General features: G+C 56.6%; 118 protein-coding genes (1 of these 118 cut by a window edge). 28 read left to right on the forward strand and 90 right to left on the reverse strand.

Features of this window, described 5'->3' with window-relative positions; all coding sequences use genetic code 11:
* From GSUB_RS18235 to GSUB_RS14390, 3 genes are all read right to left on the reverse strand, one after another.
* Positions 1-1,667, reverse strand: partial view of a sensor histidine kinase gene (locus GSUB_RS18235; protein WP_052464969.1) — the 5' portion only. 436 nt of this gene lie to the left of the window's left edge; 1,667 of the gene's 2,103 nt are visible here — the first part of the coding sequence; its start codon is at positions 1,665-1,667; its stop codon lies beyond the left edge, outside the window.
* Positions 1,664-1,927, reverse strand: coding sequence for a sulfurtransferase TusA family protein (locus tag GSUB_RS14385; protein ID WP_040201404.1), 264 nt, complete (start codon positions 1,925-1,927; stop codon positions 1,664-1,666). Before GSUB_RS14385 ends, GSUB_RS18235 begins: the two co-directional genes overlap by 4 nt.
* A gap of 63 nt (positions 1,928-1,990) precedes the next feature.
* Complete coding sequence (locus GSUB_RS14390) at positions 1,991-3,103, reverse strand: YeeE/YedE family protein (protein ID WP_040201406.1); 1,113 nt, start codon at positions 3,101-3,103, stop codon at positions 1,991-1,993.
* Between the two features lie 262 nt (positions 3,104-3,365).
* Here GSUB_RS14390 and GSUB_RS19425 point away from each other — a divergent pair, with 262 nt between their 5' ends.
* Positions 3,366-3,827 (forward strand): ferritin family protein, encoded by a 462-nt coding sequence (locus tag GSUB_RS19425; protein ID WP_040201407.1) that lies wholly within the window; start codon positions 3,366-3,368, stop codon positions 3,825-3,827.
* Positions 3,828-4,044: 217 nt separating this feature from the next.
* Here the strand turns inward: GSUB_RS19425 and GSUB_RS14400 are convergent, their stop codons facing one another.
* The 4 genes from GSUB_RS14400 to GSUB_RS14415 form a co-directional block, all read right to left on the reverse strand.
* Positions 4,045-4,437: an Hsp20/alpha crystallin family protein gene (locus tag GSUB_RS14400; RefSeq protein WP_040201408.1), complete on the reverse strand. Its 393-nt coding sequence runs from the start codon at positions 4,435-4,437 to the stop codon at positions 4,045-4,047.
* A 44-nt stretch (positions 4,438-4,481) separates the two neighbouring features.
* Positions 4,482-4,931 carry an Hsp20/alpha crystallin family protein gene (locus tag GSUB_RS14405; protein WP_040201409.1) on the reverse strand — a complete coding sequence of 150 codons (450 nt, stop codon included), beginning with the start codon at positions 4,929-4,931 and terminating at the stop codon, positions 4,482-4,484.
* A gap of 234 nt (positions 4,932-5,165) precedes the next feature.
* Positions 5,166-7,226: a transketolase gene (gene tkt, locus GSUB_RS14410; protein ID WP_040201411.1), complete on the reverse strand. Its 2,061-nt coding sequence runs from the start codon at positions 7,224-7,226 to the stop codon at positions 5,166-5,168.
* Positions 7,227-7,270: 44 nt separating this feature from the next.
* Complete coding sequence (locus GSUB_RS14415) at positions 7,271-7,561, reverse strand: DUF362 domain-containing protein (protein WP_235269842.1); 291 nt, start codon at positions 7,559-7,561, stop codon at positions 7,271-7,273.
* Here GSUB_RS14415 and GSUB_RS14420 point away from each other — a divergent pair.
* On the forward strand, positions 7,560-8,660 hold the full coding sequence (locus GSUB_RS14420; RefSeq protein ID WP_052464970.1) for a ribonuclease Z: 1,101 nt from the start codon (positions 7,560-7,562) through the stop codon (positions 8,658-8,660). The two genes, GSUB_RS14415 and GSUB_RS14420, sit on opposite strands and share 2 nt — an antisense overlap.
* A gap of 57 nt (positions 8,661-8,717) precedes the next feature.
* Here the strand turns inward: GSUB_RS14420 and GSUB_RS14425 are convergent, their stop codons facing one another.
* Entirely contained in the window at positions 8,718-8,897 is a 180-nt protein-coding gene (locus GSUB_RS14425) for a hypothetical protein (RefSeq protein WP_040201413.1), read from the reverse strand.
* Between the two features lie 212 nt (positions 8,898-9,109).
* Complete coding sequence (locus GSUB_RS14430; protein WP_040201414.1) at positions 9,110-9,595, reverse strand: SHOCT domain-containing protein; 486 nt, start codon at positions 9,593-9,595, stop codon at positions 9,110-9,112.
* 409 nt (positions 9,596-10,004) lie between these two features.
* Between GSUB_RS14430 and GSUB_RS14435 the strand changes: the two genes are divergently transcribed.
* The 6 genes from GSUB_RS14435 (at position 10,005) to GSUB_RS14460 (ending at position 14,969) form a co-directional block, all read left to right on the forward strand.
* A complete protein-coding gene (locus GSUB_RS14435) occupies positions 10,005-10,292 on the forward strand; it encodes an antibiotic biosynthesis monooxygenase family protein (protein ID WP_040201415.1) in 288 nt (95 codons plus the stop codon).
* 28 nt (positions 10,293-10,320) lie between these two features.
* Complete coding sequence (locus GSUB_RS14440; RefSeq protein WP_235269843.1) at positions 10,321-11,874, forward strand: acyl-CoA carboxylase subunit beta; 1,554 nt, start codon at positions 10,321-10,323, stop codon at positions 11,872-11,874.
* A gap of 58 nt (positions 11,875-11,932) precedes the next feature.
* Positions 11,933-12,313, forward strand: coding sequence for an OadG family protein (locus tag GSUB_RS14445; RefSeq protein WP_040201416.1), 381 nt, complete (start codon positions 11,933-11,935; stop codon positions 12,311-12,313).
* Positions 12,306-12,758 (forward strand): biotin/lipoyl-containing protein, encoded by a 453-nt coding sequence (locus tag GSUB_RS14450; protein ID WP_040201417.1) that lies wholly within the window; start codon positions 12,306-12,308, stop codon positions 12,756-12,758. The genes GSUB_RS14445 and GSUB_RS14450 overlap by 8 nt, the downstream gene beginning before the upstream one ends.
* 108 nt (positions 12,759-12,866) lie before the next feature.
* Positions 12,867-13,994, forward strand: coding sequence for a sodium ion-translocating decarboxylase subunit beta (locus tag GSUB_RS14455; RefSeq protein ID WP_040201418.1), 1,128 nt, complete (start codon positions 12,867-12,869; stop codon positions 13,992-13,994).
* A 108-nt stretch (positions 13,995-14,102) separates the two neighbouring features.
* Entirely contained in the window at positions 14,103-14,969 is an 867-nt protein-coding gene (locus GSUB_RS14460; RefSeq protein ID WP_040201419.1) for a 4Fe-4S ferredoxin, read from the forward strand.
* A 33-nt stretch (positions 14,970-15,002) separates the two neighbouring features.
* On the opposite strand, the gene moaA is transcribed toward GSUB_RS14460, so the two are convergent.
* Together moaA and GSUB_RS14470 are read right to left on the reverse strand one after the other, a co-directional pair.
* A complete protein-coding gene (gene moaA, locus GSUB_RS14465; protein ID WP_040201420.1) occupies positions 15,003-15,983 on the reverse strand; it encodes a GTP 3',8-cyclase MoaA in 981 nt (326 codons plus the stop codon).
* A 282-nt stretch (positions 15,984-16,265) separates the two neighbouring features.
* Positions 16,266-17,345: a type IV pilus twitching motility protein PilT gene (locus tag GSUB_RS14470; protein WP_040201422.1), complete on the reverse strand. Its 1,080-nt coding sequence runs from the start codon at positions 17,343-17,345 to the stop codon at positions 16,266-16,268.
* Between the two features lie 167 nt (positions 17,346-17,512).
* On the opposite strand from GSUB_RS14470, the gene GSUB_RS14475 reads away from it, so the two are divergent.
* On the forward strand, positions 17,513-18,490 hold the full coding sequence (locus GSUB_RS14475; protein WP_040201423.1) for a thiamine biosynthesis protein: 978 nt from the start codon (positions 17,513-17,515) through the stop codon (positions 18,488-18,490).
* 321 nt (positions 18,491-18,811) lie between these two features.
* Here GSUB_RS14475 and GSUB_RS14480 read toward each other — a convergent pair whose 3' ends face one another.
* From GSUB_RS14480 to GSUB_RS14505, 6 genes are all read right to left on the reverse strand, one after another.
* Positions 18,812-20,563, reverse strand: coding sequence for a S8 family peptidase (locus tag GSUB_RS14480; RefSeq protein ID WP_158414098.1), 1,752 nt, complete (start codon positions 20,561-20,563; stop codon positions 18,812-18,814).
* 28 nt (positions 20,564-20,591) lie between these two features.
* Positions 20,592-21,866 (reverse strand): (Fe-S)-binding protein, encoded by a 1,275-nt coding sequence (locus GSUB_RS14485; RefSeq protein ID WP_040201425.1) that lies wholly within the window; start codon positions 21,864-21,866, stop codon positions 20,592-20,594.
* 258 nt (positions 21,867-22,124) lie between these two features.
* The gene (locus tag GSUB_RS14490) at positions 22,125-23,507 is read right to left on the reverse strand and encodes an FAD-binding oxidoreductase (RefSeq protein WP_040201426.1); all 1,383 of its coding nucleotides are present in this window, start codon (positions 23,505-23,507) and stop codon (positions 22,125-22,127) included.
* 47 nt (positions 23,508-23,554) lie between these two features.
* A complete protein-coding gene (locus tag GSUB_RS14495; RefSeq protein WP_040201427.1) occupies positions 23,555-25,096 on the reverse strand; it encodes a sensor domain-containing diguanylate cyclase in 1,542 nt (513 codons plus the stop codon).
* 36 nt (positions 25,097-25,132) lie between these two features.
* The gene (locus GSUB_RS14500) at positions 25,133-26,716 is read right to left on the reverse strand and encodes a sensor domain-containing diguanylate cyclase (RefSeq protein WP_052464972.1); all 1,584 of its coding nucleotides are present in this window, start codon (positions 26,714-26,716) and stop codon (positions 25,133-25,135) included.
* 14 nt (positions 26,717-26,730) lie between these two features.
* Positions 26,731-28,005 carry a nickel-dependent lactate racemase family protein gene (locus GSUB_RS14505; protein WP_040201428.1) on the reverse strand — a complete coding sequence of 425 codons (1,275 nt, stop codon included), beginning with the start codon at positions 28,003-28,005 and terminating at the stop codon, positions 26,731-26,733.
* A 445-nt stretch (positions 28,006-28,450) separates the two neighbouring features.
* On the opposite strand from GSUB_RS14505, the gene radA reads away from it, so the two are divergent.
* Genes radA through GSUB_RS14520 form a run of 3 tightly spaced genes read left to right on the forward strand, consistent with a single transcriptional unit; the run spans position 28,451 to position 30,878 of the window.
* Positions 28,451-29,833 (forward strand): DNA repair protein RadA, encoded by a 1,383-nt coding sequence (gene radA, locus GSUB_RS14510; RefSeq protein WP_144402040.1) that lies wholly within the window; start codon positions 28,451-28,453, stop codon positions 29,831-29,833.
* On the forward strand, positions 29,830-30,324 hold the full coding sequence (gene moaC / locus GSUB_RS14515; RefSeq protein ID WP_040201429.1) for a cyclic pyranopterin monophosphate synthase MoaC: 495 nt from the start codon (positions 29,830-29,832) through the stop codon (positions 30,322-30,324). The genes radA and moaC overlap by 4 nt, the downstream gene beginning before the upstream one ends.
* Complete coding sequence (locus GSUB_RS14520) at positions 30,321-30,878, forward strand: hypothetical protein (protein WP_040201430.1); 558 nt, start codon at positions 30,321-30,323, stop codon at positions 30,876-30,878. The genes moaC and GSUB_RS14520 overlap by 4 nt, the downstream gene beginning before the upstream one ends.
* Before the next feature lie 3 nt (positions 30,879-30,881).
* On the opposite strand, the gene GSUB_RS14525 is transcribed toward GSUB_RS14520, so the two are convergent.
* Together GSUB_RS14525 and GSUB_RS14530 are read right to left on the reverse strand one after the other, a co-directional pair.
* Positions 30,882-31,085 carry a 2-hydroxymuconate tautomerase family protein gene (locus GSUB_RS14525; protein ID WP_040201431.1) on the reverse strand — a complete coding sequence of 68 codons (204 nt, stop codon included), beginning with the start codon at positions 31,083-31,085 and terminating at the stop codon, positions 30,882-30,884.
* A 40-nt stretch (positions 31,086-31,125) separates the two neighbouring features.
* The gene (locus tag GSUB_RS14530) at positions 31,126-32,328 is read right to left on the reverse strand and encodes a YbfB/YjiJ family MFS transporter (protein ID WP_052464973.1); all 1,203 of its coding nucleotides are present in this window, start codon (positions 32,326-32,328) and stop codon (positions 31,126-31,128) included.
* A gap of 116 nt (positions 32,329-32,444) precedes the next feature.
* On the opposite strand from GSUB_RS14530, the gene tatA reads away from it, so the two are divergent.
* Positions 32,445-32,645: a twin-arginine translocase TatA/TatE family subunit gene (gene tatA, locus GSUB_RS14535; protein ID WP_040201432.1), complete on the forward strand. Its 201-nt coding sequence runs from the start codon at positions 32,445-32,447 to the stop codon at positions 32,643-32,645.
* A 116-nt stretch (positions 32,646-32,761) separates the two neighbouring features.
* Here tatA and GSUB_RS14540 read toward each other — a convergent pair whose 3' ends face one another.
* The 6 genes from GSUB_RS14540 to GSUB_RS14565 all read right to left on the reverse strand — a co-directional run bounded on the left by GSUB_RS14540 (position 32,762) and on the right by GSUB_RS14565 (position 39,542).
* Positions 32,762-33,160, reverse strand: a complete 399-nt coding sequence (locus GSUB_RS14540) for a DUF302 domain-containing protein (RefSeq protein ID WP_040201434.1) — start codon at positions 33,158-33,160, stop codon at positions 32,762-32,764.
* Between the two features lie 165 nt (positions 33,161-33,325).
* Positions 33,326-34,630: a DEAD/DEAH box helicase gene (locus tag GSUB_RS14545; protein WP_040201435.1), complete on the reverse strand. Its 1,305-nt coding sequence runs from the start codon at positions 34,628-34,630 to the stop codon at positions 33,326-33,328.
* A gap of 493 nt (positions 34,631-35,123) precedes the next feature.
* Positions 35,124-36,641 (reverse strand): glycerol kinase GlpK, encoded by a 1,518-nt coding sequence (glpK, locus tag GSUB_RS14550; RefSeq protein WP_040201436.1) that lies wholly within the window; start codon positions 36,639-36,641, stop codon positions 35,124-35,126.
* Between the two features lie 183 nt (positions 36,642-36,824).
* On the reverse strand, positions 36,825-37,562 hold the full coding sequence (locus GSUB_RS14555; protein WP_040201437.1) for an MIP/aquaporin family protein: 738 nt from the start codon (positions 37,560-37,562) through the stop codon (positions 36,825-36,827).
* A 152-nt stretch (positions 37,563-37,714) separates the two neighbouring features.
* Positions 37,715-37,915, reverse strand: a complete 201-nt coding sequence (locus GSUB_RS14560; protein ID WP_040201438.1) for a DUF2180 family protein — start codon at positions 37,913-37,915, stop codon at positions 37,715-37,717.
* Positions 37,916-37,928: 13 nt separating this feature from the next.
* Positions 37,929-39,542: a glycerol-3-phosphate dehydrogenase/oxidase gene (locus tag GSUB_RS14565; RefSeq protein ID WP_040201440.1), complete on the reverse strand. Its 1,614-nt coding sequence runs from the start codon at positions 39,540-39,542 to the stop codon at positions 37,929-37,931.
* Positions 39,543-39,766: 224 nt separating this feature from the next.
* Here GSUB_RS14565 and GSUB_RS14570 point away from each other — a divergent pair, with 224 nt between their 5' ends.
* Together GSUB_RS14570 and GSUB_RS14575 are read left to right on the forward strand one after the other, a co-directional pair.
* On the forward strand, positions 39,767-40,549 hold the full coding sequence (locus GSUB_RS14570) for a DeoR/GlpR family DNA-binding transcription regulator (protein WP_040201441.1): 783 nt from the start codon (positions 39,767-39,769) through the stop codon (positions 40,547-40,549).
* A 52-nt stretch (positions 40,550-40,601) separates the two neighbouring features.
* Positions 40,602-41,180, forward strand: coding sequence for a hypothetical protein (locus GSUB_RS14575; protein WP_040201442.1), 579 nt, complete (start codon positions 40,602-40,604; stop codon positions 41,178-41,180).
* A 32-nt stretch (positions 41,181-41,212) separates the two neighbouring features.
* On the opposite strand, the gene GSUB_RS14580 is transcribed toward GSUB_RS14575, so the two are convergent.
* From GSUB_RS14580 to GSUB_RS14615, 8 genes are all read right to left on the reverse strand, one after another.
* Positions 41,213-43,126: a putative nucleotidyltransferase substrate binding domain-containing protein gene (locus GSUB_RS14580; protein ID WP_040201443.1), complete on the reverse strand. Its 1,914-nt coding sequence runs from the start codon at positions 43,124-43,126 to the stop codon at positions 41,213-41,215.
* A 100-nt stretch (positions 43,127-43,226) separates the two neighbouring features.
* Entirely contained in the window at positions 43,227-43,622 is a 396-nt protein-coding gene (locus tag GSUB_RS14585) for a hypothetical protein (protein WP_040201444.1), read from the reverse strand.
* Between the two features lie 173 nt (positions 43,623-43,795).
* Positions 43,796-45,610: a sodium:solute symporter family protein gene (locus tag GSUB_RS14590; protein ID WP_040201445.1), complete on the reverse strand. Its 1,815-nt coding sequence runs from the start codon at positions 45,608-45,610 to the stop codon at positions 43,796-43,798.
* A 13-nt stretch (positions 45,611-45,623) separates the two neighbouring features.
* Positions 45,624-45,884 (reverse strand): DUF4212 domain-containing protein, encoded by a 261-nt coding sequence (locus tag GSUB_RS14595; RefSeq protein ID WP_235269844.1) that lies wholly within the window; start codon positions 45,882-45,884, stop codon positions 45,624-45,626.
* Positions 45,885-46,369: 485 nt separating this feature from the next.
* The gene (locus GSUB_RS14600; protein WP_084212126.1) at positions 46,370-47,149 is read right to left on the reverse strand and encodes an IclR family transcriptional regulator; all 780 of its coding nucleotides are present in this window, start codon (positions 47,147-47,149) and stop codon (positions 46,370-46,372) included.
* A gap of 461 nt (positions 47,150-47,610) precedes the next feature.
* On the reverse strand, positions 47,611-48,549 hold the full coding sequence (locus GSUB_RS14605; RefSeq protein ID WP_040201448.1) for a transposase: 939 nt from the start codon (positions 48,547-48,549) through the stop codon (positions 47,611-47,613).
* Between the two features lie 349 nt (positions 48,550-48,898).
* The gene (locus tag GSUB_RS14610) at positions 48,899-49,570 is read right to left on the reverse strand and encodes a response regulator (RefSeq protein ID WP_040201449.1); all 672 of its coding nucleotides are present in this window, start codon (positions 49,568-49,570) and stop codon (positions 48,899-48,901) included.
* The gene (locus GSUB_RS14615; protein ID WP_040201450.1) at positions 49,567-50,982 is read right to left on the reverse strand and encodes an ATP-binding protein; all 1,416 of its coding nucleotides are present in this window, start codon (positions 50,980-50,982) and stop codon (positions 49,567-49,569) included. The genes GSUB_RS14610 and GSUB_RS14615 overlap by 4 nt, the downstream gene beginning before the upstream one ends.
* Positions 50,983-51,369: 387 nt before the next feature.
* Between GSUB_RS14615 and GSUB_RS14620 the strand changes: the two genes are divergently transcribed.
* Complete coding sequence (locus tag GSUB_RS14620) at positions 51,370-51,885, forward strand: Spy/CpxP family protein refolding chaperone (protein ID WP_040201452.1); 516 nt, start codon at positions 51,370-51,372, stop codon at positions 51,883-51,885.
* 110 nt (positions 51,886-51,995) lie between these two features.
* Here the strand turns inward: GSUB_RS14620 and hepT (GSUB_RS14625) are convergent, their stop codons facing one another.
* Together hepT (GSUB_RS14625) and mntA (GSUB_RS19175) are read right to left on the reverse strand one after the other, a co-directional pair.
* Complete coding sequence (gene hepT, locus GSUB_RS14625) at positions 51,996-52,229, reverse strand: type VII toxin-antitoxin system HepT family RNase toxin (RefSeq protein ID WP_200890148.1); 234 nt, start codon at positions 52,227-52,229, stop codon at positions 51,996-51,998.
* Positions 52,220-52,498, reverse strand: a complete 279-nt coding sequence (gene mntA, locus GSUB_RS19175) for a type VII toxin-antitoxin system MntA family adenylyltransferase antitoxin (protein ID WP_052464975.1) — start codon at positions 52,496-52,498, stop codon at positions 52,220-52,222. The genes hepT (GSUB_RS14625) and mntA (GSUB_RS19175) overlap by 10 nt, the downstream gene beginning before the upstream one ends.
* Positions 52,499-52,760: 262 nt before the next feature.
* Here mntA (GSUB_RS19175) and GSUB_RS14635 point away from each other — a divergent pair, with 262 nt between their 5' ends.
* Entirely contained in the window at positions 52,761-54,854 is a 2,094-nt protein-coding gene (locus GSUB_RS14635; protein ID WP_040201453.1) for an SEC-C domain-containing protein, read from the forward strand.
* 129 nt (positions 54,855-54,983) lie between these two features.
* Complete coding sequence (locus GSUB_RS14640) at positions 54,984-56,519, forward strand: ATP-binding protein (RefSeq protein WP_200890149.1); 1,536 nt, start codon at positions 54,984-54,986, stop codon at positions 56,517-56,519.
* Positions 56,520-56,615: 96 nt separating this feature from the next.
* Here the strand turns inward: GSUB_RS14640 and GSUB_RS14645 are convergent, their stop codons facing one another.
* From GSUB_RS14645 to GSUB_RS18770, 8 genes are all read right to left on the reverse strand, one after another.
* Positions 56,616-58,157, reverse strand: a complete 1,542-nt coding sequence (locus tag GSUB_RS14645) for an ATP-binding protein (protein ID WP_040201455.1) — start codon at positions 58,155-58,157, stop codon at positions 56,616-56,618.
* Positions 58,158-58,390: 233 nt separating this feature from the next.
* Positions 58,391-58,801 carry a type VII toxin-antitoxin system HepT family RNase toxin gene (hepT, locus tag GSUB_RS14650; protein ID WP_040201456.1) on the reverse strand — a complete coding sequence of 137 codons (411 nt, stop codon included), beginning with the start codon at positions 58,799-58,801 and terminating at the stop codon, positions 58,391-58,393.
* The gene (mntA, locus tag GSUB_RS14655) at positions 58,791-59,186 is read right to left on the reverse strand and encodes a type VII toxin-antitoxin system MntA family adenylyltransferase antitoxin (RefSeq protein ID WP_040201457.1); all 396 of its coding nucleotides are present in this window, start codon (positions 59,184-59,186) and stop codon (positions 58,791-58,793) included. The genes hepT (GSUB_RS14650) and mntA (GSUB_RS14655) overlap by 11 nt, the downstream gene beginning before the upstream one ends.
* 158 nt (positions 59,187-59,344) lie before the next feature.
* Positions 59,345-60,886: an ATP-binding protein gene (locus GSUB_RS14660; protein WP_040201458.1), complete on the reverse strand. Its 1,542-nt coding sequence runs from the start codon at positions 60,884-60,886 to the stop codon at positions 59,345-59,347.
* A 103-nt stretch (positions 60,887-60,989) separates the two neighbouring features.
* The gene (locus GSUB_RS14665) at positions 60,990-61,304 is read right to left on the reverse strand and encodes a nucleotidyltransferase family protein (protein WP_040201459.1); all 315 of its coding nucleotides are present in this window, start codon (positions 61,302-61,304) and stop codon (positions 60,990-60,992) included.
* Positions 61,297-61,716 (reverse strand): HI0074 family nucleotidyltransferase substrate-binding subunit, encoded by a 420-nt coding sequence (locus GSUB_RS14670; RefSeq protein ID WP_040201460.1) that lies wholly within the window; start codon positions 61,714-61,716, stop codon positions 61,297-61,299. The genes GSUB_RS14665 and GSUB_RS14670 overlap by 8 nt, the downstream gene beginning before the upstream one ends.
* Before the next feature lie 36 nt (positions 61,717-61,752).
* On the reverse strand, positions 61,753-62,079 hold the full coding sequence (locus GSUB_RS14675) for a nucleotidyltransferase domain-containing protein (protein WP_040201462.1): 327 nt from the start codon (positions 62,077-62,079) through the stop codon (positions 61,753-61,755).
* On the reverse strand, positions 62,046-62,438 hold the full coding sequence (locus tag GSUB_RS18770) for a HEPN domain-containing protein (protein WP_084212132.1): 393 nt from the start codon (positions 62,436-62,438) through the stop codon (positions 62,046-62,048). Before GSUB_RS18770 ends, GSUB_RS14675 begins: the two co-directional genes overlap by 34 nt.
* Positions 62,439-62,668: 230 nt before the next feature.
* Here GSUB_RS18770 and GSUB_RS18775 point away from each other — a divergent pair, with 230 nt between their 5' ends.
* Together GSUB_RS18775 and GSUB_RS14685 are read left to right on the forward strand one after the other, a co-directional pair.
* On the forward strand, positions 62,669-62,905 hold the full coding sequence (locus GSUB_RS18775) for a DUF4160 domain-containing protein (RefSeq protein ID WP_084212133.1): 237 nt from the start codon (positions 62,669-62,671) through the stop codon (positions 62,903-62,905).
* A complete protein-coding gene (locus GSUB_RS14685) occupies positions 62,886-63,182 on the forward strand; it encodes a DUF2442 domain-containing protein (protein ID WP_040201464.1) in 297 nt (98 codons plus the stop codon). Before GSUB_RS18775 ends, GSUB_RS14685 begins: the two co-directional genes overlap by 20 nt.
* Before the next feature lie 318 nt (positions 63,183-63,500).
* On the opposite strand, the gene GSUB_RS14690 is transcribed toward GSUB_RS14685, so the two are convergent.
* The 10 genes from GSUB_RS14690 to GSUB_RS14735 form a co-directional block, all read right to left on the reverse strand.
* Positions 63,501-63,860, reverse strand: a complete 360-nt coding sequence (locus tag GSUB_RS14690; RefSeq protein WP_040201465.1) for a flagellar protein FlaG — start codon at positions 63,858-63,860, stop codon at positions 63,501-63,503.
* 80 nt (positions 63,861-63,940) lie between these two features.
* Positions 63,941-64,771: a flagellin N-terminal helical domain-containing protein gene (locus GSUB_RS14695; RefSeq protein WP_040201466.1), complete on the reverse strand. Its 831-nt coding sequence runs from the start codon at positions 64,769-64,771 to the stop codon at positions 63,941-63,943.
* Positions 64,772-65,043: 272 nt separating this feature from the next.
* Positions 65,044-65,760 carry an acylneuraminate cytidylyltransferase family protein gene (locus GSUB_RS14700; protein WP_040201468.1) on the reverse strand — a complete coding sequence of 239 codons (717 nt, stop codon included), beginning with the start codon at positions 65,758-65,760 and terminating at the stop codon, positions 65,044-65,046.
* Positions 65,753-66,802, reverse strand: a complete 1,050-nt coding sequence (locus GSUB_RS14705; RefSeq protein ID WP_040201469.1) for a nucleotidyltransferase family protein — start codon at positions 66,800-66,802, stop codon at positions 65,753-65,755. Before GSUB_RS14705 ends, GSUB_RS14700 begins: the two co-directional genes overlap by 8 nt.
* On the reverse strand, positions 66,799-67,977 hold the full coding sequence (gene neuC, locus GSUB_RS14710; RefSeq protein ID WP_040201470.1) for a UDP-N-acetylglucosamine 2-epimerase: 1,179 nt from the start codon (positions 67,975-67,977) through the stop codon (positions 66,799-66,801). The genes GSUB_RS14705 and neuC overlap by 4 nt, the downstream gene beginning before the upstream one ends.
* A complete protein-coding gene (gene neuB, locus GSUB_RS14715; RefSeq protein ID WP_040201471.1) occupies positions 67,974-68,984 on the reverse strand; it encodes an N-acetylneuraminate synthase in 1,011 nt (336 codons plus the stop codon). Before neuB ends, neuC begins: the two co-directional genes overlap by 4 nt.
* Positions 68,981-69,610 carry an acetyltransferase gene (locus GSUB_RS14720; protein WP_040201473.1) on the reverse strand — a complete coding sequence of 210 codons (630 nt, stop codon included), beginning with the start codon at positions 69,608-69,610 and terminating at the stop codon, positions 68,981-68,983. Before GSUB_RS14720 ends, neuB begins: the two co-directional genes overlap by 4 nt.
* Positions 69,607-70,746 carry a LegC family aminotransferase gene (locus tag GSUB_RS14725; RefSeq protein WP_040201475.1) on the reverse strand — a complete coding sequence of 380 codons (1,140 nt, stop codon included), beginning with the start codon at positions 70,744-70,746 and terminating at the stop codon, positions 69,607-69,609. The genes GSUB_RS14720 and GSUB_RS14725 overlap by 4 nt, the downstream gene beginning before the upstream one ends.
* Positions 70,739-71,731 carry an NAD-dependent 4,6-dehydratase LegB gene (locus GSUB_RS14730; protein ID WP_200890150.1) on the reverse strand — a complete coding sequence of 331 codons (993 nt, stop codon included), beginning with the start codon at positions 71,729-71,731 and terminating at the stop codon, positions 70,739-70,741. The genes GSUB_RS14725 and GSUB_RS14730 overlap by 8 nt, the downstream gene beginning before the upstream one ends.
* 33 nt (positions 71,732-71,764) lie before the next feature.
* The gene (locus tag GSUB_RS14735; RefSeq protein ID WP_040201476.1) at positions 71,765-74,245 is read right to left on the reverse strand and encodes a 6-hydroxymethylpterin diphosphokinase MptE-like protein; all 2,481 of its coding nucleotides are present in this window, start codon (positions 74,243-74,245) and stop codon (positions 71,765-71,767) included.
* A gap of 391 nt (positions 74,246-74,636) precedes the next feature.
* Here GSUB_RS14735 and GSUB_RS14740 point away from each other — a divergent pair, with 391 nt between their 5' ends.
* Positions 74,637-74,855, forward strand: a complete 219-nt coding sequence (locus tag GSUB_RS14740) for an antitoxin MazE family protein (RefSeq protein ID WP_040201477.1) — start codon at positions 74,637-74,639, stop codon at positions 74,853-74,855.
* The gene (locus GSUB_RS14745; protein ID WP_040201479.1) at positions 74,852-75,178 is read left to right on the forward strand and encodes a type II toxin-antitoxin system PemK/MazF family toxin; all 327 of its coding nucleotides are present in this window, start codon (positions 74,852-74,854) and stop codon (positions 75,176-75,178) included. The genes GSUB_RS14740 and GSUB_RS14745 overlap by 4 nt, the downstream gene beginning before the upstream one ends.
* A 413-nt stretch (positions 75,179-75,591) precedes the next feature.
* On the opposite strand, the gene GSUB_RS14750 is transcribed toward GSUB_RS14745, so the two are convergent.
* From GSUB_RS14750 to GSUB_RS14765, 4 genes are all read right to left on the reverse strand, one after another.
* Entirely contained in the window at positions 75,592-75,771 is a 180-nt protein-coding gene (locus GSUB_RS14750) for a hypothetical protein (RefSeq protein WP_040201480.1), read from the reverse strand.
* Positions 75,772-75,785: 14 nt separating this feature from the next.
* Positions 75,786-76,595, reverse strand: coding sequence for an ExeA family protein (locus GSUB_RS14755; protein ID WP_040201481.1), 810 nt, complete (start codon positions 76,593-76,595; stop codon positions 75,786-75,788).
* On the reverse strand, positions 76,595-77,911 hold the full coding sequence (locus tag GSUB_RS14760; RefSeq protein WP_052464977.1) for a DDE-type integrase/transposase/recombinase: 1,317 nt from the start codon (positions 77,909-77,911) through the stop codon (positions 76,595-76,597). Before GSUB_RS14760 ends, GSUB_RS14755 begins: the two co-directional genes overlap by 1 nt.
* Before the next feature lie 103 nt (positions 77,912-78,014).
* On the reverse strand, positions 78,015-78,464 hold the full coding sequence (locus GSUB_RS14765) for a hypothetical protein (RefSeq protein ID WP_040201482.1): 450 nt from the start codon (positions 78,462-78,464) through the stop codon (positions 78,015-78,017).
* Between the two features lie 242 nt (positions 78,465-78,706).
* Between GSUB_RS14765 and GSUB_RS14770 the strand changes: the two genes are divergently transcribed.
* The 4 genes from GSUB_RS14770 to GSUB_RS14785 all read left to right on the forward strand — a co-directional run bounded on the left by GSUB_RS14770 (position 78,707) and on the right by GSUB_RS14785 (position 85,708).
* The gene (locus GSUB_RS14770) at positions 78,707-80,251 is read left to right on the forward strand and encodes an ATP-binding protein (RefSeq protein WP_200890151.1); all 1,545 of its coding nucleotides are present in this window, start codon (positions 78,707-78,709) and stop codon (positions 80,249-80,251) included.
* Between the two features lie 279 nt (positions 80,252-80,530).
* On the forward strand, positions 80,531-82,069 hold the full coding sequence (locus GSUB_RS14775; RefSeq protein WP_200890152.1) for an ATP-binding protein: 1,539 nt from the start codon (positions 80,531-80,533) through the stop codon (positions 82,067-82,069).
* A gap of 279 nt (positions 82,070-82,348) precedes the next feature.
* Positions 82,349-83,890 carry an ATP-binding protein gene (locus GSUB_RS14780; RefSeq protein WP_200890153.1) on the forward strand — a complete coding sequence of 514 codons (1,542 nt, stop codon included), beginning with the start codon at positions 82,349-82,351 and terminating at the stop codon, positions 83,888-83,890.
* Between the two features lie 279 nt (positions 83,891-84,169).
* Positions 84,170-85,708, forward strand: a complete 1,539-nt coding sequence (locus tag GSUB_RS14785) for an ATP-binding protein (protein WP_200890154.1) — start codon at positions 84,170-84,172, stop codon at positions 85,706-85,708.
* Between the two features lie 192 nt (positions 85,709-85,900).
* On the opposite strand, the gene GSUB_RS14790 is transcribed toward GSUB_RS14785, so the two are convergent.
* From GSUB_RS14790 to GSUB_RS18240, 4 genes are all read right to left on the reverse strand, one after another.
* The gene (locus GSUB_RS14790; protein ID WP_040201484.1) at positions 85,901-86,182 is read right to left on the reverse strand and encodes a type II toxin-antitoxin system RelE/ParE family toxin; all 282 of its coding nucleotides are present in this window, start codon (positions 86,180-86,182) and stop codon (positions 85,901-85,903) included.
* Positions 86,179-86,439, reverse strand: coding sequence for a type II toxin-antitoxin system Phd/YefM family antitoxin (locus GSUB_RS14795; protein ID WP_040201486.1), 261 nt, complete (start codon positions 86,437-86,439; stop codon positions 86,179-86,181). The genes GSUB_RS14790 and GSUB_RS14795 overlap by 4 nt, the downstream gene beginning before the upstream one ends.
* 111 nt (positions 86,440-86,550) lie before the next feature.
* A complete protein-coding gene (locus GSUB_RS14800) occupies positions 86,551-87,231 on the reverse strand; it encodes an ISAs1 family transposase (protein WP_040199265.1) in 681 nt (226 codons plus the stop codon).
* Between the two features lie 41 nt (positions 87,232-87,272).
* Positions 87,273-88,274, reverse strand: a complete 1,002-nt coding sequence (locus GSUB_RS18240) for a Druantia anti-phage system protein DruA (protein WP_052464442.1) — start codon at positions 88,272-88,274, stop codon at positions 87,273-87,275.
* A gap of 311 nt (positions 88,275-88,585) precedes the next feature.
* Here GSUB_RS18240 and GSUB_RS14810 point away from each other — a divergent pair, with 311 nt between their 5' ends.
* Together GSUB_RS14810 and GSUB_RS14815 are read left to right on the forward strand one after the other, a co-directional pair.
* Positions 88,586-88,834: a CopG family ribbon-helix-helix protein gene (locus GSUB_RS14810; protein ID WP_040201487.1), complete on the forward strand. Its 249-nt coding sequence runs from the start codon at positions 88,586-88,588 to the stop codon at positions 88,832-88,834.
* A gap of 16 nt (positions 88,835-88,850) precedes the next feature.
* A complete protein-coding gene (locus GSUB_RS14815; protein ID WP_235269845.1) occupies positions 88,851-89,108 on the forward strand; it encodes a type II toxin-antitoxin system RelE/ParE family toxin in 258 nt (85 codons plus the stop codon).
* Positions 89,109-89,200: 92 nt separating this feature from the next.
* Here the strand turns inward: GSUB_RS14815 and GSUB_RS14820 are convergent, their stop codons facing one another.
* The 29 genes from GSUB_RS14820 to GSUB_RS14960 form a co-directional block, all read right to left on the reverse strand.
* Positions 89,201-89,887 (reverse strand): PilZ domain-containing protein, encoded by a 687-nt coding sequence (locus GSUB_RS14820; RefSeq protein ID WP_084212135.1) that lies wholly within the window; start codon positions 89,885-89,887, stop codon positions 89,201-89,203.
* Between the two features lie 22 nt (positions 89,888-89,909).
* On the reverse strand, positions 89,910-90,356 hold the full coding sequence (locus GSUB_RS14825) for a hypothetical protein (protein ID WP_040201491.1): 447 nt from the start codon (positions 90,354-90,356) through the stop codon (positions 89,910-89,912).
* Entirely contained in the window at positions 90,356-90,775 is a 420-nt protein-coding gene (gene fliS, locus GSUB_RS14830) for a flagellar export chaperone FliS (protein WP_040201493.1), read from the reverse strand. The genes GSUB_RS14825 and fliS overlap by 1 nt, the downstream gene beginning before the upstream one ends.
* A gap of 3 nt (positions 90,776-90,778) precedes the next feature.
* Positions 90,779-92,119, reverse strand: a complete 1,341-nt coding sequence (fliD, locus tag GSUB_RS14835) for a flagellar filament capping protein FliD (RefSeq protein WP_040201494.1) — start codon at positions 92,117-92,119, stop codon at positions 90,779-90,781.
* Between the two features lie 116 nt (positions 92,120-92,235).
* Positions 92,236-92,661 carry a flagellar assembly protein FliW gene (locus GSUB_RS14840; RefSeq protein ID WP_040201495.1) on the reverse strand — a complete coding sequence of 142 codons (426 nt, stop codon included), beginning with the start codon at positions 92,659-92,661 and terminating at the stop codon, positions 92,236-92,238.
* A complete protein-coding gene (csrA, locus tag GSUB_RS14845; protein WP_040201497.1) occupies positions 92,658-92,897 on the reverse strand; it encodes a carbon storage regulator CsrA in 240 nt (79 codons plus the stop codon). The genes GSUB_RS14840 and csrA overlap by 4 nt, the downstream gene beginning before the upstream one ends.
* 76 nt (positions 92,898-92,973) lie before the next feature.
* Positions 92,974-93,861, reverse strand: a complete 888-nt coding sequence (flgL, locus tag GSUB_RS14850) for a flagellar hook-associated protein FlgL (RefSeq protein ID WP_040201498.1) — start codon at positions 93,859-93,861, stop codon at positions 92,974-92,976.
* Positions 93,862-93,864: 3 nt separating this feature from the next.
* Positions 93,865-95,262, reverse strand: a complete 1,398-nt coding sequence (gene flgK / locus GSUB_RS14855; protein ID WP_040201499.1) for a flagellar hook-associated protein FlgK — start codon at positions 95,260-95,262, stop codon at positions 93,865-93,867.
* A gap of 3 nt (positions 95,263-95,265) precedes the next feature.
* Positions 95,266-95,622 (reverse strand): flagellar protein FlgN, encoded by a 357-nt coding sequence (locus GSUB_RS14860; RefSeq protein ID WP_040201501.1) that lies wholly within the window; start codon positions 95,620-95,622, stop codon positions 95,266-95,268.
* Positions 95,615-95,914 (reverse strand): flagellar biosynthesis anti-sigma factor FlgM, encoded by a 300-nt coding sequence (gene flgM, locus GSUB_RS14865; protein ID WP_040201502.1) that lies wholly within the window; start codon positions 95,912-95,914, stop codon positions 95,615-95,617. Before flgM ends, GSUB_RS14860 begins: the two co-directional genes overlap by 8 nt.
* Positions 95,915-96,113: 199 nt before the next feature.
* On the reverse strand, positions 96,114-96,437 hold the full coding sequence (locus GSUB_RS14870; RefSeq protein WP_052464978.1) for a rod-binding protein: 324 nt from the start codon (positions 96,435-96,437) through the stop codon (positions 96,114-96,116).
* A 161-nt stretch (positions 96,438-96,598) separates the two neighbouring features.
* Positions 96,599-97,693, reverse strand: a complete 1,095-nt coding sequence (locus GSUB_RS14875) for a flagellar basal body P-ring protein FlgI (protein ID WP_144402085.1) — start codon at positions 97,691-97,693, stop codon at positions 96,599-96,601.
* Positions 97,694-98,004: 311 nt separating this feature from the next.
* The gene (locus GSUB_RS14880) at positions 98,005-98,700 is read right to left on the reverse strand and encodes a flagellar basal body L-ring protein FlgH (RefSeq protein ID WP_052464979.1); all 696 of its coding nucleotides are present in this window, start codon (positions 98,698-98,700) and stop codon (positions 98,005-98,007) included.
* Entirely contained in the window at positions 98,700-99,422 is a 723-nt protein-coding gene (gene flgA, locus GSUB_RS14885; protein ID WP_084212137.1) for a flagellar basal body P-ring formation chaperone FlgA, read from the reverse strand. The genes GSUB_RS14880 and flgA overlap by 1 nt, the downstream gene beginning before the upstream one ends.
* A gap of 247 nt (positions 99,423-99,669) precedes the next feature.
* Positions 99,670-100,455 carry a flagellar basal-body rod protein FlgG gene (flgG, locus tag GSUB_RS14890; protein ID WP_040201507.1) on the reverse strand — a complete coding sequence of 262 codons (786 nt, stop codon included), beginning with the start codon at positions 100,453-100,455 and terminating at the stop codon, positions 99,670-99,672.
* Positions 100,456-100,515: 60 nt separating this feature from the next.
* Complete coding sequence (gene flgF, locus GSUB_RS14895) at positions 100,516-101,235, reverse strand: flagellar basal-body rod protein FlgF (RefSeq protein WP_040201508.1); 720 nt, start codon at positions 101,233-101,235, stop codon at positions 100,516-100,518.
* 75 nt (positions 101,236-101,310) lie between these two features.
* Complete coding sequence (locus tag GSUB_RS14900) at positions 101,311-101,760, reverse strand: RNA polymerase sigma factor (protein ID WP_040201509.1); 450 nt, start codon at positions 101,758-101,760, stop codon at positions 101,311-101,313.
* A 20-nt stretch (positions 101,761-101,780) separates the two neighbouring features.
* The gene (locus GSUB_RS14905) at positions 101,781-102,533 is read right to left on the reverse strand and encodes a FliA/WhiG family RNA polymerase sigma factor (protein WP_040201510.1); all 753 of its coding nucleotides are present in this window, start codon (positions 102,531-102,533) and stop codon (positions 101,781-101,783) included.
* Between the two features lie 15 nt (positions 102,534-102,548).
* Entirely contained in the window at positions 102,549-103,469 is a 921-nt protein-coding gene (locus GSUB_RS14910) for a MinD/ParA family protein (RefSeq protein WP_040201511.1), read from the reverse strand.
* A 21-nt stretch (positions 103,470-103,490) separates the two neighbouring features.
* A complete protein-coding gene (flhF, locus tag GSUB_RS14915; protein ID WP_040201512.1) occupies positions 103,491-104,804 on the reverse strand; it encodes a flagellar biosynthesis GTPase FlhF in 1,314 nt (437 codons plus the stop codon).
* Positions 104,794-106,878: a flagellar biosynthesis protein FlhA gene (flhA, locus tag GSUB_RS14920; protein ID WP_235269846.1), complete on the reverse strand. Its 2,085-nt coding sequence runs from the start codon at positions 106,876-106,878 to the stop codon at positions 104,794-104,796. Before flhA ends, flhF begins: the two co-directional genes overlap by 11 nt.
* Positions 106,875-107,942: a flagellar biosynthesis protein FlhB gene (flhB, locus tag GSUB_RS14925; RefSeq protein WP_040201514.1), complete on the reverse strand. Its 1,068-nt coding sequence runs from the start codon at positions 107,940-107,942 to the stop codon at positions 106,875-106,877. Before flhB ends, flhA begins: the two co-directional genes overlap by 4 nt.
* An 8-nt stretch (positions 107,943-107,950) precedes the next feature.
* Positions 107,951-108,727 carry a flagellar biosynthetic protein FliR gene (fliR, locus tag GSUB_RS14930; protein WP_052464980.1) on the reverse strand — a complete coding sequence of 259 codons (777 nt, stop codon included), beginning with the start codon at positions 108,725-108,727 and terminating at the stop codon, positions 107,951-107,953.
* 15 nt (positions 108,728-108,742) lie between these two features.
* Positions 108,743-109,012 (reverse strand): flagellar biosynthesis protein FliQ, encoded by a 270-nt coding sequence (fliQ, locus tag GSUB_RS14935; protein WP_040201515.1) that lies wholly within the window; start codon positions 109,010-109,012, stop codon positions 108,743-108,745.
* 73 nt (positions 109,013-109,085) lie between these two features.
* Positions 109,086-109,823 (reverse strand): flagellar type III secretion system pore protein FliP, encoded by a 738-nt coding sequence (fliP, locus tag GSUB_RS14940; RefSeq protein WP_040201516.1) that lies wholly within the window; start codon positions 109,821-109,823, stop codon positions 109,086-109,088.
* Positions 109,820-110,200, reverse strand: coding sequence for a flagellar biosynthetic protein FliO (gene fliO, locus GSUB_RS14945; protein WP_052464981.1), 381 nt, complete (start codon positions 110,198-110,200; stop codon positions 109,820-109,822). The genes fliP and fliO overlap by 4 nt, the downstream gene beginning before the upstream one ends.
* Before the next feature lie 9 nt (positions 110,201-110,209).
* On the reverse strand, positions 110,210-110,557 hold the full coding sequence (gene fliN, locus GSUB_RS14950; protein WP_052464982.1) for a flagellar motor switch protein FliN: 348 nt from the start codon (positions 110,555-110,557) through the stop codon (positions 110,210-110,212).
* Positions 110,558-110,569: 12 nt separating this feature from the next.
* Positions 110,570-111,562 (reverse strand): flagellar motor switch protein FliM, encoded by a 993-nt coding sequence (gene fliM / locus GSUB_RS14955; protein ID WP_040201517.1) that lies wholly within the window; start codon positions 111,560-111,562, stop codon positions 110,570-110,572.
* A gap of 59 nt (positions 111,563-111,621) precedes the next feature.
* Positions 111,622-112,116 carry a flagellar basal body-associated FliL family protein gene (locus GSUB_RS14960; RefSeq protein WP_040201518.1) on the reverse strand — a complete coding sequence of 165 codons (495 nt, stop codon included), beginning with the start codon at positions 112,114-112,116 and terminating at the stop codon, positions 111,622-111,624.
* Positions 112,117-112,123 lie beyond the last annotated feature (7 nt).

Here is a 112,123-nt window from a genome sequence, read left to right on the forward strand (position 1 = left end):
AAGGGTTCCAGCACCTCGGAAACCAACTGGCGCAAGTCGCATGTTTCGGGGTGAAGTTGCAGCCTGCGTCCCGAAGCGATGCGATTGATATCCAGCAGGTTGTCGACAATCGCTGAGAGCTCTTCGCCTTTTTCGTTGATAAACCGCAGGCACTCCTGGCGGGTTTCTTCCGGCAGATCCTCCTGGCCGATCAGCAGCTCGGAAAAACCAATGATCGCCGTCAGAGGGGTCTGCAATTCGTGACCGGCATTGGAGACGAACTCCCGCTTCAGCCGCTCCACCTCGCGCTCGCGGGTCAGGTCACGCAAGGTCAGAACATGCCCGCGCTCTCGCCCGCCAAGGTCGCGAATCACCGAAGAACGTCCCTGCAGCACACGCGACTTTTCCCGCGCCGAAGAGGTCCGGTGAAAATCTTCAGTTTCACTTGAAGTCAGCGCCGACACCAGGTTCTGGTAAAGGCGCTGATCTTCGAATAAAGATCCGGCATCATGAATGTTTTTCCCCACCAGCGAAACTTTAAAAAATTCCTCCGCAGCCGGATTCATGAGGACGACCCTGTCTTCAGTGTCTGTCACCACCACCCCATCGCCGATGGAACGCACGATGGCATCGATGCGTTCCCGCCCGGACTGCACCTCGGTCAGGGCCTGGCGCAGAGATTCTTCCATGTGCTTGAGCTCAGTAATTTCAACAAAGGTTTCAAGCAGATGGGGGCGGCCATCAAGATCGATGGGAACAATGGTCTTTAGAATAGGCAAACTGCGATCATCCGCACGGAGTATCTCCGTTTCGGTTCGCTCAACCGTTTCTCCCAGGTCGAGGACCGGGCACTGCCCCTTCGGGGTCGGACAGATGAACCCCTGGCATGGGTGCCCGACCATATCGTGGAGACGATATCCGGTGATGTCCTCCGCGGCCGGATTGGCATGGACGATTTCACGGCTTTCGCAGTCAACCAGAATAATTCCCGCCTGAACAGAGGCAAAAATCGAGTGCATGCGGATCTGGGCCTCGCGCAGCACATCCTCCATACGCTTGCGGTCGGTTATATCTGCGTAGACGATAATGACACGGTCGATTTCCCCCCGCGCATTTTTGATCGGTGCTGCCATGGCCTGGTAATGCCGGTCCCCCAATACGGTATCGCCGCATCTTTCGCCGCGCCGCGAAACCATCACGTCATGAAAGATGCAGCCGTTCCGCGGTTGAGCCCCATCACAAACCACACCTCGGCAGGATTTGCCTATTGCACTGTCGTCGATGTCAAACCATTCACGCATCTTGCGGTTGAAGGAGACGATGTGCATATCGGCGTCAACCACCATGATGCCAACACCGACAGAGTCGAACACGGCCTGCAGATTCTGTCGCGCCTCGTCAAGATCCTCGTTGGTCTCGCGCAGGTGTTCAAGCACCTGCTGGAAGGATTCCGCCACAATACCGATAGGGTCGACCTCCACCAGCGTGGCATCATCGAGTTCTTCAGGTTGCAGGGTAGCTGTCCCCATGACGCGCAACAACTGATTGGTCTTGCTGCGGATGTAATCGGAAAGCAGCGCCTTGTCTTTTCGCAGATGGGCGTTTTCACGCCGCAGGCGTTCCATTTCGTTTTCCGGTTCCTGCTCCACGAGCACTGCATCCTTTTGTTGTGAGAGAATTGAACTCATAAGCCCGCCTCTTGGTCTTCAACAGGAAAGTCGATATGAAGCAGGTAGTGTCCTTCTTTTTTTTCCACCGTCACCCGGTACCCCATATTGCGCACCGCTTCGGGAATTGTGGCGGTAGAGTCGCGGTTGTCCGTATGGATGGTCAGCCTTAGACTCCCCCGGCGCAGATCCTTGCGATGACGGTTGACTTCACGCAGTGCGGTCAAAAGAGTGGAGGGGCAGATCTGGCCGCGAAGGTCGAATTGCAGTTCCTGACTCATAGTACCGACAACCTCTCTTTCATCAGGACCGACCAACCCCGTCCTGAACGAAAAAACGATCTCTCAGGCCAGCAGGCGAGTGATGACTCTCGCCCCCAGCCAGGCCCCCGGGAAAAGCCCCAAGGTGAACAGAATACTGCCGATTGCCAGAATCGGCAACCCTCCCAGAACATGCCAGACATTGCAGCCGGGCGCAAGGCGCGATGCCAGTCCCATCATCACTCCTCCCGCCAGGGCCAGAAGATACTGATTCGAGGGCAGACGCCAACGAAAATGCCACTCTCCCAGCCGCACGGCCGACAGCGCTGAACCGATAAAAACTCCCAGAATCAGAGGATACTGCACCAGGGAGATACCGTCCCAGTGTGGCGAGGGCCCCCCGGCCAAAGGCATCGCACCCAGAACGGTACGAAAATCCATAGCAATGGTACTGAAATAATCCGGCACTTGGGCGGAATGGGGCGCTGCCAGCGTCACCAGCCATGCACCGACTTTTGTATAGGCGGTGGTCAGCCCCAGGGGCATGCCGACCAACAGTACCGACAAGGCACCGATCGTTCCCAGCGCCAAGGCGGCGTGCCAGGGCTGCAGGTAGCCCTGCGCATGTGCTGCACGGCGCAGGGTACCGTGCTGAAACCAGTAAAGGACCATGGCGAGCAGAAAAACCGCAGTGACTGCTTTGAACAGAAGCGCCGATACGCCGAGAGCGCCGGGAAGACCCCAGGAGGTCGACCAGGTGAGGCGTTCCCGCAGGGGTTGCCACCAGGGATGAATCCACCCGTAGATCATGCATCCCGATACGATCCCGCCAATGGCCGTCAAACTGGTTGCGCTGCCGGCTCCCGCCTTGTAAAGGGTTCCGAAGACGCAGCCGCCGGCCAGAACCATCCCGAAACCAAAAACAGCGCCGCCCAGCAGGTGGGTCCAACTGGCCGGCCCCATCATAGGAAAGGGCATCTCGGCGACCAGAGCGGATAGCCGCAGCGCTTCGAACAGCACCAGACCGACCAGCACTGTCAGGACAATCTGTCGCAGCATGAAGGTTGAACGAAACAGAAACAGGTCGCGAAAAGCTGAAGCCAGGCAGAAGTCGGAACGGTGCATGACCCAGCCGGCCACCAACCCCAGCAGCAGGGTGCCGCAAAATATCCCGATCTCCCAGGGACTGCCTATCATAAAACCGTCCGCTCGACAGAATGGAACCGAAAGTTTCTGCAGCCTGGCGGAATGTCCGGAATGTCATTGGAAGGACGCGCCGCTGACCGGCCCATCATCGTACACCGACGACTGCAGAAATCAACGGGCAAACTCGTTTGAAGAGTCAAGATCCCTCCGGGTTTCATCTGCAAGCCCGACAAAAGATGCTTTTCCATTGCATTTTGCCGCCCTTCTTTCTAAAATACGTCTAATTTTAACTTTCCAAATGGAGAAACTCTTTATGCAGGAATTTTTTGATATCTGCTCTGAGATCGAAAGCACCATGTGCCTGATCTACCGCCGCATGGCCCATGCCGTGCGCGGCAACGAGAAGCTTCAGGAACTGATGCTTCAGCTTGCCAAGGACGAAGCTGACCACGCCAACCAGGTGCGCTACGCCCGCGTGCTGCCGCAGTCGGAAAGTTTTGCCGGAGTCAAAATCGGCAAATCCCGCCTGGAGTTGCTGCTGCTCAAGGCGCAAAGCCTGCTGCGCGATCTCGAAAACGACCCGCCCACGGAAAAGCATGCGCTGCTCAAGGCCATCGAGCTTGAAGAAGAATTCATCGGCGTCCATGTCGGCACCGCGGTCGAATTCAAGGATGAAAAGCTCAAAGAACGTTTCAGCATGCTGGCGCGCGACGACGAAAAACATGTCGGAACCCTGCGGGCCTATTTCAATGCATTTTACTCCCCGGTGACCTGAAACTGGTCGCTATTAGATTAAAATATAATTTGTTTTTTTTAACCATCTAATTTTTACCAGATTTTTTGCGGGTTGACAAGATTTCATTCTCGTCTTCTTTCAGCCTTTTCACAGAAGCGTAAACAGCTATCACAATCTCATTCTGCTCATCGGCCACAAAAAAGGCCGCTTGCCCGATCCTGCAGCAAGCGGCCCTTTTTTGTTCAATTGATCACAATTAGTGAGTGGTGATCTCAATGCGGCGCGGTTTGGCGGCTTCACTCTTGGGCAGCTTCAAGGTCAGCACGCCGTTTTTCATGGAAGCTTCCGCCTTGTCGGCGTCAATGTCGCCTGGGAGCTGGAACTGCCGCATGTACGCCTCGGTGGTGAATTCGCGCAGCAGCTTTTCACCCTGAGGTTCTTCCTCGACCCGGCCGCGCAGCGTCAGCACATCCTGATCGATGTTGACGTCAAGACGATCTTTGTTTACGCCGGGCATATCGGCCAGAAAAATCCATGCGTCCTCGTTTTCGAAGATATCTACAGCGGGACGCGCGGTCCTTGTGCTGTCTTCATAAGGGCGCAGAGTCCGGTTTTCATCATGGCTGATGGTGAGATTTCTTTCGCTCATGGTACGACCTCCCTTCATCAACGGATCTTTCCTGAAATCTTCTATTACGAAGCTTTTACCGTAATCTTGCGGGGTTTGGCGCTTTCTGCCTTGGGCAGAGTCACCCGCAGGACCCCGTTTCGATATTCGGCCTTGATCGCTTCATTTTCAACCTCGGACGGCAACTCGATCGTCCGCAGGAAGCGGCCGCTGCCGCGTTCGTTGCGATGGCAGCTGGCATCTTTGTACTCGGATTCACGGCGCTCGCCGGAGAGGGTCAGGGTCCGGTTCATGACACTGAGATCGAGATCCTCAGGTTCGACGCCGGGGACCAACGCCTCAAGATAAAACGCATTCTCGTCCTCACGCAGATTGACCTGCGGATAATTGGCCAGGCCCAGACCCGGCAGGAAATCAGGGCTGAACAAACCGGCCGCCGGCCGCACCCCGCGAAACGCATCATCGATTTCCCTTCTCAGATTTTCCAGTTCGCGAAACAGGCTGTTGGTCAACATGGCAACTCCTCCTTGTTTTTATGGGTTGATTGTGCCGCATGCGGCGGTAAGCCTTGTGCTCTGGCGTATCTCACCCATCCATATATCAAGGCGCGTGCCATAATCTCCACCCCGAAACAATCCTAGAGTTTTCAAAAACTTATATGGACGACAAATAATCCCGATTTATTTTGCGACGTGACAGAAACGTCGCACTGCAAAGGGCTGCAACGTCGCAAACCCGTTGCGACACACTCATCCCTGCCCAGCATCGAGCAGCGCCAGGGAGCGCCGCTCGATTTCGTCGGCACTGAAACCGAAGCGCTGCAGCAACTCTCCACCCGGCGCGCTGGCCCCGAAGCGATCGAGACACAGGACATCGCCGTGCGCTCCCACATAACGGTGCCACCCCTGCCCGCAGCCGGCCTCGACAGCCAGGCGGGCCTCAACGGCGCCGGGCAGAATCTGCTCCCGGTAGTCCTCCGGCTGGGCTTCGAAAAGCTCCCAGGACGGCATGCTGACCAGGCGGGTGGCGATCCCCTGCGACTCAAGACGCTCACGAGCTTCGAGCGCCGCGTGCACCTCGGCGCCGGTCGCAATCAGGATCAGTTGCGGGTTTTCATCGGTCGCTTCCGCCAGGATGTAGGCGCCATGCCTCAAACCTCTGGCCGGTGCAAACTGCTGCCGGTCGATGACGGGCAGGTTCTGGCGGCTCATCACCAGCATCACCGGGCCGCCCCGATGCGTCATGGCCACCCGCCAGGCTTCGGCGGTTTCATTGGCGTCGGCCGGGCGCAGCACCACCAGGTTGGGCATGGCACGGAAGCTGGCCAGATGCTCCACCGGCTGGTGGGTCGGGCCGTCCTCGCCGACCGCCACCGAATCATGAGTCAGGACATAGGTCACCTCTAGTTCGCTGAGAGCCGCCAGCCGGATGGCCGGGCGCATATAATCGGAGAAGACGAAAAAGGTTGCGCCGAAGGGGCGGATACCGCCGTGCGCCGCCAGACCGTTGAGGATCGCCCCCATGGCATGTTCACGCACGCCGAAGGCGATATTGGAGGCGCCGTAGTCGCAGGGCCCTGCTTCCTTTCCGGGGGTGGAATCAAAATCACCCCCCGGCCCCTGGAAACTGCCCGCCTTTTTCAAGGCAGTCTTGGTCGAGGGATCGAGATCGGCCGAGCCGCCAATGAAATTTTTCACCTTGCGCGCAATGGCGTTCATCACTTCCCCACCGGCGGAACGGGTCGCCAGGGGTTTGGCATCGGCGCCATAAACCGGGATATCGGCATCCCAGTCGTGCGGCAACTCGCTCCGCATGGATCGGCCCCAATCTTCGCGCACTTCTGGACAGGCCTCGTTCCAGGCCGTCATCCGCTCGTTCCACAGGTGTTCCAACGCAGCGCCTGCTGCGATTCTCTCTTCACGATAGGCCAGCGCTTCATCGGGGAGATAAAAAGCCGGTTCGCGCGGCCAACCGAAAAAGTCCTTGGTTGCCGCCGTTTCCTCCGCCCCCAGCGGCGCGCCGTGAGCATCGGGGGTTCCCTGCCGCCCGGGGCTGCCGTAGCCGATCTGGGTGCGGACCATGATCAGCGACGGACGTAGCATATCCGCACGGGCCGCCTGGATCGCCCGGTCGATCTCCTCCAAATCGTTGCCATCCGATACCGGCAGCACCTGCCAGCCACAGGCCTCGAAGCGGCGCTGCACATCCTCGCTGAAGGTCAGCCGGGTGCCGGCCGCCAGCGAAATTTCGTTGTCGTCATACAGGCAGATCAACCTGCCGAGTTTGAGATGGCCGGCAAGGGAAGCGGATTCATAGGAGAGCCCTTCCATCAGGTCGCCGTCACTGCACAGAACATAAGTCCAGTGGTCGACCACGCACTGATTGCAGCGGTTGAAGCGTGCCGCCAGAAACCGCTCCGCCATGGCCAGGCCGACCCCGTTGGCAAAACCCTGCCCGAGGGGGCCGGTGGTCACCTCTACCCCCGGGGTCACACCCCGCTCCGGGTGTCCGGGCGCGGCGCTGCCCCATTGTCTGAAGCGCTTGAGTTCTTCCAGGCTCAGATCATAGCCGTTGAGATGCAGCAGCGCATAAAGGAGGGCGGAACCGTGCCCGGCGGAGAGTACGAAACGATCGCGGTCGCACCAGTCGGGGTTCTTCGAATTGAAGCGCAGATACCGGCTCCACAACACATGCGCCATGGGCGCGGCTCCCAGCGGCAATCCCGGGTGTCCGGATCCCGCCTTCTCGATCATATCCACCGCCAGCATGCGCAAGGTGTTGATGCACAAAGTATCGAGGTCGGTTTTCATTCTGTTTCCTCCTTGTCATTTTATGGCTTCCGGCAAACAGCTGATCAACTCTGATCGAAAGGGGATAAAACGCCCTCAATTGCGCCGGGCGGACAAACGGCACGGCAATGACCGCAATCGATACAGACATCGGAATCAATGTCATACCCTGCCGGCTCCCGTTCGACAACCGCGCCCACCGGGCAGATGAAAAAACACTGCCCGCAGGCGGTGCAGGCCATTGTGATCTGGTGGCTTCCCATTTTGCTCTCCTTGTCCCCTGACTGTTCCTTGTCCCCTGACTGTCTGTGCTGCATACTATGAGGGATTTCAACCACTGCCATAGGCTGGAGCATGATTCTCCCCTCAGTTTTCAAACAGATCGAGCCGACTTTCCATGCCGGCCTGCTCGATGATCCCCTGCTGCTGGTGCGGGTCCGCACCACCGGGCGCAGCCTGCTGTTCGACTGCGGCCCGCTGCATCACCTCGCCAAACGCACCATCAAATCGATCGACGCCATTTTCATCAGCCATGCACACATGGATCACTTCATGGGGATGGACGCCTTCGTGCGCCACAGCATGGTCTCGGGGCACGTGTACGATATCTACGGCCCGCCGGGGTTGGCCGCCCGCATGGAACGCAAGCTGGGGGGATACGACTGGAACCTGGCGGAGGATTTCTGGTCGGACCTGCGGGTGCATGAAATTCACCCGACCCACTTTGCCCGCACCCTGTTTTCCGGACGACAAGGCTACCGGGGAACTTTTCTCGGGCGTGAAGAACGCAGAGACGCGCTGATTTACGCCAACGGTCATCTGCAGGTTGAAGCTGCCCTGTTCGATCACAAAATCCCCGTGCTCGGCTTTCGCATCACGGAAAAGCCGGGGTTTCAGGTCGACCCACAGGAGCTCGAAACTCTTGGGCTGATCCCGGGACACTGGCTGCAGGAGTTGAAAAAGAACTATTACGAAAAAAAGCTCTATCTCCCGATTCGAATAAAAACCCGGGACGGCGAAAAAAACCTTACAGGTGAGGATCTCTATGGGAGAATCCGCAGAGAGTCGCCGTGCGCCTCCATCGGCTACCTGACCGATATCGGGGCCACCGCCGCCAACTTTAAACAGGCCGAAGAGCTGTTCGCCGACCTGAGACTGCTGATCTGCGAATGCAGCTATCTGCGCAACCACAAAGACAAAGCCCGCAGATCCTTTCACCTTTGCACCGACGACGTGCGAAGTCTGGCCGAAAAACTGCGCCCGCGCTATGTCCTGCCGATGCACTTCTCAAAGACCCACCTCAAGCACCCGCAGGATCTTTACCGCGAGCTGCGCCTCCCCACAGATGTCACCCTGCTGCAGTTGCCCCCTTATCAGACACCGCGCCCACTTCTGTGCGACGAGATTGAACCGCCGACCCCTTGGCGGGATCAGGGGGAGAGAGAAAGCAATTGATTTCCGTAAAAAAATACGGCGCCGTCTCCTACCGGGGGAACGGCGCCGCACATTTTTTCAATCTTCAAAATCCTCTTCGTCTTTGAAAGTAATCGTGTGCTTGGGATCGGAGGAAGGCGTGGCGCCGCAGCGGTCGCAGAACGGCTCGCCCAGAGTTTCATCTTCGAGAACCCGTTCATAGTTGAGCTCCCTGGGTTCTCCCGAACAACGGCAATACCACCTGCGGAAAACACTCATGGGGCAACCTCCTTTTAATTGGGTTCACGAAAATCCTGCTCAAAGGTTGATCCTATTCGATCTCTTCACCTCGCGGGGTCGTCACTCCCATGTCAAGGGTGTTTGGCGCCAGGGATGGCGCCAATCAAACGGCCAGGGATGGCGAAAAGTGCCCCTTGTCATGGAAGTGACGACCCCACGCTGAAGCAGTGACCTTCTTTGTTACGACGCCATCAGTCCTTGAGCAGGTCTCTTTTAAGCTTATCGTATTCCTCCTGGGTTATCAGATCTTTGTCGAGCATCAGCACCAGACGCGCCAGCTCACGACGGCGCACCGCTTCCGGATCCTCCAGCTGCGGAGCCTGTCCGCCCTCGATCGCAGTGGCCCCCTCACCCCACTGGCCGCGGTTGCCGAGTCGCACCGATGCGAGTCCACCCAGAAAACTGATCTCCACCGGCCGGTCGCGAAAAGCGGGATCGTTGAGAATGGTGCCGAGCTGCCCGCTGCGATTTTTAACTCGCCGATAAAAAAAGTAGCCCGAAAGGCCGATCAATGCCAGTCCGCCGAGAACAATCCACAGCATGTATTCCACCACGCCGCGGAAAAAAACCACAAGCAGGCCGAGCAGCAGCATCAGCAAGGCATGCAGGACCAAAATCATATAACTGGCGAAAATCCCTTTAAACAGGCCGCCTTCGTCCTTTTGCTGGTTCGCCATGAAACCCCCGTCACATACGTTTTTCGCTCGCATATTCTAAGCGTACAATCCTTGAAGCACTCGCAAAAACAGAAGATGGCTAAGCAAAAATTTCGTCCTGCAAGGCTTGGTGGTTTTTCAGGGGCGAAGGCATACATCAGGTATGTCGAGGTCCTGAAAAAACGCCGTAACGCCGTAGGGCGGACTTTTTGCGACGTCATCAATCCTTGATAATAACAGTTTTTACTGCGCGACTGGAAACCTTTTCCCCTCGCAGTCACGCATCTTCATCACCGCGTCTATTCACCGCCTCAGAAAACGCATTTCTCCATTTGCAATTCCCGCAATGATCTGTTAAGTATTGACATGGGTTTATTAAAAAAACATATAACCTGGTTTTTATTCCAACAACAGGTAGGAGGAGCCGCCCATGGCCGTCAAGATTATCATCGTACGCCGCGTCCCCCGGGAAAAGGAAGAAGATCTGCGTCCCCTGCTCCTGAAGATGCGTGCTCTGGCCAACACCTGCCCCGGCTACATCTCGGGCGAAACCCTCATAAATTACGACGATCCCGAGGAGCGGCTGGTGATCAGCAGCTGGCGTGCGCTGGAAAACTGGCAGGACTGGGTCGAAGATCCGCGCCGCCGGGAGCTGCAGTCCCAGGTCGATGCGCTGCTCGGCAGCGAAACCCTCTATTCCATCTACTACAACGGCTGAAGAGCTGATTATCCAGGGGAAGCAGACCATGAAAATGGAAAATAAGATCACCGAGCTGCTCGAAAAACGCCGCCAGGCCCTTGAAGGAGGCGGACGCAGGCGCATCGCGCAACGACACGCCAAAGGCTTGATGACGGCCCGCGAACGCGTGGAGTACCTGCTCGATGAAGGCAGCTTCGAAGAATTCGATATGTTCAAGACGCACCGCTGCCATCAGTTCGGGATGCAGGAGAAGCAATTCCCCGGAGACGGGGTGGTCACTGGATACGGCACCATCGACGGACGGCTGGTTTACGTCTTCTCGCAGGATTTTACCGTGTTCGGCGGCTCGCTTTCAGAAACCTTTGCGGAGAAAATCTGCAAAGTGATGGATATGGCCGTCAAAAACGGTGCGCCGCTGATCGGGCTCAATGATTCCGGCGGCGCCCGCATCCAGGAAGGGATCGAGAGTCTGGCGGGATACAGCGACATCTTCCTGCGCAACGTCATGGCGTCGGGCGTCGTTCCGCAGTTGTCAGGCATTTTCGGACCCTGCGCCGGCGGCGCCGTCTACTCCCCCGCCCTCACCGATTTCACCATTATGGTGCGCGGCCAGAGCTATATGTTTCTCACCGGTCCCAAGGTGGTCAAAGCAGTGACCCACGAGGATGTGGACGTAGAGACGCTGGGCGGCGCCGACGTTCACGCCTCCCGCAGCGGCACCGCACACCTGGCGGCGGATGGCGAGATGGAAGCCATCGGGCAGCTGCGGGAAATTTTCAGCTACATTCCGCAGAACAATATGGAACCGCCACCGCGGGTGGAGAGCGAAGACCCGCCCGAGCGCGAGAGCGAAGCCCTTGCGGCGCTGGTCCCGGAAAACAGCAACGAACCCTACGATGTCCGGCACGTGGTGGGCGAAACGGTCGACGACGGTCGGTTTCTCGAGTTGCAGCCCGATTACGCCCCCAACCTCATCATCGGCTTCGCCCGCTATGACGGCCGGTCGGTCGGCATCGTCGCCAACCAGCCCCAGCATCTGGCCGGAGTCCTCGACAACAGCGCCTCCGTCAAGGGTGCGCGTTTCGTTCGTTTCTGCGACGCCTTCAACATTCCGGTGGTGACCTTTGTCGACGTGCCCGGCTTTCTCCCCGGCACCGCCCAGGAATACGGCGGCATCATCCGCAACGGCGCAAAAATGCTCTACGCCTACGCCGAAGCGACCGTCCCCAAGGTGACAGTGACCCTGCGCAAAGCCTACGGCGGCGCCTACTGCGTCATGAGCAGCAAGCACCTGCGCGGCGACATCAACTATGCCTGGCCCACTGCCGAGATCGCCGTTATGGGGGCGCGCGGAGCCGCGGAAATTCTGCATGCACGGGAAATTGCCAAGAACCCCGATCAGGGGAGGGACATCCTGGCGGAGAAGGAAAAAGAGTACGCCGAAGCCTTCGCCAACCCCTATGCGGCAGCGCGGCGCGGCTACATCGATGCGGTGATCCTGCCGCAGCGCACCCGTTTTCGCATCTGCAAGGCGCTGAACATGCTCGAAGGCAAACAGGACGCCAACCCCCGCAAAAAACACGGCAACATCCCGCTGTGACCCTGTCCTTTGCAATCAGCCGCAGAACTGATGTTTTTACGGATCAAGGGAGTACAACATGAAACTGAGTTGGGACAATGTCATTGAGGGGCAGGGGCTGGGCATCACCCTGACCGGCATGCTGGTCGTATTCAGCGGGCTGGCGCTCATCAGCCTGTTTATCGCGCGCCTGCCGAACCTGCTGGCCCTGTTCGACCGCCTGCGCGGCGCGGCATCGGCCCCGACGGCCCCCACGGCAAAAGACAAGAGCGAAACCGGGCCCGATCCGCCCGATGACGAGGAGATCATCGCGGCGCTCACACTGGTACTGCACCTTGAAATGGAGCGGGCGGGGGGCGATCGGCAACGCATCACCATCCGCCGCAGGCCGGGACAGGGTTCCATCTGGAATTCCGCCGGTCGTATGAGATCGCTGTCCGAGGGAGGCCCCCATGCGTAAATACGAACTGACCCTGAACGGTAAATCGTTCCGTATCGAACTTCTGGACCTGGGCGCCGAAGAGGCGACCTTCGATGTCAACGGACGCGAGATCACCGTGACCATAGACCGGGTGGCGGAGGTCTTCAGCCATACGGAGGACAGCCGGACGATTGAGAATCGCGCATCCCGTGCTCCGTCCCCCGCACCACCCCAAACCAGATCTGCGGGTGCCTCCGGAGCCTCCGAGCCGGGCCGGGTGACCGCTCCGATCCCCGGCTCCATCCTGTCGGTCTATGTCAAGGTCGGTGATACGGTCGCGGCCGGCGAGCCGCTCCTCAAAATGGAAGCGATGAAGATGGAGAATGAAATCAATGCGCGCATCGGCGGCACCGTCACCGCGGTCAACGTGCAGGAGGGTGATTCCGTCAGCCAGGGGCAGGAGCTGGTCCTGGTTTCTCCTTAGTCATCAAACTGTTTAGTCCCGTGCACCCGCGGGCCCGTTTTACGGCAAGTCTTGTGCAGGAGCGGGGTCAATCAAAATCGCCACTTCTCTTCAAAGGGAGAGATCGTCATGGAACTGCTCAGCGACTTTTTCCAGAATACCGGCTTTATGTCCCTGACCTGGGGGCATCTGCTGATGATCATCATCGGCATTGTCTTCATCACCCTGGCGATCACCAAGGATTACGAGCCCCTGCTGCTGATCCCCATCGGCTTCGGCGTGATCGTCGGCAACATCCCCTCCATCGCCGGAATGCCTCTGAGCGTCTATGACGAAGGCAGCGTGTTGAGCTATATCTATTTCGGCGTCAGTCAAGGGCTGTTTCCGCCCCTGATCTTTCTCGGCATCGGCGCCATGACCGACTTCTCCACCATGCTGAGCAATCCGAAGCTGGTACTGCTCGGCGCCGCCGCCCAGATCGGCATTTTCCTCACTCTGCTCGGTTCACTCTATCTCGGGTTTACTCCCGCGGAAGCAGGCGCCATCGGCATCATCGGCGGCGCAGACGGCCCCACCGCCATCTTTCTCAGTGCCAAACTCGCTCCGCATCTGCTCGGTTCCATCGCCATCGCCGCCTACAGCTACATGGCGCTGGTCCCCGTCATCCAGCCACCCATCATGCGCCTGCTCACGACCGAACAGGAACGGCGCATCCACATGAAAGCACCGCGCACCGTCAGCAAGCGCGAGCGTATCATCTTTCCCATCGCCGCCTTCCTGATCTGCGCCATGATCGCGCCGGGCTCCATGGTCCTGATCGGCATGCTGTTCTTCGGCAACCTGCTCAAGGAGTGCACCGTCACCGACCGCCTGGCCAACACCGCCCGCAACGCCATGATCGACATCGTCACCATCCTGCTCGGGTTCTCCGTGGGCGCCAGCACCAGCGCCGATCACTTTCTCACCTCGCAATCAATCCTTATTTTCGGTCTGGGTGCGCTATCCTTCTGCGTCGCCACCTCAGGCGGCATCCTGTTCGCTAAGTTTCTCAACCTCTTTCTCACGGATAAAATCAATCCCCTGGTCGGCGCGGCAGGGGTCTCCGCCGTTCCGGATTCGGCGCGCGTGGTGCAGACCGTCGGCCGCCAGGCCGACCCGAGCAACTATCTGCTGATGCACGCCATGGCACCCAACGTGGCCGGCGTGATCGGCTCAGCGATCAGTGCCGGGATTCTGTGGACGGTGCTGGTGAAGTGACGCAAGGAAGGAAGAGCTGCGGGGACGCTGCCTTGACAGGATCCAAAAAACCGACCAAGGTAGTAGGAAAACGCCATCCACCTCAACCGATCATAGAGGAAGGACGCCATGTCACACCCGCAAATCTCATGGATCGAAAAGATCGTGCACGACTTCTGGCAGAACGCGCCGAGCAACAACCTTCATCTGAAAGAGCCCGAAAAAGCCTGGGCCACCCCCCATGTCGCCGTTGCGCGGGGCGATGACCCTTTTTTCCGCCGCTTCAAGGAGATGATCGGCCCCTTCTACTGGACCCCGGAGGAGGCCTTTGCCATGGCTCATCCGGATATCGCAATCCGGCCGCAGGAGCTGCGGGTGATCAGCTACGTCCTGCCCCAGACCGCACAGACCCGCGCCGACGAAGGGAAAGAGCAGACCCTCCCCGCGGAGCGTTGGGCCCGCTCCCGCTTCTACGGCGAGCAGTTCAACTGCGAGCTGCGGCTGCATCTGGCCGAGAAACTGACGAAGGCGGGATTTCCCGCCGTGGCGCCCGAGCGCCTGCCCGATTTCGCCTACCAGCAGTCACCCGGCCAGGGGCTCGCTTCCAACTGGTCCGAACGCCATACCGCATTTGTCGCAGGGCTGGGCACCTTCGGGCTCAGCGACGGCCTGATCACCCGCCGGGGCAAGGCTGTCCGCTTCGGTTCGGTCGTCGCCCGCATCGATCTGCCCGCCAGCGAGCGCCCCTATGGCGACAATCACCAGGCCTGGTGCCTGTGGCATGCGCGCGGGCAGTGCGGTGCCTGCGTGCGGCGCTGCCCAGCCGACGCCATCACCACCGTACATGGCCATGACAAGGATCGCTGCCGTCAATATATCCGCGAGGTCACCACTCCGCATGCCACGCAAACCTACGGGACAGGTGCGACCCCATGCGGACTGTGCCAGGTACGTATTCCCTGTGAGGATCGGATTCCGGCGGCGCTGCGCGCTTAGCGCACTAAGCGCGGTGAGGGGTGAGGGGTGGGGTCAGCCGCCGATGCCGTGCATGTGGCGTGGCCCCTGCTTGAAGTCGCTCTCGCCGATAAGATGCTTTTCAGGCTTTGCCGCGACGGCAGAAGCCAGCACGGCTTTGAGGTGAATGTCGTCATCGCTGCTGCGTAATACGGTCCGCAGGTCAAGTTCCTCTACCGAGAAGAGGCAGGGGCGCACCCGTCCATCCGCAGTGACGCGCAGGCGATTGCATTCGCCGCAGAAATGCCGCGACACCGCCGAAATCACGCCGATGCGCCCCAGCCCTCCGTCGTACCGGTAGAGGCGTGCCACACTACCCGGCCGTGAATCGCTGATCGGCTCCAGCTTTCCCTGCTCCGCCAGCGCGCCCAAGATCCGATCCGCCGCAAAGCGCTGTTTCTCACCGTAGTCCAGATCTCCCGCCACCGGCATGAACTCGATGAACCGCACATCCCAGGGATGCTTCAGCGTCAGACGGGCAAAGTCGGCCACCTCGTCGGCATTAACGCCGGCGATGGGCACCATATTGATCTTGAGAGGCGTCAGGCCATGGCGCTGGGCCGCCTCAAGCCCGGCCAGCACAGGCTCCAGACCTTCACGCCGGGTTATGGCAAGAAAGCGCTCCGGCCGCAGGGTGTCGAGACTGACATTGACGCGGGAGAGGCCGGCCGCTTTGAGATCGCAGGCATAATCCGCCAGCAGCAGGCCGTTGGTGGTGAGAGTGATTTCAGGGCGCCCCGGCAAGGCACTCAGGCGGGCGATAAAATCGATCACCCCCTTGCGTACCAGGGGCTCGCCCCCCGTCACACGGATTTTGCGAACGCCCATATCGACCGCCACCCGCGCAACACGCAGCATTTCTTCATAAGACAGAATGTCGTGATGGCTGAGATCCGGCACCCCGGCATCGGGCATGCAGTAGCGGCAACGCAGATTGCAGCGGTCGGTGATGGAGAGGCGGAGATAATCGATTTGACGGCCGAAAGTATCGCGCACGCTGAATTTCCTGTTCCAAGAGATCGCAAAAATACAGGGGGGAGAGCATTCACCTTGATGGGGTCGTAGCTCCCATGCTGTGCAACTGCTAAATGGCAAGCCAACAGCCCAGGATCAGGGGGTTGCACTCGCCCTCGCCAAGGGTGTTTGTCGCCAGGACGGCGACAATCAAGCCCCAGGGATGGGTTCATGCGTCCCTGGGCGAGGGTGAGTGCAACCCCCGGCCACCAACGCTGAATAACCCCACTTATAGCACGTCCGCCGACTACCGCGAAACCCCTGTTACGACCGCGGCGATTCCGCCTTTTTCTGCAGCATCGGTTCGAAAGTGCGCTTCTCCACCGCGCAGCGGTAGGCCTCCTCGACCGTCACCTTCTCCTGCTTGAGCAACTCCATCAGCCGATGGTCCATGAGCTGCATCCCCTCGCCGCGCGCTGTCTGCATGATGGAGGGAATCTGGAAGGTCTTGCCCTCGCGGATCAGGTTGCTCACCGCCGCATTGCCCACCAGGATCTCGTGCGCCGCGATGCGCCCCTTGCCGTCGGCGGTCTTCAGCAGCTGCTGGCAGATCACCCCCTTGAGGCTCTCCCCCAGCATGGTGCGGATCTGCTCCTGGGCGTCCTTGGGAAAGGCGTCAATGATGCGGTCGATGGTTTTGGCCGCCGAGTTGGTGTGCAGGGTGCCGAACACCAGGTGACCCGTCTCCGCCGCCGTCATCGCCAGAGAGATGGTCTCCAGATCGCGCATCTCCCCGACCAGAATAACGTCAGGATCTTCACGCAGCGCAGCCTTGAGCGCCGATGCGAACGACTGGGTGTGCTGACCGATCTGCCGCTGGTTGAGCAGCGACATCTTGTTTTCATGCACGAATTCCAGGGGATCTTCCAGGGTCAGGATATGCTCGCGCCGCGTCGTATTGATCAGGTCGATCATCGCCGCCAGGGTGGTGGACTTGCCGCTGCCGGTAGGGCCGGTGACCAGCACCAGCCCCTTTTTCAGGCGGGTCAGCTTGCGGATTCCTTCAGGGAGGTCAAGGTCGTCGGCGGAGAGAATCTTGTCGGGGATGATACGGAACACGCCGGCGATGCCGCGATGGGTGTCGAGGATATTGCCGCGAAAGCGGGCGATGCCCTCAAGAGGGTAAGCAAAATCGAGGTCGCGGGTCTCCTCGAACTGCTTGCGCTGCTCGGCGGTCAGTATTTCAAACAGCAGCACCTTCGCCTGGTCATGACTCAGCGGCGGATAGTTGAGCTGCTGCATTTCGCCGTGCAGGCGCAGAAGGGGCGGAGCGCCGGAAGAGATGTGCAGATCGCTCGCTCCCTGCTGTTTCATCAGTTTAAAAAGGGCATCGATTTTGGCCATGACGGCCTCCTGAATAGCGGGCTGATCGTGAAAATAAAATAAACTTAATATTCAACGATTTTCATCCCACTGTCAAGCTTCAACCTCGCCAAACTTGCTCAGGCCCGTACGCATGTGCTAGTCTTCCGCGCTTACACTAAATGACAGGACAATCCGGAGGAAATATCATGAGCAAGGCACTCGGACTTCTGTCCGGCGGTCTCGACAGCAGCCTCGCCGCCATGGCCCTCAAGCGCCAGGGCGTTGAAGTCACCTGCATCGCTTTCGTCACCCCCTTTTTCGGGGCCGGTCGCGCCCGGAAAGCCGCACAGCAGATGGACATCCCCCTGAAAATTCAGGATATCAGCGAAATTCATCTTGAAATGCTGAAAAACCCGCGCTACGGCTACGGCAAGAACCTCAACCCCTGCATCGACTGCCACGCCCTGATGTTTCGCCTCGCCGCAGAAATTATGGATGCCGAGGGTTTCGATTTTCTTTTTTCGGGGGAAGTGCTCGGCCAGCGCCCCATGAGCCAGAATGCCAACGCCCTCAAGGCGGTCGCCAAACACGCCGGCTGTCCCGACCGGATTCTACGGCCGCTCTCGGCCCGGCTGCTGCCCATCACTCCCATGGAGGAACAGGGCCTGGTCGACCGCGAGCAGTTGCTCGATATCCAGGGGCGCTCGCGCAAAAGACAGGAGGCGCTGGCAAAGGAATGGGGGCTCGAAGATTACCCGTCGTCCGGCGGCGGCTGCCTGCTGACGGAAAAATCGTTTACCGGCCGCCTGCGCGACCTGCTGACCCACCACCCCGAATGCACGCCCAATGATGTGGAGCTGCTCAAAGTGGGGCGCCAGTTCCGGCTGTCACCGCGCGCCAAGCTGACCCTGGGCCGCAATGAAAGCGACAATGACGCCATCCAGGACCTGCTGCGCCCCGGCCATGCCCTGGTCCGCGCGCGCGGCGTCGCCGGCCCCCTCGGCCTGGTCAGCGGCCGCCCCGAAGCGGACGACCTGCAGACCGCCTGCGCACTGGTGGCCGCTTACGGCAAAGGGCGTGACCGCTCGGAGCTGACGGTGGAGGTGCGCCAGGGGGATGAGGTATCGAACTTGGCTGTAGCACCGATGGACCGCTCACAAGCGCGGGAGATACAGGTGGAATAAGTCGCAGCTCTCAAGCTCCCCCACCCCGACCCTCCCCCGCTGGGGGAAATTCAGAGCTCCTCCCCCCAGCGGGGGGAGGTTGGGAGGGGGGAATTCAGAGCTCCTCCCCCCAGCGGGGGGAGGTTGGGAGGGGGGAAGTTTTTTCCCGGGTAAAAGTTTCAGGGACGCACAGTAAACGACCGCACGGCGCTCTCAACAACCTGTCCATCGGGCCTTTCCACTTCAACCTTCCAGAAGTAGGTTATGCCCGGTTCCAACTCGCCCAATGTCACCGATCTCGTCACGAACTGAGATGGCGTTTGCCCTTCAATGACATCCCCGTCACCTCCCCCCCCCTCCTCCTCCTCCTCCACCACCACAGGCCGGCATACCGAACCCCAACGCGATAACAATCAAAAGAGTCCGGACGATACGCCCGCTGCGCGTCCGGCGACGTGACAAGGGGGAACAGAGAAACAACCCTGCAGCTCCCGCCCACAACAGGGAGGTCGAAGAGGCTGCAGACGCTGTCACATTGGTCGCCTCGCTGAAATCGTCATCGGTCGCGATGCGCACCTGGGCGCTCAGCGGATAGCCGCGGGAATCATGCAGCTGCTCCCAGCGCAGCGTCACCTCCGGCCCGTCGACCATGGCGCCATTGGTTGGCGCCGCCAGCACCGGCGTCAGCAGATGATCGTAGGCCGCGGGCACATCGATCAGGCCATGCCCATAGCTGTTATCGGGCTCCGAAACACCAAGATCAACGGCGGACACCAGCAGAGCATCTTCGATTGCGGCCATGTCGACATCGGGAAAGGCGCCGCGCAGAAGAGCCAGGGCGCCGCTGAGGTGCGCGGCGGAAAAAGAGGTGCCGGCAACGGTCACATAGTTTGATACCGCAGTGGCATTGGTCGTCATAATCATAGTTCCGGGTGCCACCAGCTGCGGATAAACGCCGTCGTCACAGGCCGAAGGACCGCGAGCGCTGAAATCGGTCACACGCTTTTCATCATCGGTGGCGCCAACCGCCAGCACTTCAGGGTAGTTGCCGGGACTTTCGCTGGTGAAAGGATCAGGGCCGCTGTTTCCCGCTGCCGCCACCACCGCAACGCCGGCAGTTTTAAGCCCCTGAATCGCCCTCCGATATGTCTCGATGCACCGCTCTGGTTCAATACCATTTTGATCATCTTCAACAACAATTCCCCAGGAATTGTTGACGATATCCGCCGCATCTGCCGTATTGCCATCCTCGTTGGGGTCAAGAGTCCACTCCAGGGCTTTGATGATCTTGGAAGAGCTGCTTGTGTTGTCCGGCCCGAAAATCCGCGCTGCAATCCATTTGGAATCAGGCGCCATCCCGAGAGGAAGACCGAATTCGTCCCCGGCCACAATGATCCCGGTAACCGCAGTCCCGTGGCCCAGTTGGGAGTCAGGGCTTTCCGGATCCGCCTGGATAATCTGATCAAAGGGCTCAGGTGAGTCATCGTAAGGATCAAACCAGCCGACGTCGGCAGGGCCGCGCCAACGGGAGCCAAGATCCGGATGCTCCAGATCGACACCCGAATCAAGCACGGCCACCACCGCCCCTGCGCCGCTGTGCCCCATGTCCCATAATTCGTAGGCACCCACCTGCGAAATATTCCAGCCGTGAACAGGAAAAGAAAGACGCGGCTCAGGACTCAATTGCCGTGTTTCATCGAAGTAAAGCGTATCCACTGCCGGATGCTCGCTGAGCGCGGCCAGCGTTTTCGGATCGGCTTGCAATGCGATCCCATTGATCAACCAGAGTTCCGTGGCGTCTTCGATGCCGTACTTCCGCAGAAAACCCTCCAACTCCGCCCGTCCCCGCTGCGAGCGCTCTTTCAGCTCACGCACCAGAGAATCCCGATGCTTTCTTCCGAAGCCGCGCGCCTGGGCGACGAGCTCTTCGCTACGGGACAGCGTGGCTATAACCGGGATCTTCTCATCCGGCACCGATCGCGCCAGCACCGCCCGCAGTTGAGGCGCGACCTCGGCGGCCTTCGCGGAGACAGGCAGCGCGGAAACAGAAAAGACCACACACCAGAGAATTGCTGAAATAATCTTCGCACCCATCGCCATTGGCACTCCTTGACCGGAATCGTTATTCGCTTTTATCGCCTTTGGATAGATCCGGCAGCGCCTCCATCAGCAGTTCAAGCACATGCACCACACGCGCCTTGCCGCCGGCGTGGTTGATGCTGTCCTGCAGCTGCATGATGCAGCCCGGGCAGTCGGTGGCCACCAGCTCCGCGCCGCTGGCCCCGATATAGCCTGCCTTGCGCGCGCCGATTTTTTTGCTGGTGTCGTAGTGATACACCGAATAGGTGCCGCCCAGCCCGCAGCAGGTACCGGCTTCCTCCATCTCCACAAAGTCCACCTGCGGCAGCGCCTTGAGAATTTCGCGCGGCTCGCGGGTGATCCCCTGGGTGCGCAGGTGGCAGGGATCGTGGTAGGTAACTTTCTTTCTCTTCGCTGCTCTGGGCAAAGCCGCAAGTTTTTCCGGCAATCCGTGACGCGCCAGGAAAACGAAAATATCCGCGATGCGTTCCGACAGCGGCAGATACTCTCCGCCGAAATCCGCGTAAATTTTGCCGATGCCGGCGTTGCAGGAGGCGCAGGCGGTCACCACGTAATCCACCGGCCGCCGGGTGAGAGCGATGCGGTTGAGTTCGGCCAGCTTCTCCACCGTCTCCTGCGCCCCGGCACTCACCGCCGGCAGGCCGCAACAGCCCTGATCCTTGGGGATAATCACCGTAACGCCGACAAATTTCAGCGCCGCCAGCAGCGCCTCGCCGATGGCGGGGTACATGTAGTTGATGCCGCAGCCGGTGAAAAAAGCGACCGTCGGTTCACCTTCGCGCCCTTCGATCACCTCCGGCACCCGGTCGCGAAAAGGTTTGCCGGCAATGGGCGGCAGGGTGCGGTCGCTCTCCAGAAAGGGTGCCGGAAAGCGCAGGCGCAGGCCGCTGTCCTCCGGCAGCTTCTTGAACAGCAGCGAGGAGAACTTGCCGCCGGTCTTGGCCAGAAGATCCATCAGCTTGGGGCGCCCCAGCACCGCGGCCACGCCCTTGCCGAAACTCGACAGGCCTTTCTGCTCGGCGATGCGGCGACGCGCCGCCGCAACGATCTCATCGGTGGGCACCTTGTTGGGGCACTGGGCACCGCAGCTGCCGCACAACAGGCACTGGCTCATGTCCTCGAGCACTTTCTCCTCAAGGTCGATCTCGCCGTCGAGCACCGCCCCGGCCAGCGCCACCTTGCCGCGCGCCACCCGCCCTTCATGCTTCTCCGCGCCGAACACCGGGCAGTGGGCACGGCAGGCGCCGCATTTGACGCACTGTTCGATTTCTTCACGGAAGTCTTCGAGTTGTTTCATCTTAGGCATATTTTTTATGTGTCACTAAGACGCGAAGAACACGAAGAAAGTCAAAAGCTTCAACGGATAATATTTACTTGCACCCCTCCCCCCAGCGGGGGGAGGTTGGGAGGGGGGAATTCGGGACGCTGCCCAAAACCGTTCCCCCACCCTAGCCCTCCCCCGCTGGGGGAGGGGATAATTTTTTCTCCGCGCCTCTGCGTTGAAGCTTTTGACTTTCTTCGCGCTCTTAGCGTCTTTGTGGCCTCCTTATCCTTATCAGTTGTCGAGGAAGATCTTGCCGGGGTTGAGAATGTTGTTGGGATCGAGGGCCTTTTTGATCTTCTTCATATAGGCGGCCGTTTCCTCGGTGAGTTCGAGGGGGATGTAGGCGGCCTTGGCGATGCCGACGCCGTGCTCACCGCTCATGGTCCCGCCCAGCTCCAGCGCGCCCTTGAAGACCTCCTCGATCGCTCTTTCCGCTTTTTCCAACTCGCCGGGGATTTTTTTGTCGATCATGATGTTGACATGGATATTGCCGTCGCCGGCATGACCGAAGTTGACGATGGGCACACCGTGGCGGTCGGCGATCTGGTCAATCTTGCGGATCATGTCCGGAAGCTTGGAGCGCGGGACGCAGATGTCCTCGTTGAACTTGTCGGGGTTGACCTTGCGCAGCGAGGCCGACACCGAGCGGCGGATCTGCCACAGCGCCTCGCTTTCGGCCGGCGTCTCGGCGATGCGCGTCTCAACCACGCCGAGGGGCTTGATGATCTCGGCAATGCGCTGCGCCTGCTTATCCAGAAATTCACGGTCGCCGTCCACCTCGATGATCAGCACGGCGCGGGCCCCTTCAGGCACCTGCAGGTCGGTGGCCTGGCGCACGCAGTCGATGGTGCGCCCGTCCATGAACTCCAGGGTGGCCGGGATGATCTTGTTGCGCACAATAGTCGAAACGGCCTGGGCTGCACCGTCGATGGAATCGAACAGCACCAGCATGGTCTTTTTGGCCTCCGGCAGCGGCAGCAGCTTGATGACGATCTTGGTGATGATCCCCAGCGTGCCTTCCGAGCCGCACATGAGCTTGGTCAGATCGAGCCCCACGACCCCTTTCATGGTGGAACCGCCGGTCGTGATGATGTCACCGGTGGGAGTCACGATCTCCAGCCCGAGGATATAATCCTTGGTCACGCCGTACTTGACGCAGCGCGGCCCGCCGGCGCATTCGGCGACGTTGCCCCCCAGGGTGGAGAACTTGAGGGAGGCCGGATCGGGCGGATAGAACAGCCCCACCTTCTCCACCTCCTTCTGAAACTGTTCGGTCACCACGCCCGGCTCAACCACCGCCACCAGGTTGTCCTGGTCAATCTCCAGAATGTGGTCCATGCGCTCGGTGGTCACCACCATGCCGCCGCCGGTGGGCAGCGAGCCGCCGGTAAAGCCACTGCCGGCACCCCGCGGAAAGACGGGGATCTTTTCGGCATTGGCCAGTTTCATGATGCGGCTGATCTGTTCAGAGGTCGAAGGGTGCACGACCACCTCCGGCATGAATTTCTGCTGGGTGGCGTCGTAGCTGTAGCAGAGCAGGTCCGCTTTGTCTGTAGTGACATTGTCTTTGCCGACAACCTCACGCAGTGCATTGATGATTCGGGAATCAAGCATCGAGTATCTGTCCTTGTTTAAGATAAAGGGAAAGTCTAAATCAGATTCTACCGACAAGGTTCGAGGGGCGAGCACAACGCCTGCTGCTCCGGGCCTGACAAAATAACCACCCTGTTTTTCCCGCCCGATTTAGCCTTGAGCAGGGCCTGGTCGGCGCATCGCAGCAAACAGTCAACTCCCAGCCGGTCAGAGGCCGGCCGAATAGCTGTGACCCCGAGGCTTAAAGTGATCTGCCGGAAATTGCCATCAAAACAGAACTTATGTTCCGCAATGGAATGCCGCAATCTTTCGGCAAGACCCTCGGCCTCTTCCAGAGTCGTTTCCGGCAGGACAAATGCAAACTCTTCGCCGCCGTAGCGTGCAATCAAATCGTAATCACGCACCACTTTTCGGCAGACGCGGCAGATTTCCCGCAAGGCCTGGTCGCCGGCAACATGACCGAGGCAATCGTTAAGCGCCTTGAAATCGTCGACATCGGCAAGGATCAGCGCGAGGGAGTTATCTAAACGTGTGGCGCGACTGTGCTCACTACACAGGAAGGTCTGCATAAAACGCCGATTGTAGACTTCGGTCAACCCATCAAGGTGAGCCAGCCGCTCAAGCGAAGTGGTCTTGTCCAACAGATCACGGTTGGTCCGCAGCAGCTTTCGATTGCTCTGTTCATAAGCCAGATTGATCTCGCCCAGACGCTGGTTCGCCTCCTGAAGAATCTCCTCGATGGAGCGTTCGAGGTGAAGGTTCAACCCAAAATAGCCCGCCGCCTCATTGACTTCGTCGTGAATTCCGGCGCTCAGTTCGCGACAGGCTTGTGCATTAAAGTCAAGCAGCTCCTCAGCACGCCGTTGAAACTGCTCCTCATATGGACGCGGGTCGGCAGCAAAAAAAACTTCCGCCAGCACGGCGGCCAAATGACAGACCCGGATCAGACGGTCCATATTGGGATCATCCACTGCACGAGGCGGATCATGATGGTAGCGCACCGGTTGCGCAATCTGCGGCGGCAGCCGCCAGCGCCGCGCCGCTTCTGCACCGACTTCGGCATGGTCGACTCCCACCAAGGTCCGTTCGACCTCTACCCTCTGCAAACCGTGAACCTCCACCCGCAGGTCCACTTCACGCATGCGCTCCGGGAAACTGAGCTCCAGCAGCATTTCTCCCAGATTGCCGAGCAGACCGGCGATAAAAGCCTCCTCCGCACAGCTCGCGTCGCATCGCATTATGAGCTGACGGGCGGCCACCGCCGTCGCCAGCGAGCGCTCCCAGAACCGGGTGTAGTTGAACCCCTGGGATCTGCCCCGTTCTCCCAGGTCGATAAGGGAAAACGAAAGTACCAGGCTGCGCACCGAGTTGGTCCCCAGAACCGACACAGCCTTGTTGATCGTCCCCACGGGTGTGGAAAAGCCGTACAATGGCGAATTAGCGACCCTGAGAATCTTGCTCGACAAGGAGACGTCCTGCGAAATGACCCGCGACAGCTCGCGCAGGTCGGTCTCCTCTCCGGCAGACAATGTCAGCACTTTGGCCGCCACCGCCGGCAGGGTAGGAAGCGACTCCGCTGAAAAAATATGGTTGAGAATAGTATCCGTCATTTATAAAACCGCCCCTCTAAAAAAAATAACAACAATCTATCCCGGCCAGATCCGATCCAGCCAGCGGTTTTTCTCACCGAATGCCAGCACCCGGTTGCGCCCTTTGCGTTTGGCCTGCAGCAGCGCCTGGTCAGCCTGACCGATCAGCTCATCCGAGGTCGTCGCGCGATCGTCCGGCGAAAGAGTGGCGACCCCGAGGCTCAGGGCCACCTGGTAGGTTTTGCCGTCCTGCTCGAAGCGGGATTCCGCCACTTCCAGGCGGATTTTTTCGGCCACATTCAGTGCGGCATCAAGATCGGTTTCCGGCAGCACAACTGCGAACTCTTCACCGCCATAGCGGGCAATCAGGTCGTACTCCCGCAGAACGCGGGTCATCACCTGGCACATCTCGCGCAGGATGAAATCACCGACCTGGTGCCCGTGATGGTCGTTGAACCCCTTGAAATGGTCCACATCAGCCATGATGAGGCTCAAAGGGTGGGCGTGACGGCGCGCGCGGCTGATTTCCTTGCGCAGGGTGGACTGAAAGTAGCGATGGTTGTAAACACCCGTCAAGCCATCAAGGTTGACCAGCGCCTCAAGACGGCGATTTTTCTCCTGCAGCTCGCGAGTCAGCCTGTGCAGCTCCATCTTGGCTTCGGTCAGCTCGCGGTTCATCTGCTCGTAGGTCATGTTGATCTGCGCCAGCCGCGTGTTGGCTTCCTGCAGAATCTCTTCCACCGAGTGCTCTATATTCACCTGCATGCCAAAATAGCCCGCCACCCGGTTGACTTCGGTATGAACCCGCGAGGCGATGTCATCGACCAGCGTCGGATCAAGACCCAGCAGTTTTTTCGATTCAACGACAAACCGGCGATGGTAAACTTCCGGCCGGTCCGAGTAAAAAATGCCGGCCATCAGATAGGAGACATGCACCACCTTGTTGAGACGATCGGCCGCCTCGTTGCCACTCAGGTAGCTCTGCGGTTTGTGATGATAGGCGATCGGTGTCACCAGCGAAGACGGAAAGCCCCACTTCCGGGCAATCGCCTGCCCCAGGACGGCATGGTCGACCCCCAGGACACGCTGTTCAGCCAGCATTTCCTCACATCCCTGGTCAATCATCGCCCTGATGCGTTCACAATCTTCGGGGAATTCAATGGCCAGGATCATCTCCCCGATATTCTGCAGCAGCCCTGCGACAAAGGCCTCCTCACGTTGGGATTCATCGAGATACCCCATAATCAGGCGCGCCGAAACCGCCGAAGCCAGCGAACGCTCCCAGAATATTTTGTGATTAAAGCCCCTGCACGGCGTCCGGGTCAGGTTGAGCAGGGAGAAGGAGAGAACCAGGCTGCGCACTGCCTGAATGCCGAGAATCGTGACCGCCTGCTGAATGTTTCCGACCTTGGAGGACAGGCTGTAAAAAGAGGAGTTGACCACCCGCAGCACCTTGGCGGACAGCGACATGTCGTGGGAAATCAGCTCGGCGATCTCGCGTACCGTCGTCTCCTCATCGGAGGTGATCGACAACAACTTGGCCGCCACCGTCGGCAGAGTGGGCAGGGAATCGGAACTCAGCACGCGCTGAAGGATTTCGCGTCGGCTCATTTGTCCTTGCGGCTCAGCTGTTTCGCCCATGCCTGATCCTTTTCTCAGAGTCGGGCGGTCACCGGCAAGACGGTGCCGCCATCGGGAATGATTACGGTGAATGGGTTCTCGGGCAGATCAGACTGAGCCAGGTGCAAAGCCTCATCCAGATTTCGCGCTTTTTCCATTCCCATTTTCTCGGTTTCCACCGGGCCGAATTCGCTCACCAGAATCACGCGATGGGAGCGCGCCTTCATCAGGGTAGAATAGGCGGTCTGACCGTTGATTTCATAGCCGGAACGCAGCGCTTTTTCGAACGAGGCCGGATCGGTATACTGAAACCAGTCGAAAAAAGTCTTGTTGCCGAAACCATCGGCGCAGGCGGCCAGCAGAATCAGCGTGCCGCCGGGCCGAACCGCATTGACCCCGTAATCCAGTGCCTTGTGCGCCTGGATGAAATTGATGTCTTTGGGATAGCCCCCGCAGGAGACCACCGCAAGGTCGGCCGGCCGTTCCAGCGGCACGCTGTAGAGTTCGCGGCACAGCTCGCAGCCGGCAAGGTGGGCCGCTTCCAGTCCCCCGCAGAACACGGCGCTGATCTGCTTGTCGGGGGTCAGCACCGTATTGAGCAGAAAATCGGGTTCGACAAGGCGGGCGGCCTCCAGAATAGCTTCATGCACCGGGTTTCCGTCAAGCACGCCGGTCACCGCCCGCGGATGCTTGCCACCGACCTCCGGTGGATTGAACACGGCAAAATGAGTGGCCATGCAGGTTTCCCGCGACGCCACCCCGGGCACCAGCCCTTTGCGACCACCACCGAAGCCGGCAAAATAATGATAACCGACCGTGCCGGTGACAATCACCCGGTCGGTCTCAACCACGTGGCGGTTGACCGAAACCGGCATACCGCCGGCGGTGGTGCCGAGAAGTCTAAGCTCCGCCGGGTCGTCACACTCATGGTCGAGGATGCGGATGCGCCCGGACAGCGGGCCGAGAATCTTGCGGTGTTCGGCATCACTCTGCTTGCGATGAATCCCCAACGCTACAAGAACGAGGATGTCCTCATCGGCGACGCCGCACGCGTTAAGCTGTTCCACCAGAATCGGAAGATAATGCTCGCTGCCGGTATATCGCGTGATATCGGAGGTCACAATCGTGACCTTCTCGCGCGGGCGCACGATCTGATCCAGCGGCGGACTGCCCAGCGGTTGAGCAAGCGCCTCCCGCACCAGATCAGCGGCCGATATCCGCGGCGGTAAGACGCTCGGCGTGAGGATCCTTGCCCCGGGCAGATCGCAGCGGAACACCTCGTGTCCGTATTTCAGTTCGCATCTCGTCATAAATCGTTCCAAAACAAGATATTAGCACACAAAGAAGGTTAAAGGAACATTCATAAAGGTAGTTGCAAAGGCTTTTTGTCGCAAAGTTTGAATCTGCCAGCAAGGGTCCGGCAACGTCTCCTCGCTGCATCGCATCGGCGGAAGCATTATATCCCAAATGCCTTTCAATGAGGTCACGTCCCGGCTCGATTCCTAAAGCGGTCAGAACCAGGCAGAGGAATTTAAACAAGCCGATTTTCACAAGAGCACCCTCCGTAAAAGGGCCAGAACCGCCCAATTATGGAACACTTATTTCCGAGCGGAGCGGATATTCGAATTATATCGCAGGGACAATGATCGCAAGGCTAAAATCGACGGCGGTCTCCCATGAAAACCACTGTCCACAAAGCTTCAGACGAAAGTTGACGCCGTCGCCGCCAGGGCATAGAATGCCTGCGGAGCTCTTATGAAACCAGCCAAAAACCGCATTAAAACCATCTTCGTCTGCCAGCAGTGCGGCGGCACAAGCCCCAAATGGCTGGGACGCTGCCCCGACTGCCAGGCCTGGAACACCCTGGTCGAGGAAAAGACCGCGCCTGCCCGTGACAGCCGCGCCCCCACTTCAAGCAGCCGTCCGCAAAGACTGCCCCAGGTCGCGGTCACCAAGGAAGACCGGCGCCGCTGCGGGATCGGTGAATTCGACCAGGTGCTGGGCGGCGGAATCGTGGCCGGGTCATTCATCCTGATCGGCGGCGATCCCGGCATCGGCAAATCGACGCTGCTGCTGCAGGCGGTCAGCCGCCTGTCCGAACAGGGCAGCGCCCTGTATGTGACCGCCGAGGAATCGGCGCGCCAGGTCAAACTGAGAGCGGACCGGCTGGGAGTCTCGCCGCGCGATGTTTTTCTGCTGGCCGAAACCTCCCTTGAAGCGATTCTCGAACGGGTTGCGGAACTCAAACCCGCTTTTCTGGTCATCGACTCGATCCAGACCATTTTCACCGCCGCCCTGGACTCGGCACCCGGCAGCGTCAGCCAGGTGCGCGAATGCGCCAGCCGTCTGATGCAGGTCGCCAAAGGGGACGGCATCCCGACCTTTCTGGTCGGCCACGTGACCAAAGACGGCGCCATCGCCGGACCCCGCATGCTGGAGCACATGGTCGACACGGTGCTTTACTTCGAGGGCGATCCAGGTCATCCCTACCGCATTCTACGCGCGGTCAAAAACCGCTTCGGCTCCACCAACGAGATCGGCGTGTTTCAGATGAAAGACCGCGGCCTGGCCGAAGTTTCCAATCCTTCGGAACTTTTTCTGTCGGAGCGCCCGGACGGCGCGGCCGGCAGCGCAGTGGTTCCGGCTCTCGAAGGAAGCCGTCCTATCCTGGTCGAACTGCAGGCGCTGGTCTCGACCACCTCCTTCGGCACGCCGCGCCGCACCACCATGGGCTTTGACCATAACCGGGTTTCGCTATTGGTCGCCGTGCTCGACAAAAAAGTCGGGCTGTCTCTGCCCGCCCAGGATATTTTTCTCAATGTCGCCGGAGGCGTGCGCCTCGACGAACCGGCGGTCGACCTCGGCGTCATGGCCGCGCTGGCTTCAAGTCATCTCAACCGTGCCATACCACAACGCACCATCGTCTTCGGCGAAGTGGGGCTGGCGGGCGAAGTACGGGCGGTTTCGCACCCCGACCTGCGCGTCAAGGAGGCCGCCCGTCTCGGTTTTAACCGCTGCATTCTGCCCGCCGGCAATCTGAAAAACCTCGAAGCGCCGCCCGGCCTGCGCCTCATGGGCGTCAAAAGCGCCGAGGAGATGCTCGAAGACATTTTCACCCCGGAGGAAAACGAAAAATGAGCGATCATTTGACCCATTTCGACGCCGAAGGCCGCGCTGTCATGGTCGATGTCGGCGGCAAAACCGACACCCGGCGTCTGGCGATAGCGCACGGCGAAATCCGCATGAAGGAATCCACCCTCACCCGCATCCTTGATCGTGACGTCGAAAAAGGGGATGTCTTTGCCGTGGCACGCGTCGCCGGCATCATGGGCGCAAAGAAAACCCCGGACCTGATCCCCCTGTGCCACCCGCTGCCCATCGGCTCCATTCAACTCGATTTCACCCCTCGCCCCGGCGCCGGACGGGTTGAAATCGAGGCTCGGGTGTCGGTGGACGGAAAAACAGGCGTCGAAATGGAAGCCCTGACTGCCGTTTCCACGGCGGCACTGACCATCTACGACATGTGCAAAGCGGTGGACAGGGAGATGGAGATCGGCGCCATCCGCCTGATGGAAAAACACGGCGGCAAAAGCGGCACATTCATCCGTGCACGGGAGGACGCATCATGAGCCAGGCTCAGAACGACCCGCCCGCATCGCCGCATGACACGGCCCAGTTTCGCATCCGCCGTGCATTTCTGCTGCCTCTCGGCCTGCTGTTGGCCCTCTCCGTCGCCCTGCTGATCGTCACCCTGCTGCAGGGGCAGAGCACCGGCAAGATCATCGTTTTAAGCGCCCTGATCATTCCAGTGGCAGGCATTTTTCTTGAAAGCGCCACCCGAAGCGCGGAGATCGGCCCCGAGGCGATCACCATTCATAAATTCCTGCGCAACCGCTCCCTGCGCTACGACGAGGTGACCGAAGTCGAGGCGGTGGTGGTCAAAAAGCGCGCCTTCCTGAGTATCAGCAGCGAGGCGCATTTTTTGATCATCTCCAATGCCTATGCCGACTTTCCAACCCTGGTCCGGTCATTGTTGTCCCATGTTCCGGACGAGGTGGTCACAGAGCAGGCACGAAAGATGGCGGCGGACCCGCCCGTGAAGAGTTCCGATATCGTTTCCTGCTGGATTGCGACGACACTGATGGCACTGATTCTGGCGGTGCAGCTCTACGGCCGGTTTTGAATACTACTGTCCCGTGCGACGACGCACGGTGATGGACTCACCGCCGACGCCCCAGTTGTCCGTCTCCACTTCGTCGATGACCACCACCGTGGTGGCGGGGTTCTTGCCCAGCACATCCACCAGCAGTTGAGTAGCGCCCTCGATCAGGCGCGCCTTCTGCTCGGCGGTGGCGCCTTCTTTGGTGATCTTGATGTTGACATAAGGCATCGTGTCGACTCCTTTCAAATTTGGCTTTCTTGCGAAAGCATCATGGTTGAGGGGCATCACTGAATCCACGATCCAGCGCGATAAAGACAGCGCCCACGCCAATAGCGAGGGCTGCCAGCAAAAGGGGCAGACCGAAACCATGATGAAGATCCGCGAGGACTCCGGCGGCAGGGGGACCGAGCATTTGCCCGATACCGAAGCAGGCGGTCAGAACCGCCGCTGAACGGCGCTGTGCGAACGGCATGCGCCGCCCCCCTTCTGCCATCACCAGGGCCACGATCCCCATAAAAGTGGCCCCGAAAGAAAACGCTGAAAAAGCCACAAGCAGCATGCTTTCAGCGCCAATACCCGCCAGGATTCCCGTCGCCTGCAAGGCAAAAGCCGCCAGCAGGGCGAAGCGCGTTCCGACCCGCCGGGCAAAGCGGGGCCACAATAAAGTCGACGGCATGGCCGCCAACCCCACCGCGACCCAGGCATAGGGGGCCAGATGCGCCATACCGGGCGCAGCAGCAACGATCGCCACCAGGAATGTGGCGGTGACCACATAGCCGAGCCCCTCGAAGAAGTAGGCGACCGCCAGCGGCCAGAGGGGCTTTCCACGGCCGCCCGCAGAATCCGTCGCCACGGCCTGCGCCGGCACGCTCCCCCTGCGCCGCCCCAGGGCTACGCCAAGCGCTGCAAGCAGAACGGCAATTAGGCCACTGCCGATCCAGGTCCCCTGCCAGCCGCCCACCTTATCAAAAACCGGCACCAGCGACCCGCTCAGGGCGATCCCCAATCCAACTCCGCCGTACAGGGCGCCGAACCAGGGCAGATGGCGGCGACGGGCCAGAGCGTCGGCCACCTCACTGGAAATCAGGATAAACAGCAGCGCACTGGCGATCCCGCCGACAAGACGCAGCATCCCCCACACCCAGAGGGTTTGGGTCATCGCCATAAAGAAAGTGGTGGCAATGCTGGCCAGTAGCGCCGCTATTCCCACCAGCCGGTGGCCACAGCGGGCTGGAGCCAGCGAGCAGGCCAGGGCACCGACCAGGTAACCCAGGTAATTGAGGCCGGCCAGCCAGCCAGCCGCACCGTGGCTCAAGCCAAGGTCGCGCTGCATCAGGGGCAGAATCGGAGTAAAGACGAAGCGGCCGATCCCCATGGCCACCACCAGCCCCAGCATCCCCCCAAGCAGGATAAAAAAAGACTGCCAGGCCCGCCGGGCCGCCTCATCCGGATGAATTATTTTCTTGGTCATGAGATCTATTCTACGGACATTCGGATCTCAGGCAAGAAAATGTATACAATTGCGCTTTTGCGCGCTGCGTTGTATTGTGAATTCGGGTTGGATTCTACGAAGAGGAGATCAAGGACATGTTTGGACTGGGAACACAAGAACTGATCATTATTCTGGTGCTGGTTCTGATCATTTTCGGCGCCGGAAAACTGCCACAGGTCGGCAGCGCCCTCGGCAAGGGACTGCGCAACTTCAAATCCGGCATGAAAGACGATGAAGACGAGAACAGCGACAAAGCCGAACGACTTGAAGATGGGTCCGAGGACAAAAAAGGCTGAGTCGGAGTGGACAATGACGCATCAAAAAAAGGCCTGCCGAACATTCGGCAGGCCTTTTTTTGATGGCGTCGCAAAGATTCCGCCCTACGGCGTTAGGCGTTTTTTTTGCGAAAACATCAGACTTTGTCAATGGCAAGTTTGAGACGATCGCGGATCTGCACCAGCAGGTTCTGCAGAGAGACGCTGTCGTTGAAACCGAATACCACCACCGGATCAACAGCCATCACCGTCGTCTTGCCGGGGCTCTCCTCGTAAATCGCCACGTTGCAGGGGAAAAGCAACCCCATATCGATCTCAGTGGACAGCGCCTTGTAAGCCACATGAGGATTGCACGCCCCCAGGATCCGGTAACGTCGAAAATCCATCCCCATATCCTCCTTAAAACGCCGGGTCACGTCAATCTCGCTCATAAGTTTGAATTGCTGCTCCCGGAGTGTCGCGCGCACCCGCTCCACCACCTCGTCAAAAGGCCTCTCAACTGTTTTTCCGAATCCGTAAGGAAGTTTTTTATCCATAAAATGGCTCCTGCACCGCGATGGATATTCAAAATCTTCGACATCCGTATACAGCGACGCTGAAGCGTACCACAAAGAACCCCCGGCGTCCATAAGTGCAATTAACTTATAAACGCCGGGGGTTCTTGACTGAAAAACAGTAATTTCAAAGAGCCAGAAGGGGTTTTATCCTCGCGACTCATTTTTGCGGCTGCGGTACTCGATCACCGGGCCCTTGGCATCCCTGCGGGTCTTACGCTCCCAGGGCTTGCGGCCGCTCTTGTCACTGCGGCCGGCAGGCTTGCTGCCAAAGCGTTTTTTACCATTTCCAGCGGGGCGGGCATTGCGCAGCGGGCGCGTCGGCTCAAGACCTGGAATCACCGACTGCGCCAGCGCCTGGCCGATATAGCGCTCGATGCGCTGCAGGCGGATCGCCTCATCACCGGCGGCAAAGGAGATGGCAATCCCGGAAGCTCCGGCGCGGCCGGTGCGGCCGATGCGGTGTACGTAATCCTCGGCGGCCTGAGGCAGATCAAAATTAATGACATGACTGATGCCGGAGACATCGAGGCCGCGCGCCGCAACGTCGGTCGCGACCAGCAGGCGGATCTTGCCGCGGCGCAGATCACCCACGGTGCGGTTGCGCGCCCCCTGGCTCATGTCGCCGTGCAGAGCAGCAGCCCGGTGACCGCTGCGTGTCAGATCGCGCGCCAGAGTGTCGGCCCCCGCCTTGGTCGCGGAAAAGATGATGGCGCAGGTCATGCCCTTGTCATCGGCCAGATGACAGAGCAGGCGTTTTTTATGCTCGAGGCCGTCGGCGACATGCAGATGCTGCACGATGTGTTCGTGGGTCACTTTCTTGCCCGCGATATCGATGCGCACCGGCTCCTTGAGCAGTCGGCGCGCCAGATCCGCCATGGGGCGATCGAGCGTGGCAGTGAAGAGCAGGGTCTGGCGGGCGGCGGGAGCTGCGGCGGTGATCTTCTCCACATCCTCCTTGAAGCCCATGTCGAGCATACGGTCGGCCTCGTCCAGAATCAGAAACTCCAGCCGCGACAGATCGAGGCTGCCGCGCTCGAGATGATCGATCAGTCGGCCCGGCGTGCCGACCACCAGATCGATAGGCCGGCTCAGGTCACGGAATTGCGGGCCATAAGGTACTCCACCGAGGATCACGGCGCTGCGCATATTGATAAATCGCCCGTAGGTGCGGGTCGCTTCAGTCACCTGGGAAGCCAGCTCGCGGGTCGGTGTCAGCACCAGGACACGAGGGGCGCCCTTGGGACCTTTACGCACGGTGGAGAGCTTCTCCAGCACCGGCAGCATGAAAGCGGCCGTCTTGCCCGTCCCGGTCTGGGCGGAGGCCATTACGTCACGACCAGCGATGATCTCAGGGATGGAGCGCGCCTGGATCTGGGTCGGCTCGGTATAGCCGCAGGCTTTGATGGCGCGTTGAATAGGTTCACTCAATTTCAGGTCAGAAAAAGTCACAAGAATTCCTTCTCCTTTCGCCGTCTAGCCCGGGTTATTCATGAAGCTTCGTCGCGAAACCGGCAAGTGTCCGTCAGATCAAGCCTGGCACAGGGAGTTGCCCTACAGACGTACTCACAGTACGTCGAAGCGCAAGGAGCGAGCACGGCTTGAGATGGCGGGCAATTGTCGGTTGCAGCAGAAGTTTTCATGAATAATCCGGGCTAAAGAACAAAAGGCAATACGAGGTGGCGCGCCGAACCGCCGGACGTCGTCAGGACACCGGGAACAAATCGGTTACGGCACAAACAGGACTGGCATTTCATGCATCGTCGCCAACCTGTTTTGTCGCCATGGGCTCGTGAAGGAACCGGATGCGGAGGGGTGGGTCAGGGAGCGATGAGGAGCCGGCGGATAAAAAAAGCTGAACCCCGCCAACCAATGGAACAGTCAGCGGGGCATACTACAGGTTTTTCACGGAAAAACAAGAAGTTTTTGCGCCTTGACGTTTTTTCTAATCTTCCAGCCAGTCAAAAGTGCGCGACACGGCCTTTTTCCACATGTGATAGTTCTTGGTGCGCAGGGTGTCATCTTCAGACGGCTGCCAGGTCTTGTCAACCGCCCAGTTCTTCTTGAGGTCATCGATGTTTTTCCAGTAGCCCACCGCCAGCCCGGCGGCGTAGGCGGCGCCCAATGCAGTACTTTCGGAGACTTTGGGACGAATCACCGGCACACCCAGAATGTCGGCCTGGATCTGCATCAGCAACTCGTTGGCGGTCATGCCGCCGTCGACCTTGAGGGTCGACAGCGTCACACCCGAGTCGGCCTGCATGGCGTCGACCACCTCCCGGGTCTGGAAAGCGGTGGACTCCAGGGTGGCGCGTGCAATATGTCCACGGGTGATAAAGCGGGTCATGCCGATGATCAGACCGCGCGCCTCGCTGCGCCAGTAAGGAGCGAACAGGCCGGAAAAAGCGGGCACGAAATAGATGCCGCCGTTGTCTTCAACCATCTTCGCCAGGTTTTCCACGTCGGCCGAGGTGTTGATCAGCCGCATGCGGTCGCGCAGCCACTGCACCAGGGCGCCGGCGATGGCGATGGAACCTTCCAGGGCATAAACGGGCTTCTCTTTACCCAACTGGTAGCAGACAGTGGTCACCAGCCCATGCTTGCTGTGCACGATCTCGTTACCGGTATTGAGCAGCAGAAAGCAGCCGGTGCCGTAAGTATTTTTTGCCTCCCCCACCTCGAAGCAGGTCTGTCCGACGGTGGCTGCCTGCTGATCGCCGAGGTCGCCGCAGACGGGAATTTCTCCGCCGAAAGGACCGCCGCTGCGGGTCAGCCCGTAGAATTCCGGGTCGCTCGATGGACGAATCTGCGGCAGCATGGAGCGGGGGATGCCGAGTTCGGCCAGGATTTCATCATCCCAGTCAAGAGTTTCCAGGTTCATCAGCAGCGTGCGCGAGGCGTTGGTGACGTCGGTGACATGGGCAGCTTCAGGCCCCGGGCCGCCGGTGAGCTTCCAGATCACCCAGGTGTCCATATTGCCGAACAGCGCATCGCCACGCTCGGCGGCCTCGCGCAGGCCGGGTACGTTGTCGAGCATCCACTTGATTTTCGGTCCGGAAAAATAGGTCGCCAGCGGCAGTCCCGTCTTGGGGCGGAAGCGATCCTGGCCGCCGTTTTCGGAAAGCTGGTTGCAGATCTTGTCGGTGCGGGTGTCCTGCCAGACGATAGCGTTGCAGTAGGGCTGCCCGGTTTTTTTATCCCAGACGACGGTGGTTTCGCGCTGGTTGGTGATGCCGATGGCAGCGATGTCGCGCGCGATCAGCCCGGCCTTCTCGGTGGCGGCATGAATCACGTCCTTGGTACGCTTCCAGACTTCCATGGCATCGTGCTCCACCCATCCTGCCCTGGGGCAGATCTGCTCATGTTCGAGCTGGTGGTTGGCGACGGTTTCGCCACCGCGGTTGAAGATCATACAGCGGGTGCTGGTGGTTCCCTGGTCAAGCGCGACAACGTATTTAGCCATGACGATTCTCCCCCGTTTGTTTTTTGCACCTGTTCAGCATGGGCTCGCAACTCCCATGACAAGGACCACTTTTCGCCATCCCTGGCCGTTTGATTGGCGCCATCCCTGGCGCCAAACATCCTTGTCATGGGAGTTGCGACCCCCGCGAGTTGAATAGTTACGTTTTTTCAGGTTTCTCATAGACTAACCGACGACCAGTCTTGTCACAACGGTCTGATACAAAACAGCTCCGAGCACACCGCCAATCACCGGCCCTGCGATCGGCACCCAGGAGTAGGCCCAATCGGAGTGCCCCTTGCCCGCAATGGGCAACAGCGCATGGGCCAGGCGGGGCCCGAGATCGCGTGCCGGATTGATAGCGTAGCCGGTGGGACCGCCAAGCGAGAGCCCGAGGCTGAAGACCAGAATCCCAACGGCGTAAGGCCCGAATCCACTGCCGATGCCGTTGTTGGCGTTAAATATCCCCATAACCCCAATCAACAGAAAGGCAGTACCGATGATCTCCGTCACCAGGTTGCGGCTGTAGGCACGGATCGCCGGGCCGGTGCAGAAAACCGCCAGCTTGAGTTCGGGCGAGTCAGTCTTGCCCCAATGCGGCAGATAGGCCAGCCACACCAGCACCGCGCCGGCAAAAGCTCCGGAAAACTGCCCGCACATGTAGATCACAGCATCCATCGCACCGACCTGGCCGATGGCGACAAACCCAAGAGTCACCGCAGGGTTGATATGTGCGCCGCTGATCCAGCCCGCCACATACACAGCGATAGCAACGCCAAACCCCCATCCCGCAGTAATCACGATCCAGCCGGAATTCTGCCCTTTAGATTTCTCCAGCAGGACGTTGGCGACCACGCCGTCACCCAGCAAAACCAGGATCATGGTCCCGATAAACTCGCCCAGAAAGATATCGCTGCCCGCCACGATGCACCTCCTTTATCCGTTCCACCTTGTGTTAAATCAATAGAAAAAACCTTCAATCCTTAGCGGAGAGCCGCTGAGAAGGAGAGATAAAAGAGATCCATCAGATCTGTATCTCACCACCGCTCCCCGCCTCTGCGTTGAAGCCTTTTGTTCTAGTCAGTGAGGGTTTTCACTTCTGCGCACTCGGCACAGAGGAGATGGATCAGCGACTGATCGACCCAGCCGGAGACTCGCTGTACCAGCGGCAGCTCACGCTCCACCGTATGTTCGAGACACAGCCCCTTGCCGCACACCGAGCAGACTGCCACGGCCGGAGTTTCTTTGTTTTCTCTGGCACAGGGATAACAGTTCATAATCTTTTTCCTCCTAGAGAGCGGTTTGCAGACGCTCGGCGAACAGGTCGCGCTCCGCCTGACACCTTGGTTCATCCCAGGACAGCTCTTTCGCCATGATTGCGATCACCCGCTCGGCAGCCATCCCAGCCGCTTCCTTGTCGAGCAGAGCGAGGGTCGTGCGGCGCACCAGCACATCGGCGGCGCGCTCGGCCTGCTCAAAACGGACCACGTGGGCCACCTCGGCTTCGATCACCGGATGGTCGGGATGCAGACGCTCGCCAAGCCCTTGTCGGGCCAGCTCTGCCACCTTGGGCGCTTCGCTGCCGTAGCTGCGATGCAGATGCGAGGCCACATCCTCGGCCAGATTGAAATCACGGATCAGAACCTGATCGCCATCTTCACGATAATCTTCAGCCCCGACCAGGGGCAGATGATCTGTGAAGCATTCTGCTGCAGGAGACAGATTAAACGTCTTGACGGCATGATCGACTGCATCCTGTGCCATCTTCCGATAGGTCGTCCATTTGCCGCCGGCAATGGTCAGCAGCCCCGAACCGCTGACCTGAATAATATGATCGCGGGCCAGGCGCGCGGTATCGGCCGCCTTGGGGTCATGCAGCAGCGGGCGCAGTCCGGACCAGGTCGATTTGATATCCTTCTCGGTGATCTCCAGGTCGAAATACTTGCTGATATGCCGCAGCAGATAGGCGACTTCTTCCTCCTTGGGGCGTGGATGGTCGGTGATCTCCGCCGGTTCATCGGTGGTACCGATCAGCGCATGTCCCTGCCAGGGCAGGATGAAAAGCACCCGGCCGTCCTCGGTCTTGGGGATCATCAGGCCGGTCTCCGGAGGAACGAAACGTTTGTCCAGCACAATGTGAATACCTGAGCTGGCCTTGAGGATTGGTTCGACATCCGGCTCATCCATCCGGCGGATACTGTCGACGAAGGGGCCGGCCGCGTTGACTACGCCCCGGGCACGCACCATGAATTCTTCACCGCTGATCTTGTCCCGCACCTGCGCGCCGGTGATCTGCCCATCTTCCTTCACCAGCGACAAGGCCTCAACGTGATTGGCGGTGACCGCACCCTGGCGGCCTGCGGTGGTCACCAGCGTCACCGCCATGCGCGCGTCGTTGAACTGGCCGTCATAATAGAGCACACCGGCTTTGAGCCCTTCGCTCTTGAGCATGGGGAAACGTTTCAGCGCCTCCTTGCGGCTGACGATGCGGCTGCCGCCGATCCCCATCTTGCCGGCCAGAATATCGTAGAGCTTGAGGCCGGCAAAGATGTAGGGCACTTCAAGCCAGCTGTAGAGCGGCGTTACCAGCGGCAGGCGGTTGGCGAGATGGGGCGCGTTTTTAAGCAGAACGCCACGCTCATAGAGGCCGTCCTTGACCAGGTTGTACTGGGTCCGGTCGAGGCGCTTGATCGCCATTTCGAGGTAACGCACCCCGCCATGCACCAGCTTGGTGCTGCGGCTGCTGGTCCCCTCCGAAAAATCATTTTTTTCGATCAGGGCGGTCTTCAGGCCGCGGCTGGCCGCGTCAAGGGCGGTGCCGCAGCCGGTGGCGCCTCCGCCGATCACCAGCAGGTCATAGGGATCATCTTGCCGTAAGCGGGAAAGGACCTGCTTTCTTGTCATAACCGCCTCCTTTATATAATGGGCTCTCTTGTGTTCTAAAACGAACATAGCAGGGGCCTAAATGTTTGTAAACGAAAAAAAGCATAAAGTTTTAAAATAGCAAGACGGACTTCTTTACATTGCCGAGAAAGATGGGAGTTCTTTGTGGATTTTTTTTAGGAAACATGGCAAAATTGTTTTCGTTTTCATTTAATATTTGTTCGACAACGAAAAGAGAGCTTTCGATGACGCCCAGTCAACCCGACCTCACTCCGCGCCAGCAGCAGATCATGGACCTGGCCCAGCAGCAGGGGTTTGTCGCCACCGAAGAGATGGTGCGCATTCTCGACGTTACCCCGCAAACCATCCGCCGCGACATCAACGAACTCTGCTCCCAGGGGCTGTTGCGACGCTATCACGGCGGGGCCGGCCTGGCTTCGAGCATTGAAAACGTCGACTATCAGGTTCGCCAGGTCTTGTGCCTCGAGGAGAAAAAACGCATCGCCGCTCTGGTGGCCGACCAGATTCCGGACCGGGCCTCTATCTTCATCAATATCGGCACGACCACCGAGGAGGTGGCCAAAGCTCTGCGTGACCATCAGGGGCTGCGAGTCATCACCAACAACCTCCATGTCGCGGCCCTGCTGAGCGCCAACGCCGATTTTGAGGTCACTATTGCCGGCGGCATTGTGCGCCCGCGCGATGGCGGCATCATCGGCGAGGCCACCCTCGATTTCATCCGTCAGTTCAAGGTCGATTACGGCATCATCGGCATCTCCGGCATCGACCGTGACGGCTCACTGCTCGACTTCGACTACCGGGAAGTCAAAGTGGCGCAGGCCATCATCGCCAACTCGCGCAAGGTATTTCTGGCAGCGGATCACACCAAGTTCGGCCGTAACGCCCTGGTGCGGGTCTGCCCCATCGAACAGATCGACGCCCTGTTCACCGATGCGCCGCCGCCACGCGAGATTGCCAACCTGCTGGCGCGGGAAAAGATCGACCTGCACGTCGCCTCTGCGTTATAAAAAGTACAGAGGTACGGAATAACAAACGCGTCGGCGGGAGGATGTTTTTTTCATGGCAAAACCCAGCCGTTTCATCTGGTGCGGAGTCCATCAGCAGCGAAAGATTCTGGAGTCCTGCCCCAAATGCGGCCATTTCCCGTGCAGAGGGCTGACCGCCGGCCAGATCGCCCGCATAGCCGAATCGACACCGCTCGAAAAGACGGTGACCAGAGCGACCAAAAGGAGGATCGCGCCCATGTACTTTCTCGTCAAAGACGACCAGTCCCTCGAAGTCTACACGGGCACACTCGACGAGCTGCCGCCGGAAAAGGCGGCTGAAGCGGTGGAAGCGCTGGAATGCAGCGCCTATATCGTGCAGGAGCTGACCTGGGTTCCCGCCGGCAAGGAAAAAAAAGTCAAAATTGCGGGCGCTGGAAAAAAAGCGCTGTGCGTTCTCGAAAGCAGCAACGGCACCCTGTCGCTGACCGAGGCTGACCCGGCGGAACGCATCGAAGAAGGGGCGAAACTCTACCCGGTGGACAAACGCCTGGTACGGCAGTATGTGCCGGTGAAGATCAGTCTGGAAAGTGAGGATTCATCCCCTTCCAAACCGCCTGTCACTACCCGTAAAAAATCCGCCGCAAAGAAATAGAATCAGCTATTACAGTAATGGGGGATCCGTTTTCAGCGCGCGCCGCGGCCGAAGTGACGCTTGGTGGAATCCTGCAGCTTGCCTGCCGCCCGGAAGGCTTCGCGCAGCAGGTCCTGCTCGTTTTTGCCGAGGGCGTAGGGATCGAGGTAATGGGAGGGGGGCTGTCCCTGGTCGATAAGGGCGATTTCCTGGCGCAGGCGCAGGAAAGTGAAGGCTTCAAGCGCGGCCTTGAGGTGATCGGCGGTCTCCTGGTTGAAGACGTTGAGCTTGACCAGCGCATCCAGGCGCTCGACCGTAGTGGTGGCGTCGAGGCCGCGCTCAAGCAGAAACATGCGCACACAGTCAACAATGAACACGCTGCCGGCCTGCTTGAGAGACAGCTCCCCTTTATGGGGGCCGCTTTTCTCCGTCACAAACCGTCCCAGCAGACCGACAGGCACCTTGTTGTTCAGTTCATTCTCCAGCAGATAATAGAGAAAGATCGGCTTGCGGCGAATGGCGCGGTGCAGGATCTCGCGCAGATCCTGGCACAGGGTCGGATCGCCGACCAGCGGCATGAAATCGAGAAAGATGGTCGAATACATGACCCGCTTGGGTTCGGGCACGTCGATCCACCCCGAGATGCGTTCTTTCCAGTCGCTCAGGCGCCCGCGCCACATGGGATTATCCGCCATAACCTTGCCGTTGCAGCGCGGATAGCCGATACGCTCGAAGGTGTCCACCAGCCGCTCGCAGAGAGGCACGAAGAAAGCGTCTACTTCGGGTTGGAGCGCATCGGGGAAATCCTCGTAGATGATGCCGTTGTCCTGGTCGGGGCCGAGCAGCATCTCCTTGCGCCCGCCGCTGCCCATGATAATCAGGCAGAATTTGATATCGGGCGGTGTCGCTCCCTCCTCCTTCATCTGCGCCAGCACCAGGTCAAATGCCCGCTGCATGATGCAGTGATGAATGTAAGAGAGAATCTCCATGGTCTCGAAGTGCGAGCGCGCCTCGCCCATCAGAGCCTTGGCCACCTCCACCATGCCGGCCCGCGCCGCCACCAGCTCTTCAACGGTCTGCGCTTCGCGCACGCTACCCACCAGCAGCATCGATTTCTGCGAACGAAAGCGCATCAGATTGCGCAGAGTGACCATGCCCACCACCTCGCCACCGTCGATGACGGGCATGTGCTCAATCTTGTGGCGCAGCATGAAGGCGGTCGCTTCATACATGTAGGCATCGGGCGCCATGCGGTGCGGGTGCGGCGTCATCACCTCAGCGGCGCTAACCTGGTCACAGTTAAGGCCGTCGCGTGCCAGCACCTTCTCCACCAGGTCGTGCTTGGTAATGATGCCCGCCACCGGCCGATCGGCCTCGGAGACAATCATCGCCCCGATGTCATACTGAATCATGCGCCGGGCCACTTCGCGGATCGATTCCTCCGGCGTGCAGGTCTGCACCGGAGTGGTCATGATCTCGGACAGACGCTTCTTGAACGGGTAAGCATCCATCTGAGTGAGGGCAGCGCGGGCATGATCGTCGACCATCTCTGAGTAGAGATTACGTACCCGCGAAAGAATCACGCGGGTAAAATACTCGCGGATGCGGGGATACTGCTCCGCCATCTCTACCAAGGCATCCTGCGGGATCAGGTAGCATTCAGTGGCTTTTACGGTGCGGGCTCCGGCGGTATAGGGCTCGTGGGTAAAAATCGGCGTACCGCCGAAGAAACCGCCTTCTTTGCGGTAGTCTACAACCATTTCGACGCCGCCCGGCGTCAGGGCGACGATCTCCACCAACCCTTCTTTGATGAGATAGAGATAGCCGGTCGGCGAATCATGCTGATTGAAGATGTGCACCAGCGGCGGGAAATTGCGCGTCTCGGCGACTCGCTCCAATTCGGAGATCGCTTCGTCGGGAAGGTCCCTGAAAGGCTCGGAATCTCTTAGAGTTCGAATCAGACCCATAGCGAACTCCAGGGTTTAGATGCATTCCCGATGCAGCTTGACAAGAAAAAGGCTCCCGCAGAGGAAGCCTTGATGTCGGATGATAGAACAGTGGTCACAATCATCCCTGCTTCTGGTTTTTCTTGCGCCCGAGAGGAAACGGATGCGCCTGACGGCTGATAATAAAATCGGCGATGATCTTGAGCCAGATAGTCGAACCGCCCACTGCGCTCCACTGTTCGTAACGGGTAAACGGACCGAGTTCCACTCCGGTAGCGATCCAGAACGGCACGCCGACGATTATCCACACCAGAACCAGGCCGGCAATCAGATTCACCAGCCCCACGGGCTTGGCCCATTTGCGCGGATTCGGGGGCGGCTCCCCCTTTTTCAAGGCCACTTCGGAATAATCCCCCTGTTTAAAGATGCGCCAGGCACGGCGCAGCCAGACAAACGCAATGGGGAAAAGGGCCAGAAACAGCAACCAGGTCAGAATAACACTGACATCAAAAACCATTATTTTCTCCTGTTTCGTTTCTTCAGCTTATACTTGTACCCGAGCCACTCAGTGCAGGCAATAAAATTCTAATTCCGTCCGCCGATTATGGTCGCTTAAGCAAAAACCCCGCCGGCAGCCACCGGCGGGGTTTGTTGTGCTATGGGCCAGAATGAACCGGGCCTTTCCTGAGGTTAATGACCATGGCTTCCGTCGACCGCTTTGGCACCGCGGGGTACGCGGACGCTTTCCACCAGATCCTGAATGTGATCAGGCGGAGCCGGAGTTGCCTTGCTGACGAAATAGGCCACTGCAAAGTTGACGATGGCACCGATAGCGCCGAAGGCGTTGGGCGAAATCCCGAAAAAGAAGTTGGGCTCGCCCCCGAACAGGCCGAGGAACTCGGTCCCCTTGATGAATAAGATCCCTTTGTGAGCGAACACATAGATCAGGGTGACGCCGAGACCGGAGAGCATACCGGCGATGGCGCCTTCCTTGTTCATGCGCTTGTTGAAAATACCCATCATCAGAGCGGGGAAGAGGGAACTGGCGGCGATACCGAAGGCGATGGCCACGGTACCCGCCGCGAAGCCCGGCGGATTGAGACCGAGGTAACCGGCCACCAGGATCGAGCAGGCCATGGTGATTTTACCAGCCATCAGCTCGCCCTTCTCACTCAGGTCCGGCATCCACATATCCTTCAGCAGGTCATGCGAAATCGCCGAAGAGATCGCCAGCAACAGACCGGCCGCGGTGGAGAGCGCGGCAGCGAGACCACCCGCGGCTACCAGAGCAATAACCCAGTTGGGCAGCAGGGCGATCTCCGGGTTGGCAAGAACGATGATGTCAGCGTTAACGCTCAACTCGCTGCCGTTCCAACCGGCTGCCTCGGCCTTGGCCAGCACTTCGGGATTGGTGGTCTTGTCATTGTAGTACTGAATGCGGCCATCGTTGTTCTTGTCTTCCCACTTGAGCAGGCCGGTGACTTCCCAGCGCTCCATCCAGGCAGGCCGATCTTCGTACCTGAGGATATTGTTATTGTCGAACAAATCTCCGCCACTCATAACCGCCTGGTTGACGGTGCCGTGCAGATTCATTTTCGCCATGGCGGCCACTGCCGGAGCGGTGGTGTAGACGATGCCGATGAACACCAGGGCCCAACCTGCCGAATAGCGGGCGTCCTTAACTTTGGGGACGGTAAAGAAGCGGATGATGACGTGAGGCAAACCTGCGGTACCGATCATCAGCGACGCGGTATAGACAAACATGTTGAGCTTGCTGCCCGGGACCTGCGTGGTGTACTCGTGGAAGCCGAGATCCATGACGATCTGGTTGAGCTTGTGCAGCAGAGGCTCGCTGGTCCCCACCATATCGGAACCCAGACCGAGCTGCGGGATCGGGTTGCCGGTCAACTGCAGCGAGATGAAGATCGCCGGCACGGTGTACGCAAGGGTCAGCACGCAGTACTGAGCGACCTGGGTGTAGGTGATCCCCTTCATGCCGCCGAACACCGCGTACATAAAGACGATGGCCATGCCGACGAAAATGCCGGTGGCGTTGGAGACGCCGAGGAAACGGGAGAACGCCACGCCGACACCGGTCATCTGACCGATGATGTAGGTCAGCGACGCCACCAGCAGGCAGATAACCGCCACGGTGCTCGCCCCCTTGGAATAGAAGCGGTCACCCACGAACTGCGGCACGGTAAACTTGCCGAACTTTCTCAGGTAGGGCGCCAGCAGCATGGCCAGCAACACATAACCGCCGGTCCACCCCATCAGAAAGAGACTGCCGCCGTAACCCATGTTGGCGATCAGACCCGCCATGGAGATGAACGATGCGGCCGACATCCAGTCGGCGCCTGTGGCCATACCGTTGAGAACCGGATGCACGCCGCCGCCGGCGACGTAAAATTCGCTGGTACTCCCCGCACGCGCCCAGATGGCGATGCCGATGTACAGGGCGAAGGTGAGACCAACCACCAGATAAGTAATCGCTGTGAGACTCATTGATCACACCTCCTTATTGCTCGTGAACGTCAAATTTTTCATCGATCCGTTGCATCAGCTTGGCGTAGATGAAGATCAGCGCGATGAAAATATACATAGAACCCTGCTGTGCAAACCAGAAGCCCAGCGGATAACCACCCAGAGAAATGTTATTGAGAGCGTCGGCAAACATAATGCCGGCCCCGTAAGAAACAATAAACCAGACCGCCAGGATCTGCCCCACCAGCCGCAGCACTGCTTTCCAATACGCTTGTGCACTTCTGTCCATTTCCATGAATAAAACCTCCTTGTGGTGAGAGAAAATGAACCTCTCGCGTTTTACCCTGTGAAACTCATTCCCCTTTTACCGAACCTGTTTTTCATTCTAACTCTGATTTTCCTGTCGCCTACCTGCCAGGCGCCGACCCCCGGAAGAAATAACACCGTTTAAAATTGTTTTCACTCAAACCTTAAAAAAAATCACCAAAACCATATAAGCGTCATTTTATTTCATCTGTTTTAAACACTGTTACTTTCACTTCGAATAGGCTTAAATGCGTATTTGTTACAAATTATGCGTCAAAGCAGAATTTTGTCAACAATAAAATAAAACTTTGTTTGAATTTGTCCAAAAACACTTTTTACTCAGCACTTGTGTCACCTTAAATACCATAAAAACCTTGTTTTATTGAATGTTTGGGAAAATTGCCCCCGACGTTTCACCGCCAGGAGCGAAAAACCTGCGATGCGTAGAAATCGCACGGCGGGAAAAATCCAACGTCAGTGAACTCCTGCGGAAGGGAACTCTGCCCCCAGATAACCCAGCTTGGAACTGATGGTGTCGGCCGCCGCACACAATGCGGGCAACAACACAGAATCCACAGCCTCCGGGGTGATCCTGAAATCTGGGCCAACCACGGCAAGGGCCCCTACCACCCTGCCGCCACCGGCAAAAAGCGGCACCGCCACACAGGCGCTGCCTTCACCGACACCATGACGGTCATAGCACGCCCCCTGGCGCCGAACGATCTGCATATCTTCGTCAATGGAAGCAGCAGGCCCGCACCCATGGCCAGGCTCAGACGAGGGCGGCTCCGCAAAAGCAAGAAGCACGCGCCCCGCCGCACAATCCCGCAACGGAAACCGCTTACCCACAAGGGAGACAACCTTAACCTGGTGAGCACTGTCGACCATATCGATAAACAGAGCCTCATCCTGGCGTCGCAGCACCAGATAAACCGCCTCGCTGCATTCGCGCGCCAGACGCTCCATCACCGGACGGGCTTTGCGGAGCAACGCCATGCGCGAAAGCAGCTTCTGCCCGATCTCGTAAGCCAGCGGCCCCAAGCAGTATCCGCGCGCGCCTTCCTTGCGCTCAACATACCCACGGCTCTCGAATGTCGCCAGCAACCTGAACACACTGGCCTTGTTCATACCCAACCGCTCGCTCAGCCGCGAAAGGCTCAGCTCATCCTCCTCTTCGCCGAGCGCCTCCAGCAAAGCCAGGGCATTCTCCACAGAGCGGATGCAGTAGGTCTCTTTGTCCCTTGCCGGCATCATGCACTCCTTACGCAAAAGATTGACCCAAAAGCCGGGGGTGCGGCGACGGACAACGTTTCAAGCGACGACAGGAGCGGCCAACAATCCAGCAAGCCAAAACAAAAATAATACGCTGTTTTACTTTAGTCAACCGCCAAGACGGTTTTTTTTCATTTTCTTTCAGGAATGATTATTTCTCGAAATTTTGAACATTTATGGGTTTTCGGAAACGGACTTTTAGCAGCGTAAATATGTTACAAAAAGAGAGATGTTATGTTTTATGGTGTATTTTGGAACGGTGTTTTTAAAATAAGGCGTACAGAGGGAGGAGGGATGCGGGGATGGGGGCATAAGGGGGCATAAGGGGACGCAGGGGGCAGGGGGCATAAGGGGACGCTGGTAACTTATGGCATAAGGGGACGCTGGTAACTTATGTAACTTTTGTCCCATCCCCTATTATGGCATAAGGGGACGCTGGTAACTTATGTAACTTTTGTCCCATCCCCTATTGCCCGCCTCTTGCGGATCGCTTTGATGACCGCAACGTGCGTGCGGCCGCTCATCCTTCCCAACTCCGTCAACGTAGCCCCGGCTTCTTTTTGCGCACGATCGAAAAATTGCGCTCGAGCGGCGCTTGCCCGTCTGCTGCGACCCGCGCCAAGGATTTCAGCCACCGCAACCCCTGTGCAGACCGACACTTGCGTCAAAATCTCCTCAATCGTAATTTTTTCTTGGATTTTTTCCACCTTCTGACGCGCAAGAACCGCAGCCGTGAAGGCTTTGCCGCCCAGGATTCTGGCATCTCCACCGCCACCCGTCTGATTGACTCCGTGGGCGTGACCTAATTCCGACCGCTGTCCCTGCTCGATTCCGTCGGCGATAAAATCGCGGTAGGCAGCTACAGCCCGGCCAGGTTTCACAGAAAAACGTGACAGAACCTCCTCGACCTCCTGCCTCACCCGCATTCTCTGCCCAACCAAAGCGCCATGCCCGGCATAGGGGTAGCGCTCCAATTCCTCAAGACTTTCGACAGCACCTGCGCGGACCGGGTTAAGGTGAATGTACCGGACAAGTTCCAGAAAATACGTCTCTTCGTCAACGACGAGGCTTTTGTACCGGTTCTGAAAAAGATGGCCCTGCCGGTTGTGCCGAAGGTTGAACCGAACCGCATGGCCAGTCAGCAGACAGCGCATCATCGTGGACAAAGCCGTATCGGTCGGTTGAAGGAGCAGATGGAGGTGATTGGACAGAAGCGCCCAGGCATAAAGACGTGGCGCGTTAGGTTGGGCAAGAAGGTCGCTGAGTCGATCGAGGAAATTCTCGCGATCGGTTTTATCACGAAAGATCTCGCACCCCTCGATGCCTCGAGCCATGACGTGATGGAATAAGCCCGGGGCATGGATTCTCGGTTGTCGTGGCATGATTTCCCTCTAATTGCATAAAAACACCAAAAGTTACAAAAGTTACCTGCGTCCCGGGTGGTCGCGAAAGATCTCGCACCCCTCGATGCCTCGAGCCATGACGTGATGGAATAAGCCCGGGGCATGGATTCTCGGTTGTCGTGGCATGATTTCCCTCTAATTGCATAAAAACACCAAAAGTTACAAAAGTTACCTGCGTCCCGGGTGGTCGCGGGGCATGGATTCTCGGTTGTCGTGGCATGATTTCCCTCTAATTGCATAAAAACACCAAAAGTTACAAAAGTTACCTGCGTCCCGGGTGGTCGGGTGTAAAATAAGGCGTACAGAGGGAGGAGGGATGCGGGGGATGTCACTGCGGGTCAAACGTATATCCGGCTCCATAGACTGAACGGATTAGCTCCCGAGACGGATCGACTGCCGCAATCTTCTTGCGCAGCTTCTTAATATGGCTGTCGATGGTGCGGTCGCTGACGATGCGCTCGTCCGGGTAGATGTGATCCATCAGCTGTTCCCGGCCATAGATGCGTCCCGGGTGGTTGCCCAGGAAGGCGAGCAGTTTGAATTCCACCGCGGTCAATCCAAGGTCCTGCCCGCTCAGCGTTGCCCGCAATCGGCCCGCATCGAGTTCCAGTCCCGCATGAGCAGCATCCTGGTCATCCGAGGTGCGTCGCAGAACGGCTTTCACTCGCGCCACCACCTCCCGCGGGCTGAACGGCTTGCAGATATAATCGTCGGCGCCAAGCTCCAAGCCGAGAAGGCGGTCGATCTCTTCGACCCGCGCCGTCACCATGATGATCGGCACCCGGGAAAAACCGCGCAGGTCGCGACACACATCCATGCCATCGCGGCCGGGCAGCATCAGATCGAGCAGAACCAGTTCGGGCGCCTGTTCGCGCACCCATGGGGCAACCTCGCGGCCGTCGCTGAGGATGTGGGTTGAAAAGCCGGCCTGCTTGAGGTAATCGGACAGCAGCTCAGCCAGCTTGCGTTCATCCTCGACAATGAGAATCGTACCGTTCATAACCTCTCCTCCAGGGGAAAGATGATGCGGATCAATACCCCGCCCAGCTTTGATGGATGCGCCTCGATCGTCCCGCCGTGTGCATCGACGATGGCGCGGCAGATGGAAAGACCGAGGCCGGCCCCTCCGGTAGCGCGGCTGCGGGAGTGCTCAACCCGGTAGAGACGGTCGAACAGGCGCGGCAGCGCCTCCTGCGGAACCCCAGGCGCGCTGTCCTGGATTTCGACGATCATCCGCTCATCCTCACAGTCGGCATCGATTTCAAGCCTTCCACCGGGGTCGGTGTATTTAAGGACATTGGCCAGCAGATTGGCATAAAGCTGATAAATTCGCTCGCGATCCGCCGAAACCATACCGCCTGCAAGAGGATGCGCTCGATTATCCACATTGATTCGTGCGCGATCAAGAGCCGGCCGGAATTCAGCCACCGCCTCGGCCAGCACAGCCACCGGATCAACAGACTGCTTCCGGTAGGTCAGAGCACCGAGGTCAGCCAGCGACAGCTGGTAGAGATCATCAACCAGTCGATGCAGCCGCATCGCTTCGCCATGCAGCGACTCGATTGCCGCAGAATCTGTGGGGCGCACTCCGTCCTGCATCGCATCGATTTCACCGCGCAGCACCGCCAGCGGCGTGCGCAATTCATGGGAGATATCGGCGATCCACTGGCGCCGCGCGATCTCGTTGTTCTCCAGGGTCTGCGCCAGGCGGTTGAAATCCTGCGCCAGACGTCCCAATTCATCGCGGGCCCCCTCATTAACCCGCACATCATAGTTGCCGGTCGCAAGCTGATGGGTGGCATCGGTCAGCGCCCGCACCCGCCGCAGCAGAGTAGTCGCCAACGGCAGCGCCAGCAGCGCCGCGCCGCCGGCCACCAACAGGGCGATAATAAAGAAAGAGCGCCTCTGCTCCTGAGCGAATTCAAGCTGGTGCATGGTGGAAAGATGGCGTTGGGGAACAAGGCCCAGGTAACCAATCACCTCCCCATCCGCCGTTAAAGAGAGAAAATCACGGGCCTCGTCCGCATCGGCAACTGCATGCACAGGCCGACGTTGTTCATCGAGCAGTACCAGCCGCCGCATAAAATGCCCTTCCCCCATGCGTGGCATCGGCATGCCGTTGCGAGAGGAAATCTCCACATCCGAATCCGCCACGACAGGATCGGCGACCAGGCTGTCGCGTAGCAACTCCCGCCACAACATCCGGTTACCGCGCAACACCTCCCAGTCGCCCCACTCCTCCCAGCGCTGCTCGAGGACTTGGGACAGCGACGCAAGACGCTGCTTTTCAACCGTATGGACATAGCGCAGAAACCCCCGGTCGAAGCTCCACTGCATCAGCAGAAACATGCCGAGGATGACAGTACAGGCGACGCCGAGAAGGACGGCAAAAAGTTTTGATTTGAGGCCCATGTCAGTTGTCAGTTGTCAGTTGTCAGTTGTCAGTTGTCAGTTGTCAGTTGTCAGTTGTCAGTTGTCAGTTGTCAGTTGTCAGTTGTCAGTTGTCAGTTGTCAGTTGTCAGTTGTCAGTTGTCAGTTGTCAGTTGTCAGTTGTCAGTTGTCAGTTGTCAGTTGTCAGTTGTCAGTTGTCAGTTGTCAGTTGTCAGTTGTCAGGGACGATTGTGCCCTCTCTTCTCAGAAAAGCAAGCTTTTCCAGCGGACCACGGACTACGGACCGCGGACAGATTTAATTTCCACATTTCTTTCACATTTCCTCCACAATCATGGGGTAGAGTCTGACCATCGAAAGCAACGAACCGGAACACAAACCGGCTCACAACACAAAAAAGGAGAAATGACATGAACATCAAAAAAATTCTCAGCATCGCTCTGATCGGCCTGCTCAGCACGGCTGTACTGGCAACCAGCTCTTTTGCTGCTCCCGGCCAGGGAGCCAAGATGGGCGGCGGCAAGGCCATGACCGAGGAGCAACGGCAGGAAAGGCAGGATCTGCATCTGGAGCGCATGGCCGCCGTGCTCGACCTGACTGAAGAGCAGAAGACCCAGATTGAAGCCCTGCGCAACCAGAAGTGGGAAAACACTGCGGCACAGCAGGGAAAAATGACCGAACTGAGGGAAGAACTGCGTGAAATGGGTCTCGACGGCAGCTACGACGAAGCCCGCGCCAGAGCCCTCGCCAACGAACTGGCCACCATCAAGGCCGACATGATGGTGGAGAATATCCGCCTGCGCAGCGAAATCCACTCCCTGCTCACTCCCGAGCAGCAGGAGCTGACCGAGAAGCTGCGCCCGCTGAAGCAGAACTGCAAGGGGCAGGGATGCAAGAACAAAGGGCGCTGTGTAGACATGATGTAGATGGTCTGATATCTGTCTGCCATTTAATGCAGAAAAGCCGCATCCCTCAGAGGGTGCGGCTTTTCTGCATTCAAGGATGTCACAGGTTCCGCCCAGAACGAAGACCTGATTCACGCCGTTCGCGTCAGAACCCCACAGAAGCGACGAAAAGCCTGCAAGCCCTCTTCCAATATGCTTTTCACGATTTCCAGGTTCAACTTCTGATCGTCATGCACGGCGACATTGCGAAAACCGACCATCGCCTGCAGACGCACAGATAATTCGCCATCGAGAACCCCGGCTTTTTCCAGCAGGGCGAACGCCTCTCGGCTCTCCTGGGGAAGACCCAATTTCCTCACACGCACCAGATGCGCCTGCCATGGGCGATCACCTGCATGCGAAAAACCGTCGTCGCCTGCGCCAGGTCGATCAGGTCCACATCCCGGCCGAACCTGGTCGCCATTTCCTGCGCCAGTCTCCAGCGCTGCACGCGACTGGGGGAAGCCTCCGCCAGAAAGGCGATATCAAGATCACTTGCCGGATGCTCCCCTTCTGTACCGAAACTGCCGAACCGATACACCGCCAGCAGACGCGGCACAGCTTCCCGCAGGCACTGGACAATCATGTGGTCCATAGCTTTGGCGTTCTCTCCGAAAACATCTGAATGTCAGAATAAATCACCATTACTTCAGCAAGAAGCAAAATTTACCAGATAATGAGCTTATTTGCTTGTTTGATATATTGCCGATTTTATTTTAAATTCAGCCGAAAGCAAGACAAACCGACGCCCAAACCCGATGTCAAGGTGGACGTATTCATTTCACAGGGCGACGTAAATTGATTTTTTTGTTACCTTGTCCGGCACTCACTTAATATCCACGGGGAGGACAAAAATTATGCCGAACACCAATGGTTTCAGCGGCCCGCCCGAAGGCCCCATCGACCTCGAGCGGCTGCTACCGCAGGCCGCTGCCCGGATTCTCGAAGATGAAGATCCAGAGCTTTTCCGGACCTGGCTGGCCGGTCATCTGCCGGACTTCGCCCTGGGCGAAATGAAAAACGCCCCCGCTGATCTTTTCCGCGCCATGGCCGTACCCGTCAGCTACATGATCTGGAACGCAACTCCGCTGCCGGGCAACAACTTCCGCCCGCGCCCCCTTCCCAAACCCACCCGCAACGATCCCTGCCCTTGCGAATCAGGGCACAAGTACAAAAAATGCTGCAGCAATGCGCCCCCTTTTCCCGTCCTCGACACCATGGTCATGTGGCCGCTGGTTCTGAGCAACCTGACATCTGATCAGATCGAGCAGGCGGCCCGTCAAGGGATCCTGCCGCTGGAAGCGTTGGTCACCGCAGCGGCAGAAAGTCTGGAAAATGACCGTCCGTTACTTGCTATCGAGCTGCTGCGTCCCCATTTTGAAAAACCTATCAAAAAACCCAGCCCTGTGGACGACTTCGCCCTTCAACTTCTCTGCGATGCCTACGATGAATTCGGCCAGGCCGCCGAGAAACTCGAACTGCTGGCGCGCATCAGCCGGGAAACGACCAAATCCCCCCTGCGGGCCGGAGCCTGGCAACGGCTTACGGCAATCTACCTTGACAACGGTGACCTGGAAGGCGGTCGCGAGACCTTCGCCAACGCTCTGCGCGACGATCCCGGTTCACCGTCCTGCGCCATTCTCGAGATGCAGTTACTGGCCATAGAAGAGCGCTTCGACCAAATCTCAACCCGCGCCGATTTCTGGCTGCGCAAGCTGCAGCGCTCTCAGAACCCGCCGGAAACAATCGAACATATCACCGAAATTCTTCAAGAACTGATCGACAACCCACATTACGCAGCAGTTTTGCTCGACGATCACCACCTCTTTAACGACAACGACCTTGATGACGATGAAGAGCTCGACGAAACCAGCCTGCGTCTGCTCGACTGGGTCGACCTTGCCATCGAACGCCCCTTGCCCAGCTACAGCACAGACGAAAATGCCCTCGACCTGGAAGATAAGGACGAAGTTGCCGGATACCTGGGCAGATTGGGCCTCTCCGGCAAAGAGCTTGATAAAGCGATGAAGCAAATTGAAGAACAGACGGAAGAAGGGCTGGCAAAAGAAGATCCTGAACAACTCGATCCCGAATCAAGCCTCGTTTTTCAACCGCCCCCTGAGATCGAAAAGCTCGAAGCGCAATGGCATGCCGTCAGCCAACTGGACAAACCGTTCGGCATCCAGAATTTCCCCGACCAGCACTGGGAGGGTTGGGAGCCCGAACAGGCCGAACCGTGGATCGGCTTTCTTGAGCAGCACCCGGAAGCCGCCGACAGTCTCGACATCCTCGACGACCTGGTGACGGCCTTCTTCCTCTATCCGGATATGCCGCAACCGGTCATGAGCCGCGAAGGCATGGTGCCCCTGCTCAGACGCGCTGTCGCCATCATCGAGAAAAATCTCGTCGGCATAAAAGATTCCCGTCTGTTGTGGAACCGCCTCTCCAACCGCCCCGCCCTTCGCAGCCTCAACCGCCTTTATGCCGTGACAAGGTACGGTTTTGAGGATCTGCAAGAAGCAGATCGCCTCGCCGAATTTGTCTTTGAAATCAATCCTCATGACAATCATGGCCTGCGCCGCGAATATATAAACGACTTACTGCGCCGCGGGGAAAATGAGCGTGCCCTCGCCGTTACAGAGATGTTTCCCGATGATGTTTTTGTAGAGACCGTCTATGGAAAACTGCTCGCCCTGTATCGCCTCGGCCGACTTAAAAGCGCCCAACCGCTGGCCGAGGAGGCCATCGACGCTTATCCACTGGTTGCCCCTTATCTGACTCGTGCTCGCATCAAAAAACCGCGAATGTCAGAATCCGGCATCCACATCGGCGGCAAAGACCAGGCCTGGCTTTACCGCGAAGAGATGCGCGAAACCTGGCAGCAGTCCCCCGGGGCGCTCGACTGGCTGAAAAAAATCATGAAGATCAAAGGAGTTCGGCTGCGGGGGTAGGCTAAACACGCCTGATCCCGTCATGCTGCTTGGCAGAATGACGCCCCCAGCCATTGCAGAGTGCCTGGGGAAAGGCTAGTATTGCTTTGTTGCTTAGCTCCGCTTTGTATCACCCCGGAGGCATAGGAAATGGCCCAACTGAAAAAACTCCCCATCGGAATCCAGACCTTCTCCCAGATCCGCGAAGAACAGTATCTGTATCTGGATAAAACGCCCCAGATCAAACAGATGGTGGATGAGGGAAAATACTATTTTCTTTCGCGGCCCAGGAGGTTCGGCAAGAGCATGCTGGTCAGCACCCTGCAGGCGCTGTTCGAGGGGCGCAGGGAATTGTTCACGGGGCTGTATATCGAAGACAAGTGGGACTGGGGCAAAACATATCCTGTCATAAAAATAAGCTTTGGCGGGGTTGCGCGTGATGCTGACGCGATGCGCCGCATGGTTGCAAGTATCATGCAGTCCAACCAGAAGCGCCTCGGAATTCAATGCCGCAATCCTGAATACGGCGGAGTGTGCCTTAAGGAGATGATCGAACAGGCGCATGAAAAATACGGCCGCAAAGTGGTTATTCTTGTCGACGAATACGACAAACTGATTGTCGACAACCTGGATCAGCCGAAAATCGCCAGACAGGGGCGGGAAATTCTTAGGGATTTGTACACCACCATCAAGGACAGCGATGAATATGTCCAGTTTGCCTTTCTGACCGGAGTCAGCAAGTTCAGCAAGGTGTCAGTCTTCAGTGGCTTGAATAACCTTGAAGATATCACTTTGAACCCCACCTTTGCCACTATTTGCGGCTATACCCAGCACGATCTGGAAACCAGTTTTGCCGATCATCTTGACGGAGTGGATATGGACCAGGTGCGTGAGTGGTACAACGGATATAATTTCCTGGGCGATAAAGTTTATAATCCGTTTGATATTCTGTTGTTTATTAAAAATGGTCAGGTATTCGACAACTATTGGTTCGCCACCGGCACTCCCACCTTCCTGATCAAGTTGATTGAGAAGAACACCTATTTCATTCCCCAGTTAGATCATCTGCGGGTGAGCAAAAGCCTCATTGACAGCTACGACATAGAAAACATGAAGCTGGAGCCTCTCCTTTTTCAGTCAGGGTATTTGAGTATCAAGGAGCAAAGGCAGCTCAGTTACGGCATCGAATACATCCTGGGCTTTCCCAACAAAGAAGTGGCCATCTCCTTTAACGACCATGTCGCCGCCGCTCTGACTGAGGCCAACACGGCGCAGGCCAAGGGGAAGTTATATGACAGCCTTGCACAGGCTGACCTCGACCAGCTTGAACAAACCTTGATGGCGCTGTTTGCCGCCATCCCCCATACCAACTACACCCGCAACACGATAAGCGCCTATGAGGGCTACTACGCCAGCGTTGTCTATGCCTACCTTGCCAGCCTCGGCCTTCAGCTGATCCCCGAAGATGTCACCAGCACCGGGCGCATCGACCTGACCATCAGGATGAACAACATCACCTATATTTTGGAGTTTAAAGTGGATGGTCAGGGCAACGCCCTGAAGCAGATCAAAGAAAAAGGCTACCACCAGAAATACCAGAGACCGGATACCGACACCTACCTCATCGGTATCGACTTCGACTCCGGCAAGCGTAATATCTCAACATTTGAATGGGAGAAGGTGTAGCTTTTCGGTGCCCCCACCCCAACCCTCCCCCGCTGGGAGATGGAGTTTCTTTTAAACGTGCAGCAGAACAAAAGGAGCGAAACAAGGCGGACCTGGCTATACCTTTTCCCAGGCAAAGCGGGTGATGTTTCGAGTGGTCGAGTCGAAGTCGATTCCTATCAGGATAATCTCTTTGCCGGCACCCTGATACTTCTGCTGATAATTGCGCTCTTTGACCTGCGCCAGGGCATCGCCGCTGCCGTCGACTTTGAATTCCAGGATGTAAATGGCGTTTTCCATGCGGACGGTCAGATCAATGCGCCCTTTGCTGGTGACATCTTCGGCGGTGAGGTCAAGACCCAGACTGGCCAGATAAGCGTAGATGACACTGGCGTAGTACCCCTCGTAGCTGCCGATCGTGTTGTTAACGTAATTGTGGTAGGGAATGGAGGCGAACAGCGCCTTGAGGGTCTGTTCAAAACCGTCCATATCCGCCGCAGTCAGTGTCTGAAAAATCTCAGACTGATAGCGGGTTTTCTCCGCCTGCTGTCCGGTCAGGTAACTTAAGATATGCTCGTTGAAGGAATAGCGCGTCTCCAGATTGGGAAAACACAGCTGATACATGGTGATGGCCCCAACCTGGGTTTGTTCCTTGATGGTCAGATACCCGGTCTGAAACATGATCGGTTCCAGCTGAATGTTCTCAATATCATAGCTGTCGATCAAGCCTTCACTGACCATGAGGTTGTCAAGCTTCGGGACATAGTAGCTGTTCTGATGGATCATCTTGATCAGGAAACTGGGAGTGCCCGTGGAAAACCAGTAGTTTTTGAATTGCCGACCATTTTTGAGAAACAGCAGGATGTCATAGGGGTTGTAAACGGCCTCGCCCAGGAAGTTATAGCCGTTATACCACTGGCGCACCTTGGCCCGGTCAACGCCTTCCAGGTGCGCGGCAAAGGTCGTGTCAAGGTCATGTTCCGTATAACCACAGAGGGTGGCGTAATCAGGGTTCAGACTGATATCTTCAAGGTTGTTCAATCCGCTGAAGATCGAGACCTTGCTGAACTTGCTGACCCCGGTCAGAAAAGCGAACTTGATGAAAGCATCACTGTCCTTGATAATGGAATACAGGTCTCGCAGAACTTCACGCCCCTGCTTGGCCACCTCGATCTGATCGAGGTTATCGACGATCAACTTGTCGTACTCGTCTACCAGCACGACGACCTTCTGGCCGTATTTCTGGTGGGCATCCCGGATAAGCTGCTTAAAACAGCCTCCGATATCTTGCGGATCGCCGCAGGGGATATCTAATCGTCGCTGATTTTCTTCAAGGATATTGCCCACATCCTGCTTCATATCCTCCAGGCTGCGGGCCACGCCACCGAAACTGATCTTGATGACGGGATAGCGGGTGTCCCAACCCCACTTGTCTTCAATATCAAGCCCGTTGAACAGCTCTCTTTGGCCTTCAAACAGCGCCTGCAGAGTGGAGAGCAGCAAACTTTTGCCGAAGCGCCGGGGGCGGGAGAGGAAATAATACTTCCCTTCAGTGGCCAGACGAAGGACCAGCGGCGTTTTATCTACATACGCATATTCTTCTTCGCGAATTTCACTGAAAGTCTGAATCCCGATGGGGAGTTTGGCAAGCTGGGTCATACATCCCTCCTGAAAATAGCCGTATCGGAAAGAGTGATCCCGGCACGAGCAACTTTCCTATCTTACCTGTTTGATCCAGCAGGTCAAAGGATGTTCTCCCAGCCTCCTTCATCCATGAGGAGGCTGCCGGTGAGCAAAGCGATCCGCATCGTTTCAAAATAGGCAGGATATTACATGCTCGAAGAGTTTAAGCAACAATTAAGCATGTCCCCATTTATGGACAATGACCTGATTCACGCCATTCGAGTCAGAACTTCACAGAAGCGACGAAAATCCTGCAGGCCCTCTTCCAATATGCTTTTCACAATTTCCAGGTTCAACTTCTGATAGTCATGCACTGCAATATTGCGGAAACCGACCATAGCCTGCAGACGCACAGATAATTCACCATCGAGCACCCCCGCTTTTTCCAGCAGGGCGAACGACTCGCGACTCTCCTGGGGAAGACCCAATCTCCTCACACGCACTAGGTGCATCGCCGCATCAATCGCTGCTTCGCAGGCACGAAGCAGGTTCAGAACGATGGCGTCCTGGCGGGTAAAATTCGTCTCGAGTTCATCCTCATGGCCGGCGTATTCCTCCTGAACCCGCCCCATACAACGCTCGATGACTGAAACCTTGTTGAGTAGAACATCATCCGCCATAGATATTTCCCCGCTCTCGGATATCCTGCAAAATCCACCGCCGTTCTTCATTCAGCCGCGCATAGGATGAAAAGACATAATCCGCATATGTTTCGACGCGCACCTCATCGGCGCACCAGATGCGCCTGCCATGGGCGATCACCTGCATGCGAAAAACCGTTGTCGCCTGCGCCAGGTCGATCAAGTCCACCTCCCGGCCGAACATGGTCGCCATTTCCTGCGCCAGTCTCCAGCGCTTCACGTGACTGGGGGAAGCCTCAGCCAGAAAGGCGATATCAAGGTCACTCTCCAGGCGCTCTGCGTCTGTACCGAAGCTGCCAAACCGATACACCGCCAGCAGATCCGGCACAGCTTCCCGCAGGCATTGGACAATCATGTGGTCCATAGCTTTGGCCTTCTCTCCAGAAAGGTCTGAATGTCAGAATAAATGGCCTTTACCTTCGCAGAACAAAAAGGCCAGCAGACAATGAACGTATTTGCTTACTTGATAAATTGCTGAGTTTTGAACACCCTGGAACTTGATATTTAAAGTTCCGGATTTTGCTATACCTTTTCCCAGGCAAAGCGGGTGATGTTTCGAGTGGTCGAGTCAAAGTCGATTCCGATCAGGATAATCTCTTTGCCGGCACTCTGATACTTCTGCTGATAGTTGCGCTCTCTGACCTGCGCCAGGGCATCGCCGCTGCCGTCGACTTTGAATTCCAGGATGTAAATGGCGTTTTCCATGCGGACGGTCAGATCAATGCGCCCTTTGCTGGTGACATCTTCGGCGGTGAGGTCAAGACCCAGACTGGCCAGATAAGCGTAGATGACACTGGCGTAGTACCCCTCGTAGCTGCCGATCGTGTTGTTAACGTAATTGTGGTAGGGAATGGAGGCGAACAGCGCCTTGAGGGTCTGTTCAAAACCGTCCATATCCGCCGCAGTCAGTGTCTGAAAAATCTCAGACTGATAGCGGGTTTTCTCCGCCTGCTGTCCGGTCAGGTAACTTAAGATATGCTCGTTGAAGGAATAGCGCGTCTCCAGATTGGGAAAACACAGCTGATACATGGTGATGGCCCCAACCTGGGTTTGTTCCTTGATGGTCAGATACCCGGTCTGAAACATGATCGGTTCCAGCTGAATGTTCTCAATATCATAGCTGTCGATCAAGCCTTCACTGACCATGAGGTTGTCAAGCTTCGGGACATAGTAGCTGTTCTGATGGATCATCTTGATCAGGAAACTGGGAGTGCCCGTGGAAAACCAGTAGTTTTTGAATTGCCGACCATTTTTGAGAAACAGCAGGATGTCATAGGGGTTGTAAACGGCCTCGCCCAGGAAGTTATAACCGTTATACCACTGGCGCACCTTGGCCCGGTCAACGCCTTCCAGGTGCGCGGCAAAGGTCGTGTCAAGGTCATGTTCCGTATAACCACAGAGGGTGGCGTAATCAGGGTTCAGACTGATATCTTCAAGGTTGTTCAATCCACTGAAAATCGAGACCTTGCTGAACTTGCTGACCCCGGTCAGAAAAGCGAACTTGATGAAAGCATCACTGTCCTTGATAATGGAATACAGGTCGCGCAGAACTTCACGCCCCTGCTTGGCCACCTCGATCTGATCGAGGTTATCGACGATCAACTTGTCGTACTCGTCTACCAGCACGACGACCTTCTGGCCGTATTTCTGGTGGGCATCCCGGATAAGCTGCTTAAAACAGCCTCCGATATCTTGCGGATCGCCGCAGGGGATATCTAATCGTCGCTGATTTTCTTCCAGGATATTGCCCACATCCTGCTTCATATCCTCCAGGCTGCGAGCCACGCCACCGAAACTGATCTTGATGACGGGATAAACGGTGTCCCAACCCCACTTGTCTTCAATATCAAGCCCGTTAAACAGCTCTCTTTGGCCTTCAAACAGCGCCTGCAGAGTGGAGAGCAGCAGACTTTTGCCGAAGCGCCGGGGGCGGGAGAGGAAATAATACTTCCCTTCAGTGGCCAAACGAAGGACCAGCGGCGTTTTATCTACATACGCATATTCTTCTTCGCGAATTTCACTGAAAGTCTGAATCCCGATGGGGAGTTTGGCAAGCTGAGTCATACATCCCTCCTGAAAATAGCCGTGCCGGATAAAGCGGTTTCGGCACGGTCATATTTCCTATCTTACCTGTTTGATGGAGCAGGTCAAAGGATGTTCTACAAGCTCACTCCTCCCCTTTCTGCACAACAACATAATTCTTTTTGATCACCTGCCGGAACCGCTCCCCCGTGGTCGACCAGTCGAGGACGTCAACCTTGAAAGGCAGATCGGATTCGGTGAAAGCTTCTTTCAGTTCCGCCATCCGGCCCGCATCAAGAGGGCTTTCGGTCACAATCACAAGATCAAGATCTGAAAAAGGCTTCAGATTTTCGCCGTGAACACGTGATCCGAATGCCCACACATCCAGCTCCGGCACATATTCCCTCAAAATATTGAGAACAATCTCCTGTTCGGCAGGGCGTAGCTTGAGGTCACGCATTGCGTCGCTTCAGCTCATCGCGAAGAAAATGCATCTCTGCAACAAAATCATCGAGTACCGCCAGCACTTCCTCGGCCTTGGCTTCATTGTAAGTGTGGCTGGTCATATTGCGCTTTTCCCTGAAAATTCGATATTGGCGGACTTGCCGGACCAGCCCCGCCTCGGCACCTGTGCGCACCATGTCCATAAAGGCCATAGCGCGAATTTCCGCAGGATTGGGCGTTATCTGCTCCAGCTGCCGGCGTAGCATTTTCGTACCGAGCTCGTAACTGAATTCGAACGCCTGAATCGTTGCCGCACGGAATTGTTCACGCAGGCCTTCATCGCTTTCAGCCAGATCGGAATGAAGGTATTCCAAACTGCGCTCAAGCTGTGAAAGGGCTTTTTCAAATGGCGAAATGTCGAGTTTCATTTTTTCCCATCAAAACCAGAAGCTATTTGGCAGCCATCATGCCGCTTCAAGGATTTCTCCTTCTTTTCGGGCAATCTCGATGATCACACTTGAATCATCTTCCCGCCACTGCCGGGAGCCACACGGGATCGGCTCAATGCGACTGTCCACTCGCGCGGTGAGTCGCCAGAGCAAATTCACTGCACTGCGGTCCTGAAGTGAATCAAAACTTGGGGAAACGATGAGAAGATCAATATCGCTCCACTCATGAGTCCCCCCTTTGACCTGCGAACCAAAGGCGACCGCAAATTCTATTTCTATCCCGGCATCCTTGACTGCGTTCAGGTATTTTATGACTGCATCTCGAACATCCGGCTTAAGCATTCATGCAACTCCTTGATTTTTTGGAGATATTCTTCGGCCTCTCGCTGAGTTGGCAGCGGCAACTGTACTCCGGGATAGCGCCCCTCGATGTTGAACGAATTGACTTCAGCAAGAAAATCGCGTTGCTTCTGCTCAAGGCTGAGATCTGCAATCTCTGCAAGTCTTAGCAAATTGTGGATAGGTGGAGCAATTTGATTTTTGAATCTGCACACGTGGGCTTTCAAGATCTTTTCCAAAGCCAAATGAGCAAAAAAAAGCCCGTGGCGAACATGCCCCTGCATGACAAGATCGGTCGCAGCTCCCAAATCTTCAACGGCCCCGTTTCGCCAGTACGTTATCTGCTTTTCGATATTCAACATAGTGTTGATTTTATTCCATTTTTCAGCGAAAGCAAGGGAAAGTCGATGAAAACCTGATAGCGGCGCCTGGCGTCAAAAAGCTGCGGAGAAAAAACAATCCTCCTTACTGGAGCCTTCGGGTCGGCGGGTTCTTGACCCCACTCTGCCTCTGATATACATTTGAAAAAAATTGAGCGATGGTACCATATGCGCCAATTATATGAAAATCCTGGTTTTCTGGTGAGGTGAGCGTGCCAACGGTTCTTAGGATTGGCCCATATCGTTTCTTCTTCTACGCCAACGAGGGGCTGGAGCCGCCACATATCCATGTACAGCGCGAGTCCAGTCTCGCCAAATTTTGGCTCGGCCCCGTTTCACTTGCAAGCAGCACAGGCTTTTCCGCACATGAACTGAACAAAATTCTGAAAATTGTTGAAAATCATTCAGAAAACCTTAAGGAGGCCTGGTATGGGCACTTTAACAGCTGACTTGATTCCACTTGCAGCATCGGTACATTGCAGTGATGATGAACTGGTCGTTTCCCTTAAGGACGGGCGCACAATCAGCGTCCCTCTAGCGTGGTTTCCGAGGCTTGCACATGCAGCTCAGAGCGCTCGCACAAACTACGAAATTCTCGGCAACGGCGAAGGCATCCATTGGCCTGACCTTGATGAGGATATTTCGATCATAGGGCTGCTGGCAGGACGCGCTTCGGTGGAATACAATCAAAGGGGCAGTCGCTTATCACCTGCCGCTGACCGCTGAAGGACGACGCAGAACCCCCAGATGAAGTTTCTTTGAATCGCAATGCAAAAACAGGAAAGGGAAGCGATGCGGACGCACGAATAGCGCATGAACTGCGTCTACCGCAGCCATCCGCTCACCTGTCAGGAAAGACTCTGTAAGAGAGGAACAGCAAACAAGATATCGGGCACGCCCAAATGCCCGCTATCCTAGCCCGGGTTGTGCATGAAGCTTCGTCGCGAAACCGGCCAGTGTCTGTCAGATCGAGCCGAGCACGGCTTGAGATGGCGGGCAATTGACGGTTGCAGCAGAAGTCTTCATGAATAACACGGGCGAGCATCAACTCTGATTATTCACAATCGCTCCACGCAGCTCATTCAATCGCTTGGTCAGGCCGAGCAACTCCTCGGGAGGGATCTGGCGGATCACATCCCCTGAATCTGAATCGACCACCTTCACCACCATTTCATTCAGATCGCGGTTCTTCTCGAAGCGTACGCTATAGGCGCCGTCTTCGGTCAGCTCATTGATACGCTCAAGCAGCGCAATAGAATCCGGCCGCGTTTCTTCCGGCTTCTCTACCGTCTTCTTCTCGGCAGCGGCCTCGGCCGCACGCCGTTGATCGTTGGCTTGGTCGGCTACGCCCTGCTGCGTGTTCTGCGGAAAAATTTGTTGTGCGGAAACAGCTTCGATTTTCATGACAACCCTCCTGCACCCTGGGCCCTTCTGGAAAAAACGGGGGATCCGAAGATCCCCCGGAAGAGCCTAACGTGGTTCTCTTAGCCGAGCAGCGACAGGGCCAGCTGCGGAGCTTGGTTGGCCTGTGCCAGAATGGAAGTGCCGGCCTGCTGCAGGATATTGAACTTGGTCATGTTCGAGGTTTCCTGAGCGATATCGGCGTCCAGAATCCGGCTGCGGGCAGCGGAGACGTTTTCAGAAACGTTTGAGAGGTTGGCGATGGTGGATTCGAGGCGGTTCTGAACCGCACCAAGGTTACCGCGGCTCGAATCCACAGTCCCAATTGCTGCATCAATCTGAGTGATGGCAGATTGTGCCGCGCTAAAAGTAAGAACATTGAGTGCGTTAATGGACAGCGCAGCTGCACCCGCGCCAGCAATTTCCACAGCAATTGTCTGGGCGGCATCGGCACCAATCTGGAATACCATCGCATTGGTTGCTCCAGAAAAATCACCATTAAGCAGCGTCTGATTATTAAAGGAGGTGTCCGTCGAAATACGGTCGATCTCAGTAATCAGCTGCTGAAATTCAGCATCCAGAGACGCCTGGTCTTCTGTCGTATTGGTGCCGTTGGAGGACTGCACCGCCAGTTCGCGCATACGCTGCAGCAGGTTAGTGGTCTCCTGCAAAGCGCCTTCAGCAGTTTGCGCCAGAGAAATACCATCGTTGGCATTACGTACTGCCTGGTTCAGCCCCCGGATTTGGGAGGTCATGCGGTTGGAAATGGCCAGACCAGCAGCGTCGTCTTTTGCGCTGTTAATGCGAAGGCCCGAGGACAAACGCTGCATGGCGGTGCCAAGGGCACTCTGAGAAGAACCAAGATTGCGTTGAGCGTTGAGTGAAGCGACGTTTGTGTTAATGGTAAGTGCCATGATTTTTTCCTCCGTGAAGTAAGTTTGCGGGCATCCATGCCCTTAGATGATTGGTAATATTCGCGTTTGCGGGAGAAATCCTGATCAAAAACTTTTTTCCTCACCTCCTTTGTCCTTTGTTTCCCGCTCACGGTTCTTTTATCGGCACCGTCCAAAGAAAAATTTAGTAAAAAGTTTCAAAAGGTTTGGGAGGCGGCTTTATTTTTGAGAACAAGCTGGTTTCTGATGCGCTAGAGAGGAATAAGACGGGAGGTTTGAATTGAGCGGTGTTTTTACGCCAACGATTTTCTTTTTCGCTCCTTCAGCAGAATTTCGGCGAGATGCAGATCGAGCATCTTGTCGATATCTACAGATGCCTCTGCAGGCATCACATAGGCGAAAGTCCCATCGGCAATGAAGGAGAAAGTCTTTTCAAGAAATTGGATATAGGCTAGATAAATGGCCCCGTTAAGCCGACAGAATTCAGGCAATTCCTGGCGGTTGGTATTCATTACCCCCGGCCGCAGAAAATTCTTCATGCTGCCGTCTTCGGGGAGGGTGTTGGCCCACCAGGGATGGTGGCCCGTCGGGCAGACCGAGACGATGGCGCTGGCGCTTTTTTCAAAAAGAAGTTCAACGGCACGGTCAATATCCCCCGCCGTCCTCAGGGGAGAAGTCGGCTGCAACACGAGAACGAGATCGAAGGACTCACCCCTCTCGCGGTGCCAATGAACGGCATGGAGAATCGCATCGATCCCCTTAGCTTCATCCGTCGCCAGATCGGCTGGGCGCAGGAAAGGCGCATCCCCTCCCCAAAGTTCGGCGATTTGGGCGATTTCTTTACTGTCGGTGGAAACAACCAGTTGGTCCACATAACGCGACTGCCGACCGGCCTCGATGCTCCAGGCAATGAGGGGCTTCCCGGCGAGCTCCCGGATGTTCTTGCCCGGCAGGCCCTTGCTCCCTCCCCTTGCCGGAATAACAGCTAGGATCCGCCGTCCTTCATACATGAAAGACCTCTTCGTAATCGTTGTTGGCCTGTTCAAAATCACGGGGCTGGCCGATATCCATCCAGTATTCACGAATCGGAAATGAGCAGACCTTTTGCTTTGCCTCAATCAAATTCTGAAATAATTGGGGCATATCAAAAAATTCCCCAGGCGGGATAATTTTGAGTGTCTCTGGATTGAGTACATAAATCCCCGCATTGACATAATACTGGTGTGTTGGCTTTTCAACGATCGACTCAATGGTTGCACCTTCTGTATGCACGACACCATAAGGAACCTGTACTTCATATTCCCGAACACACATAGTCGCATCGGCCCCGGTGAGCACATGGTAATTGAGGAGATGCTCAAAATTGACATTGGTCAGCAAATCACCATTCATGACGATGACCGGTGAATCAATCTCTTTGGGCAGCATTCCGAGTGCTCCTGCAGTGCCAAGGCGATTTTTTTCGTTCAGGTATCCGATGCGTACCCCTTGTTTGTGCCCATCACCAAAGTATTCACGAATCTTTTCGGCTTTGTAGTTGACACTCAGGAAAAAATTTCGGAACCCATAGCGGGAAAAATTCTCGATAATTGTCTCGAGAATCGGCTTCGAACCAACCGTCAGCATAGGCTTGGGGGTATCTACCGTCAGCGGCCGCAAGCGGGTGCCGAGGCCGCCAGCCATCAGCACGACGACATTGGGCTTTTCCGAAACGCGCAGATAGTCATCGATCATTTCAATGCCGACAAGTCTGCCCTCATCATCAATCATCGGCAACTGCTTAACGCCGCGAGCCAACGCTAGCTGGACCAGATCATCCTTGGGCTGACTGAGATAGCCCTTGACCGGATTCGTGTTGTAAAGCCCTTCGATTGGATCATCCAATCCTTTTCCCTTGAGGAACCCACGGCGGATGTCGCCATCGGTGATTGTTCCCAAAAAAAGATTCTCTTCAACCACCAAGGCGATCTGCATGTTCCCTTTGTCAATGGTTTCCAGAACCTGGCGAATGGTGGCACCGGGACTGACGGAAAGTTTTTTTGCGCTCCTCATGATAACCCCCTGAAGCAATCCTGCGGCAGATCGAAAAAAGACTTCTTCAGATCAGCTATTTCGGCCGAACTGATGATTTCCGCGATCCGCCTTGCGGTATTCTTCTGCCTGTAGGGATTTTCGGACGCCTGGGCGATTTTCTTTAATTTTTTTGTAAAAGCAAGCCGACAGGCCTCAAGTATTTCCGCAGCCTCGGGGGCGCAATCGATGACACTGGCGGGTTTGGTACGACCTTTTTGGCGGTCTCCAATGTTGACCGTAGGAACGCCAAGGGACGGTGCCTCAATAATACCGCTGCTACTGTTGCCAACTACCGCATCTACCAGTCGCAACACACTGAGGTAACGTAACTGACCCAGAGAAGTTGAGGCGGTTGCGCGCTGATGGTTTTCAGCGACGTAGCGGTCGATCAGTTGGTTGATCACACGCCCGTGAGTATCGGCGTTGGACTTGGTGAAAATCACCTTTGTAGAAGCAAGTTGGTCAACAGCCTGCAGTAGCTCTTTGAATTGATGCTCTGAGGATTGGTTTTCGAGAGTTACAGGGTGAAAGGTGATCAAAAGGTTGCTCTCACCAAATTTGAACCCCAATTCAGACTCGAGTTCTTCTCGCGAAAGAAAAGCCAACCTCTCAATAACATCCAGCCCTATGGCACCTACGTTAAAAACCCGACTTGGATTTTCACCGAGTTGAATGATACGACGCCGATATTCTTCTGTTGCCGCAAAGTGCAGGTAACTCATTTTGGTAATCGCGTGGCGGAAAGACTCGTCTACCGCCCCTTGGGTGCTTTCGCCTCCATGCAAGTGCGCAATGGGAATACCGTGAAAGGTTGCGGCAGTCGCGGCAGCCATGGCTTCGAAACGATCTCCCAGAACCACCAGAACATGGGGAGCGAGACGCACCAACGCATCAGAATACCCAATAAGACCGAGTCCCGTCGATTTGCACAATCCGGCCGGTGTATCGGAACTCAACAGCATGTCAATGGCTTCATTGATGAGAAAGCCATCGCGTTCAATCTCATGAATAGTCAAGCCGAACTCAGGGGCAAGGTGCATGCCGCTCACCAACGTCTGAAGTTCGATATGCGGATCATCGCTGAAGTGTTCCATCAATGGTTTGAGCAAACCATATTCAGCTCGGCTCCCGGTAAATACGCAGACTTTTTTCATGGCAGAATGATCGGTTCGTCAAGCACAAAATCTTTGCCGGCCAGATTGCCTAGAACTTCGTCCCACCGCATGGGACTTAAGCCCTGCGCGGGGCGCTTCACCGCAAGATTCTTTTCAGTGAACTCCTCCCCCTTGCGAATAGCCTGTGCGGCCACAATACTTTTGCGGGCAATCGGGATATTGCGCTTTTCCGAAGGTGTCGGCGCCTTGATACCGGTGCCCAGAGCCATGCTGACATTGCGGATCGCTCTAACCATCGCGGCCAGTTCGTTAGGCTCCAAAGAGGCTCGGTGATCGGGTCCCTCAAGGGTGCAGTCAAGGGTGAAATGCTTTTCGATGACGGTGGCGCCCAAAGCAACTGCTGCAACAGGGATCTCGATTCCCAGTGTGTGATCCGAGTAACCAAAGGGTGTCTCGAATGCCGTGCCAAGAGTCCTCATGGCACGCAGGTTCACGTCTTCCATGGGCGTTGGATATTCCGTATTGCAGTGCAGCAGTGTAATTTTTTCTTTATCGGCTCCTGCGGAAACCAGCACATCAAGCGCCGCAGAGACTTCATCGAGGTCGGCCATCCCTGTTGAAAGAATGATGCGCCTGCCCAGCTGCCCGACGCGACGGAGGTAAGGCAGATTGGTAATTTCTCCCGAAGGAATCTTGAAGATCTCAAGACCCAGGGCAGACAAAAGATCAATACTCTCCAGATCGAAGGGAGAAGAAAGGAAAAGAATATTGCGGCGGTGGCAGTGCGCCATAAGTTCCCGATGGGCGCCCTCATCGAGTTCGAGTCTGCGGATCATGTCGAACTGCGACTCTTCAGGTGTCGTGGTCGCTTTCTGGTAGTCAGCTTTGGCGGCATCACGGCGCACAAGGCTTTCTGCCCGAAAAGTCTGAAACTTGACGGCATCCGCCCCAGCCTCGGCAGCTGCATCCACCAGCTTTCTGGCCATGTCCATACTGCCGTTATGGTTCACGCCCGCTTCGGCGATAATGAAAACCCGAGAGTTCAAGATGGTTTCTTCCCTGTAAAGATAGTTTCGCAAGGGATGTTCTGTAAAACAGCAACTCCGCCGCCGATGATACAGTTGGTGCCAATGCTGATTCCTTCGCGAGTAACGGTGTTGCTTCCGACAAAAGTCTTTTCTGCAACCGCCGTACCACCATTGATGATCGCTGCAGTGGAGATATGACAGTGATCGCCGATGGCGGCATCGTGCTCCAGCAGGCAAAACGTATTGATAATGCAGTTTCGGCCCACCTGGGCTCCGGCATTGACCAGGGCGCCATGCATTACGATCGTACCTTCTCCCACAATGGCATGACGCGACACATAAGCGCGGGGAGAAAATATGGCAGGAAGCTGAGCGCCCAGCCCTTTGAGTTGTTCAAAAATTGCGACGCGCCGCGCCGGGCTCTTGATCTGTCCGAGAGTGACCAGAAAATACCTATACTGCTTGGCAAGCCGAGGAAGATCCTCGTCGCCCCCAATGATCGGATATCCCAGCACTTTCTGCCCGATCTTTTCCGGGAGATCCAGGACACCGGCAATGCGGTAGTGTCCCTGCTGTTCGACGACATCGATGCACGAACGACAGTGCCCACCACCTCCAACGAGAATGATCTCCGGTTTATTCATAGGCGCACGCTGCTGGGGATATTCACCAAACGGGCATAAAGATGCTCCGTATGGGGGAGAGGCCCACGCTGACAATCCTGGTACATGTCAAGCTTGTGCATAGGGCGCCACAAGGGGCGTGTCATGATTTGTCGATCATTGCTGAACCGCAGAAATTGATCCCGTTCTTTTTCGCCATCCAGAAGCAGCGCATTAAGCCAATAATTTGACTTCGCATCGCTCGGTTCAGTGAAAAACGGCACCCCAAGCCCAGAAAATCCAGCACGGTATTCCTCTGCCAACTGCCGCTTGTTGGCAACGAATTTATCCAGTTGCTCCATCTGGGCCACTCCCAGAGCCGCATTAAGATTGGGCAGGCGAAAATTGTAACCGCTTTCGTCATGAACGAATTCCCAACGATGAGGGCGTTTGGCGGTTGTCGTAAGGTGTTTTGCTCGCTGCGCCAGTTGCTGATCGTCGGTCACCAACATGCCACCCCCGCCCGTCGTAATAATCTTGTTGCCATTAAAACTGAAGATACCTAGATGGCCAAAGGTACCTGTGTGTCGACTTTTGTAATAGCTGCCAAGGCTCTCTGCGGCATCTTCGACAACGGCAATGTCGTACTGGTCACATACCTCCCGGATCTCGTCGATGCGGCAAGGGTGCCCAAGGGTATGCATCGGCACGCAGCCAACGATCGGCAAGCCGGTCCGTTTGTTGACGGTTTGCCCTCCCCTGCGCTCGGCGTTTCCCTTCAAAAATTCAGCAAGAGCCTGAGGCGACAATCCCAGAGTATCGAGATCCACATCAACAAAAACCGGGCGGGACCCCGTGTGCACAACCGCATTGGCAGTGGCAACAAAACTCAGTGACTGAGTGATCACCTCGCTTTGCGGACGAGCACCAATCAAACGCAGGGCGATAAACAGAGCCTGGGTGCCGTTAACAACCGCAACGGCATAACGGCTGCCCACAAAATCCGCGACCCGCCTTTCGAAGTCATCCACATATTGGCCAACACTGGACACAAAGGTAGAGGCGATGCATTCGAGAGCATAAGCTTTTTCCTCGCCCTTGAAACAGGGCTCGTGCAGAACAATCGGTCCCGTGGTGGGAAACCTTTGCCGTATGCAATCAAGGATGGGTTCAAACATTGTAGATATGACTCTTGTAGCGCGCGAGATTTTCAGGACGCAAAAACCAGTCGATGGTCTTAGCGAGTCCCTCTCGCAATGTGTGGGCGGGTGTAAAATCCGTCAGACCATGAATCAGCGAATTATCACACCAGAGGCGGAAAACTTCAGATTTTCCTGGACGCAGCCGTTCTTCATCGGTGAGGAATTCAACATCGCTTCCCATAATTTCACGGATCAAATTCAGCGTATCGCCAATTGAAATTTCAAAATTAGATCCGATATTAACGGTTTTTCCGATGGCGTCATCACACTGAGCCAGGGCAATGAAGCCATCGCAAGTATCAGCCACATAGTTGAAATCGCGGGTTGGCGTGACATCGCCAAGCTTGATGGCCTTCTGGCCGGAAGCAATCTGGGTGATGATGGTCGGGATCACGGCCCGCGCTGATTGGCGAGGGCCGTAGGTGTTGAACGGGCGTGCGACAACCAGAGGCAAATCGAAAGAGTTGTAAAAACTCATCGCCATTGCATCTGCTCCCATTTTGCTGGCACTGTAAGGCGATTGGGGCTGCAAAGGATGCTTTTCATCGATCGGGACATATTGCGCCGTGCCGTAAACTTCGCTGGTCGAGGTGTGTATGACCCGCTGGCAACCGTTGTCCAAAGCGGCCTGACAGATGTTCAAAGTCCCCCGGACATTGGTATCAAGATAACTCTCTGGCGCGACATACGAGAAGGGAATGGCGATCAGGGCGGCGAGATGAAACACAATATCGACGTCTTTAGTGATGTGCCTGCAGAAATGGGCATCGCGCACATCCCCACTAACAACCTCTATCCGGTCAAGGCAATCAATGGCCTCCAGCCATCCCCATGAGTTGAATGAGTTATAACAACTCAGGGCTTTAACCCTGGCGCCTCTTTCAACGAGCATTTCTGTCAGATGAGAACCGATAAAACCGTCGGCACCAGTCACCAGAATTTTTTTATCCCTGATCAACAAAGAGCCCTCCTCCAAGAACCGCTCAAGCCCAAATTACCCGCAGTCTGAAATTAATTCTTCGATAGCATAATTTTCTGGATCCTGTTCCAGGGCCATCTGAAAAACCTGCCTGGCCACATCAGAAACACCCATGGAGAGATAAAGTCGCCCAAGCTTAATCAAGACACCAAGATCAGAGGGGACGCGCTCCAGGTAGTCGACATATAGATCGGCCGCGGCCTGATTTTGTCCAAGTAAGCGCAAAAGATCTGCATATTGGGGCTTATACACAAAAATTGCGCCGGCAAGGCATTCAAGGGCAAGTTTTGCGTATTCCAACTGCCCTGACTGCAGGGAGATTGAAGCGATCCGCCGAAGGGCATCTTCGGTTAAAGCATTGAAGCTTTCACCGATCAACTCCTGGTAACACTCTAACGCCAAATCAGGGTTATCATTGATTTCTGCCAGATACCCTTGGATAAGGGCCCTTAAAGAAGGCGCCTCTTCCTGATTCTCATGTTTGGAAAGCGCATCTGAAATGCGGGCAAGTCCGGCCTTGTCCCCATTTTTATACAGGCGCACGGCCTTACCACGAAGTGGCCCCAGACTTCTCATCTGTCGAGTGCGTTTGGCCTGAACCGTTTCTACGGCATTCATATCTTTGTCAAATTGGGCCTTTAAGTTTTCCGTGGAAGAATCCAGGTCATCATCCTTTAAGTCAGGATAACGATCACGCCAGACATAAAATCTCCCCGGCTGTCCATCATTCAGCCATTGCTCACATAATGAACCAAAATCATTGAGAGACGATTCTTCCGATTCTCGAATTGAGATTCGACTAATTGAAGATTTGACGGCGTTCAAAAGGCGAGAGGCACTGTTTTTATACGCACTATAGTAGGTATCCGCCGTTTTCTCGATCTCTTCATCGCTCCATTCTTTTTCGTTATCTAAACGAGTCACCTGGATAAAATCTTCTATTCCAAACTTCTTTACCAACGAAATCAATTCTGAAAATTCCTGATTCAATCTTTTTTCAATTTTATCCATGCGCAATTTGTATTTAAAATTGGCTTTTTTGCCACTTCGACCAAAAAGACCTTTATTGCAATAAAGCGCTTCACCTGCCAGGTCCTTTATTTTTTCCAGATCGTTCTGGACACACTCTAATTCTTGTAGAACTGACTGATAGTGAGCGGTTCTTGTTTCTACATCTTCTTCGGGAAGAAAATCGAACACTCCAGGAAGCATGGGCCGGTCAAGGGGTTCATACTCAAGATTTTCCACAGGGAGAAACTCGATATGCTCCATTTTAGCCGCGCCGGCGGCTGGATTGATAATTCTGCAACCTGCATCCCTTGCAAGGGCTGCCTGCTGATCCAATATCTCCATTGCCTTGAAATAATCAGGGCCTGTTTCGGCGTGCCACCCCCCATTGGTTTCAACCGTTAGGACATTGTCAAGCTTCGGGCCTGCGGCACTTTCATTGCTCCCACTTGCATGAGTCATCCCTTCCTTGTTAAAGCATAGGTCAACGCCAGCAAGAACAACCTGAGAAAAACCCATCTGTACCGCTAATGACAAAGCCGTGTTCGTCACTGTAGGGCCAGGGGTATCGAGATTTTCCGGGTTGGCTTTGGTCCCCCATGGATACCGCGCGCCGACATAGACAGAACGGCCGCGCCATTGGCCTAGCAGCTTGGGAGAAACATGATAGGAATGAACAAAAAGGGATTTATCCCAAAAATTCAACATCTCTTTACTGACATCGAAGCTGACATCGTGGGGATCGACGGAAAAGATCAGGTGAGGAGTGAGACCGAACTCCAAAAGACGTCTGCTGATACGGGACACAGCAAAAACAGCCAGCTCATCTTGATGATCGCGGACCCATGGAAGCAACTCATCCAAAGAAGGGCCGCCGCCAAGAATTACAGCTGTTTTCCCGCAGTACCTATCCTTCAGGTGGATTGCGGGAATACGGTTCTCACCCAGGTTCTCAAGCTGCCGCAAAATGAAGTCCTTACACCCCAAACCACCGCGCACAGCCCACTCTATGGCCTGTAGCTGCTCACTGAGATGATTGGACAGTTCACGATAGCCCGGCAAATAGGAATCCATCGCCGCAAGGGATTCACGCAGAAAAACAGCGCCAAGGAAAAGGTAGTTCTGGAGTTGAAAATCCTCGGCCTGCGTCCAGGCCTCTTCCAGCGAAACCACCCTTATTCGTTCGGGAAGATCTTGAAGTTTCCCCTCTGCCCGTAGCGCCTCAATGACTGCCGGCAACTCTACAAAAAGATATCGAGTCCCATCTGGGAAGTGTTGTTTCTGTATATGCTGTAAGAGAAGCCCTGAGTCGGTTCCCACGACCACAAAAAGGCGGTTAGATTGAAACAGATCCTCACCGAAATATTTTTGATAGACCGCAGTAGAACCAACCTGATCAAACGCACTGCGATTGACCTCATACAAATACCGATCACCAAACCGATTAGTGATAAAAGGGCCTAAACTTTCCACACCAGATGTCGACATTCCGTCTCCCTAGGGGTCAGAATCAAATCAGTCCAACCTAAAGACATTTTTTTGACTCACAATGGGCTTTTACTTGTGATTCCTAAGCGTGATTTTGCAAGAGAGGGGCCAAGATTGTGGTCCCCCGGTGAGGAGTGAGGCGGGAGGGGTGAGGAGAAAACCTTCTAAACGCTTGAACCACCCGTTCACTTCGTTCTCTAGAGATCACAGAGGGCACAAAGAAAACATGGGAGAAGGGAAGGAGGAAGCAAAAAAAGATTGTCAAAAAGATTCTCTCTGTGGCTTTTCCTCTGTGTTCTCAGTGTGCTCTATGGTTCAAGCTTTTGGCCTAAGGGCTTTGCCTTTAAGCAGCATCATGCTATTGTTACATGTAACAATAAAGGAGGACCAAATGCCCTGTCATGCGAAAACATCCAAAGATCGAGTAAAAACCCACCGCCGCAGGATGCGTGCAGCCGGCCTCAAGGCTGTCCAAATCTGGGTTCCGGATACTCGTATTCCGGGATTTTCCGAAGAATGCCGCCGGCAGTCACGAATCATCCGTAATGATCCCGAAGAGGTGCGTGAGTTGGAGCAGCTTGCTGAAATGGCCGACTGGAGCGAAGAATGAAACGAGGGGATCTCGTATTGGTTGCGCCGCCGGGGGCTTATGGCAAACCTCGACCGGCACTGATCATCCAATCTGATCTGTTTGCCGAACATCCCAGCGTCACGATCTGCCTGCTGAGCAGTCATCTGCAGCAGACCCCCCTCTTCCGCTACCAGGTTGAACCCCACACTGAAAACGGCTTGTCTGTTCCATCACAAGTCCAGGTTGACAAGATCATGACTCTTCCGAGAACCAAATTGGGACAAAAAATCGGACGGCTTCAGGACCGCCAGCTTCAGGAGATCACAAGGTTGATTGCATTGTGGGTTGGCTTGGCGGGGTAAGGAGTTTGTCGGACAGAAAGCTGGAAGAGCAAGGGCCTTGAACCGCCCGTTCGCTGCGCTCACTCGAGATCACGGAGGACACAGAGAAACCAGGGAGAAGTGAAGAAGGAAGCAAAAAAAAAATTGTCAAAAAGATTCTCTCTGTGGCTTTTCCTCTGTGCTCTCAGTGTACTCTGTGGTTCAAGCTTTTGAATTTAAAATTTCTCCGCGAACCCGGGACCTCAGCGGTGAAGATTTTCCCTTTTCCCTTTGATGCTTTATACTCGAATCACTACAATGCACTCAGCCCCAGCTGTTGATTCCCATTTTATTCGGACTTACCTTTTCTGATTATTTGGCACCATTTGCGAGTTTGTCACCTTATTCGGACTTTTGGCGAACGGGGGCAACTCGGGTTGCCCCCGACGTTTAGATTATTCGGGATCGTTGATGGCTCTTGACGGTCCTCTGGTTTCGACAAATTCGCCATACACCTGCTGTTCCTTATTGATCTTGCGCAGGCTGACCAGGAGCAGATCAAGAACGATTCGCCCCATCAGATCGGTCAGCTCATCGAGCTTTTGCTCCAGATCTTCCTCTTCATAGATATTCATTGCGCTCTCCCTTTTTAGAACAGTTCTGTCGCCGCCCGGCGCACATGCTCGGCAGACACGACGGACTCTTGTGCTTTTGCCGCGGCAACCAGCGCACCTCTGGCGAGATGATTGGCTTTGCGGAACAGACCTCCAGAGCCCTGGTGAATAGCGGTAACCGCGGCGTCATCAAAGAGCATCTGCTTGACGCCGGCGATCTTTAGGTGATGGAGCAGGTACTCTTGCATGGTGTTCTGGTCGATGCCACTGAGGTGGCAGCGGGCAACCACGCGTGAGGCCAGGGGCTGGCTGTTACGATAGCTGAGGTTGTCGATCAAGTTGGCCTGTCCCGCCAGGATGATCGGCAGAAACGGTTTGGAATCCTGTTCAAACTGGGTGAGGGTGTGCAGTTCGGCAAACACCTCCAGTCGGAGCAAAGAAGCTTCATCGATCATCAGGGCCAGTTTCATCTTCTTGCCCAGGGTCAGATCCAGCACCTCCTGTTTGATCCGGCGGGTCATTTTGGCGCGGGACGCTCCGGCGTTTTCGACTCCCAGCTCAGCCAGAATCTGACGATAGAGTTCGAGAATGGAGCCGGAGGTGGCGGTGACCGAGAGAACCCTGTACTCCGAAGGATGGAAATCCCCGATGACGTAGCGCAGCGCCGTGGATTTGCCGCTGCCGATTTCACCAGTGATCAGAGCGAGGGCTCCCAGGCTGATGGCATAGTGGATGCGGTCGCAGACGGCGGTGAGGGTTCTGGTCACCAGAATCTCCTGACGGGGGATATCGGCGGCAAAGGGCTCTTTGTGCAGCCCGAAACAATGGCGATAGTTCTCTGGCATTACGCGTCCTCCCACAACTCGCCGCTTTGCGTGATGGCTTTCTCAACAGGAGTCCCTCCGTCAGAGCGGGCCTCCCCGACGAGTTCGACCTGGCCGTTTCGATCCCGCTTGACCCGACTGTTAACCTGTAGATCGATCGGTCGCAGGTTGCCGTAGGATTGTCCGGAGAAACGCACCTCCACCTGCTCGGGGCTTTGTTCGTGGTAGAGCAGTTCGACCCGTTTGCCGATCAGATCGACCGGCGCCTCGAACAGGCGCTTGTCGAGCACCACGGAGCGATCCTTGTTGACACGGCGGCGTGCTGTTTTGCGGAAGGAATCCGTCAGGTTGTGTGGCGCGGCGCGCAGACAGTGCATGTGGGCGGTAAAACGCTGTAAGGGACTTTGCCCGGTGGAGCTATGACGACGCTGATGATAAGTCTGTTCCAGCCACCGCTCGAACGCCCCATTGATCTGCTCCAGCGTCTGCCCGGTAAACCCCGGCAGGAACTGGGTGCGCACGGTGCGGAAGAAGCGTTCGATCTTGCCCTTGCCCTGGGGCTGATAGGGCTTGGCATGGATCAGGGCGATGCCCAGGGCGGCACAGGTATACTCCAGCTGACGGGAACGGAAGGCCGAGCCGTTGTCGACATAGAGTTTGCGCGGGATACCTCGTTTGCCTAGGGCACTCTGGAAGGCTTCCATGAAGGGGGCCAGGGCTTCCGATGGATAAAACGCCGCATGAGGAATAAGCCGGGAATGATCATCGATGAAGGCGATCAGATAACTCTTGCGCTGCTTGTTGCCAACCGTTACGTGCGGGCCGTGCATGACATCGGACTGCCACAGATCGTTGGGCAGTTCGGCTTCGAACTTGCGCCGGTCGGCGGCCGCGGCCGGTTGCTCTGTCATCAGATTGTGCTGATGTAAAAACCGGTACACCGTGCTCTGGCTGACAGACCGATCAGAGCTCACAAGCCAGCGTTCATGCAGAATCCGGGTCAATTCCGGAACCGGCATTTTGGGCAACTGGCGACGCAGTTCCTGCAGTGCCAGGCCGGTCTCTTCATCGATCGCCCGCACACTCCCGCAATCGGTACGATCCTGTGGATACAGCGATTCAAGACGGCGGCCGTATCCCGTGTATCTCTGGATCCAGCGGGTAATGGTGCTACGGCTAATCCGAGTCCGTCCTGAATGCGGAATCTGCCACTTGCGAGCGCACTTCTCCCTGAGCAGGGCCTCCCGCTCACCTCGATCCAGTCGGGTGGCGCCGACAAAATCGGCAATCACACCGTAGCGGAAGACCGCCACCGCTTGCTTCTGTTCTTCGGTCATCGTTTCCTCCTTGATAAGGGTTTGCAGGCACCCTAAACCAAGAGGAAAAACGGATCACCGGCCGACGTCACTGGGGTGGTCGCTGTGCAGTGACCTTCCCGGTTTAACTGACCCGGGCCACGGGAACCCGGCCCTGACGCAGCAGCGCATCGAACCCCGCCAATAGCCCCCATCGCCAACGGTTGGTCAGATGCGCCTGAACCTGTCGGCGCAGATTGGCCAACCAATGCCGCAAGCGCGAGCGCGGCAGAGCCGAGGGCGGCCAGCGACCATGGGCCAGTCGCTCGTCGAGATGATCACGGATGCTCTCTCGGGAGGTGTGGATACGGGAAAAATGGGAGTCAGGTCGCAAAGTGATGACGCAACCGCACGCCGGGCAACGATAACACTTCATCAGCAGGGCTTGGCCATATCCCTCAAAATAGCGGGCGACGTAGCCATGTCCCCAGACCCGCCAGTTGCTGCAACGCGGGCAGCTCTGCGGCCTTGGCCAGGGATAGCTCCGACCCATTTCAAGAATTTGCTTGAGTTCAACAATCACCGGCCATATCATTAAAGCTCCATGTAGGTCAGGGGTGTTGGCCCCGAAAGTAAAAGGGCGGAGAGTTCGTCAAAACTCTCCGCCCGCTTTCTATCGACGGTGTCAAAAAAGAGCCTTCCGCAACAAGCTCATAGTCTCTGACAATCTCTACAAAATGGTCAACTCAAACTGACAATTTCATGCCCTCTCCAATTCATTTTTCGTGGCAATTAACACCAGCTGACTCTCATGCACGCTCAACCGGAGAATTCAAAATGACCCGACTGGCCAAACTTCCCATCGGCATTCAGACCTTCGCCAAGATTCGCGAAGATGATTATGCCTATGTCGACAAGACTCCTTTGGTGCACACCCTGATCGAAGAGGGGAATTACTATTTCCTTGCCCGCCCGCGCCGTTTCGGAAAGAGCCTGCTGATTTCCACCCTGCAGGCACTCTTCGAAGGGCGCAAGGAGCTTTTTACCGGGCTCGATATCGAGGACAAGTGGGACTGGGGCATCCAGTACCCGGTCATCAAGATCAGCTTCGGCGGCGTGGCGCGCAGCCTGGAGGATATGAAGCAGGATGTCGGAAACATCCTTGAGGAGAACCAGCGGCGATTGGGCCTTTCCTGCAAAAATCCGCAGGATATCGGCGGATGTTTCAAGCAGCTGATCTGGGAAGCCCAACAGAAATACGGTCAAAAAGTCGTCATCCTTGTGGACGAATACGACAAGCTCATCGTCGACAACCTCGATCAGATCGAAGTCGCCAAACAGGGACGCGAGGTCCTCAAAGACCTCTACTCCATCATCAAGGACAGCGACGAATACATCAGGTTCGCGTTTCTCACCGGGGTGAGCAAATTCAGCAAGGTCTCCGTTTTCAGTGGGCTCAACAACCTGGAGGATATCAGCCTTAATCCCGACTATGCCACCTTGTGCGGCTATACTCAGCATGACCTGGAGACGGTGTTTGCCGAGCACCTGCGCGGCGCCGACATGGAGCGAGTGCGCCAGTGGTACAACGGCTACAACTTCCTGGGGGATCGGGTCTACAATCCTTTTGACATTCTGCTATTCATAAAAAACAATAAAGTTTTTGACAACTACTGGTTCGCCACCGGCACGCCGACTTTTCTGATCAAGCTGATCCGGAAGAATAATTATTATATTCCCAAGCTGGACAATTTGCGTGTCAGCAAAGGCTTGATCGACAGCTATGATATCGAGGACCTCGAACTTGAGCCGCTCCTTTTTCAAGCCGGCTATCTGACCATTCGCGCAGTCGAACAGATGCGACGGGGCGGGTATCAGTATGTACTGGACTTTCCCAACAAAGAGGTGCTGCTTTCTTTCACCGATATGATCATCAATTACCTGACCGATCATAAAGAGCAGAGAGGACGGTTTCAGGACGAACTCTACCTCATGCTGGAAGAGGGTAATATCGAAGGATTCAGAGAAACCCTTGCCTCTCTGTTCGCCTCGATCCCCTACAACAACTACGTCAACAACACCATCGGCAGCTATGAAGGATATTATGCCAGCGTCATCTACGCCTACCTGGCAAGCCTGGGGCTGGACTTGACCGCGGAGGATGTAACCAGCAAAGGGCGCATCGACCTGACCGTGAAACTGGGAAACCGCATCTACATCATCGAATTCAAGGTCGACGGCGAGGGGCGCGCCCTGGAACAGATCAAGGCACGTGGCTATCATCACAAGTTTCAGGGAACGGGGAAGGATATCTACCTGATCGGTATCGATTTCGATTCGGAGCAACGCAATATTGCCGGGTTTGAGTGGGAGAAGGGTTGAAGAAAAGCTTGAACCGCCCGTTCGCTGCACTCACTCGAAGACGCGGAGATCGCGGAGAAAGGCTTTAAGGGGTTTGGAGAAAAAAAGATTTCTCTGTGGTTTTACTCTGTGTTCTCAGTGTGCTCTGTGGTTCAGGATTTTGACTTTAAGATTACTCCGCGTACTCCGCGACCTCAGCGGTGAAGATTTTCCCTTTTCCCTTTGATGCTTTATACTCGAATCACTACAATGCACTCAGCCCCAGCCGACTCTCATGCACGCTCAACCGGAGAATTCAAAATGACCCGACTGGCCAAACTTCCCATCGGCATTCAGACTTTCAGCGAGATCCGTCAGGAAGGGTATGCCTATGTCGACAAAACTCCTCTGATTCGAACCCTGATCGATGAGGGGAAATACTACTTTCTCGCCCGCCCGCGTCGTTTCGGAAAGAGCCTGCTGATTTCCACCCTGCAGGCACTCTTCGAAGGGCGCAAGGAGCTTTTTACCGGGCTCGATATCGAGGACAAGTGGGACTGGCAAACCCGATACCCGGTCATCAAGATCAGCTTCGGCGGCGTGGCGCGCAGCCTGGAGGATATGAAGCAGGATGTCGGAAACATCCTTGAGGAGAACCAGCGGCGATTGGGCCTTTCCTGCAAAAATCCGCAGGATATCGGCGGATGTTTCAAGCAGCTGATCTGGGAAGCCCAACAGAAATACGGTCAAAAAGTCGTCATCCTTGTGGACGAATACGACAAGCTCATCGTCGACAACCTCGACCAGATCGAAGTCGCCAAACAGGGACGCGAGGTCCTCAAAGACCTCTACTCCATCATCAAGGACAGCGACGAATACATCAGGTTCGCGTTTCTCACCGGGGTGAGCAAATTCAGCAAGGTCTCTGTTTTCAGTGGGCTCAACAACCTGGAGGATATCAGCCTTAATCCCGACTATGCCACCTTGTGCGGCTATACTCAGCATGACCTGGAGACGGTGTTTGCAGAGCACCTGCGCGGCGCCGACATGGAGCGAGTGCGCCAGTGGTACAACGGCTACAACTTCCTGGGGGATCGGGTCTACAACCCTTTTGACATTCTGCTATTCATAAAAAACAATAAAGTTTTTGACAACTACTGGTTTGCCACCGGCACGCCGACTTTTCTGATCAAGCTGATCCGGAAGAATAATTATTATATTCCCAAGCTGGACAATTTGCGTGTCAGCAAAGGCTTGATCGACAGCTATGATATCGAGGACATTGAGCTGGAACCGATTTTGTTTCAGTCCGGATATCTGAGTATCAACCACGTTGAGCAGACCGATTTCGGCACCGAGTACAGCCTGAAATTTCCCAACCGCGAAGTCGCCATCTCTTTTAACGACGTGATCGTTCGCTACCTGACCGGTTCCGGCAATAACCTGCCGACAAAAAAGGAACTGTTGACCAGTCTGAAGCAGGGCGATCTGCAGCAGTTTGAAAATACGCTGACCGGCGTGTTCGCCTCAATCCCCTACACCAACTACGTTAACAACACCATCGGCAGCTATGAAGGCTACTACGCCAGCGTGGTCTATGCCTACCTGGCAAGCCTGGGGCTGGATCTGACCGCGGAGGATGTAACCAGCAAAGGGCGAATCGACCTGACCGTGAAACTGGAAAACCGCATCTACATCATTGAATTCAAGGTCGACGGCGAGGGGCGCGCCCTGGAGCAGATCAAAGCGCGCGGCTATCATCACAAGTTTCAGGGAACGGGGAAGGATATCTACCTGATCGGTATCGATTTCGATTCGGAGCAACGCAATATTGCCGGGTTTGAGTGGGAGAAGGGTTGAAGAAAAGCTTGAACCGCCCGTTCGCTGCACTCACTCGAAGACGCGGAGATCGCGGAGAAAGGCTTTAAGGGGTTTGGAGAAAAAAAGATTTCTCTGTGGTTTTACTCTGTGTTCTCAGTGTGCTCTGTGGTTCAGGATTTTGACTTTAAGATTACTCCGCGTACTCCGCGACCTCAGCGGTGAAGATTTTCTCTTTTCCCTTTGATGCTTTATACTCGAATCACTACAATGAAATCAGCCCCAGCCGACTCTCATACGCGCTCAACCGGAGGATTTAAAATGACCCGACTGGCCAAACTTCCCATCGGCATTCAGACCTTCGCCAAGATTCGCGAAGATGATTATGCCTATGTCGACAAGACTCCTTTGGTGCACACCCTGATCGAAGAGGGGAATTACTATTTCCTTGCCCGCCCGCGCCGTTTCGGAAAGAGCCTGCTGATTTCCACCCTGCAGGCACTCTTCGAAGGGCGCAAGGAGCTTTTTACCGGGCTCGATATCGAGGACAAGTGGGACTGGGGCATCCAGTACCCGGTCATCAAGATCAGCTTCGGCGGCGTGGCGCGCAGCCTGGAGGATATGAAGCAGGATGTCGGAAACATCCTTGAGGAGAACCAGCGGCGATTGGGCCTTTCCTGCAAAAATCCGCAGGATATCGGCGGATGTTTCAAGCAGCTGATCTGGGAAGCCCAACAGAAATACGGTCAAAAAGTCGTCATCCTTGTGGACGAATACGACAAGCTCATCGTCGACAACCTCGACCAGATCGAAGTCGCCAAACAGGGGCGCGAGGTCCTCAAAGACCTCTACTCCATCATCAAGGACAGCGACGAATACATCAAGTTCGCGTTTCTCACCGGGGTGAGCAAATTCAGCAAGGTCTCCGTTTTCAGTGGGCTCAACAACCTCAAGGACATCAGCCTCGACAGCCGCTACGCCACTCTGTGCGGCTACACCCAACATGACCTGGAAACGGTCTTTGCCGAGCATCTACGCGGCGCCGACATGGAGCGAGTGCGCCAGTGGTACAACGGCTACAACTTCCTGGGGGATCGGGTCTACAATCCTTTCGACATCCTGCTGTTTATCGATAGTGGACAGATTTTCAAAAACTACTGGTTCACCACCGGCACTCCGACCTTTCTGGTCAAGCTGATCCAGAAGGGCAACTACTATATCCCGCGTCTAAATAGTTTACGCGTGTCGGAAAGCCTGATCGACAGCTACAACATCGAGGACATCGAGCTTGAACCTCTTCTGTTCCAAGCCGGCTATCTGACCATCGGGCGGCAGGAAAACGTCGGCGCAGTCACCATGTACATCCTGAACTTCCCAAACCTTGAAACCCGTTACTCCTTCAATGATTTCCTGCTCAGTCACCTGACCGGCCAGGACGCGGAAAAAGCGGAATTTCAGACCCAGATTTACTCCGCTCTGTCCGGTGCTGATCTGCCGGCATTCGAGCGAGCTCTGACCTCCCTGTTCGCCTCAATCCCCTACACCAACTATGTCAACAACACCATCGGCAGCTATGAAGGCTACTACGCCAGCGTCATCTACGCCTATCTGGCAAGTCTGGGGCTGGACTTGACCGCGGAGGATGTGACCAGCAAAGGCCGCATCGATCTAACCATTAAGTTGGAAAACAGCATCTACATCATCGAATTCAAGGTCGACGGCGAGGGGCGCGCCCTGGAGCAGATCAAAGCGCGCGGCTATCATCACAAGTTTCAGGGAACGGGGAAGGATATCTACCTGATCGGCATCGATTTCGATTCGGAGCAACGCAATATTGCCGGGTTTGAGTGGGAGAAGGGTTGAAGAAAAGCTTGAACCGCCCGTTCGCTGCACTCACTCGAAGACGCGGAGATCGCGGAGAAAGGCTTTAAGGGGTTTGGAGAAAAAAAGATTTCTCTGTGGTTTTACTCTGTGTTCTCAGTGTGCTCTGTGGTTCAGGATTTTGACTTTAAGATTACTCCGCGTACTCCGCGACCTCAGCGGTGAAGATTTTCTCTTTTCCCTTTGATGCTTTATACTCGAATCACTACAATGAAATCAGCCCCAGCCGACTCTCATACGCGCTCAACCGGAGGATTTAAAATGACCCGACTGGCCAAACTTCCCATCGGCATCCAGACCTTCGCCAAGATTCGCGAAGATGATTATGCCTATGTCGACAAGACTCCTTTGGTGCACACCCTGATCGAAGAGGGGAATTACTATTTCCTTGCCCGCCCGCGCCGTTTCGGAAAGAGCCTGCTGATTTCCACCCTGCAGGCACTCTTCGAAGGGCGCAAGGAGCTTTTTACCGGGCTCGATATCGAGGACAAGTGGGACTGGGGCATCCAGTACCCGGTCATCAAGATCAGCTTCGGCGGCGTGGCGCGCAGCCTGGAGGATATGAAGCAGGATGTCGGAAACATCCTTGAGGAGAACCAGCGGCGATTGGGCCTTTCCTGCAAAAATCCGCAGGATATCGGCGGATGTTTCAAGCAGCTGATCTGGGAAGCCCAACAGAAATACGGTCAAAAAGTCGTCATCCTTGTGGACGAATACGACAAGCTCATCGTCGACAACCTCGACCAGATCGAAGTCGCCAAACAGGGGCGCGAGGTCCTCAAAGACCTCTACTCCATCATCAAGGACAGCGACGAATACATCAAGTTCGCGTTTCTCACCGGGGTGAGCAAATTCAGCAAGGTCTCCGTTTTCAGTGGGCTCAACAACCTCAAGGACATCAGCCTCGACAGCCGCTACGCCACTCTGTGCGGCTACACCCAGCATGACCTGGAAACGGTGTTTGCAGAGCACCTGCGCGGCGCCGACATGGAGCGAGTGCGCCAGTGGTACAACGGCTATAACTTTCTGGGGGATCGAGTCTACAATCCTTTCGATATTCTGCTTTTTATCGACAGCGGGCAGATTTTCGACAACTACTGGTTCGCCACCGGCACGCCGACTTTTCTGATCAAGCTGATCCGGAAGAATAATTATTATATTCCCAAGCTGGACAATTTGCGTGTCAGCAAAGGCTTGATCGACAGCTATGATATCGAGGACATTGAGCTGGAACCGATTTTGTTTCAGTCCGGATATCTGAGTATCAACCACGTTGAGCAGACCGATTTCGGCACCGAGTACAGCCTGAAATTTCCCAACCGCGAAGTCGCCATCTCTTTTAACGACGTGATCGTTCGCTACCTGACCGGTTCCGGCAATAACCTGCCGACAAAAAAGGAACTGTTGACCAGTCTGAAGCAGGGCGATCTGCAGCAGTTTGAAAATACGCTGACCGGCGTGTTCGCCTCAATCCCCTACACCAACTACGTTAACAATACCATCGGCAGCTATGAAGGCTACTACGCCAGCGTGGTCTATGCCTACCTGGCAAGTCTGGGGCTGGACTTGACCGCGGAGGATGTAACCAGCAAAGGGCGCATCGACCTGACCGTGAAACTGGGAAACCGCATCTACATCATCGAATTCAAGGTTGATGGCGAGGGGCGCGCCCTGGAGCAGATCAAAGCGCGTGGCTACCATCACAAGTTTCAGGGAACGGGGAAGGATATTTACCTGATCGGTATCGATTTCGATTCGGAGCAACGCAATATTGCCGGGTTTGAGTGGGAGAAGGGTTGAAGAAAAGCTTGAACCGCCCGTTCGCTGCGCTCACTCGAAGACGCGGAGATCGCGGAGAAAGGCTTTAAGGAGTTTGGAGAAAAAAAGATTTCTCTGTGGTTTTACTCTGTGTTCTTAGTGCGCTCTGTGGTTCAAGCTTTTGACTTTAAACTTCCTACGCGCACTCCGCGACCTCAGCGGTGAATGCTTTTCTCAGGAACGATACACTTCATCGTGACTGCCGACATGCACCGGGATAATTTCTTTGTCCTGGATGATCAATTCAAGGGTGATACGGTAGCTGATATTAATCGAGACAGAATGCAGGCTGCTCAACGCACCCTGCAGCCGGTGCATTCGAAGTGAGGGATGAAAAGGATCAAGCTCCAATAGCTTCAGTGTCTTTTCGTATTGAGGGAGAAGTTCTGGGTGCTTGCGCAGAAATTTTGCGGCCCGCTTGTTATACGCGGGGGTATAGAGGATGCGGAAATTCATGGATCCATTTTCCGCAGTCGGTCGATATGCTCTTCAACACTTTCGGTAACGGCTTGACCTCCGTCAACTTCGCGACGAGCCTCGTAAAGCGCGGCTTCCAATTCGCAAACACGCAGGCGATTGTAAGCCTCCATATCCATTACGACATAACGCTCTTTGCCGCGCACGGAAATAATGGCCTCGTCGCCCTCTGCCAAAGCCGATTCAATGGACGCGACACCTCTTGTCTTCAACTCGTTCGCAGTAATCGCTTTCATCGCAGCACTCCCGATCCGCAGCTTTTCGCTCTATTGTTAGTACGATTAAGAATACTATTAAAAAGCAAATTGAGCAAGGGCGGGGACAATAATCTGCAAGGCAAATTTGTTCTAATTGCATCCAGCAGCCGAGCGCCTGCTCCTTGTATTATCGGTCATTCGCAGGTAGTCGAAGACGGCGCGGGGGTTCATGGCGAGCATCCTCATTTTCTGCGCAACGCTGCCGACGCTTTTTGATTTAATCAGACCGACCGCGAAGCGTCGGAGCCGGGTGATGTTTTCCGGCCCATGGCCGGTGCGTATCCGGCTTCGGTCTTCGTCGTAATTCCAGTCAATGATGTAGTGGCAGCTGTTTTCTATGCACCAGTGGTTGCGATTAGTCTTGAGGATGCGCTGGGCGTCGGCCTGCTGCGGTGTGTGGCTGGTGATTCCGTAAACGGTTTCGGTTGAGACTTTCCCGCTCTTTTTGTTGACCCTTTCGCGTTCGACCATGAAAGCCTGACCGACGTGAGGAAAGTCGAGATAGTCGTTGAGCTCGGCGGTGACCCAGATCCTCCGCGTCTCGATCCGGCCATGGTCGGAGTCGACGGTGACAGCGTGAGGTTCTTGGCGGCCATGAAAATACAGGGTGAGGTCTTCGAGAAGCCGGGGCTGATTGCCTTTGACGGTGAAATGGTAATGGGCCTGCCTGTCTTCGACCAGGTAGCGGGCCAATCGGCGTTGCGTCAATAGGGCGTCGGCGCTGATGGTCTTGCCTTCGATGCTGATCGCCTCGAGCAAGGGGATGGCCATTTTGATTTCGTTCGTTTGCTTGACCTCGTCGCTGCCATCGTCTATCGGCAGGAGGCCGACTTTTTTTGGGTGTGGCAGGTTTTGGTCTCGTGGCCGATCGCGCTCATGATATGCGTCTTGCGGCCTTGCTCGTCGGTGGCGTTGCACATGGTCTTGCCGTCAATGGCGAGGCTTTCATCCGCGCCTGCGTAAGCCTCGTTCCAACGTTGAAAGCTGCGGTCGAGATGATCCGGATCGACCCTGATGAGGATATCGCGGATGATGTATTCGCTCGGGACAAGGTACTGCCCTTGTTTTTTACGGCATCCGAAGCGCTCGCGCGCCTTGGGGCCAAGACTTTTGGCCCAATCGGAAATCGCCTTGTACCCGCGCATCCCGCAAAGCGTCGCCCCGGCGGCAATGGCCAAAACGGTGGACAGCCGGTGGCGTTTCCCTGCGGCGCGGCGCGGGTCGGGGATGTCGGTGAAAAACTCTGGCAAGGATCGCATTTGATTGGCTGTCAACAACATTTTCACGTCTCCTGGACAATAGGGCGCCCCAAGCAGGGGGCGGGACAAGAGCGATTGGGCATTGGACTGCAGCGCACGAACAAACACCATCTTCGGGGACTGTGCGAGGTTGCTATAACCTTGACGGGTTCGGCGAAATCCCTTGGTCTGACCCAGGCATAGCCAATTGGCCGCCTTGTAAACCGTGCCTTGATAGCGCTGCGGATCGACAAAGGTCTCCATCAGCACAAGCGGATGGCCAAAGCGCTCCAGCCAGTCGCGCTGGATTCTTTGTTCGCACAGCGCCAAGACGCGCGAGCCCAGATTGGGCAAATGCCACTGCGGCAGGATCAAAAAACGGCTATTGTTGGCAACCAGCTTCAAGCGGTCATATTGGCGCCGATGATCCCAGCCAATCCACTGGTCGCGAACGGCGCACTTCAAGGCCGCAGCGGAAAAGCTCAGCAAAGCGACCCACTGCTGGCGCAATATGGCAACGTACCAGAGGGTTTCGCCGATCTTGGGCAGATCTCCCAGATAATGATGCGCTTGCATTGTCTCCCGATATCGGTCCTCCTCGAGGGCTGAAACGGGTCGTACATGGATTTCTTTCAGATTCACGACAGGGTCTCCAAGGGCAAAGGACGAACCCTTTATACCCCATCGGAGAACAAATGACCAGAACTTTATGCTGGGGCAAGGCTTAGAGCGTGTTCCCGGGAGGGAACAAATTCGCCCTGCAATAATCTGAACCGCCCGTTCGCTGCACTCACTCGAGAGCGCGGAGGACGCGGAGAACGCTTTTCCTCGAAACACCCTCCAATCCGTATTACAATGTATTCAACACCCCTCTCAGGAGAAAATCCATGCCCAAAACCGCGACCCTTACCGTGCGTGTCAAGCCAGACACTAAAGAGCGCTTGGATGCGCTGACGCGTGTGACACACCGCTCCAGGTCCTTCATGATTGAAGAGGCACTGGAACAATATCTCGAAATCAACGAATGGCAGACCCAGGGGATCGAAGCGGCACTTGCCGAGGCCGACAGCCCTGACGCTCAATGGATTGATCACGAGGCGGTTATGGCGGAAAGGCAGAAGAAAGGTGCGCATTAGATGGCTGCGGCGGGCGGTGCGTGATCTTGATGCAGCAGAGGAGTTTATCGCGCAGGATAATCCGGAAGCCGCGGCGAAGATCGCGTTGACGATCGTCAAGGCAGTATCCCAGCTAAAAGATCAGCCTGGAGCTGGTCGAGCCGGCCGAGTACCCGGCACGCGTGAACTCGTCATTGCCGAGACACCCTACATCGTTCCGTATCGCGTCAAGAACGATGTCGTTGAAATTTTGCGGGTGTATCATTCCTCGCGTAAATGGCCGGATGCTTTTTGATTTCCCTCCGTGTCCTCAGTGCTCTCCGTGGTTCAATCCTTTGATTTTAAGATTCCTCGGCGCACTCCGCGACCTCAGCGGTGAATGGCTCTTTACCGCCCGACCACATCCACCTTGGTGCGCAGCTGGCGCCGCTGTTCGGAGAAGCAGTAGGAGATGACCACTTCCTGATCTTCGTCTTCGATGTCGGTGAAATGGAGAGCCACGCCCCAGTGCTTTTCGCCGCGGGGGGTGCTGCGTACCACGCGGCCGACGCAGCGCACAACAGTGCGGGGGGGGCCGGGAACGGAGAGTTCGAGTCCGAGCTGCTGACCGATGGCGGGATTGAATTCGGCGACAAAGAATATTCCACCGCCGCTGAGATTCACTCTTTCGGAAGGGGATTGGAGAATTTCAGGGCGTCCATTATCGTCTTCGACATGACGCCAGTAGCGCACCGGGAGATCGACGTCGATGCGAAAGTGTTCGCGCTTCTGCGGATGCTCGTAGGCCTCAGTGACCTCAAGCACCAGTTGGCGGTCATTGACGATCTGCTTGACCACGCCATGCAGAGCCACCGTTGGGCCGGCAACCTGGATGGAGAGCTTGAATTCACCGTCCTGATCGATATTGTTGGGGAGAACATCGGGAAGAAAGTTGACTTTGATCAGCGTCGCGGCAACCGGCATCGCCACCCCTTCAAAGGGGAGTGAGCCCGTCCCTTTGGTGGGGAGATAGACCTTGATCGATTTTTTCCCCCCCAAGTGTTGGAGGGCGTCCTGGGGAGAAATGCGTTCCATGAGAAAATTCGGAAAAAAGTGTTTAGAAAATGCTTGTCAGAATCGACCCCTTGCCCTGATCCTGCCCCCGATAACCGCTCATGGCTGCTTTGCCGATACGGGCCTGGGTAAGCTCTTCGGAAATGACCGACATCATGCCACGAATTTTTTCGGATAGCAACTGGTTGTGTTCCCGTACCCGCGCCATAATCCGTGTGCGTCTCTCCAGGACCGCCTCAAGGGTTGCATCTTTGCAATTTAGAGCACAGACGCCCCGTTCCACATCGGCATCGATCTCCGCGGCCTGCTGCTGGCGTTGGCGCAACTCTTCAGCAAAGAGGCTGATCTGCTCGGAATCCACTTTGCCGAGAGTTTCACCAAAGCGCTCCAGTGCGTCAAGAATGTCGCGGTACTGGCTGATGGAAAGATCAACGGTTTTGTAAACTTCATCCAGGGAGACGTTTTTATCGAAACTGCACTCACCCGACATCAGCCGACCGCCACAGAGGGATTGGAGGAAGGCTGGGAGGCCCGTTCTTTGCGCACGATTTCTGCAGCCTCCACCCAGGCTTCGCGCAGCTCACGCAAAATTGAGATGACCGGCGCCAGAACAGTAGCATCGTTGCGCGCATTGGCACGCGGAATTTCGCGCATCATGAAGTCATAGAGCGAGGCAAGATTGGCCGCAACTTCTCCACCGATCTCATGATCCAGGGTGGCGTTAAGTTCAGAAATAATTGCCAGGGTCTTGTCGATATTTTTAATTTTAACGGCGTAGTCGCCGCTTCCCATGGCTTCGGAAGCCTGCTCCAGAAAGCGGATGGCGCCGTCATAGAGCATGATCAGAATCTGTTCGGGCGAGGCAGTCTGAACCTGGGTGTTCTGGTAGTTTTTAAGATAAGCATTCATCGGTTACTGTCCCCCTGCCAGATGAGTTAGATTGGGTAACTGGGAAAGGTAGCTGCTGGTGGCGTTCATGGAACTGACCAACTGTTCCATCGCAGTGAACTGGGCACGCAAAGTCTCTTCACGCTGTTCCAGACGCGCCTCCTGGCGCTCAATCTGCGAATCCAAACGACGCAACCCGCTGTCGGTGGCCGTTTTGCGACTGGCGAGAATGCCGTCGCTGCGGTCGGTGACACTTTTAAGGTAGTCCACGAGCTTAGCGGAGAGCCCTTCAGTAGCAGCACTACCGGCAAACAAGCCGACGACCCCATCCAGGTCATCGCTGATAGCGCCTTTAAGAACAGCACCATCAACTTTAAGGGTGCCGTCTTTTTGCGTTGAGACTCCCAGTTGGGTCAACGCCTGGATGCTATTGTCACCGCCTAACGCAGATCCAATCATGGATTGCAGGCGCCGCAAGGGCATGTGCAGGCCGGAGTCACGCCCCCAACTGGAATCGCTCTGGTCTGAAATAAAGCTTACGACCTCATTGTAGGACGTGACGAAATCCTTCACTTTCTTCTCGACCGCATCTACATCCAGATCGACCTGCACACCGGTCGTTTCAGCTGCATCGGCATGAGGTTTAAGAAGATCAATGGTAACGCCGGGAATGGCCTCGGTAATACTGTTGCTGTTTCGATAGATGTCGATGCCATCGACTTTGATATGAGCCTGAGACCCTTCCTGCGTCTGTGTAAACAGGGGCGAGGCGTAGGTTCCCCCTGTTAGGGAGGCCGTTGCCTCAACGGCGGTTCCCGCGTCATCGGCAGTCAGCACCAGGCGATAGGGATTGTCTGGATCACCGTCATTGATGATGCTGGCGCTGACCCCGGCACCGGCCGCATTGATCGCATCACGGATGCCGCCGAGGGAGTTGTTGGTCTCATCGAGCGTGATATCCACTGATTCGCCGCCCACTGTCAGGCTCAGGGTTCCGGTCCCGAACTCACCAGCGCTGATGTCGGCAAACCCCTGGCTGACCTCCTTCTCGCGGCGGGCCAGGCTGACGACGTTGATATTGTAATCACCCTGTTCCGCAGAAGACGAGGCACTAACGGAAAAATAGTCTTCCGAAGCGGCCACGGCTTTATTTGCTGCGATTTTATCGAACGATGCCAGCCCCTCCGCCTTTTCCAGCAGCCCTTTAAGCTTGCTGTCAAATTTGGTAAAGGCATCAAGACGGCTTTTGAGATAGCTTTGCTCGCGCTGCAACCGCTCGATCGGCTTGCGCTCAATCTTGAGTAACTGTGTAATGAGCTCGTTGGTATCGAGGCCGGTCGCTAATCCACCGATTTGAATGGCCATGAAGACTCTCCTTGCTTGCGCGCGAAAGTTTTCCAAGACAGAGGGCAAAACCCCCAGCCGGATTTGGGACTCTTATCGGCTCGCAACCAGAAAGAGTTTAGAGAAAATTTTCATCTTCAGGCAGCAGGCAGCGGAGTTCGGGTTTGCCAGGAAGTTTTTTCCAGAATCACCTGTAATGCACGATTTGTCTTTGGTGCAAAGAGAATGGGAGCGGCCAGATTGAGGGTGATCTTGCGGTCGGGAGGCACGGTGACCACAGCCAGTAGCAGGCAGTCATCCTCGTCGCCGATCCCCAGTTTGGAACGCTCGCCGGCATCGGGCGTGACGGCATAATCGAGGAAAAAACCGCATGGATCGGTGAGGACAAAAGCCAAGGCCGCGTCCTCCACGCTCTGAATCCAGAACAGAGGGCCGGGTTTTGTCTGCGGCATGACGATAAAATGGTGCAGATGGGGAAAGCCGACAAGACCTTCGGGAAATTTCAGCGTCTGCTCGGGATCGTATTCGATGTCGCCGAAGCGGGTACCGGTCAAAGTTTTCATTTTTTTTCGACACCTTTCAGGCTCTCGCTCAAGGCATCCAGGTCGGTCGGGTTCCATTGAGCGGCCTCCTGGTTCTCACGGCAGATGCGGTCGAAGACCTCCTGCCGATAGATTTTCTTGTCGGCGGGGGCTTCGATTCCCAGTCGCACCGCGCCGCCTTTGACTTCAAGCACGGTCACACGGATGTCATCACCGATGAGAAATCCTTCTTCGGACTTGCGGGTCAATACCAGCATTGCTTCGCCCTCCCTGGCTTGTGTCGTATCGCTGTCCTTCCCTGGACTGCAATCATCGTGCGCAAAAGATGCCTTGTCAACGCATATAGTCGAGAATCGACAGGCGCGAAACGCGCGAGGTAATATCGAGAGCCGCTTTGAAGGCAGTCTCCTGCATGGTCATATTGGTGATCGTTTCCACCAGGTCGGCATCTTCGTAGCGCGACAGCATAGCCTCCATGTCGATACGGACATCCTCCATGTTGAGCTTGGCGCTGTCCACCCGCTGGGCCAGGTTGCCCATCCGTGAACGCTGAGAGCGCATCTGGTCCGCAGCCCGGTCCAGATCATCCATCTCGGCAAGAGCTGCGGCCGCATCCCCCACATCAAGGGCCGAAACCATGTTGTCGAACAACTGCCACATATCCTTTCCAGTGCCGGGATCTCCAAACACCTCCTCGCCGGTGAGATTGACCTTGACCTTTTCACCTGGGCCGATTTCAAGTTCAAAAGCCTCATTATCTCCAGCATATGCGACAGGATCACCTGAGTAGGGAGGAGTATCCTCCTTGAAGCCAGAGAAAAGATATTTTCCGTCCACACTCGAATTCGCCAGAGCCAGCAGTTCATCCTTCATCAACTGCATCTGGTTCCCTAGAGTTTTGAGGTCAGCTTCAGAAAGGCTGCCGTTGCCGGCATAAACCAGCGTCTCCTTGGCGCGCACCATGACCGATTCGACCCGCTCCAGATGGGTGTCGAGCACATCGAGCCGCTCCCCGGCAATGCCCATGGTGTCGAGAAAACGGTCGGAGGCGCGAATCTGACCCCGCGCGTTAAGCATGGGGCGGATGGCGGACGGGTCGTCGGAAGGCTTGGTCACCTTCTTGCCGGTGGCCGCCTGAAGGCGCAGTTCCTCCAGCCGAGTGTTGGACTGGGTCATATTGGCGAGCAGGCTGCGGTATGTGGTGGTCAGTGTGGCGCGCATGGCTTACCTCTTGAGACTCAGCAGGGATTCCATCAGTTCATCGACGACGGCCAGAAATTTGGCCGAGGCCTCAAAGCCTTTCTGGTACTGCATCAGGTCGACCATTTCCTCCTCCAGCGACACGCCCACCGTGGCATCGCGCATATTGCGGATCTGCACCATGGCATCTTCAAGGCCCTGGGCACTGGTTTGCGCGCGGGCGGCCTCGATTCCGACCTTGGAAGTAATCTTGGAGAAATAGCCGGTGAAGGAATCATTACCGTCCATCACCGTGAGGTCATCGGCCAAAGCAGCAAGGTTAAGCGCGTTGCGATTATCGCCAATGCCGGTGTTGCCTTTTCCGGCGGCAACCTTGGCTGTATCTGTTATCGCAACAGCCATAGCCTTGGCGTAGCCATTTTCAGGATCAGGGCCTACAGAGATTTGGAAAAAATCCAGCCCCCCGGCACCATCAAGGTCGAAACCGTCCGTATGTATCTCATTGACCTCTTTAGCCAGCGTAAAGGCCAGATGATCAAGCTCTGCCATCCTCTCCGGAATCACTTCGTCGCGCACGCTCATCAACCCCCGGAACTCACCACCGACCATATGGCTCTTGAGTTCCGTAGTGGAATTGGGTCCGGTCCGCAATACCAACTGCAGGTTGAGATCGGCATCGAGCTGCGGCTCAAGAGACATCGCCGAAGTATCCTGCACCAGCGGCTGCCCGCCAGGCAACTGCAGCGAGACCTTGCCGTTCTCTTCGTAGTAGGTCGCTCCAAGTTCGCGCGAGACCTGCTCGATCAGCATGTCGCGCCGGTCACGGTCGCTGTTGGCCGATTGGCCGGAAATCTCCACCGTCGAAATCCTCAGGTTGAGGTCGGCAATCTCCTGCAAGACCGGATTGATGGCAGTGATCTTTGATTCAATGGACGCGTTGATATTGCGCTGCGCACTTCTAAGACTGGTGACAGCGTCGTCAAAGGAGCGCGCCAGCAGATCGCCGCGCTGCAGCACGATCTGGCGCTCGGTCTGCCCGGCAGGGTTGGCGGAGAGCTGTTTCCAGGAGTCAAAAAAGCGGTCAATCTCTGTCGAGAGGTTGTTTTCAGCGACGCTGAAGATGCGCTCCAGCTCGGCCATAGGAGCCGCACGGGAGCTCTCTTCACCGAGTTGTCCGCTCTTGTCATGGATCTGCCGAGTCAAAAAAACGTCGTGCTCGCGGGCGATATTGTTGATATTGACGCCCTGGCCGATAAAAAAGCCGCGCAATTCCAGGGAAGGCACCGGCTGGAACACGGCCTTCTGCCGCGAATAGCCGGGAGTATTGACATTGGCGATATTGTTGCCGGCGATCTCCACCGCCTTCTGGCTGGTGCGAAGGCTCGTTTTCCCGGCGTTGAGTGCGCTCATCAGTCCAGCCATGGCTTAAATCCTCCCCGCCAGCAGTTTACCGCCAGCCTTGCCCGGCGTCAGAGACCCCGAGGCGCCGTAAGCCGGCGGCGGGATCTGCTTCTCGAAAAAAGCCACCGTATCGCGCACCAGGCGCAGCCCCGACCAGAACAGGAACGCGTTGCGGCGGTTCTCAGCACGAACCTCTTCCGCAAGCTCCCTGCATTCAAGGCTTTCACAGGGAGGAGCTTCCGCCAGAATCTCCATCAGTTCTTCCTTGCGGCGGGCTGTTTCGGAAAGGGCTTCCATATCAAAATCCCGCGCTGCGCGACGCTCCTGAGCGATCAGGTCCCGCAGCTGCAGCAACTGCTCATGGACAAACTCTTCAGTCATTGCGCGGCTCCTGAGAAACGAATTTGAGCAGGCTGGCCGCCACCTTGTGCATATCCGGATTGTAAGTGCCTCCGGCGACCTGCGCCTTGATGGACGCCACCTTTTCAGCACGCTGCGCATCCGCCGGGCTGGAGGCTTCGCGAGCTTTGTTCACCCCCTGCAGAACGGAAGAAAAATCGACCTTGTCGCCCTGGCGTGGGCCGGCCGATTTTCCCGCTTCGTTTTTGTGCGTGGCGCGCGTTGTGATGGGCGGCGGCACCATCTGATTGCCGAATATTTTTTTAATGGACATCGCAATGCTCCCTTGGTTTCTTTCACTTGGAATACTTATCGGCAGGGTGCGGGGGATCTTTAGGGAAAAATTAGAGAGGTGGGAGAAAGGCTTTGAACCACAGAGGGCACGGAGAACTCAGAGGAAAAGCCACAGAGAGAATCTTTTTGTAAAACTCTGAGTCCTCTGTGATCTCTAGAGAACGAAGTGAACGGGTGGTTCAGGGCTTTTTGTCTTCCACCGGCCCCTGCAGGTGACGGTAGAGCGCTTCGGCGATGCCGATGCCCTGGGTGGCGGAGGCTTTCTGGGCCACTTCCCAGTCCATCATTTCCTGGAACATCTGCTGTCCGCCGTTTGGGGGGAGCAAGCCATCGGTCGGTACGCTCTTGCGCATCTCCTTGAACATGGAATTCACAAACAGTGCTTCAAACTGCTGACAGGCTTCCTTGAGCTTCTGCGGGTCGTTTTTCTGCGCGCCGGTTGCGGATTTCTTCTGTTCCAGAGCGCGGGAGGCGAGCAGTTGCGGGTCGATTTTCATTTCCATGGGGAAAACCTTTGCAGTTATTCACCACAGAGCACACAGAGAACACGAAGAAAAATCTGAGCAAAAAATCTAAAACAGTAAATAAAATTTTTTGGATTTTCCTAGATTCGGTTTTTCCTCTGTGCCCTCTGTGGTCTCTGTGGTTCAGGATTTCTAGAGATTTACAGGATCACCAACTCAGCATGCAGCGCCCCGCTGGCTTTAATCGCCTGGAAGATGGCGATCAGGTCGCGGGGGGTGGCGCCGATGGCATTGAGGCCGCGGGCGATTTCGCCGATACTTACGCCCCGGTCGACCACCACCAGGTTGCCGATTTCTTCGGTCACCTCTATCTCGGTCTCCGGCACGACCACGGTATCCCCTTCAGCCAGCGGATTAGGCTGGCTGACCCGGGCCGATTCACTTATGACCAGATTGAGGTTGCCGTGGGAAACCGCCACGGTAGCGATGCGCACGTCCTCACCCATGACGATGGTGCCGGTTTTTTCGTTGATAACGATACGGGCCACGGTATCCGGGCGCACTTCAAGTTCTTCCAGAGCCGCGATAAAATCAATTTTGTGGTCATGATAAAACTCGGGGATGCTGACTTGAAGGCTGGAACCGTCAACGGAGCGGGCAATATCGCCGCCGAAGCGCTCATTGACTACCCGGCTGATGCGGGAGATGGTGGTGAAATCCGCCTGCTGGATGCGATAGGTCAATTGATTGCCGACTCCAAAATCAAATTGCACTTCGCGCTCCACCAAGGCTCCGTCAGGCACTCGACCCGCCGTGGGGTGATTTTTCTGCACCGTCGCCGCCTTGCCGCCAAAAGCGATGGCACCCACCACGACCGGCCCCTGGGCCACGGCATATACCTGCCCGTCCGGACCTTTCAGTGGCGTCATGAGCAGCGTGCCGCCGACCAGGCTGTCCGCATCACCAATGGAAGAGACCAACGCATCAATGCCAGTGCCCGCCTTGGCAAAGGGGGGCAGTTCGGCGGTGACCATCACCGCCGCCACATTATCCACCTTGATCTGTCCCGGTTCGACCGCCACACCGAGACGCTCCAGCATATTGGCCAGCGACTGAATCGTGAACTCGGTGCTCTGGCTGTCACCGCTGCCGTTGAGCCCCACCACCAGCCCGTAGCCGACCAGCTGGTTGTTGCGCACCCCTTCGATCTTGGCGATGTCCTTGATCCGCGCCGCCTGAGCCGATGTCGCAAACAAGATAACAAGAGCCACCAAAATCATTAGGGGTTTAAATATTTTATGCTTTGTGTTTTCCATTCATTTCACCCGTAGCCCGTTCCAGGGAGCGTCGATTTTGTGCGAGATCAAGGAAGCCGAGAGCCGACAAGCGAGGCGTATTGCAATACGTCGAGCGCAGCCGGTACGAAGGCTGACGCGGAGCTCGTGCAAAAGCGGCGCTCCCCTCATTATCCCAGTAGCCCGTTCCCAGGAGCGTCGATTTTGTGCAAGGTCAAGGAAACCGAGAAATCCCGCGGAGGCGTACTGAAAGTACGTCGCACAAGGGATTTCGAAGGTTGACGCGGAGATTGCGCAAAAGCGGCGCTCCTCTAAAATGGCCAGACGTTGTCTAGTATTCTCACCAGCCAGCCCTGCTTCTGCTTGTCGCTGATCACCCCTTTGCCGGTATAGACGATCTGCGCGTCAAGCACCTGGCTCGAATCGACCACGTTGTTGGACGACACATCGGTGGGACGCACGATGCCGGAGAGGCGGATCAGCTGCTGCTCATTGTTGACGGTGACGCTTTTGTGTCCATCGATGCGCAGGTTGCCGTTGGGCAGCACATCCACAACGCGAGTCGTAATCGTGGCCACCAGATCCTCCCGGCGCGAGGTGCTGCCGGAACCGGAAAATTGGTTGTCATAGCGGGTTCCGATCAGGTTGCCGGGATCGATACTGCTGTTGATGGTGGCGATCTGCTTTTCCAGGCCGAACAGGTTGTTGATTCCCGCCGAGGCCGAACTGCTGCGCCCAGTTGAGGTGCTGGCCTCCTTGCTTGCGCTGGCGCGCTCGAAGATGGCGACCGTCAAAATATCGCCGATGCGCTGCGCCTTACGGTCATTAAACAAAGATCCTCGGCTTTCGGTCCACAAGGAGCCGTTTGTCGCGGGCCTCTCTGCGACAATTTCAACCTCCTGAGGGGCAAAGGCCTCTTCCTGCATCTGGGGTCGGGTATGGCCCGCGCAGCCGACTGCAAACATCAGCAGCGCTGAAATCACTGTCCATCCAATCGTTTTCATCATCAAAGCTCCACCTGCACGACGCCGGGAGCCGTGACCCGGCAGAGAATATCTTTCTGAGAGGAGGCGTTGCGGATTGTCACAACATCGTTCTTGGCACCGTCCTCACGGGCAACGCCGGTGGCAGTCAGTTCCATGGCCCCACTGCGCACCACAATGGAGACACGGTCCCCGCGATGGACCAGAGCCGGTTCTTCGACCCAACTGCGGTCGATTGTGCGCCCCATACGGATCGAGCGTTTGAGCTCCTTGCCGATCAATTCCTGCGAGTCGAGGCAGGGGTTGCGCTCCTGGGCCAGATCCATTTCAACCATATTGATATCATGCTCACCCAGCCTCACCCCCCGCCGCAGATCGCCCGCCGCAACGGCAACCGGGGCCAGGGCTTCGATTTCGGCGCGAAAGGAGCGGTTTTCCACCACCCGGTCGTCGACACGAAAGATGAACGTGAACCGGCGGCTGTTGAGAATGCCGGGATCGGAGGGAATGATCTCATGTGTCATCCGTCCGGCAGGCAACTCAAAAGACCGATGAACGTCCAGGGAGCGGATACGGATGTCGGCCTGCGGCAGCAGCCCGGCATTCTCAGCCAGATAATCCTCAAGCATGTCGTGAATTTCAGCACTGCCCACAGTCTGAAAATCCTCCGACGCGAACGCGGCGCCTGCCGTCAGGAGCAGGGCCGTCAGCAGCAAAAAAACGTATTTTCCAGTATTTGTCATCATGTTGCCTGTATTTTGCAAATGTCGAGCCGAGTTGAGTTGGACATTATTTAAAATCTTCTCCCCCACCCCAACCCTCCCCCGCTGGGAGAGGGAGAAAAACGCTGGAACGGCTAGCCTTGCCCCTCCCCCCAGCGGGGGAGGCTGGGAGGGGGGAGCGATTAAAAACGAGACAAAAAAACGGCGCGGGAATTCATCTGTTCAACAAATTCATCCGCGCCATTTTTATGACTTTCCCAGGACTGGTCTCTTAAGCCAGGTTATTGACCATCTGCAGCATTTCATCCGATGTCTGAATGGCCTTGGAGTTGATCTCGTAGGCGCGCTGGGTCGTGATCATCCCCACCATCTCTTCCATGATGTTGACGTTGGACCCTTCCAGAAAACCCTGGGCAAGAGCGCCGAAGCCCTCCTGGCCGGGGATGCCGTCGACGGGCGCACCCGAGGCCGGGGTTTCCAGCAGCAGGTTGCGGCCGATGGCTTCAAGACCTGCCGGATTGCTGAAAGTGGTCAGCTCGATGGTGCCGATCTGATTGGGCTCGGCCTCGCCGTCCAGATAAACGTTGACCGCGCCGTCTTCGGTAATGGACAGCCGCGTTGCGTTTTCCGGGATCACGATCTGCGGCTCCAGAGGGTAACCGTCGGAGGTCACCATGCGGCCGGTGCCGTCCTTCTTGAAGGCGCCGCTGCGGGTGTACGATTCTTCGCCGTCGGGCATCATCACACGGAAAAAGCCGTTGCCTTCGATGGCGATATCGAGATCGTTGCCGGTCTGCTGCAGATCGCCGGTAGTAAAGATTTTCTGCACCGCTGCGGCGCGCGCGCCGAGGCCGACCTGGATGCCGGTGGGCACTTCGTCGCCGTTGACTGATTCGGTGCCGGCCGCACGGCTGACCTGATAGAGCAGGTCCTGAAAATCGGCGCGGCTTTTCTTGAAACCGGCCGTATTAACGTTGGCCAGGTTGTTGGAAATCACATCCATATTGAGTTGCTGGGCGGTCATGCCGGTTGCGGCGGTCCACAGTGATCTGATCATATCCTTGGTTCTCCTTGCATCATCCGGATGCGTCTCCCGCGAGCCGCTCCGGTGGTTGAATTATCCTACGCGCCCCAGTTCCGCGGCCTTGCCCATCTCTTTGTAGGACTTGATGGCGCGGGTCAGGGCTTCAAAATTGCGCTGCGCATCGATCATCATCGCCATCTCCTCAAGGGGATTGACATTGGAGGATTCAAGCTGTCCCTGGGCGAGTTCGGGATTGGCAACGCGCGCTTCCCCGGCGGGTTCGGCGGCGGCGAACAACCCGTCGCCGCGCTTTTCAAGCTGTTGAGGATCAAGCACTTCAAAAACAGCGATTTCACCGACGATCGCCTCATCATCCCAGATCCGGCCGCTTTCATCGATGACCACATCGGCATCCGGCAGATTCACAGGGCCGTTGGCCCCCACCACCGGATAGCCTGCAGCAGTCACCAGGGTGCCGTCTGCATTGAGGCGGAAACTGCCCTGGCGGGTGTAGGCCTCCCCTTCGGGCGTTTGCACCTTGAAAAACCCGGGGCCGTTGATGGCCAGATCGAGATTGTTGCCGGTGGTCTGAAAGGTGCCGGTGCCGTGATCGGTATAGCGCATGCCGACACGGCTGTGATTGACGCCGCGCGCCAGACTCTGCTGGCGGGCATCGCTGATGAGAGATTCAAAATTGAGGCGATCTTTCTTGAAACCGACGGTATGGACGTTGGCCAGATTGTTGCTGACCACCTCAAGAAGCTGCATGCGACTGCGGGCCCCGGAGAGGGCGCTGTAGATTCCTGAACTCATCCCTGCGGTGTCTCCCTTGAATTGTTTCTATCTTTTCTCGCTCGCCTTACCTTTCGGATCAGGCAGCGGGAAACTTTAGCTCTTTTTGCGCGCCACTTCCGCAAGTTTCACCAATTGCTGCGCCTCTGCGGGAGAGACCTGAAGGACTTCGGCGATCTCGTCGGCACCCAGCCCCTTGTCAGCCAGGGTCGCCACATGGCGATAGCGCTCCGGCGCCTTTCCATCCCCAAGACTGTTGCCGCCGTGCAGCCGCTCGCGCATGGCCTCGGCCTCCTCTGCGGAAACAGACGCTTCGGCATCAGCCACCTGTTCCGGGGAGGGGGCCTGCTGCCGAGAAGTCTCTTCCCCCTGATCTTTCAAAACAGGGGCTGCGGCTGCCATGCGGCGCCACAGGGAGAACTCTTCGCGCAGGGCGTCCAGTTCCCCTCTCACCTTGCGCAGGTTGAGGTAGACAACGATCAGCGTCACGCCGACGATCGCCGCCAGGGCCGCAACGGCAAAAAAATTGAAGGTGGAAATGGCCATGGTTCGCCTTGGAATCAGGTTCAGGAGCGCGGCGACCGTGTCAGACGGCTGCTCATGCGGGATTTGAGCCGGGCCAGGGCCTGGCTGTGGAGTTGCGAAACGCGCCCTTCGGTGACGCCGAGAACCTCTGCAATCTCTTTCTGGGTCAACTCCTCGTAATAGTAGAGGGCGATCACCAGCCGCTCCTTCTCGGAGAGCCTTTCGAGCAGACCCGCCAGTTCCTCGGTGAGCTGCAGTCGCTCGACATTTTCCTGCGGAGTCGGCATCTCAGGATCGCTGAGGTTGTCAAGAAAGCTGCGACCCTCCTCGTGCTCGTCCAGGGTCTGATGCAGGCTGACGCAGCCGAGGTGACTGACCTCTGCCAGCAGGGCGCGGTATTCTTCGAGACCCAGCTCCATCTCTTCTGCGATCTCGAACTCTTCCGGCGGCCGCCCCAGTTGCTGCTCAAGGCGGTCGATCGCACGCGTCAGTCGGCTCTGCTTGTCGCGCAGAGTGCGGGAAAACCAGTCGGACTTGCGTGCTTCATCGAGCATGGCGCCGCGCATGCGGTGTTCGGCGAAAGTCTTGAACAAAATTCCGCGTCCGGCGTCGTAGCGGTTGGCGGCGTCGATCAGCCCCATCATGGCCGCGCTGGCGAGTTCGTCGCGGGTCATGGTCGACGGCACCTGAGTGATCATGCGCTCCACCAGGAAATTGACCAGCGGCAGATGATCCTGGATCAGCCGCTCCCGCAGATCGGGCGCGGACACATAATAGGTTTCGGGAGGGTTCATGGTCACCGTGCCCTCTCAGGCCCCCTGGCCGAATGACAGCAGACGCCGCCAGAAAAACTGCAGACTGCCCTTGGGGCCGACATTCTGCGGCGTGGTAATCAGGTTGCGGGCGATGGTTTCAAACGCGGCGCTGGCCTTGGTGCGGGGAAACAGGTCCACCATCACTCGCTGGCGGCGTACCGCTTCGCGCATGCGCTTATCCTGCGGTACGCAACCCAGATAATCGATAGAGATATCGAGATAGCGGTTCGACACCATGGTCAGCTTGCGGTACACGTCGAGTGCTTCGCCGGCGTCGCGCACCGAATTGACGATGAGGTTGAAGCGCTTTTCGTGATACTGCACCGACAAGAGCTTCATCAGGGCATAGGCGTCGGTTATGGCGGTCGGTTCCGGGGTGGTCACCACCAGAATGTCCTGCGCCGCCACGTTGAAATAGGTGACGTTCTCCGAGATGCCGGCCTCGGTGTCGATGATGACGACTTCGAAATCACCGTGCAGGCTGTCGAGATCGTCGAGAAATTTCATCTTCTGTTCCGAACTCAGGCGCGTAACGGTCTGCATCCCCGAGCCGGCAGGCAGAATTTTGATGCCGCCCGGCCCCTCCACCATGATCTCGAGCAGCGAGCGGTCGCCGTTGAAGAAGTGATTGAGGTTGTACTGCGGTGTCAGGCCGAAAACCACATCGATATTGGCCAGGCCGAGATCGGCGTCGATGATGAGCACTTTTTTGTCCATCTGCGCCAGCGCCAGAGCGACGTTGGAGACCACCGCGGTCTTTCCGACTCCACCCTTGCCGCTGGTGACCGAGAGAACCCGCGCGGCCTGCCGATCAGCCTCAAGCGTGGCGGAAGCATCGGCGGCCGTACCGCTGAACCGATCGCTCATGGAGCGCAGGGTTCCTGCCTGATCCAATCGTTGCTGCAACATTTCCATAAATCCTTTCCCCTCGCCCTTTTATCCCATGATCATGCGGGCGATCTTCTTTGAATCCGCCACCAAAATGTCTTCCGGCACCCGTTGCCCGTTGGTCAGATAAGCAATCGGGAAGTTGTGCCGCAGATGCACGTTGAACAGCGCTCCGGCCTGCGAGCACTCATCGATCTTGGTGAAAATCAGGTTGTGGATCGCCACCCGGCCGAAGCGCGTCACCGCACCGTAGAGATCTTCGTCACGGGTTGCGGCCGACAGCACCAGGTGGTTCTCCGTGCCCAGTTCCGGCGCCAGGATATCCGCCAGCTCGTTCAGGCTGGTCTCGTCGCGCGGGCTGCGCCCGGCGGTGTCGATCAGAATCAGATCCTTGTCGCGGTGACGGTTGAGCACGCCGCGCATCTGCTTGGGTGAAACCACCACTTCCACCGGCACATTCATGATCTCGCCGTAAACCTTGAGTTGTTCCACCGCCGCGATACGGAAGGTGTCGATCGTCACCATGGCCACGCTTTTGCCGCCGTGCAGCAGATGGTCGGCCGCCAGCTTGGCGATGGTTGTCGTCTTACCGACTCCGGTGGGACCGATCAGCGCCAGTCGCCGCTGCTGTTTCTGCGCCGGGGGCTTGGCCTCGACCCGGATCAGGTCGCCGATCACGTCGGCAAAGATGGCGCGCATCACCTCTGGGTCGCGCCTCTGGGCATCGGACGCGCGCTGGCAGGCGAAACGTACGATGGTTTCAGCGGCCTCATGGTCGATGCCACGCTCGCGCAGCAACGCAACCAGCCCGTCAAGACCCTCCTCGTTCCCCTTTGTCCCGTTCGCGCCAGACCGTGCGCGGCGGCGAGACGGGGCTGCTGCAGCGAGTTCGTCTCCAGCGGTCCCCGGCGACCCGCTGACGGGAGTCCGCGCCTCGTTGATGAAGCCGCGCATCATGCTTTTAAGTTCATCGATCTCACCGCGCAGCGTGTCAAATTCCCGCGGGTCACGCCGGGGCGTCGCTTCGGGCACCGCTCTCTGAGTTGCAGCGGCGCGGTTTTCAGCCCAGATCTCGTCGTAACTCAGTTCATCTTCGAAGGACGGGCGCCTGCGCCCGCCGCGGGAAGAAGCCAAAGCCTTCTTTTCGCGCATCGCCACCGGTGTCGTCGTCCCGACGCTTCTGGCCGCCTCGCCGGAGGGTTCAACGGCGGCCGTCACCTCGAGGATCGGCTTGCCCAGCACGCCAAGCCCTCCCTTGCGGATGGTGCGTGTCGACAGTATCAGCGCGTCGGGTCCCAGGGTTTCCTTGACCTTCTTCAGCGCCGAAGCCATATTTTCCGATTCAAAGACCTTAACCAGCATTAGCCTTCACCGTTCCGACCGAGCGGATCTTGAGATCCGGGGCCACTTCGTTATGGGAGATCACCATGAGATTGGGCAGATAACGCTCGGTCAACCTTTTGACGTGAGCACGAATCGCAGGCGGACACAGCAACACCGGGTCTCCTCCAGCGTATTGCTGGATCGTCTCGCCCAGCGCACTCAGAATATTCTGGGCGCTGGGGGGATCAAGCGCCAGGTAGCTGCCCTGACCGCTTTGCTGAACGGCATCCTGAATGCGGGCTTCCACGTCGCGCGCGAAGGTCAGCACCGGCAGCACGCCGTCATCGGTCACGTAGTTGGCGCAGATGGCACGCGACAAGTTGCGGCGTACATGCTCTGTCAGCATCTCGGGGTCCTGTCCGGCCGGAGCCCAGTCGGCCAGGGTCTCGAGAATGGTCCGCATATCGCGGATCGAAACATTTTCACGCAGCAGATTCTGCAGCACGCGCATCACCGTTCCTAAGCTCAGCAAATCAGGGACCAGTTCCTCCACCAGCTTCGGGTGGCTCTTGGCGAAGTTATCCAGCAAATTCTGTACCTCTTGCCGTCCCAAAAGCTCGTGAGCGTGTCTTTTTATGATTTCGCTGATGTGAGTGGCCATCACCGTCGTGCAATCGACCACCGTGTAGCCGGCGATCTGGGCCCGGTCGCGCTTCTCGTCGGAGATCCACACTGCAGGCAGACCGAAGGCCGGTTCCGTCGTCTGCACTCCTTTGAGATTTTCGGTGGCGGTGCCCGGATTCATGGCCAGGAAGTGGCCGGGCAGCATTTCGCCGCTGGCGATGGTGACGCCTTTGAGAAGGATGTTGTATTCGTTCGGCTTGAGTTGCAGGTTGTCCTTGATGTGCACGGGGGGAACGATGAAGCCCATCTCCAGGGCAAACTGTTTGCGGATCGATTTGATGCGCGGCAGCAGATCGCCCTCCTGATTGGCATCGACCAGCGGAATCAGGCCATAGCCCACTTCGAGTTCAAGCAGATCAATCGCCAGCATCTCTTCGTAGTTTTCCGGCTCGGCGGGCAGGGCCTCCATCTCCTCATGCTCTTCACGTTCACGCTCCTGCGTCTGGCTCTTCTGCACCCGGTAGGCCACAGCCCCAACCGCGACCGAGAGGATAAAGAACGGGATATGGGGCAGCCCTGGGATCAGGGCGAAGAGCAGCAGAATTCCCGACACGACCCACAGCGCTCGCGGATGCATACTGAACTGCCCCTTGAGTTCGCTGCCGAAATCGCCCAGCCCCGCCGTGCGGGTCACCAGGATGCCGGCGGCGGTGGAGATGACCAGGGCGGGGATCTGTCCCACCAGGCCGTCGCCGACAGTCAGGATGGTGTAGTTGGCCGCCGCTTCGGCCATGGGCATCCCCTTTTGGAGCACACCGATGACGAAACCCGCACCGATATTGATCAGGGTAATGATGATGCCGGCAATGGCGTCGCCGCGCACGAACTTGCTGGCACCGTCCATGGCACCGTAGAAATCGGCTTCCTGAGTGATTTCCTTGCGGCGGCTGCGGGCATCCTCTTCGCTGATGAGCCCGGAGTTGAGGTCGGCGTCGATGGCCATCTGCTTGCCCGGCATCGCATCGAGGGTAAAGCGCGCCGCGACCTCTGCCACACGCCCCGCGCCCTTGGTGATGACCATGAAGTTGATCACCACCAGGATGGCGAAGATGACAATCCCCACCACGTAATTGCCCCCCACTACGAACTGGCCGAAAGACTGAATCACGCTTCCCGCCGCCCCCGGTCCCTGGTCGCCGTTGAGCAGAATCAGACGGGTCGAGGCCACGTTGAGCGAAAGGCGGAACAGGGTGGTGGCCAGCAGAATCGCTGGAAATCCGGCAAAATCCAGGGGACGCACCGTGTAGAGGCCGATGATGAGGATCAGCAGCGCCACTGTGATGTTCATCGACAGAAAGATATCAAGCAGCAGCGGCGGCAGCGGAATGATCATCACCATCAGGATGGAGACCAGCCCGAGAGCCACGATCACGTCGCTGCGAATGACCGATTGTCTGAAATTGAAATTTTTCAGTGCATCCTGAATCACTGTTTGCGTCCTTTGAGGCTGTAGACATAAGCCAGAATTTCGGCAACCGCGCGGAACATCTCCTCGGGAATCGGCTGCCCTAGCTCCACCTCGTACAAGGCCCGTGCCACCGGCACGTTTTCCACCAGCGGAACATTATTTTCGGTGGCGATTTCCCGAATTTTCATGGCCACGGCATCCGCCCCCTTGGCCACCACAACCGGCGCGTCCATCTCGCCTCGCTTATAGGAGAGGGCCACCGAGAGGTGAGTCGGGTTGGTCACCACGACATCGGCCGTCGGGACTTCGGCCATCATGCGCTTGCGCGCCATCTGCATCTGGATGGAACGGATTTTTGACTTGATGTGAGGATCGCCTTCCGTCTCCTTGTGCTCCTCCTTGGTTTCCTGCTTGGTCATCTTCATCTTCTCTTCCATCTCGTAGCGCGTGAAAGCGTAATCGATGACGGCCAGCAGAATAAGGATGAAGCAGGTTTTCACCAGGATCCAGAACGCCACATAGGCGATGAAGTTGATGGTTTCCACCAGCTCCATGTCCATCAGGTACATGGAGTTTTCAAATTCACCGGCGACAGTGCGATAGGCCACAAAACCCACCAGAAGCACCTTGGCGAGCGACTTGAGAAGGTCGATGATCATGCGCTTGGAAACAAACTTCTTCATGCCGCTGATGGGATTGATCTTGCTGAGCTTGGGCTCCATCGGCTTGAGGGTAAACAACCACCCGATCTGCGCAATGGAAGCGACAAACCCCATCACCAGCGCCAGCAGAAAAAGCGGGGCCAGCATCAGGGCGATCTTCTGCATCAGCATGGTCATCAGCATCATCACCGAAGACGGTGTCACTTCGAACTCGGCCGAACGGCGCCAGATCGTCGCCAGAATCTCGTTGAGACTGCGCCAGAAAGGCGGTGCATAGAAAAACCACAGAATCATGGCGGTGGTCATCAGCAGGGCGGTGTTGACCTCGCGACTCTGTGCCACTTCGCCTTTTTTGCGGAAATCCTCCCGTCGTTTGGCTGTGGCTTTTTCTGTTTTTTCCTGTCCGCCCGCATCTTCCGCCATGGGTTCTCCTACAACAGCTCGAACAGCGTCATGAACTGTTCGGGAAGTTTTTGAAACTCACGTGCCAGAATCGTGGCGAACAGACTCATGGTCAGGCCGATGACGATGAAGGCAATGCCGATATTGAGGGGGAATGACAGAAAAAACACGTTGAGTTGCGGAAAAACACGCGCCATCACCCCCAGCACCAAGCTCGAGAGGATCAGGATCGCCAGAACCGGCGCACTGAGCTTGACCCCAAGCACGAAAATAGTGACCGACAGGTCAACGATATAGGTAATGGCATTACCGCTGACGTCTGCTGTACCGGGGGCCAGAAGTTCAAAGCTTTCGGCAATCGCGCGCAGGAAGAGGTGATGCATATCCAGCGAAAGAAAGATCAGGATCGCCACAACGTTCTGGAACTGAGGCACCACCGAGATCTGTCTCTGGGTCTGGGGATCGAAGATATTGGCCGCGGCGAAGCCCATTTTATAACTGACCACGGTTCCGCCGAGAATGACCGCGCTGAAGACAAACTGCGCGACAAAGGCCAGCATCAACCCCACCAGCGCCTCGCGCGCCATGAGCAGTGCCAGTACAAAGGGATCAAAGGCGATGGCGGGAATCGTCGCTTCCACGACGGGGAAGACCAGAATGGCAAGCATCACCGCCAGCCCGACCCGAATGCGAACCGGAACCTGCCCCCCGCTGAACACCGGCATGACGGCGATCAGAGAACCGACACGCGCCAGGCAGATGAGGAATGCCTGGAATTTTTCCATGGAGAACAGGGTCAGATCCACAGGGGAGGTGTCCTTTTACCCGCCCAGAGTGGGAATGGTGTCGTAGATCGACTGAGTGAAGGAGATCATGACCTTGATCATCCAGGGCGCGAAAATCAACAAAGTCACCAGCACCGCGACAATTTTGGGGATGAAGGTCATGGTCTGCTCATTAATCTGGGTGGCGGCCTGAAAAATGCTGATGGTCAAGCCGGTGACCAGCGCGACAATCAGCAGTGGCGCCGTCAGGGTCAGGACGGTTTCCACCGCGCGGCGGCCGATATCGACAACAAATTCGGGCGTCATGCACGTCTCCTTATTGAGTTTGTCTCATCTTAAAAAGGGACTGTCCCAGTCTTTCGGGGCCGGTGTACGCAGATCAGCCGAAACTTCGGACCAGCGATCCGACAACCAGCTCCCAGCCGTCCACCAGCACAAAAAGCAGCAGTTTGAACGGCAGAGAAATGATAATGGGCGGCAGCATCATCATCCCCATCCCCATGAGGACCGAGGCGATGACCATGTCGATCACCAGGAACGGGATATAGACCAGAAAACCGATTTGAAAGGCGCGTTTGAGTTCCGACAGCATAAACGCGGGGATCAGAGTCAGTGTCGGGATATCGTCACGGGTTTCGGGCTGATCATTGCCCGAGATGCTGACCAGCAGCGCCAGGTCGCTTTCGCCGACCTGTCTGAACATGAACTCGCGCATGGGCACAACTGCCCGCTCCACGGCGGAATTGAAGGCAATCTCTTCATTGAGGTAGGGCTGCAGCGCATCATTGTTGATCTGGTTGAAAACAGGCGCCATGATGAAGAACGTCAGAAACAGAGCCAGCCCCAGGATGACTTGGTTGGGCGGCGCCTGCTGAGTTCCCATGGCGTTGCGCACAAAGCCCAGCACGATGACGATGCGAGTGAAACTGGTGGTCATCAACAGGATCGCCGGTGCGACCGACAGAACTGTGAAAACGAACAGGATGCGCAGCGCAGTGGCCACCTCCTGAGGGCTGTCGGCCTCGGTCACTCCGAAGGTAATGCTCGGCATCCCCTGCGCCTGAGCCACCACCGGACAAAGCAGCAGCAGAGCCACAACGGCAAGAATGCGCTTCATTGCGGCGCCTCCATCTCGCTGCGCAGCGCTTTGTCGAAGTCCGGCTCCCGGCTTGCGCCCAGGTCGCACAACATCTCGATGCGATCAGCACTGACGCCGAGCAGTAACTCCCGTTCACGCACCCTCACCAGAAACAGCCCCTTACGGGGCCCGAGCCCGCGGGTTTCCACCACCTTGATGCGCCCTTCACGCTGACCGGGAATCATTTTCAGCCCCCGCCGCGACAAGGCATAGACGAGCAGCATCACCCCGATGACCAGCGCCAGCGCGGCCAGCACCTTGAAGCTGGCGGCCAGCATATCGCCGCCGCCCGCTTCAGTTGCGGCCTGTACCGAGGTCGGTATGCTGAGCATCAGGAGAAGGGAAGGTTTCTTCATGACGAGCGCCTATCCCAGCTTTTCCAGGCGTTCGGCGGGGCTGACCACGTCGGTCAAACGCAGACCGAACTTGTCGTTGACCATCACCGCTTCGCCCCGTGCAATCAGACGCTGGTTGACATAAACGTCGAGGGGTTCCCCCGCTAGTTTGTCCAACTCCACCACAAACCCCTCACGCATCTGCAGCAGATCCTTGATCAGGATGCGCGAGCGGCCCACTTCCACCGACACCTGCAGGGGCACATCCAGCAGGAAATCGAGATTTTTCATTTCTTCGCCTGCCGCGTTGGCACCGCCATTGGCATTGCCTGCGGGCTGACCGTTTTCGGCGACATTCCCGTTTTTACCGTTGCTCATATTTGATCTCCCTCAGACCTTGCCCGTAATGCGGACGGCCTTGTGACCGCTCTGCAATCCCGGCAGGGCTAAAAATTTGTGTTTGTCCTCGACAAAGATCTTAAGCGGCGAATTGGGATCACACCCCAGGTCAATAATGTCGCCGATCTCGAGATTGAGAATCTCCCGCACCATCAATTCGACGTCTCCCAGATGGGCCGACACCGTCACGCCTGTCTCCCCCACTTCTTCCCCGATGCGCTGTGCCCACAGGGTTTCGCGGCGCCCCGGGGTGCCGATGGTGCGCTCCTTGAGCTTCTCCCGCAGCGGATCGAGGGTGGTGTGGGGGATGGCCAGAATCATCTTGCCCTTGAGATTATCCACCGTGACGGAAAATGTGGTGATGTGCAACGCGGCATCCGGTGGCACGATGGACACCATGCGAGGGTTGACTTCGACCCGCAGGAGGGAGCATTCAAGTTTTTCCACCGGCGCGAACGCTTTCTGCAGATCCGGGCAGGTATCGGCAATAATCCCCTTGACCACATTGATTTCAATGGCGGTCATCATCCGGTCAAAGATGGTGAACTTGCCGCCGGTGTTGCCGCCCAGCATCATCTCCAGCATGGAATAGGACAGCTGCTCGTCGAACAGCACCAGGCCGCCGGCCTTGAGAGGATCCATGCGGATCACCCCGATCAGCCCGTTTTTCGGCAGCTTGTTGAGGAAAGGTTCGTATTCCTCTGTTTCCATGTCGGCCCGCTTGACCGACACCGAGGTCTGCAGCCGGTTGGTGAGGGACATGCCGTAATTGCGCGCGAACATGTCGAGCAGAATGTCGATATTCTGAAAGCGGCCGCGCCCCGAATTCTGCATGCGCAGCAGATCCAGACGCGACACGGATTTCTCCGCAGGGGCGGCAACCTTCGCGGGCTGCTCGTCCCCTTCGGGATCGGTCTCGATCTCACCGTCCTGCACTGCGGCCAGCAGCTCGGCAATCTCTTCTTTTGACAGGATGCGTTCCACGCAATACCTCGTTGGTTCAACCGGCGTTATCCATGACAGACAGGGGCGGATCGAGCCTGCTATTGAACGACAAATTCAGTGAAATAGATTCTTTTGACCCGCGTGTTCTTGAGAATTTCGTTGATCCGCCCCAGCATTTCGGCGCGCAGCTGCAGCTTGCCCTGCAGGTCGCGCAGCTCGTCATAGGTCTTGTTGCCCGCCACCAGCAACACCGCATCGCGAAGCTGCGGCATGCGCTTGCTGATTTCCCCGGTATCCTCCCCCTCAACCTCCAGGGTCATGGCGGCCTTGAGGTAGCGCGTCCCGTCATCATCAAGGATATTGACGATAAACGGCTCGATATCCACCATGGGTCCGATAACTGCGCTTGTGCCTGTGCCTGCGGAGACCTCGCTGCCCACCGGCGCCAGGGTCGCCCCTGACTGGCTGGTACCGAGAAAATAGGCTGCAGCGGCAATCCCTGCCGCCAGAATGATTGCGATGACAACCATCATCAGCATCTTGTTATTGTTTTTTCCGGATTCCTGGGCTTCGCCCTTCTTCTTTTCCGCCATGATTTTT

It is taken from the genome of Geoalkalibacter subterraneus, from assembly GCF_000827125.1.
GTDB lineage: Bacteria > Desulfobacterota > Desulfuromonadia > Desulfuromonadales > Geoalkalibacteraceae > Geoalkalibacter_A > Geoalkalibacter_A subterraneus.

Bases quoted from the DNA above. Each gene is read 5' to 3' on its own strand.
- GSUB_RS14385 (WP_040201404.1), bottom strand. From the start codon at position 1,927: ATGAGTCAGGAACTGCAATTCGACCTTCGCGGCCAGATCTGCCCCTCC.
- GSUB_RS14390 (WP_040201406.1), bottom strand. From the start codon at position 3,103: ATGATAGGCAGTCCCTGGGAGATCGGGATATTTTGCGGCACCCTGCTG.
- GSUB_RS19425 (WP_040201407.1), top strand. From the start codon at position 3,366: ATGCAGGAATTTTTTGATATCTGCTCTGAGATCGAAAGCACCATGTGC.
- GSUB_RS14400 (WP_040201408.1), bottom strand. From the start codon at position 4,437: ATGAGCGAAAGAAATCTCACCATCAGCCATGATGAAAACCGGACTCTG.
- GSUB_RS14405 (WP_040201409.1), bottom strand. From the start codon at position 4,931: ATGTTGACCAACAGCCTGTTTCGCGAACTGGAAAATCTGAGAAGGGAA.
- tkt (WP_040201411.1), bottom strand. From the start codon at position 7,226: ATGAAAACCGACCTCGATACTTTGTGCATCAACACCTTGCGCATGCTG.
- GSUB_RS14420 (WP_052464970.1), top strand. From the start codon at position 7,560: ATGATTCTCCCCTCAGTTTTCAAACAGATCGAGCCGACTTTCCATGCC.
- GSUB_RS14415 (WP_235269842.1), bottom strand. From the start codon at position 7,561: ATGCTCCAGCCTATGGCAGTGGTTGAAATCCCTCATAGTATGCAGCAC.
- GSUB_RS14425 (WP_040201413.1), bottom strand. From the start codon at position 8,897: ATGAGTGTTTTCCGCAGGTGGTATTGCCGTTGTTCGGGAGAACCCAGG.
- GSUB_RS14430 (WP_040201414.1), bottom strand. From the start codon at position 9,595: ATGGCGAACCAGCAAAAGGACGAAGGCGGCCTGTTTAAAGGGATTTTC.
- GSUB_RS14435 (WP_040201415.1), top strand. From the start codon at position 10,005: ATGGCCGTCAAGATTATCATCGTACGCCGCGTCCCCCGGGAAAAGGAA.
- GSUB_RS14440 (WP_235269843.1), top strand. From the start codon at position 10,321: ATGAAAATGGAAAATAAGATCACCGAGCTGCTCGAAAAACGCCGCCAG.
- GSUB_RS14445 (WP_040201416.1), top strand. From the start codon at position 11,933: ATGAAACTGAGTTGGGACAATGTCATTGAGGGGCAGGGGCTGGGCATC.
- GSUB_RS14450 (WP_040201417.1), top strand. From the start codon at position 12,306: ATGCGTAAATACGAACTGACCCTGAACGGTAAATCGTTCCGTATCGAA.
- GSUB_RS14455 (WP_040201418.1), top strand. From the start codon at position 12,867: ATGGAACTGCTCAGCGACTTTTTCCAGAATACCGGCTTTATGTCCCTG.
- GSUB_RS14460 (WP_040201419.1), top strand. From the start codon at position 14,103: ATGTCACACCCGCAAATCTCATGGATCGAAAAGATCGTGCACGACTTC.
- GSUB_RS14470 (WP_040201422.1), bottom strand. From the start codon at position 17,345: ATGGCCAAAATCGATGCCCTTTTTAAACTGATGAAACAGCAGGGAGCG.
- GSUB_RS14475 (WP_040201423.1), top strand. From the start codon at position 17,513: ATGAGCAAGGCACTCGGACTTCTGTCCGGCGGTCTCGACAGCAGCCTC.
- GSUB_RS14480 (WP_158414098.1), bottom strand. From the start codon at position 20,563: ATGGGTGCGAAGATTATTTCAGCAATTCTCTGGTGTGTGGTCTTTTCT.
- GSUB_RS14485 (WP_040201425.1), bottom strand. From the start codon at position 21,866: ATGAAACAACTCGAAGACTTCCGTGAAGAAATCGAACAGTGCGTCAAA.
- GSUB_RS14490 (WP_040201426.1), bottom strand. From the start codon at position 23,507: ATGCTTGATTCCCGAATCATCAATGCACTGCGTGAGGTTGTCGGCAAA.
- GSUB_RS14495 (WP_040201427.1), bottom strand. From the start codon at position 25,096: ATGACGGATACTATTCTCAACCATATTTTTTCAGCGGAGTCGCTTCCT.
- GSUB_RS14500 (WP_052464972.1), bottom strand. From the start codon at position 26,716: ATGGGCGAAACAGCTGAGCCGCAAGGACAAATGAGCCGACGCGAAATC.
- GSUB_RS14505 (WP_040201428.1), bottom strand. From the start codon at position 28,005: ATGACGAGATGCGAACTGAAATACGGACACGAGGTGTTCCGCTGCGAT.
- radA (WP_144402040.1), top strand. From the start codon at position 28,451: ATGAAACCAGCCAAAAACCGCATTAAAACCATCTTCGTCTGCCAGCAG.
- moaC (WP_040201429.1), top strand. From the start codon at position 29,830: ATGAGCGATCATTTGACCCATTTCGACGCCGAAGGCCGCGCTGTCATG.
- GSUB_RS14520 (WP_040201430.1), top strand. From the start codon at position 30,321: ATGAGCCAGGCTCAGAACGACCCGCCCGCATCGCCGCATGACACGGCC.
- GSUB_RS14525 (WP_040201431.1), bottom strand. From the start codon at position 31,085: ATGCCTTATGTCAACATCAAGATCACCAAAGAAGGCGCCACCGCCGAG.
- GSUB_RS14530 (WP_052464973.1), bottom strand. From the start codon at position 32,328: ATGACCAAGAAAATAATTCATCCGGATGAGGCGGCCCGGCGGGCCTGG.
- tatA (WP_040201432.1), top strand. From the start codon at position 32,445: ATGTTTGGACTGGGAACACAAGAACTGATCATTATTCTGGTGCTGGTT.
- GSUB_RS14540 (WP_040201434.1), bottom strand. From the start codon at position 33,160: ATGGATAAAAAACTTCCTTACGGATTCGGAAAAACAGTTGAGAGGCCT.
- glpK (WP_040201436.1), bottom strand. From the start codon at position 36,641: ATGGCTAAATACGTTGTCGCGCTTGACCAGGGAACCACCAGCACCCGC.
- GSUB_RS14560 (WP_040201438.1), bottom strand. From the start codon at position 37,915: ATGAACTGTTATCCCTGTGCCAGAGAAAACAAAGAAACTCCGGCCGTG.
- GSUB_RS14565 (WP_040201440.1), bottom strand. From the start codon at position 39,542: ATGACAAGAAAGCAGGTCCTTTCCCGCTTACGGCAAGATGATCCCTAT.
- GSUB_RS14570 (WP_040201441.1), top strand. From the start codon at position 39,767: ATGACGCCCAGTCAACCCGACCTCACTCCGCGCCAGCAGCAGATCATG.
- GSUB_RS14575 (WP_040201442.1), top strand. From the start codon at position 40,602: ATGGCAAAACCCAGCCGTTTCATCTGGTGCGGAGTCCATCAGCAGCGA.
- GSUB_RS14580 (WP_040201443.1), bottom strand. From the start codon at position 43,126: ATGGGTCTGATTCGAACTCTAAGAGATTCCGAGCCTTTCAGGGACCTT.
- GSUB_RS14585 (WP_040201444.1), bottom strand. From the start codon at position 43,622: ATGGTTTTTGATGTCAGTGTTATTCTGACCTGGTTGCTGTTTCTGGCC.
- GSUB_RS14590 (WP_040201445.1), bottom strand. From the start codon at position 45,610: ATGAGTCTCACAGCGATTACTTATCTGGTGGTTGGTCTCACCTTCGCC.
- GSUB_RS14595 (WP_235269844.1), bottom strand. From the start codon at position 45,884: ATGGAAATGGACAGAAGTGCACAAGCGTATTGGAAAGCAGTGCTGCGG.
- GSUB_RS14600 (WP_084212126.1), bottom strand. From the start codon at position 47,149: ATGATGCCGGCAAGGGACAAAGAGACCTACTGCATCCGCTCTGTGGAG.
- GSUB_RS14605 (WP_040201448.1), bottom strand. From the start codon at position 48,549: ATGCCACGACAACCGAGAATCCATGCCCCGGGCTTATTCCATCACGTC.
- GSUB_RS14610 (WP_040201449.1), bottom strand. From the start codon at position 49,570: ATGAACGGTACGATTCTCATTGTCGAGGATGAACGCAAGCTGGCTGAG.
- GSUB_RS14615 (WP_040201450.1), bottom strand. From the start codon at position 50,982: ATGGGCCTCAAATCAAAACTTTTTGCCGTCCTTCTCGGCGTCGCCTGT.
- GSUB_RS14620 (WP_040201452.1), top strand. From the start codon at position 51,370: ATGAACATCAAAAAAATTCTCAGCATCGCTCTGATCGGCCTGCTCAGC.
- mntA (WP_052464975.1), bottom strand. From the start codon at position 52,498: ATGGACCACATGATTGTCCAGTGCCTGCGGGAAGCTGTGCCGCGTCTG.
- GSUB_RS14635 (WP_040201453.1), top strand. From the start codon at position 52,761: ATGCCGAACACCAATGGTTTCAGCGGCCCGCCCGAAGGCCCCATCGAC.
- GSUB_RS14640 (WP_200890149.1), top strand. From the start codon at position 54,984: ATGGCCCAACTGAAAAAACTCCCCATCGGAATCCAGACCTTCTCCCAG.
- GSUB_RS14645 (WP_040201455.1), bottom strand. From the start codon at position 58,157: ATGACCCAGCTTGCCAAACTCCCCATCGGGATTCAGACTTTCAGTGAA.
- hepT (WP_040201456.1), bottom strand. From the start codon at position 58,801: ATGGCGGATGATGTTCTACTCAACAAGGTTTCAGTCATCGAGCGTTGT.
- mntA (WP_040201457.1), bottom strand. From the start codon at position 59,186: ATGGACCACATGATTGTCCAATGCCTGCGGGAAGCTGTGCCGGATCTG.
- GSUB_RS14660 (WP_040201458.1), bottom strand. From the start codon at position 60,886: ATGACTCAGCTTGCCAAACTCCCCATCGGGATTCAGACTTTCAGTGAA.
- GSUB_RS14665 (WP_040201459.1), bottom strand. From the start codon at position 61,304: ATGCGTGACCTCAAGCTACGCCCTGCCGAACAGGAGATTGTTCTCAAT.
- GSUB_RS14670 (WP_040201460.1), bottom strand. From the start codon at position 61,716: ATGAAACTCGACATTTCGCCATTTGAAAAAGCCCTTTCACAGCTTGAG.
- GSUB_RS14675 (WP_040201462.1), bottom strand. From the start codon at position 62,079: ATGCTTAAGCCGGATGTTCGAGATGCAGTCATAAAATACCTGAACGCA.
- GSUB_RS18770 (WP_084212132.1), bottom strand. From the start codon at position 62,438: ATGTTGAATATCGAAAAGCAGATAACGTACTGGCGAAACGGGGCCGTT.
- GSUB_RS14685 (WP_040201464.1), top strand. From the start codon at position 62,886: ATGGGCACTTTAACAGCTGACTTGATTCCACTTGCAGCATCGGTACAT.
- GSUB_RS14690 (WP_040201465.1), bottom strand. From the start codon at position 63,860: ATGAAAATCGAAGCTGTTTCCGCACAACAAATTTTTCCGCAGAACACG.
- GSUB_RS14695 (WP_040201466.1), bottom strand. From the start codon at position 64,771: ATGGCACTTACCATTAACACAAACGTCGCTTCACTCAACGCTCAACGC.
- GSUB_RS14700 (WP_040201468.1), bottom strand. From the start codon at position 65,760: ATGTATGAAGGACGGCGGATCCTAGCTGTTATTCCGGCAAGGGGAGGG.
- GSUB_RS14705 (WP_040201469.1), bottom strand. From the start codon at position 66,802: ATGAGGAGCGCAAAAAAACTTTCCGTCAGTCCCGGTGCCACCATTCGC.
- neuC (WP_040201470.1), bottom strand. From the start codon at position 67,977: ATGAAAAAAGTCTGCGTATTTACCGGGAGCCGAGCTGAATATGGTTTG.
- GSUB_RS14720 (WP_040201473.1), bottom strand. From the start codon at position 69,610: ATGAATAAACCGGAGATCATTCTCGTTGGAGGTGGTGGGCACTGTCGT.
- GSUB_RS14725 (WP_040201475.1), bottom strand. From the start codon at position 70,746: ATGTTTGAACCCATCCTTGATTGCATACGGCAAAGGTTTCCCACCACG.
- GSUB_RS14735 (WP_040201476.1), bottom strand. From the start codon at position 74,245: ATGTCGACATCTGGTGTGGAAAGTTTAGGCCCTTTTATCACTAATCGG.
- GSUB_RS14740 (WP_040201477.1), top strand. From the start codon at position 74,637: ATGCCCTGTCATGCGAAAACATCCAAAGATCGAGTAAAAACCCACCGC.
- GSUB_RS14745 (WP_040201479.1), top strand. From the start codon at position 74,852: ATGAAACGAGGGGATCTCGTATTGGTTGCGCCGCCGGGGGCTTATGGC.
- GSUB_RS14750 (WP_040201480.1), bottom strand. From the start codon at position 75,771: ATGAATATCTATGAAGAGGAAGATCTGGAGCAAAAGCTCGATGAGCTG.
- GSUB_RS14755 (WP_040201481.1), bottom strand. From the start codon at position 76,595: ATGCCAGAGAACTATCGCCATTGTTTCGGGCTGCACAAAGAGCCCTTT.
- GSUB_RS14760 (WP_052464977.1), bottom strand. From the start codon at position 77,911: ATGACCGAAGAACAGAAGCAAGCGGTGGCGGTCTTCCGCTACGGTGTG.
- GSUB_RS14765 (WP_040201482.1), bottom strand. From the start codon at position 78,464: ATGATATGGCCGGTGATTGTTGAACTCAAGCAAATTCTTGAAATGGGT.
- GSUB_RS14770 (WP_200890151.1), top strand. From the start codon at position 78,707: ATGACCCGACTGGCCAAACTTCCCATCGGCATTCAGACCTTCGCCAAG.
- GSUB_RS14775 (WP_200890152.1), top strand. From the start codon at position 80,531: ATGACCCGACTGGCCAAACTTCCCATCGGCATTCAGACTTTCAGCGAG.
- GSUB_RS14780 (WP_200890153.1), top strand. From the start codon at position 82,349: ATGACCCGACTGGCCAAACTTCCCATCGGCATTCAGACCTTCGCCAAG.
- GSUB_RS14785 (WP_200890154.1), top strand. From the start codon at position 84,170: ATGACCCGACTGGCCAAACTTCCCATCGGCATCCAGACCTTCGCCAAG.
- GSUB_RS14790 (WP_040201484.1), bottom strand. From the start codon at position 86,182: ATGAATTTCCGCATCCTCTATACCCCCGCGTATAACAAGCGGGCCGCA.
- GSUB_RS14795 (WP_040201486.1), bottom strand. From the start codon at position 86,439: ATGAAAGCGATTACTGCGAACGAGTTGAAGACAAGAGGTGTCGCGTCC.
- GSUB_RS14800 (WP_040199265.1), bottom strand. From the start codon at position 87,231: ATGGCCATCCCCTTGCTCGAGGCGATCAGCATCGAAGGCAAGACCATC.
- GSUB_RS18240 (WP_052464442.1), bottom strand. From the start codon at position 88,274: ATGCAAGCGCATCATTATCTGGGAGATCTGCCCAAGATCGGCGAAACC.
- GSUB_RS14810 (WP_040201487.1), top strand. From the start codon at position 88,586: ATGCCCAAAACCGCGACCCTTACCGTGCGTGTCAAGCCAGACACTAAA.
- GSUB_RS14820 (WP_084212135.1), bottom strand. From the start codon at position 89,887: ATGGAACGCATTTCTCCCCAGGACGCCCTCCAACACTTGGGGGGGAAA.
- GSUB_RS14825 (WP_040201491.1), bottom strand. From the start codon at position 90,356: ATGTCGGGTGAGTGCAGTTTCGATAAAAACGTCTCCCTGGATGAAGTT.
- fliS (WP_040201493.1), bottom strand. From the start codon at position 90,775: ATGAATGCTTATCTTAAAAACTACCAGAACACCCAGGTTCAGACTGCC.
- fliD (WP_040201494.1), bottom strand. From the start codon at position 92,119: ATGGCCATTCAAATCGGTGGATTAGCGACCGGCCTCGATACCAACGAG.
- GSUB_RS14840 (WP_040201495.1), bottom strand. From the start codon at position 92,661: ATGAAAACTTTGACCGGTACCCGCTTCGGCGACATCGAATACGATCCC.
- csrA (WP_040201497.1), bottom strand. From the start codon at position 92,897: ATGCTGGTATTGACCCGCAAGTCCGAAGAAGGATTTCTCATCGGTGAT.
- flgL (WP_040201498.1), bottom strand. From the start codon at position 93,861: ATGCGCGCCACACTGACCACCACATACCGCAGCCTGCTCGCCAATATG.
- flgK (WP_040201499.1), bottom strand. From the start codon at position 95,262: ATGGCTGGACTGATGAGCGCACTCAACGCCGGGAAAACGAGCCTTCGC.
- GSUB_RS14860 (WP_040201501.1), bottom strand. From the start codon at position 95,622: ATGACTGAAGAGTTTGTCCATGAGCAGTTGCTGCAGCTGCGGGACCTG.
- flgM (WP_040201502.1), bottom strand. From the start codon at position 95,914: ATGTCCATTAAAAAAATATTCGGCAATCAGATGGTGCCGCCGCCCATC.
- GSUB_RS14870 (WP_052464978.1), bottom strand. From the start codon at position 96,437: ATGGAAATGAAAATCGACCCGCAACTGCTCGCCTCCCGCGCTCTGGAA.
- GSUB_RS14880 (WP_052464979.1), bottom strand. From the start codon at position 98,700: ATGATGAAAACGATTGGATGGACAGTGATTTCAGCGCTGCTGATGTTT.
- flgA (WP_084212137.1), bottom strand. From the start codon at position 99,422: ATGATGACAAATACTGGAAAATACGTTTTTTTGCTGCTGACGGCCCTG.
- flgG (WP_040201507.1), bottom strand. From the start codon at position 100,455: ATGATCAGATCACTGTGGACCGCCGCAACCGGCATGACCGCCCAGCAA.
- flgF (WP_040201508.1), bottom strand. From the start codon at position 101,235: ATGAGTTCAGGAATCTACAGCGCCCTCTCCGGGGCCCGCAGTCGCATG.
- GSUB_RS14900 (WP_040201509.1), bottom strand. From the start codon at position 101,760: ATGGCCATTTCCACCTTCAATTTTTTTGCCGTTGCGGCCCTGGCGGCG.
- GSUB_RS14905 (WP_040201510.1), bottom strand. From the start codon at position 102,533: ATGAACCCTCCCGAAACCTATTATGTGTCCGCGCCCGATCTGCGGGAG.
- GSUB_RS14910 (WP_040201511.1), bottom strand. From the start codon at position 103,469: ATGGAAATGTTGCAGCAACGATTGGATCAGGCAGGAACCCTGCGCTCC.
- flhF (WP_040201512.1), bottom strand. From the start codon at position 104,804: ATGCTGGTTAAGGTCTTTGAATCGGAAAATATGGCTTCGGCGCTGAAG.
- flhB (WP_040201514.1), bottom strand. From the start codon at position 107,942: ATGGCGGAAGATGCGGGCGGACAGGAAAAAACAGAAAAAGCCACAGCC.
- fliQ (WP_040201515.1), bottom strand. From the start codon at position 109,012: ATGACGCCCGAATTTGTTGTCGATATCGGCCGCCGCGCGGTGGAAACC.
- fliP (WP_040201516.1), bottom strand. From the start codon at position 109,823: ATGAAGCGCATTCTTGCCGTTGTGGCTCTGCTGCTGCTTTGTCCGGTG.
- fliO (WP_052464981.1), bottom strand. From the start codon at position 110,200: ATGAAGAAACCTTCCCTTCTCCTGATGCTCAGCATACCGACCTCGGTA.
- fliN (WP_052464982.1), bottom strand. From the start codon at position 110,557: ATGAGCAACGGTAAAAACGGGAATGTCGCCGAAAACGGTCAGCCCGCA.
- GSUB_RS14960 (WP_040201518.1), bottom strand. From the start codon at position 112,116: ATGGCGGAAAAGAAGAAGGGCGAAGCCCAGGAATCCGGAAAAAACAAT.